The organism is Photobacterium sp. GB-210, assembly GCF_003026075.1.
Lineage (GTDB): Bacteria > Pseudomonadota > Gammaproteobacteria > Enterobacterales > Vibrionaceae > Photobacterium.
The window spans coordinates 57,672-173,014 of the sequence record NZ_PYNU01000004.1 but is presented as its reverse complement, the minus strand read 5'-3'; the positions used below and the strand labels follow the sequence as shown (position 1 = coordinate 173,014).

Sequence of the window (115,343 nt, the reverse complement as noted above, 5' to 3'; positions counted from 1 at the left end):
ATATTTTGGTGCTTGTTACTAATAATGCGCTAGGTCGGCAATTACGCTTTTTCGACGTGAACCCTAATTCATCATCTTATCTCACCGAAGTCGGTATACGCTCCGGTAATATCGGCATTAATGTTGGTGATATTGCTGTTCATCCGACAGATGGGTCGTTGTGGATGCTTTCTTATGATGACCGTCCACACCTTTATAAGCTGGTATTAGATAGCACGGGGGTTAATGCACAGTCTATTACCGATGTCGGTGAAACGGACTTACCGAATGGAAGTGATGGTACTAATCCGGGAGCCTTATATTTTGATAAGTTTGGTTATCTATTTGTTGTCATGGAGGGGGCAAGTGCGCATCAAACTTTCCGGTTAGATATTACTAATTTGAATAGCCCATCATTAAGTGCGGAGTTAATGGGCACTGATACATTTTCAGCCAATGACAACATAGATGGAGCCTCTTGTCGTTATAATGGTGTAGAGCCAAATAAAGAAATATCTGGTTATGTTTTTACTGATACAAAGACCGCAGGCGTCAATGGATTCCAAAAACATAATGGACAAATGGATGGTGGAGAAGTTGGTATTGGCGGTGTGACCATCACATTGTTAGATGTTGCCGAAAATATATGTTACCAGGTGAATACGTCAGATGGTTCAAGCGATATTAATGGTGATGGTATTACAGACCCTCTTGGTTACTATTACTTTGATGGTAAGCACGGCAAAGAATATAAAATATTTGAAACCGCGAATGCTAGTTCTATCGATTGTAGTTTAGGTGAGCCATCTGCAGGTATTCAAGATGCTGCAACAGGAGTTGTGTCTGGTGCTGAAATAGCCGATCCTACAGGTTACCTTTCTAGTTCCCCGAATGTTATTCATATTCCACTGATAACGACAAATGTTAATAATCAAAACTTCGCAGATGTTCCTTTCACACAAGGGCTAACGTGTGACAATACGCCATATTTTGCAATTGGCTCAGGCACGGACACAGATTTACACAATGTGAATTTAACCACGGGTAATTTTACAGATGTAACGCTATCAGAAGTCGCTATGTATCGTGGACTTGGCTACAGCACTAGACAAAATATGTTGTTCTCGATCATGCAGCAAGGTTCGAATGATATTATCGCGATTAACAGCCTAGGTGAGCCCGTTCTTAGGTTTGGTGTGGATGCACCTTCTTTGTCGGCAATAGCGATTACAAATGACGATATACTCATTGCCATTACTAGAGATTTTTTAAGTTCAGGTATCAATTCTGTACGTAAAATATTGCTGTATGATTTAAATCCGGCAAGAAGCACATATCTGTCTCGTATTGATACTAATGGTGACGGAGCAACAAATGATATCGGCTACACTATTGGCGATATTGCTATTCATCCTGATGGTAGTGTTTTTGCTATTGACGATTCGCTTAAGCTGCTGAAATTAAATATAAACCTTGATTTAAGTTCGAGCTCTTTAGGGCAGACGACAGTCACGGAAGTCGGTACGACGAATTATCCAGCGACGATTGAAGCGCCAGATGCACATTTCATGGATAGTAGTGGCTCGCTTTATGTCGTGTCAGGAGTGGTATCTCAGAGTCCTTATTACTATCAAATTTGGCGTTATGATATTTCAGACTCCAATGCCCCGAATTTGAACGGTGAGTTTATAGGGCGCTTTCAAAAAATATCACCAACAGCGAGTTACCACGACGGGGCCTTATGTCGATTTGTCGAAGTGCCTAAACTCAATAAAATATCGGGTTTCGTATTTGAAGATACGTTAACAACTGATCCGAATGGTATGTTGAAACACAATGCCGTGAAAGATACCGCAGAAGTAGGGATTGGAAATATAACGGTGACGTTATTTGATGTTGCTGGCAATTCTTGTTCTCAGATAGATACTTCTGATGGTACGCAAGATATTGATAATGACGGTAATATAGATAGTGCTGGTTACTATTTCTTTAAAGCTGAGCCTAATAAGGAATATAAACTGTATGAAACAGCAGGTGTTGGCACCATTGATTGTAGTGCGTCAGCACCATCTGGTGGTAGTGTAGATGCGGTGACTGGTGCATTAAGTAATGTGCAAATCAAAGATCCAACAGGTTACTTATCAAGCTCGACTAATATACTTCATATACCATCACTAACTTCTAGTATCGAAGGTATGAACTTTGCTGATATTAGTTTTTCTAACGCTCTCACATGTGATGAAACGTTGTATTTTGCAACAGGTTACGGTTTCGATACTAATTTACATAATATTAATTATGCTAATGGCCAGCTGAGCGATGTTAATACCTCTGGTTCTTTTATCTACCGAGCAATTGGATATAGCGTAAGACAAAACTTACTCTTCTCTATATTGCAAAACGGAAATAACGATATCGTTGCTTTAAACAGCGCCGGTGAGCCTGTATTGCGCTTTGATGTTGATGCACCAATTGTTTCTGCTTTGGCGGTGACGAACGATGATATTTTGATCGCAGTAACGCGTAATCATTTAAGTTCTGGCATCAATTCGGTCAGAAAAGTAATGTTATATGACGTTAATCCAGCAAGAGAAAGTTATTTAACACGCATCGATAACAATGGTAGCGGTGCACAAAATGATATTGGATATGATATCAATGATCTGGTTATTCATCCTGACGGTACCATTTTTGCGGTAGATACTAATCGTCATTTATTAAAGCTAAATATTGATACTGATCTCACATCAACAACTACGATAGGACAAACATCGATAACCGATCTAGGAGAGATTGACTTCCCTAACAACATTAACGGGCCTGATGCACAGTTTATTGATAAAACAGGGGCTTTGTTTATCGTTTCTGGAGCTGAAACCACCACACCTTGGGAATATCAAGTTTGGCGATACGATCTTTCAGATTCATTAAACCCAGATTTAAAAGGTGGCTTTATAGGAACTTTTGCCGTACCTAGCGCCTCGACTGATTATAATGATGGTACCTTGTGTCGTTATGCGGAAGTACCAAAGGTACAAAAAGTATCGGGTTATGTTTTCCATGATGATAATACGACATTAGTCAGTGGTTTCGAAATTCAAAATGGGTCTATGGATAGTACCGAGCAAGGTATTAGCGGAGTTGGGGTAACGTTATATAATGTGACAGACAATCTGTGTACTGTTGTTGAAACGGCTGTAGGCGACACGGATGCTAATGGTGATGGCAGTATAGATTCACAAGATATTGGTTACTATGAATTTGCATTAGAATATCAAAAAGAATACCAGATATATGAAACCTATGGTGTTACCACATTAAACTGCGCAACGGGTCCACCATCAAGCGGCAGTATTAATACCACACTGGGCGCATTAGAAAATAGCGAAATAGCCGATCCTCCAAACCATTTATCTACAACAGCCAATGTCATCGATTTAGGTCAGGCTTATGGTAACTCTCTTAACCAAAACTTTGGTGATAGAGTGATACCTGCTCCTCATTCAGTATGTTCAACAACCGCATATTATTCAGACAATACGTCTACAGAAACAGATGTATTTACTCTCGATCTTTCCACTGGCGAGTTGACAACATTTATTGACGGCACTACAGCTATGGCATCTATGGGTTATAGTGTGCGACAGCAAATGATTTTCGCTGTCGATACCCAGATTTCAGGTGATTTGGTCGCAATTGATGCTAATGGCGATAGGATAATGCAACTTGCATTAAACTTACCAACAGCAAGTATTGCTACTGTTACCAATGATGATGTTTTAGTTGTCGTTAAAAACGCTATTGTTTCACTGTTCGATTTAAACCCTTCTTCATTAACCTACCTTCAACAACTAGGTACTTCCTCTGGTGATATTGGCACAATTATTGGTGACATTGCTGTTCATCCAACGACGGGGGAAATCTGGGCATTGAGTGATGGTTCACCAAATAAGTTAGTTCGTCTAAACATAAATACATTGTCAGGCTCAGCGACGATTACAGAATTTGGTAACACAAACTTCCCTGGGGAAGGTGAAGCACCTCAGGCCTTATATTTTGATAAAAATGGCTATTTATACGCAAATACCAATTCACACAAACCGCAATTATGGCGTTTTGATATTAGCGATCCAAATACGCCATTAGGTGGATTTATTGGTGAAGGAGATCAAAGTGGTACCGGTGATGGTAGTCTTTCAGATGGCGCTGTCTGTCGATATGCAGATATACCAGCCGTTCAACGTGTTTCTGGATTTGTTTTTAATGATGATGGTAATAATAACGGCACAACAGATGATGGAGTAAAACATGATGATGAACTAGGTATTGGTGCAGTCAATGTTACGCTCTATAACCAAACAGATGGAACCTGTGAAACTATGATGACATCGGATGGAAATACCGATGTGACAGGAGATACTGTTAATGATCCTCTTGGCTATTATCAATTCGATTTATTATTTGGCAAGGAGTATAAAATATATGAAACAGCAATGTTTACCTCTATCTCCTGTGATAATGCCAATGGCCCAAGTAATGGACAAATTAATACTTCAACGGGGGCGGTTGAAAATAAACAAATCGTAGACCCAGTCGACCATTATTCAACTAGCCCAAATGTTATTGATTTAGGTTTTGCCTACGGTAATTTACCCAACTCTAATTTTGCCGATCGTGTGACACTTTTTCCATTTGAACAATGTCCTAAAGTTGGCTATCTGATGACGAAAGCAATTTCTGATTTATATGAAGTCGATATTGTTGCGGCTGAAGCCTCTATTAAATATCAGTCAGGCGTTGATCCTATCGTTAGTTTGGCTTATAGCCCCTACCAGAGTTTTCTATGGGGAGTTGAAGGTAACGGGCAACAATTAATGATGATCAACGCCAGTGGATATATCGCATCTCGTTTTACAATACCAGAGATAAGCGGAGTATCTATTACAGGGGGAGATGTCAGTGACGATGATATTTTGGTATTAACGGACAGTAACGGTGCCTTTCATTTCATTAATATAAATTCTTCCACATTAGATTTTCTAAATTACGTGGGTGTGTCAAATAACTCAGGCTATAGCCTAGGTGATATTGCTCTACACCCAACGTCCTCAACATATTGGGCAATTGAACAAATACAGAATGGTCGTTTATTAGAATTTACCTTAAATACCGTCAATGCAACGTTTACAGTCACTGATCATGGTCAGACGAATATCTCAGCTGGAGCTGACGGTCTTTATTTTGATCGTGATGGAATTATGTTTGCCTATATTGAAAGCTCAGGCGAGTACTATCGGTTTGATATCAGCACACCAGCTTCACCTAACGTCGTGGGTGGAAAAGTCAGTACGATAGCAACGGGTACTGGTAATGGTGATAGTGCTTTATGCCGTTATGCTAATTTTGATATTGATTTTGGCGATGCGCCTCAGAATCGTTATTCGACACGCATGCAACAAAATGGTCCAAGGCATGAGATGAGCGCAGGTTTACCTAAGATTGGCTCGCTGGTGGATCCTGAATTAGATGCAATCACCAATGATAATGCCGATATTGATGATACAACAGACACCAATGATGAAGATGGTTTCACACAGCCAGAGATCGTTGCTTATCTATCCGATACCGATACGTTAACACTGCAAGTCCCTGTAATGTCTGCAGGGGCTGGGTATATCTATGGTTGGATTGATTTTGATGGAAGCGGTAGTTTCGACTCTGATGAAAGAGAGTCATTCAACTTTTCACAAAGTGGTAATGTTGATTTAGATTTCTCAGTACCGAGTGATGTTCAACCCATTGATACTTATCTTCGTTTAAGGGTATGTACTAACTTTAGAGATTGTAATCAGCCTAATGGTGGTGCGCCTGATGGAGAAGTAGAAGATCATCTTATTTCACTCAAACCTGTGGCGGATTTAGAGTTAACCTTAGATTTAGACCCAGGTAGTACAGTTACAGAAGGTATTCCATTTAATGTTGTTGTCCAAGCAAGAAATTATGGACCTGCAATAGCCTTCAACACGAATGTGTTATTGGACATTCCTGATGACTATATATTTGTTCGGGCGTATGAAGGAGATGGTGAAACACCTCTAGCGGATGGTCGTTATGATCATGCTACGGGGATGTTGGACTTAGGTGCTGTTGGGCTTGGTTTTAGTGACTACGCGACAATAAGACTTGCATCTAAAAATCTCTCACCATCAATAATCAATAGTGAAATAGAGTCATCAGACGTAAGAGACAGTGATGCTACTTTCAATAATGGGTTTGGTAACGGTGAAGATGATACTTTCAGCGTTACTCCTTCAGTTGTAACTTCCGTTGCGCCTGATATTTGTATCGCTCCAAGAGTCTATGAAAAAGACGCTTCTTTCTTAGATGAGACCACTAACGAATATATTATTACGTTACCACAGACTAGCCAGCGAGGTTATTTGTGGAGTTACGACCTGATGGATTTAAATAAAAGCCTCTATTTCGAACTTGCTGTTTATTTAGGGGATCGTTCCTGTAACCAAAACTGTAATCAAGGAACTGGCTCGATAGAAGCAGGTGCTGATGGTATGACATTTATTATCACTTCAGATGATAGAGGCTTTAATGCGTCGGGCTCTTGGGGGGGATTACTGGGTGTTGGTGTTGGTGCGAGCGGTGGAGGAACTGGGCCTATATCTCCATCAGTCGTCGTTGAATTTGATACCTATGATAATTTAGGGAATGGCTTTACTGATGAACTCAGTAACAGTAGTACCGGGCGACAATTTATCGATCACACTGCAGTATATTTAGATGGTGATTTGAGAACACCTTCAACGGCGTCGACATTGATGGCGCCAAAAGCCGTCGGTGGACCAACAGCAACGGCGCCTAGCGGTGAACTCGAAGATGGACGTTATCATCTAACACAGTTCTATTGGGAGCCAAGTACGAATAACTTAAAATACTATGTTGATGGTGAGGTCATTGGTGATATTAACTATGATCTGCGCTCACATTTTAATACTAACATGGTACGTTTTGGTTTCTCGGGTAGTACGGGGGCGGCATGGAATTTACAAAAAGCTTGTTTTACAGAGCCGCCAGATGTACTCGGGCCTGATCTTGGTGATGCTCCTGATCTTACCTCTGGCACTGGAGTCGGAGACTATACAACGACTTATGAAAACAATGGCGCGATTCATGTACAGTCTGATGATGATGATAATGGACAAATTGATTTACGTTTAGGAAACATGTGGGACACAGATTTAGGTGATGGACAAAACCCAACAGCAACGGCGGATGATGAAAATAACTATGATGATGAAGATGGCGTTACCTTCTCATTAATGCATGCGAAAGGTGGTGACACTCTTAATATCAGTATTGATGTTCAAGCAGATACTGCCGCAGCAGGCCAACCTATCCACCTCTATGGTTGGTTAGACTTTAATAGAGATGGTGACTGGGATGATGCGAATGAGCAAGTAATAAGTACATCTTCAGCAGTAAATGGGACGAATGTTTTCCCTGTTACTATCCCGTCTGATGTGACATTTGGTTATAGTTTTCTTCGTGTAAGGTTGTGTGACAGTACCGTTTGTAATAAAACATACGGCACTGCGAATAAAGGTGAAGTCGAGGATTATCGTTTCCTATTTTATGAGCTGAATGAGAATGCGACGTGTAATTTGACGATTCATACCCAAGAGGTATCGGCGTCGAAACGGTTAGAAAATATTGATTTGGCAAATACGCCGATAAGTATGAATGGCATTGTTGATCCTATAACTATCATTAACCAAACAAACGTATCGAATATTGATGCGATCGGATTTGATGCTGTCACAGGCTTTATTTACGGTACATTTGTTAATGCAGATACAAATAATATTCATCTATTTGTGACTGACCGTGACGCAACAAGTGTGGTTGATCTTGGTTATATATATGCTGAGAGTAATGTTGATATCAATAAAAGTGATGGGTCTACTGTATCGCTAGAGGAAGGGCAAATATTAAACACATCACTATCTATTCCCGCGCCATCTGCTGGAGATATTTCTTCTGATAATCAATACCTCTTTGTTTGGCATCAAGATCTTACTTCGATCATTAAAATAGATACATCGACACAATCATTTAGCGTTATGCCACTTCAATTACCGAATGGCGTCACAGCGCTTTCGGGAGGCGGAGATTTAGCTGTTGATGATACTAACCATAATATTTATTTTGTGGATATAGAAGCCGGCAAGTTCTACGAGATTCACCCAACAAACGGATTAGTTACTTCGTATTCGTTAACGTTTAATGGGCTTGCAGGCCCACAAGTAGATGGTAATGGCAATTTGAAGGTTGAGGGTCTCCTAATGGACACGACAACCAATTTATATGTCATGACAAGTGGTGGCAATCATGACTCAAATAATGACAACATCATTGATGTGATGGGTCAGTCAGCATTGTATCGCATTAATATACCAACCAAAGAAGTCAGTTTCTTAAAACAGACAACAGCAACAAGTATTGAAAAAGCAGATATTGCAGGTTGCTATCAATCAAAAGACTTTAGTGATGGCGATAGTCAATATACTCAAGCATCGCACCTTTATATCGATAGCAAAAATAATAATGATGGAACGGTGACACCTGATGGGGTAGGCGACTTCTTACTGGGTACATCATTGGATCCTGAACTTAATGCGAAAGTGCATGCTTTAGCAACAGGGGATGACACCCATGGGTATGATGATGAAGACTTAGCCATTCCTTCACCAATTATTGTCGAAACACCGACCGCGGTGAGTATCCCTGTTGTTGGTAATGGCTACATTAATATCTGGGTTGATCTAAATAATGATTTTGATTTCGATGATCCTAATGAGCATTTACACGATGACACCTTCTTAACGACAGGTACACATTCATTACAGTTAGAGCTCGATGCGGCAAGCGCATTTGGATACAGTGGTGATACAACCATGCGTATTCGCTTCTGCTCGACAGCAAATAACTGTGATACTCCACACGGAGAGGCCTTAGATGGAGAGGTTGAGGATCACTTATTTGAGCTCTTAAACAGAATAGTACTTAGTGGTTATGTGTTTGAAGATAACGGTGTAAATATAGCAACTGCACATGATGGTATTAAAGCAAGCTCAGAAATAGGACTTAAAGACTTTGATGTCACAGTCACATTTAATGATTCTGGTGTTACAGGTGTAAGTGCCGGTGATGTCATATCTGCGAAATCAACACGTGGTGACGGATACTATAAATTTATACTCGGTGTTGATTACGCCGATAAAGATTTACTGCTAAATATTAAATCTCAATCTAAATGGGTGGATATTAGTGAGGCTGACGTTAGTGCTATTTCACAGGTTTCAAGCTCGAGTGTGTTTGACAATGAAATGGCAATCAACGCGAGTGCAGGTGACGACATTACAGGGCTAAACTTTGGTAAAGTCACAGTGCCACGTTTAACTGAAAGCCATACCAAGACTTCAGAGCCTGGAAAGCCGTTATTAATTCCTCATAAATTTAATTTAAATACAGAAGCAGATATAACATTTAACGTTATACCTGATAATCGCTACAGTGCTACCAGTGGCTGGGTTGTATTACTTTATCATGATCAAGACTGTGATCTAAATATTGATGAGACCGATCCAAAAATAAATTTAGGTGGGGCTCAATCAGTATTGGGAACAACAGAAATATGTATAATTAGTCGAGTAAATATTCCATCGACAGCAACCAATGATCAACAGTATCAATATCAAATAACGGCTGATGTGGATTATGCTCAAAATTCTCCCTTTATGACACAGTTGATAAAGCAAGCAGTTGTATCTGACACGATTAAAGTTACTTATTCGGGATCTGGTGAATTAAAGCTATCTTTAACCGTAAATAATATAACAACAGATAATCAAAACGTATTAAGTAATCAAGGTACACCGAATGATATTTTAGAATATGTTGTTACGTATTCTAATGTAGGGACGGGGCCAATTAGTGACATTGTTATTTTTGAAACAACACCGCCATTTACTGAATTAAGTGAGCCGATTACATGCAGTACCCTTTTACCTTGTAATGTTGATACAGTCCATGGTGCTAATCAAACCGGTTATCAAGGTGATATATCTTGGATATTAACAGGGCAACTACTTCCAGGCCAACGTGGAGAAATATCATATCGCGTTAAAATTGAAGATTAATATTAAGACTCTTTATTGAAAACTATTTTTAATTATTAAATTTAATAATTTTATCAAATTTAATAATTGTTTATTTTGTGTTCTTTTTTGTTGTTTTCATGAACGCCTTTTTTCTTAAATTTGATTCTTTTATTTTTATCTACTCAGTTATATTAAAGATAGAGAAATAAAAATAAAAAAGTCAACTTTGTTATAACACAGCATCACGTGCATAACTTTATTATGGATATTTAAACATGCTGAAGAATTGTCTACGTATTGTTTCATTAATGTTTTTGCTTTTTGGTGGCGTCTTGCCATCAATGGCAGGACATTCAAATCACGGTGATATGCGCTGGAAGTTTTGTTTTTTTAACGAAGGGCGTGATATTCCCGCGGGTGAAACGATACCGTGGTCGTTCTATATTTTTGAATACCAAGCAATGGATACTGATTATTGTACGATGGCAAATCTTAATTGGTCTTGGGATAGCACAATGGGAGGCGGTCACGACATAGAAGGGCCAATACCAAGGGGAACGGTGAAATGTTCAAATAATCGTATTTCTCATGAGATAAATGTAAACGGTTCTGTTCGCGCACTTGTTGCTGGTCGTCATGTGGGGTGGAGCTTTAATGGGGAAGGTTCCCATAATGAATGGTGGCATGATTTCACTAAATGGGAAAATAACTGTGCTAACGCTGGGAATCCGATAGAGTTTTACGATGACCATTCAATGCTTGATAGTCAAAATAATACTGAAAGTAATATTAATCGAAGTACCATCAAATACTGGCCAAACTATACCGCTTATGATGAGGGTGACGATTACCCACGAGCCGAAGATACGGGAAACAGTTATCATGGTGATGGAAAAGGTGACATAGATGATCCTTATCATATGTTTATCACTGTCTTTGATGTTTTAGATGGATATGAGCCCGTTGATTTGGGGGATGCGCCAGATCAACAATATAATTCCACTGTATGGCCATCTTATGCAACGATGTTGTCCTCAAATGGTCCTGCCCACCAATTTAAAGATGAAAATAATGACGGTGTTCAGGATATACGTATTGGTCCATGTTGGGATGCAGAAGATGAATCTTCTCCAAATAGTTTAGCTAATTCAGATGACACGAGTTTAGGCTATCTCAATAATTGTACAACAAGTGATGAAAATGAAGGCAGTATTCGAATACACAGACATAGTACTGGAGACACTCTTGTTTTGGATAACCCTGGGGTGTCTCAAACTTTATGGATAGGTGATACTTATACTTTTTATGTTGATGTACACTTTGAAAATACCGATACAGATAAACACTTAGAAGTTGGTATCGATTTTACAAAAACAGGTGATTTTACAACGGTTCTCGTTGCTGACTTAGATAGCGCTTCAAGCCCACATACCGTTTCTCAGGCATTCACTATTCCATTTTACTCACATAATGTAGATACCCTTCAAACTTATATGAGAGTCCGTGTTTGCGACTCATCATGTACTTATACAACCGATTCACTGGGGCAGAAAATTTTAACTTCGACGGGCGTGCAGCCTGCTGGAGAAATTGAAGATTATAAAATTAGTTTACGCTCACCATTTGATTTAGGTGATGCCCCATTTGATGCCAATGTTGCGGACTTTGCAGATGAGTCAAATGGCCCTATGCACCATTTCAGATCCTCTATGTCAAATGATTATTCTGAACCGGCTCTTACTTTAGGCTCTTGTTGGGACTCTGAGGAGTATATGACAGGTAATGCTAATGCTGATGTCGATGATAATTCTGCAGTGGTCGGTGGGGCTACAGGCATTTCTTTTGGTGGCTGTGGTAATGATGATGAAGATGGTGTGACATTACCAGCAACTTTTGTTGCGGGTGAGACAATTAATGTTTCTATTACTTACAGGCTAAATTATTTTACTGCGAGCGAAGTTGATTGGGCGTTGTTTATTGATTGGGATAACAATAATGACTTCACTGGTGACTTAACTAACTACGGTACGATATCTCATTCACTAACAGAATCAGGGCAAGGAGCGATTAGAACAATTAATGTTGCTGTTTCAGTTCCAGAAACAGCAGTATTAGGTGAAACATATTTAAGGGTAAGAAATTGTTTAGGAGGTATTATTGGTGAGGAGTCCTATGATTGCCAAGTACCGAAAGGCAGAGCATTAAGTGGTGAGGTTGAAGATTATAAAATTTCAATTGAAGGACCTAAATTAGATTTTGGTGATGCTCCTGATACCAGTGCAGGTACTGGCGCAGGTAATTATCAAACAACAAGCGGTAGTGGTGGCCCTTCACATAAAATTTCAGATACTGATGTAGATGGAGTGGTTGATTTTCGTCTTGGTACCAATTGGGATGATGACAGCGGAACTCTGCAAAATGCTACAGCAACAGCGGATGATACTAATGGTACAGATGACGAAGATGGCATTTCAATTCAGCAAATATTAGCGGATAACTCTTTACCTGAAGTTACCAATGTTTATGCAGGGGATGCGATTAAGCTAACATTTACTGCTGGTATAGATACTAACTCCGGTCACCCTGCCACTGCTTATATCATGAAAACGTGGATTGATTGGGATCAAAGTGGGACATTTGACACTGACGAAGTCCTTTTTGCTGAACAAAGAGCGTTACCTACAACAAGTGACACTTACAACAAATATTTTCTTAATTACAGAGTGCCACTTTACAATTCGACGGGTGATGTATTTATTCGTTCAAGAATATGTTCAACCGATTCATGTCCATCTGGTGGTAGTTTAAATGCTACTGGCCACCTTGATGATGGGGAAGTTGAAGATAAAAGGATGAACATCCAAAGTAGTGAATATGACTTTGGTGATGCCACAGATACTAATACTTACACCAAAACACAGGGTGATTATGCCTCGATATGGACACAAGATGGCGACCCTGTTCCTATGCACCGTAAAGCGGATAGTGATGGTGATGGTCAGGTTAACATCAAATTAGGAAGTATTTGGAACGCCGATAATGGTACAACGACTTCATTTACTGACAGCAGTGATGATGGATATGCCGGTCCTTTCTATTTACCTAAATGTACAAGACAAGATATAACGTTTACCGTCACCGCTGACAATGACTTTTTATCAACAGCGTATATCAATGCATGGATAGATTTTGACAGAGACGGTGAATTCAATACTAGTGATAACTGGTTCCGTCATACAGAAGACTTCTCTTCTGGATCAAGAGTGAGAGAAGTTACTTTAACTGACCAGTTAATCGTATGTTTTGTAAGTTTAGGAGCAAGTTATTTACGTTTTAGGGTTTGCTCTGTTGAAGATGAGTGTCAATATCCAGAAGGCAATATTACACCTAGTCACCTTGTTGCCACTGACGGAGAAGTAGAAGATTATCCAATTACTATTGGTGAGCAACTAACTGTTTCTGGAAAAGTTTATAGTGATGTTAACTCTGACCAATCACCGAGTGGTGGGGCAGAGTCAGGTATCAGTAATGTATTGATTACCTTACATGATAAAACGACTAATACGTGTCAATACGAATCAACCGATGCCAATGGGCTTTACAGTTTCGATATTACATTCGGTAATGATTATGATGTGTATGAAACCTCATCCAGTGGTACGTCAGCCTGTCCTCCTTCTCCTTCTAGCGAGATAGGAGACAGTAGCGGCTTTATTTCAACCTCGCCTAACAAAGTTGAATTAGGCACTGTTACCTCAGATCAAGAGATTAATTTTGGCGATAAATTGTTAGGTAATGCTTTTTCAACTTGTCCTTCAGAGGCATTTGTTAACCCATATCGTTTCTCTTCAGGTGCAAATAGCTATTTTGCTAAATTGTATCCCGTTACTGCATCTGTAACGGCAACAAGTTCAAGTAATAATGATTACGATGCGTTTGGCTTTAGTGTTCAACAGAACAGAATATTTGGTATAGATATAGCGACTCAACACGTAGTTGCGGTTGATTCGGTTGGTTATAAAATATTCAGCGTGAATGTTGGGTTAGATTCTGCAAGGGATTACGTTGCAGGTGATATCAGTGACGATGATATATTGGTTGTAATCGATGATCAGTCAAATGTTCGCTTCATTAATGTTGATTCAAAAAGTGCTAATTATTTGTCAGTGGTAGGGACCACTAGTTTATCGAGTGCGATCAATTTCCAAGATATCGCATTTCATCCAACCAATAGTAACGTTGCCTTTGCTGTGGGTAATAATAACGATGCTTACCGTTTAACCTTTAATTTCTCTAATTATACGGTTACATCGTCGTTAATTACTTCAAATACCCCAAGCAATGTCACAGGCCTTTTCTTTGATGCACAGGGCGTACTTTATATGTATGACCACAATAATGAAGAAATCTGGCGTTTTCCTGTTTCAAGCTCTTCTGCAACGTCGATTACAGGATACTTAGTTAAAGATAATATCGCGGCATTAAATCCTAATATAGGTAGTGATGCTGCAATGTGCCGTAATGCTCAATTCTTAACTGACTTTGCTGATGCACCAGATAGTTACGCCACATTATTTGCTTCTGGTGGGCCAATGCATGACGTAACAAATGGTGGTTTACCGCAAATTGGTAGTGGAAGTTCCGACCATGAAACTGAAGCTGCTGCATCGACGAGTGCAGACGGTGATGATAATGCAGGTTCAGATGATGAGCATGCGTTAACAAAGCCAACATTTTATGGGTATCTTGATTCTTCTAGTGCTGATAGTTCATTGAACGCATTGTCCTTTAATATTCCCGTTACGCCTGCTTCGTCTTCTGGCCATATCTATGCTTGGATCGATTTTGACGGTGATGGTACCTTCTCTGACGAAACCCTATCTACTTCTACCATTTCAACATCAGCAAGTTCAGTGCAATTAACGCTCCCTGTTCCTGCACATGTTCAGCCTGTTGATAGTTTCATCCGTTTAAGAACCTGTGTGACCAGCTCAGACTGTGACATGCCAACAGGTTTATTATCTGCTTCAGGTGAGGTTGAAGATCATGCCATTTCTTTGATGCCTACAGGGGATATTGAAGTAGAGTTGGCACTTGATCCTGGTCAAACAGTCACTAATGGTATTCCTTTTAATCTTGTTGTGTCTGTCAGAAACCACAGTTCATTTATTGTGCGTGATGTTATCTTACAAATGACAATTCCTGATGATTATATTTTCATAAAAGCTTATCAAGGTGATGGCCAAACTGAATTGGCGCCAGGTATTTATGATGAATCAACTAAACAATTAAATCTCGGTAATGTTGGTGTCGGTTTTGATGACTATGCGACATTAAGGTTTATTACGAAAACAACATCGCCAGCTTCTCTTGTGGGCGAGGTGCTTTCTGCGAAAATACAAGATACTGTTTCTTCAAATGATAGCGACACAGAAACTCCAACAGTAGTTACAACAGTACAGCCTAGTATATGTGTAGCACCCATGGTTGAAGAAAGAGGGGACGCTAAACTCGATGCGGCAACTAACGAGTACATTATTACTGAAGAAACAACAAGTCAGCGTGGTTATCTGTGGAGTTATGACCTCATTGATCTTGGTGTTCCGCAATATTTTGAATTAGCGGTTTATCTGGGAGACAGATCATGTAACAGCGGCTGTAATGCTGGTACTGGAACAATAGAAGCCGGTGCCGATGGCATGACTTTTATCATGACAACGGATTCTCGTGGTTTCAACGCCGTCGGTTCATGGGGGGGATTACTAGGTGTTGGCCCTGGAGGCGATGGTCCAATAAGTCCATCGGTTATTTTTGAATTTGACACTTATGATAATGCAGGTAATGGCTACAATGACGATCTGAGTACTGCTGGCGGTACGCCAAATTATATTGATCATACCGCGGTCTATCTAAATGGTGATTTAAGTTCGGGTAATGATGCTATTACATTGATGGATCCTGTTGCGGTTGGTGGCCCTACTGCGACTGGAGCATTAACCGGTGAACTAGAAGATGGCAGATACCACATCACACAGTTTTATTGGGATCCTGCAACGAATAACTTCCGGTATTATTTAGATGGTGTTGAGATAGGAAACGTTACTTTTGATTTTGTCAGTCACTTTAATAATCAAGATAAAGTGCGATTCGGATTCTCTGGTAGTACGGGAGCGGCATGGAACCTACAAAAAGCATGCTTTACTAAAGCTCCAGTTGTGTTGGGCCCCGATCTTGGTGACGCTCCGGATATTTCTGCATCAACAGGAGTCGGTGACTATACAACGACTTATTCGAATAATGGCGCTGCACATGTTCAGTCTGATGATGACGATAATGGAGAAATTGATTTACGATTAGGGGCTCAATGGGATACAGATTTAGGCAGTTATCAAAATCCTATAGCACTTGCTGATGATGCTACCAATTTGGATGATGAGGATGGCGTCACCTTCTCTGTCTCTGAAATTGATGGTGTACCTTTTGCCGCAGCTGGCGAAGTCATTAATGTGACTGTCACCGTCAATGCAGATACTGTGGCGCAAGCAAATCCTATTCACCTATATGGTTGGTTTGACTTTAATCGTGATGGTGATTGGGATGATTCTGGCGAGAAAGTTATAAGCAGTACTAATGCTAATAATGGAATAAATAACTTTAGTGTCTCAGTTCCTAGCAATGTTACGTATGGGTATTCCTTCTTTAGGATTCGAGTATGTGACTCAAGTGCGTGTGATCGAATCGATAGTACTGTGGATATTGGCGAAGTAGAGGACTATAGATTCCTGTTTTATGCCTTATCAAGTAATAGTACCTGTGACACAGCACTTCAAACGCGTTTTGTTAGCTCAAATTACATTTTTGAGCGACTCAACTTGGCTAATAATCCTTTAGATACCACAGCAATAGAATCACCATTAACGGTGATTAATCAGTCAAATATTTCTGGGCTTAATGCCATAGGTTTTGATACAAGCAATGGCTACATTTACGGCGTGTTTGAGAATACGACTACGCAAGAGTTGCATCTTTTTGTTACCGATCGCTCGGCTACAAATGTCGTTGATTTAGGTTATGTTTACGGTGATAGCAATATTGATATTCAGCTATCTGATGGCAACTCTGTTGCTATTTCTAAAGGGAATCCTTTCAGTACAGCTGCTCTTGCTAGTCCTACTGCCGGTGCGATGTCTTCTGATAACCAATACTTATATGTATGGAACCCTGCTTGGCACTCGATAATAAGGATCGATGTTGCAACGCAAGAGATGTCAGTCATTGATTTCAACTTCACGGGAGGTATTACAGGGATCTCTGCTGGCGATGATATTGCGGTTGATAGTATTCGTCATCATATTTATGCCGTAGATATTGTGGCAGGGTATTTATATCAAATAACAACATCAGGAGATGTAAGTCGAACCTCATTACAGTTCAATGGATTGGCGTCACCGACAGTGGATGGAAGTGGTAACTTACAAACACAAGCGTTGGTGATGGATAATATGACCAATTTGTATGTATTTACCAATGGTGGTAATCATGACACGAATAATGATAATACAATAGATAGTTCAGATATATCAGCTGTTTATAGAATTAATGTGCCTACCGCTGCTGTGACATTCCAAAAAGAATTGAATACCAGTTCCCAAGTAAATTCTGATGTTGCAGGGTGTTATCAGTCAAAAGATTTCAGTGATGGAGATAGTCAATACCCGACCGCATCTCATTTATACGTTGATAATATAAATAACACAGACAACTCAAATGTGCCTGATGGTATTGGAGACTTCTTATTAGGGACAAATATCGATCCAGAGTTTGAAGCGAAAGTAAGCGCTCAGGCAACGGGGGATAATTATCATGCATTGGATGATGAAGAGCTTTCTATTCCTTCACCAATTATTGTTGAAACACCAACTAATATCGATGTTCCTCTTGTCGGGGCTGGCTATGTGAATGTTTGGGTTGACTTAAATCGTGATTATGACTTTGACGATGCAAATGAGCAGATTGTTAATGATAGTTATTTTAATGCTGGTGCCAATTCTGTTTCTATTGATCTTGATGCCGCGAGTGCTAATGGGTATAGCGGTGAAACGACGATGCGAATTAGGTTCTGCTCTGCACCATCAAATTGTAATACGCCGACGGGAGAGGCGAATGATGGCGAAGTAGAAGATCACGTCTTTGAATTACTTAATCGTATCGTATTAAGTGGATTCATATTTGATGATAATGGTGTTTCAAGTGGTACGGCTCATGATGGCATTAAAGATAGTGGTGAAAGTGGCCTCAGTGATTTTGATGTAACGGTAACGTTTAATGACAGTGGAGTTGCAGGTATTACAACTGGTGACATCATATCAACCAAAACGACTCGCGGAGATGGATATTACCGTTTTGTATTGGGTGTAGATTATTCAGGTAAGAATTTAATTTTAAATGTGGTGCCTCAATCAAGATGGATTGCGGTGAGTGAAGCCAATATTACAGGTGTAAGTCAAGTTACTAGTACAAGTAATCAAGATGGACAAATGTCAGTGAATGCTTTTGCGGGTGATGATGTAGCAGGGCTAAATTTTGGTAAAGTCGCAATGCCATCGTTGACTGAAAATCTATTTAAAGAGACTGAACCAAACAAAGCCGTTTTATTCCCTCATCGTTTTAAATTAGCAACATCTGCGAATGTTACATTTACCATTGAGAAAGACAGTAGGTACACAGACTCTAGTGGTTGGAATATTACTCTTTATTACGATACAAATTGTGATGGAAATATAAATAATATCGATAATAAAGTTATTTTAAATTCAGCAATACTTTATACAGGTTTGACTGATGTATGTTTAATTAGTCGTGTTTTTGTTCCTGCGAATGCGTATTTTAATACTCAGTATGCATACAAAATAAATGCAAGTGTTGAATTAGCAGGTGTTTCTCCTCAATTAACTAAACAAGTTGTGGTAGAAGATACGACTAAAATAACGTATGCAGGCTCTGGTCAGTTAAGTTTATCTTTAACAGTTAATAATATATCGAAAGATAACTCACCATTATTAATTAATAATGGTGAGCCCGGAGATATTCTTGAATATGAGATAACTTATAGAAATAGTGGTACAGGCCCAATAAGAGATATCGTAATTTATGAGAATACACCACCATTTACGAAACTCTCAGAACCAGTAAATTGTTCTTCTTCTGAATTAAGTTGTGTCGTAAATACAACACACGGGACTAATACCGTTGGATATCAAGGTGAAATTCAGTGGACGCTTACAGGCGACTTATTACCAGGACAAATAGGCACATTAAAATACAAAGTTTCTATTGAATAATAATATTATTTTTTCTTAAAAATGGTATTAATAAATTCAGTTTATCTAATATTATTTATATATAGCTATTAATTTTTTTCAGGAGGTTATTTTATATATAAAAATAATGTAATTATTCTCAATATGCGAAGCCATTATATTAACTTTAATTTAATTAACTGAAAAATAATGATTTATTTATTGGCATGCGATTAGCATGATGCTTTCCTGACATTGTGTCTTTTATATTTAAATGGAGTAAGTATGAAAAACTTAATATTAATTTTTTTACTTAATTTAGCACTTGCGTTTTCTGCTTCTGCTAATCAACCGCTAACAAGTCAAATGAATGCCTATTTAATAGAAGTTGATAAAAATGGTAAAGAGTTATTAAAGTCTGCTGATGAAGTTTCACCTAAAGATACAGTTGAATATCAACTGGTTTATAAAAATCATAGTGATCAATCATTATCTGGTTTAGTTATTACCGGTCCAATCCCTGAAAATACTCAATATGTAGGTAATACCGGTAAAACCATTATTGCATCTAAATTCTTGGTCAGTATTGATGGTGGTAGCACTTTCGAAACTGAGCCCGTTAAACGCGAAATAATGAAAGATGGTAAAAAAGTGGAGGTCATTATACCACCAGAGAAATATACCGATGTGCGTTGGATTCCTGAAAGTCCAATTAAAGCATCAGAGCAACAGATATACACCTATCGTATCGAGGTTAAATAATCAAAGTTGAGGCCCGTGCGGATGCAAGGGATTAGCTAAGTAATACGAAGATCAATTAACACCTAAAAGGTAAATACTACATGAATACGCAACTAAAACCCATAATGACGTGGTTTGCTGCGGGTTTAATATCAGTAGGTGCAGGTGCTTTGTCTAGTCAAGCCCTTGCAGCCACGGCAGCCGGAACTGATATTAAAAACTTAGCAACCGTAACGTATGAAGATGCCGCTGGTAATACATACAGAGCCTCTTCGAACGAATCAGTTGTAACGGTACAACAAATCTATAGTGCAACAATCGAAACAGATAACGATGTATCTGCAGCTCCAGGTTCTACCATTTACATCCCTCACGTGGTGACTAACACCGGTAATGGTCAAGATGTTTATACATTGACCTTTGCTGATGGTTTACCTGCAGGAGATGGTCGTACCGACACCATAGATTCAGTGACATTAAAACTGTTTGATGACGCTAACACAAATGGTACACCAGATGCAGGTGAAACAGAATTCACAAGCGGCGATACCATTACATTACTCGCTGGTGAAACAATGAACTTGATCGTTGGTGTGGGTGTACCTGCAACAGCGAATATGAGTGATACCTTAGGGATTACCTTAACGGCTGAAGCGCATAATGCTGGGGGTGCAGTTAGTACTCCAGTTACAGATTCTGTAACTGATGTAGGTACAAATAATGACTCTGCTAACGGTACTAACGCCGATGTAATTACAGTAACTAATAATGCTGTAATTGATATCAATAAGGCGTCAACTCACTTAACGGGTCTAGGTTATACAGAAAGTTCATTTGGCTTGGATCTGGATAATGATGCAACCACTGACCATCCAGTAGAGTTAATTGAGTATGTTGTAACGGTAGCGAACAATGGTAATACAAACGCTGATAATGTGACTATTTTTGATGGTCAGCCAGCTAATACTGCCATTATTCAAGGCCAAGCGACATTGACACAATATAACCCGATATCTGATGGTCTCTTTGCTGCATATGGTGATACAACGACCACTTATGCTGCAAATATTGTTGACGAAACGAGTCATGGCGTCGACTTAGACCAAGATGGTTCAACAGAGGCAAGTGGTGAGAGCCTTATTGCAGGCGGTACTGATGTCAACTCTGATGGTGATGCAATAGATGATAATATTCCGGGTTTATACGCTGTCGATGCCGAATTACCCTCTTTCACCTCTGTGTCAATGACCTTCTATGTTGCTTATTCACCAGCGATAGTTGATGGTGATGTGGTCGTTCGAAACAGTGCATATGCCTGTTCAGATTTAAACGGTGATGGTGATACAGTAGATACGGGTGAGTGTGCTGATCCAACAAGTCCTCCACCAAGTACTTCAAATCCAACAGAAGTCGTCACAGAAACAACCACAGGTGTTGATGTGTCCGATACGGGGACAACAAGTACAAGTGGTTTAGGTGGTGATGACGATAACACTGTTGATGATACTCAAACTATCACGACAGCACCGACTGGCAGCGAGTTCTTCCTTTATAACAAAGTGGCGAACAACGGTAACAAAATTGATATGTTCGATGTTACCACACCAGCACCAGGTGACCCAGGTAACAGTTTCCCTGCTGGCACAACGTTTAGTTATTGGAATGCAACAGGTACTGCTCAGTTAGTCGATAACAACAGCAATAGTATTCCTGATACTGGACCTGTCCCATCCGCAACGTGTTTAAATTCAGGTTTACTTGCCGATGCAGCAAGAACTGAAGATGGAATAACGTTGAACTGTAATGAAATGCTAATACGTGTTGTTGTTCGCTTACCACCAGATGCTCATAATTCAACTGCACCATTTAATGCAACAACAACCATTACGTCTACAAATGATCCAACAATTTCAGCATCGAAAACTGAAAGTTTGACTACGGTATCACCACCAACGGTTGATGTGGCAAACCAACAAATTACGCCAAATCCTACAACCAATGTGGATCCTGTCGATGTAACAGATGGCACATTAGATCCTGCTGATATCGCCACTGTATTTAATGATGCAGAACTTGGTCAAACGTTGACAACGACAGTATATATTACGAACGAAGGAGGCAGTCCTGATTCATTCACACTAACCACTGGCGGTAGTTATGACGTAGCTGGTACAGCTTGGCTTGCGGATATGCCAACAAACTGGACTATTGTGTTTAAAGATGCAGGTATCGATACCGATTCAGATGGTACTGTAGATGTTCTTGGTACTAATACTGTCATTACGACCACACCTCCTATTCCAGCCAATGGCACACAAGTATTAACGGCAGAAATAACCGTTCCACTGGATCCAATCTATGCTCGTGCACAAGCAAATGATTCCGCGTTACCGTTTGCTGCTGGTGAGCAAGCAAGTGCAATAGATGCAAATAGTGATGGCGATAATGATTACATTATTTATATCCAAGTAACCTCAGCAGGTTCTGGTGCGACAGACATTAAAGTAGAAGCAATTGATATTCGTACGATTGCGAGCATTGATTACACGCCTACTACACTGTCAAACCAAATTGAAGCTGGTGGTGGTATTGCATATGAACACTTCCTATCTAACACTGGTAACACAAGAGAATACATCACATTAGATTCTGCTAACGATAAAGCAGCAGATGGCTTTGATAATACGTTAACTATATTAGATAACGATACGGGCCAACCTATTGAGATTGGTAACTTGTGTGATACAGGTGATAGAACCATTAATGTTGTGCCAATGGATGGTGGTGCTCCAATTGCTGTTGAAGTGCAATGTGACGCAAGTGACGGTACTGATTTACAGCCAAATATCCAGTTAGAACCGGGTGAAAGTATTCCTCTATTGAATACGGTATTTGCCCCAACTAATGCAACTGCGGGTACTGTGAATAAGACAACACTTACTGCTGTCGTCGTTTCTGCTCCAACTATTACCGCACAGGCTGAAGATAACTCAGAAGTTATTGCAGGTCAGCTACGCTTGTACAAATATGTAGATCTTGACGCAAATTGCGACTCGATTCCAGATAGCGATGGTGGATTCCAACAAAGACATTCTACGCTTGTCGAGCCTGGTCAATGTATTATTTGGAAGCTTGTTGCAGTGAATGAAGGTACAGATGATGCACTTAATGTAGTTGTAACGGACGAGTTAACCGAATACACCACGTTCCTCGATCTTACAGGTGCAAATGTTGGTGAGCTTAAGTCATGTCGTAACTCAATAACTACTCCTGTGTTATTTGGTGCTGGTACATATTCATTAACGTCAGATAACTTAGGTCCTCTATGTAACCCTGATGCTACAAGCCATACAGCAGGTACCATAACTCAAGGAGTTAGTGGTTCTGGTGTTACTTATACCATCGGAACACTTGAGCCTGGTGATAAAGTTATCAGTCACTTCTCAGTAACCGTTGATTAAATCACATTAATAAAGTCCTCCCTACGATTGTAGGGGGGCTTATTAAGCGTATTGCTAATTCGTTTAATAAGCCCTTTTCTTTTTCCCTTGGAGATCGCAATGGCATCCTATTATGTGGTAACTATTTTTAAGTTATTAGTTATCTTCATTCTATGTTGCAATAGTTTCTATGTCTCTGCTCTTACTCCTGCAGGGACAAGAATCACGCATCAATCGCAGATAACATATTTTGATCCAGAATCTGGAACAAACATTTCGGTTATTTCTAATTTTTCGACAATTACTGTTGCGCGTGTTTATGATTTCGAATTAATAACTGACTTTAGTGATGTTGAAGATGAAAATAGCCAAAGGTTAGCAGCAGCAGGAACAACGATTAATATACCTATTACGATTAGAAATACCAGTAATACAAAAGATAGTTATAAGGTTAATGTAATTAACTCTCCAGGAGATAATGGCGATATATACTCATTTAATTCAGGTGAAGTTAAAATATATAATGACTTTGATGGCAATGGTATTCTTGATGCTGGCGAAAATGAATTAAAAAAAGACAGTGATGGCAATTATATAACGTCTATTCTTGGTGTTGATGAAATAACAGCGTTACTTTACGTAATATCGATTCCAAGTCATGCTGTCGAAGGAGATTTTTATAACTTAAGTGGTAATATTGTTTCACTTGGTAATAATAATAAATCAGAGTTTAGTAATATAAAGGTTGTTGTTGTAGATGGTTCAGTAATTAATCTAACTATTCATAATAATCCTATTTGTTCTCAACATGTTGGTCCACTTGGCGATATGGAATATATCGTTCATTATAATAGTATTGGGAATAAATTACCTGATGTATCCTCTGACGGTTATCTCGTTTTTACCAAAAATGAAGCGGGTCAATTACTTTCATCATATGTGACCGGTGTATTAATTACGGTAACACTTCCCGCCAATGTTCGGTTAAAGCAAGATAAACTTAATGATGACGGGACTCCACTAAGAGATCATGCACCTATTAATTTCACTATGCCTAATTCAAACGGCGTGTTTAATGGAGGACTTGTCGTTGTTGGGATTAATAATACGTTCTTACTAGAACAAGAAAATGAAACCTTAGACTGGCATGATTACGGTACTTGGGATGGTGACGGTAATGTAGAAAAGATAGGCTTTCTTGTATCACCAGATCACCTTAAACCTGGGCAGTCGGGACACTTTAGCTACTATCTAGAAGCGAATACTATTTTACCACGTGGTGATTTGAGCCCTCTTCAAGTTTACTCTAGAGCAGAAGCTGAGATCTCTGATTCTGAAAACATTGTGACTCAAAGCAGTAAAGTTTGTAATACCTTGTTTGATGATAGCTCTTCATTTTCGAATGACCCTGATAATAATCAAGTGATTAGATTTCAATTGTTTAACCCTGAATTGTTTGCAGCGAGTCAAAATGTTTTAGTGAGACACTCTGATGATGATCACTATATTGATAACGATTTTTATTTTGTTAAAGAAACGGAAGAATTTCATGTAAAGCTTGATGCAATTAGTGCGCGTATTGAATTAGTAGAAGCCAATATGCATCGTTCGGTTATCGATATTATTGGTCCAGAAAGTTCTCACTATCCAATCATGGTAAGAACTGAAAAAGGTAAAGATTCTTTTCATTGGATGTTTGCTGAAACAGGTGCCAATACAGGCATATTTAGAAGTATTATACCGCTTCATGCATCGTTAATTGATGAAGATTTTCTTCGTGTTAAACAAGATCACTGCCTGGATGATGTCAATAGTAGTGTGGTTCCTTCAGGAGCTGGTTCTGGTTTTTCGGCGCTCTCAGACTTAGTGTCAGGAATAACAGCATTGGTTAATTTTAACGCAGATTTTCTTCAGGGGACTACGGCGGAAAATTGTGAAATTAAATCAGAAACGGATGACGTACTTTACTTAGATGTTATGCGTCGTGGCTCTGCAAAAATTATTTTGGATACCACCGCTAAAATAAGCCCAGAGTTCACTGTGTTTGATACAACGACATTTAAACCTGTAGAAAATGTAGATGTACATTTTTATCAAACAACAAATGGTTCCGCCCCTGATGCTAAAGTAAGAGCGCCTAATGTTGATAATTATAAGGCTCCTATTGCGTCAGTGAGGACGAATGAAAATGGTATTGCATTATATCCTAAATTAACTAAGTCCGATAATGAATATTATTTTATTTCTGTGGATCCTCCTACAGGATTTACGTGGCCTTCTAATTATACAGATATTAATACATTTAATATTTTTAATGTTAAGCCTGAGTCTTATGGTCCTTTTGGTAATGAAAATATTGCTGATTCAGGTATCTTTGAAATTAGAGGTCGTACATTAGTAAATCAATTCGATATTCCGATTGATCCAGGAATTGTCGATAGAAAATTAACGTTAAGTAAAACGGCAGATAAAAAAACAGCTGAAGTTGGTAGCTTTGTTAAATATACAATAATAGTAAATAATACCTTACCTGACGGCTCACTCTATAATGCTAAAATTATTGATAAGATTCCTTATGGATTTAAATATATAGAAGGCAGTGCTCGTTTAAACGAGGTTAAGATAGATGATCCAATAGCGAATGAAAATAAAGACACTTACACATTCTCTATTGGAGAGCTCAAAGGGGTAAACTTTGAGCCTACTTATGGTGTATATACGCTTGATTACGTCTTACAGTTATCTGCAGGTGCGATTGATTCTGATGGAATTAATTACGCCTATGCCGAAGCCTCTTCGATGGCTGGTGGAGGACTAATCACATCAAATGTCGATAATTATCAGATCATCCCTTCTCAAACAGGCGTGATGTCCGACAGTGGTATCATTTTTGGTCGTGTATTTATTAATGCCAAATGTAATAAGTTAATGAAAAGTGATATCTGGCCGATTGGTGGAGTAAAAATATATTTAGAAACGGGTGATTATGTTATCACAGATGAAAATGGTCAGTATTCAATGTTTGGTATTAACCCCGGAAATCACGTACTAAAAGTTGATAGAGAAACATTACCAGATGATATTGAACTATCAGTAAATGGAAGTAGAAATGCTGGAGTACCATTTTCTCAATTCATTGATCTCATGGGGGGGGAAATGCACAAGGCAGATTTTGTTAGCCCATGCCCTACAGATAATCAAGAAGAAATTTATGAGGAACTTAAGAAGCGAAATGAAAATATTAATGGCGACTGGTTATTTGAAGAACAAATAAAAAGTAATGGTAATAAAAAGACAACGTCGAAAAAGGTAAACACGTCAGATTTAGTATCTGGTGTTGTCAGTGGGCCTAAAAATAAGGGTGATAATAAAAACGAGAGTGTATCAAAATTGTCTTCATTTAAAGGTTATGCCCTGCAAACATTTGAAGGCAATCAGATAGAAGCTGAAAATTTCATCAATAAACTGCCACGTAATATAAAAAAGAAATCATATATTTATCCAGTCTCTAATGATGTTGTTGGAGTAAGAATTGGTTTTAGTCACAATCAAGAAAATTTAATTAATTTACGCCAAAAGTTGATTGAAAATAATATTGAGAATAAACCAAAAGAAACATTATATGATCGTATTTTAGATGACGATAAATTAAACATTGATAATCTTATAGAAGATAAAGTACCTCTACCTCAGGAAGAAGTAAAAACGATTACTCAGTCTGAAGCAAAAGAAGGTACATGGTATTGGCCAAAAGGCGAATATAGTTATGATGGTCGTTTTATTGTTGTAATTAGAGGTGATGTTAACCCTAGCTTATACATTAATGGTGATCTAGTTGATGACACCCAACTTGGTGAACGTATTATCAATAAAAAGGAAAGGGCCCAAATATTAGCTTGGTATGGGGTAGAACTTACTGATGGAACAAACCTTGCCCAAATAAAAACAATGGATAGTTTTGGTAATGAAAGGATATTGTTAGAAAAGGAATTTCGTCACCCTAAATCAGCGAAAAATATAGAATTAATTTTAGATGAAACATCATTACAGGCTGATGGTGGACGATCTGCAATACCAATAACATTAAAATTAACCGATGAGTTTGGAAATTTAGCGCGGGGTATTTACTTTGTAACGTTAAATAATGATATGGGATTGCCTTGGTTAGAACCAGATATCCAAGCGTCTATTAATGGTCATCAGGTTCGAGTAATTAATGGGGTAAAAACGATCTATCTGCGTAGTAGTAACGAATCAGGAAAAATAAAAGTTAAAGCAGAGCTCAATGCGCTTGAAGATGTTGTAGATATTTATCAAGTCGCAGCAAGTCGACCTTTATTTGTTAACGGTATACTTAGTTATACTGGTAAATATGGTAAATTTTCAGGTTTAGTACCGTCTTCACAAAAAGAGGGTTTTGAAAATCAACATTATTCTGACGATGAAAGAGCCGCTATTTTCATGAAAGGTAATATTAAAGGAGATTTACACTTAACATTAAGCTATGACTCGGCAAAAGAAGATGTAGCGTTACAAAGAGAAATTTCACCTGATAGTTACTATCCTGCTCCCGGTGACGCAAGTATCAGGGGTTATGATGCAAGAAGTGATTCAAAATTATTCGTTAAACTCGAAAGAGATCGCAGTTATGCAATGTGGGGTGACTTCAGTACATCTGACGGTGTATATGAATATGATTTAGCCAGAACAAGCCAAATACTTAATGGTTTTAGTGGCGTATTTGATAAAGGTCCCGTTCGCCTTCAATTATATGCCTCACAAGCAGAAGATTTGCATAAGGTCGAGGAAGTACCCGGTAATGGTACAGCAATGGATTATACCTTAACTGATGGTCGATTAGTTCGTCACTCTGACATTGTTTCCCTTATTACTTACAGTAGAGATAACCCGGGTCTTATAATAAAAGAGACATCTCTCAAACGTTATTTTGATTACACAATTGATTATTTTACAGGTGCTATCAGATTCAATAGGGTCATCCCGATGTTTGATGAGGATTTTAATCCAGTTAAAATTCGTATTGCTTATGATTTAGATGGTGACGGGGAAAAGTATGAAGTCGCTGGTACGCGCGGGTTTTATAAGTTTAATTCATACTTTGATTCGGGCTTTAGTTATGAATATAACAGCAGTGATTCTACTGGTTATCACTTAGGAGGTATTTGGGTAAATTATAATATAAATAATAAAACTGAGATCAAAGCATCCGTCGCATCCTTATCACACGATAGGCTGTCTGAGGATGAAATGCTTGGTTCAATATCATCAATCGATGAGACTAAAAAAGTCTCAAATGCAATGGCTTATAAATTAAAATTAAAACGCGATTGGAGCCCTGGCAGTTTCTCTGAATTAGAATACTCATATGCAGATGATGATTTCTCTAATTCTGCAGCACCAGTAGTAGCTGGAAGGCAGGAGTTTAAATTACTTCATAGACAAAAATTATCTGGATTAATGAATTTAAATATTAATGCTAGCCACTCAGAAAAATTATCGACTAAAGATTATCAACAGTCTGTGGCAGTAAATATCGATTCAAAAATTTTGGGTTCTAAGTGGACAACGACATTAGGTAGTCGATATATAAAAAATAAAACAGAAGAACAAACGGAAAGTTATACAACGGCTATTTTAGGATTAGGTCGAACATTTGATTTATTTAATAAGCCCGGTCGTATTGATTCTGAATATGAACGAAGCTTCGGTCATAAGAGCAAACAGCGTTTTAATATAAAAGCAGATTGGCAATTACACAAACAGGCAAGCGTTTATAGTCAATATGAATACATTGATTCACTAACGGGTATTAATAATTTAGGTAGTGGAACAACAAGTCAGTTTACAGCTGGTATTGATATAGATTGGCTGCATGGAGGCAGTACATTTAACGAATTTAGGCAACGTGGCGTTAGCAACGGAAAAATGATGGAACTGGCTAACGGTTACCGTGGACAGTTTGAAGTTATTCCAGGTATCAGCGTTGACCCATCTGTTGAGTATGTAGAGGTTTTAAAAGGGGATAAAGAGTCAGGTTTTGCCGTTTCTTTGGGGGTAGCTGATATACGTAACCCTAATTTTAAAACAACAGGGAGAATGGAATTTAGACGTGGTGATCAGGAAAACTATTACGGTTTCCTTGGTGCGTGGATCACACGCTTAAATCAGGATTGGAGCGGTTTAGTAAGGGAAGAGTATCGATACGTAGATAAAAAAGAGACAAAGAATACTTGGGATAACCATTTAAGTATCGCTGCTGCTTACAGACCAAGATTAAAGAATAATTATCACCTTCTAACATCCTATGAATGGAAAGTTGAGGATAATGAAAACAAAAGAGAAGCCCATATCTTTTCTGCTCATCAAAATCTTGAGTGGTCAAATGATTGGATATTATCTGGTAGGTTGGGAGTTAAATTAGAAGATTTTTCATATTACGATGATTATTATAACTCTGTATCCACCATACTTGATGCGAGATTAATTTATAACTTTAGTACACGTTGGGATTTCGATGTTCATGGCGGAATATTAGGAACTGACTGGTTTGATAGTCGACGTTATTCAGTTGGTATAGGAGCAAATTATATAATTTATAGAAATATTCGTCTTGGCGTTGGATATAATTTTATGGGATTTGCTGATAGTGACTTAGACCCTCAGGGTTATAACTTAGATGGATTTTATTTCGATATTATGTTCGCTCTTGATGAGAGTCTGTTTGGTTGGCTAAGTGAATAATGAGGTAATACCTGAATGAAGAAGTTATTATTTCTATCAGTTCTTTCTTCTTTTCTCCTAATTCAAAGCGGTTGTGTTAAGGAAGAAGAGATATTCGTCGACTATGGTGATTTATCTCAATTAGATTCAGATTTATATAGTGTTTACTACGAATGGCCCAGTGTGATTAATTTTGATTTTGATGATTTTCAATTAGATTATGGTGATAAGTTAAAGTTAGATAAAGTGGCGCAAACATTGCTTAGTAATATTGAGTTGAAAGTTGCGTTAATTGGATCAGCTGATCCTGAAGGCAGTAAAAATTACAACAATAAATTATCACAAAATAGAGCCTTATCGGTGGCGAGATATCTAATTGATAGTGGCGTTATGAGAACTCGAATAGTAGTAACTTCATCAGGGGTTAGTAACAAATACCTGAAAACGAATGATAGAGATGCCAATTTTGTTAATCGGCGTGTTCAAATTCTTTTACTTGGCACTGATTCTAATCCAGTTGAAATGATGTATGAAGTAAAACAATCTGACTAATTTTTACAGAGGACGTCATATGCATTATATAAGGTACTTCTTTGGTCTAATTGTAATATTTTATCTTTTTGTGAGTCCTCTTAGTTATGCATTGACCGAGTCTGGTACGATTATTAAAAACCAAGTAGGTGCGACCTATAAAGACAGCAATAACATTACTCGTTCAACAGCTTCTAATATAGTTGAAACATTCGTTCAGCCCGTTGTTTCTGTAACGGTTAGCGCTGATCAGACTAAGTTTGTTGCCCCCTCTGGTACAGTAAGATTTAATCACATTATTACCAATACGGGTAATGATGAAGATTCTTTTACATTATCCACGTCTCTTTCTAGCACAGCAATGACGAGCATTGCTATTTATCCTGATGAAAATAATGATGGTATAGAAGATGAGTCCTTAGGAATAATATCTTCTATTGGTCCTTTGGCGCCGGGTGAAAGCTATCATGTTGTTCTTTTGGGTGCTATTTCACCGAGTGCATCAAATGGAGATACGGGTACCGTTTCTTTTACTGCAACAAGTCAGTCATTTGCTAATAACGCGACAACGGTGCTTTCTGGTGGTGCGAGTTCTGCGATTAATACAGATACAGTGACAGTAACAAATTTACCGATCATAGAAATGACCAAATCTATGAATCAAAATGAGGGGGCTTCTCCAAGTGGTCCATATGTGGTGACATTGTCTTATAGTAATGTCGGTTTAACCGATATGTCATTGACTCAGACAAACGGCATTATGCTAAGTGATGAGCTTCCAGTTGGAATGAGATTCAATGGGAACGTAACTTGGAGCCTGAGCAGCGGCATAATTGGTGATATATCTAGTGGCAGTGTCAGCGAAGGGGATAGTGATTTATCATTCACATCATGTATAGCAGGTGCTCCATCTTGTCTTTCGCAAGATAAAGTTTCGTTTACTCTAGATGGCTTATCTTCAAATCAAAGGGCGACGATAAGTTTTGAGGTAATGATAGATTCTGGCTTAGTTGCCTCTAGATTAACGAACCAAGTAACGTTTGGCTACGATGAAGACAATGACGGTATTGTGGGAGCAAGCGAGCAACATAAATATAAAACCAATACCGTCCCATTTACTATCACACCACTTCATGCAGTTGTTGCGAATACAGGGGGATGTGGTGCCAATGATACGGCTTGTAATGCAACCGATAATATTAACTATGAACTAATGACTGTTGCCAATGCAGCGCAAGGTTCTAGAGTGTCATTTACAAGCTATATCTGGAACTTAGGTAATGATGAAGATACATTTAATCTTGAACTCTTACCTTCATCCACGTTCCCTGCGGGTACAAGTTTTATGATCTATGCCGGTAACGGTGTAGTACCTTTACTCGATAACGACGGTGACAGTAAAGTCGATACCGGTGTTATTCCTGCCGCTGGCTCAACCTGTCCTTCTTATTTGATTACAGCGGCTGGTAGCCAATGTGGTGCTAAAGTTATCGTTACAGCGACATTACCACCGGGTTCATTTGGTGGTGGGCCCTATTTTGTAGCACTACAAGCAACTTCTTCGAGTGATACTTCTCAGTCGGATACAGTGGGTAACCAATTAACAACGATTGCTCAAAGCACTGTCGACATTACAATAAATTATCCTTCTGAAACATCATCAACGACACAAAATAACTGTGATAATGTGAATGACGGCTGTGGGTATGGAGCCGGTGTCGAGGGGGCTGCTGTCGTTACGAATACAGCTAACCCGTCTACATCCACAACGTTTACGATATTTATTACCAATACCTCGACCGTTGCAGATACATATGTATTAGATTTTAGTAATGTTATTCCTTTCTCTTCAAAGGTATTAACAAGTGGTTTTACCGTTGTGTATACAGACACGAATGGCACACCAATAACAAATATTCCTCTTCTCTTACCTGATGAAAGCATTGAAATCAGAGCGCTAGTTTCTATTGACCAAACGGTAGGTATCTCAACTGAAAACCTCTATTTTAAGGTGAGTTCCCCTTCTACTGGTGCTGAAGATACCGTTTTCACTGCGGTTTCCGTTGAGTTAATTAATATTGTTGGTCCAGGAGGTGGAGGAGACCAATGTTTAGTCATCGGTACACCAAATCAATCTGGCGTTACCCAACCAGGGCGAGCAACCACCTATAAACATATTATTGATAACAATACAGCAGAATCATACACAGGCGTTTCATTCTCTCTATTGGATTCAGAGCCCGGATTTACATCAATGATATATTTAGATAGCAATGGTAACGGTGAGTTCGATGGTAATGATACTAAGATTGATTCCACAGTGGACTTTGCCCCTTTAACGGAAGTCACTATTTTCTTAAAAGTCACAGTTGATTCAAATGTCCCATTAAACACAGTCAATAACTCGTCGATTTCGGCAACAGTAAGCTGTGGGGATATTTTAATGGTTGACTCCACAACTGTTGCCAACATAAGTATGCGAATTATCAAAGAGCAGGCTAAGGATGCCGGCTGCGATGGTATAGTTGATGCAGGAAGTGCTTATTCATTAAATTCGTTCTCTGTTGCGCCCGGTGAGTGCATACTTTACCGCTTAACTGCTGAGAATATTGCAATAGAAGATGCACACGAAGTTGTATTAACTGACGCGACGCCAGCTTTTACAACGTTTAAAGTGGTTGGGGGAATTCCTAATATAGACAAAGGTTCAATCAATATTATTAGTGATGGAAGCACTGGCGCGATAATTGGTAATGTAGGAACCGTCGCGCCCGGAGAAAGAGCGGTAATGGAGTTTGCTATAAGAGTTGATGATTAAAAACTAACGTAATATTAAGCGAATAAAAAAATCCATATTTTCTAAATATGGATTTTTTATTTCATCTTATGTCTTTGATGATTTTTAACTATGTGTGTACTTAGTTAATACTATTGATTACTTCAATCGCTTTTTTATTACCATTTCGGGCGGCTTTATTTAGCCAATATTGGGCTTTTTCAATGGATTCACTTGTACCATCGCCATTTGCATACATACTTGCCAAGTTATACATAGCAGTATTATTTCCTAAATTGGCTGATTTAATATACCAAAATAAAGCTTTTTTATAATTTTGTTGAATGATAGTGCCTTGGTCGTAGATACGAGCCAAATAAAAACTAGCATCTGGATTGCCTTTATTATCCTCTTTCTCAAGTGCTTTAACTAAATCATATTCATTGTTTTTAATTAGAAAAGGATTATCGATACTTAGGGTGATTGATTTAAAGTGAGCATTAGGTATATTTTGTTTTGCTGCTATTTGATAGTGTTTATGACTTTTAGCGATGTCTTTCTTCTTGTTATAAAGTCCACTTTGATAAATTTCGCCTAATGTAAAATGTGAATAGCCATGTCCTTTTTTGGCTGATCTTTCAATTAAATCAATGGCTCTTTCAATTTCAGAACGAGTATTAATCAAAGATATTGCAAGAAGGTAGTCACTGTATTCATTCCTTTCGAAGTCATCAACTGAGAAGATTTCAATGCAACGTTTAAAGTTATTTTTAATAAAATACAAGTAACCTAATGTGTACGTTGATGGAGCATGCCCTTTAGCATTTGTTTGTAGAAGTAGCTCTTCTGCATAATTTAAGTCAACATCTCCTCCTCTGCCATCAATTAACATTAATGCCAAAGAGTATTGAGAGAAAGTATGATTATCATTTGAAATGGAGATTTTATAGTAAAAACGCGCCTTTTCTTCAGATAACTCAACCCATTCTCCAAATTCATACAGGTAACCTAAATAGTATGCGGCATCAGAATCGCTATTGGCGAGCTCTTTTAACTTATTGATAGCCTCTTGTTTATCATGACTGCTATAAATAGGATGTTCAATGATGGAAATAAACTCTTTAATTGTAAATTTTTTATTATTATCAAATGACAAATTATTTATTGTTTCTTTTTCAAAAGGCAAATCTTTATTATCATTTTGAGAGTTTTTTTCGTTATTTGCAATTTCATTGTTTTTTAAATCATTATCAGAGCTGCAACTCATTAATAATAAAATAATGACGATACACTTCCTCATTATTGATTTCTCCTTTCCCTGTACTATTTTTAATTTTAGAACATAAGTGAAGGGATGTATTATGCGTTATCTATTTATTTTATTATTAAGCAGTCTATTAACAGCGTGTGCGTCAAGTAATATTACGTCATCTTGGGTGGACTCGTCATATACAAAGTTTCCAATAAAAAGCACGATGGTTGTTGCTATGTCTGACAACTTACGTGTAAGACGGATCTTTGAAGATGATATGGTCAAACAATTACAAGCTCATGGGGTGGATGCGATCCCGAGTTCGCAAATTTTTCCTAATGAATTACCGTCTAAAGGTGATATTGCGGCTTATGTGAAAAAACATAATACCCAAACCGTTTTTGTCGCAAAATTGATAAATATTGAAGATAAAGAAGTGAGATATCCGGGTAATACCGGTTATGGCTATAACCGAGGTATTAGTTTTAACAGCTACTACAATACGTCTTATAGTTATATTTACGATGATAGTTACTCTGTTTCTTACGAATTTGTAAACGTTGAGTTCACCTTATTTGATACGCAAAGTCATATCCCGATTTGGTCAACATCATCAGAATCTGTTGATCCAAGTAACATGAATAATATCATTGATGAATTAACGGATATATTAATCACGAATATGAAAGACAATAACGTGATCAGATAGAAATTTAAAAATATAACGAAGCCCTGCAATCAGCAGGGCTTTTTATTGCTTGTTAATAGAAAATAATAAAGAGTATGAATAAATATCATACAGATAAAAGCAAAAACACTTCATTAAAAAACAAGCCTAATATTTGTTTGTTATACAAATTGATACTAGTCAATTACTAATATCCGAAAGTTTATTACTATCACCTTAAGAATTTGATGATAAACGTTTATAAAGTAATGGCTGCGTATTCATGTCTCAACATACGCAACAATTAATATTTTATCTCAATACAAATATTATTCACTTCAATTAGGTCGTAGTAATGGTCTCACAGCCTCATAATGTAGAAAAATATCAAGCCGTTATCGGTTTGGCAGGTCATGTTGATCACGGTAAAACCGCTTTAATTGAAGCACTCACAGGTATCGTCACTGCGCGTCCACATGAACAACAATTAGGTATGACACAAGATTTGGGTTTTGCCTATTTTAAAGATGATAACAATAATACCATTGGGGTTGTGGATGTCCCGGGACATGAACGTTATCTACGTAATATGGTATCAGGTGTATGGCACCTTAACGTGCTATTGCTGGTTATAGCGGCAGATGAAGGGTGGATGCCGATGACCACCTCACACTTACAAGTTGCACATGCGATGGGAATAGAAGATATCGTCGTGTGTATTAACAAGCGCGATAAAGTCACGGCAGAGCAACTCAGTGCGGTAGAAGATCAAGCGTTAGACAATGTGATGGAGATGACGGGCTTATTACCTGAGATTATCAGTGTATCAGCCTTAAAAAATGACAACATTCCTGCGTTACGTGATCGACTGATTGAGGCGGTTAAAGCTAATATTGATCGTAAAGCATCGACGGATATTGCAGATGATCAGGTCGTAGCCCCAATAATGTATATCGATCGCTCTTTTGTCGTAAATGGCATGGGTACCGTACTTACAGGTACATTGGCACAGGGAACATTGAGTATTGGCGATAAGGTTCGCTGCTTTCCTAGTAACATCATGGGGACAGTTCGTTCTCTGCAAGCTTATCATCAACAACATCAGCAATTATCTGCCACCTGCCGTGTCGCTGTGAATGTTAAAGGGATCAGCCGTAAAGAAGTAGGGCGAGGGCACTTATTAACATCTGCGACAATAACCCCACCATTACATAGTCAGTGCATCGTTCGTATCAATAAGACGTCAGACAAACTCAAGCAACGTAAACAACGCCATGTTGAAGTTGCTATGGGGACTTGGCATGGCTCAGCATTGTTAAGTTATATTCCGAATACTCAATTAGCACGACTAACCTTTGAAAAGCCCATCCCAATGATTTTTGGACAACGATTAGCAATGATCCAAAAAGGTGGCTGTGGGCTACAACACGGTGCTGAAATTGTGTGGTCAACACCTGTTATGGGTTATCAAAAACGCCGTTTATACCAAGCATTAGATAATTTACCGGTACTTTTAAAGCCTGAATCACAACGTGAGATGTTACTCGCTCTACAAGGTTACTTTGAAACGACCGAAGCAGGTTTTGAATCGGCACAAGGCCAAACTTATTTAACGCCTTATTGTTTTGAAGATAGCTGGTTAGCTGACAATGTTATGCAAATTCAGACGTTACTGTCTGATGGGATCTCAATGTCATCTGCCGAAATAGCAACACGTCTACGTATTAATGAAGCAGTGATTGATATCTTAATGCAGCAATTAAAGCTGCAAGAAAAAGTACATGTTAGTTATGGTAAATGGTGCTTAGGGCAAGGTGATAACGAAGATGAATTACCTCCTGTGGCACAAGAGATTCTGCAACAAATACGCGAGCTAGGTAAAGCAGGACTAGAACTGAATAAAGTAACGGTTGCTGGTGGTAAAAAGTGGCTTAGACAGCTCAGCCATCAAAAATATATTACCGCTTTGGATGACACCATTTACTTCGATATGGGTTTATATCTTGATTTAGTTAAAGCCGTGATAGCTGAACATCAACCCCAAGATCGCATATCGATGGGAGATATTAAAGATCGGACAGAATTAAGCCGAAAATACTCAATCCCATTAGCAAATAGAATGGAAAAAGATGGCTGGGTGCGTCGTGATGGTGATGAGCGTATTATCCTAAAAGCGTGGGATCAGTAATAAATCTAACGATGATTAAAGTGAGTGTTGAAGTTACCCGTAACAATCAATGTTAGTCGCTATTTTAACTTACTTGATATTACGGGTTATTAAACTCGTATTAGCTAGCTATAACTATTAACATAATGCGTATTATTGTTAATTGATTAAAGAAGTTGTGATTATGTCTTTACCGCCGTGCCCAAACTGCCAATCTGAATATGTGTATCAAGATCAAGCGAACCTAGTGTGTCCTGAATGTGCCTATGAATGGAACCCTGCTGAAGTTGCAGAGGAAGAAACCATAGTAGTGAAAGATGTTAACGGCACATTATTGCAAGAGGGCGATAAGGTCACGCTAATTAAAGATCTGAAAGTCAAAGGCAGTTCACTGGTGCTAAAAATTGGAACGAAAGCGGTTATTAAACGTATTGCTGAAGGTAAAGACCACCAACTAGACTGTAAACTTGATGGTGCTGGTGACATGATGGTTACTGCAAAATTCGTTAAAAAAGCGTAATACATCATTACGCAATTTTATTAACAAAGTTTGATTGATCCCGTCACGTTTGACTGAGCCAATAACCACTAAAATCTCTGTGGCATCGAGTGATAAATCACACACAACATTAACCGCAGCGACTGTCTGTAAACGGACCGATTCAAATGGGTTGCGAAATAACGGGCATGTTTCACGCCCCTCAATCACTTTCCAATTAGTAAGATCGTTGGTATCAACATGCAGTGTGTCTTTTTCGGTTTCGCGCATTTGCCATAATTTGACAAAAATCGTTGTACCTTGATGGCTAAAGTACAAGTGTTTCGTGATTGGTTGCATCAAGAAGTGAAAGGATGATTTTTATAGGAAATAACAGCCAATAAAGGGTTTTAAACGTACTAGCACTGTGTTTATTAAATAAGAACAAGTGATGCACAAAAAATCCAATTTACCCGCTAAGGTGTGTGCGGTTTGTCAACGGCCGTTTACTTGGCGCAAGAAGTGGCAACAATGTTGGGATGAAGTGAAGTATTGCTCTGAACGTTGTAGGCGCACGCGCCAACACATGGACTCATCAAGAAAGAAAGTAGGCTGACACATAACGAAAAATGCGTCAGCCATTGTCGTTTTTGCGGTGTTATTTAGGCTTTAAAAATCTTCAGCGACTTCAAACACCATATGCTCGTTAGTTGTTGGATGGTTGAATGCCAAGTATTGAGCATGTAAGCATAAACGATCGCCTTTTTGCCCGTATAAATCATCACCGACAATAGGCATGTTCATCCCTTTAACATGGGCGGAATGGACACGAAGCTGGTGTGTACGACCTGTTTTTGGGTAGTAATAGACCTTGGTTCTTCCATTCTTACGCTCAAGCACTTCCCATGTGGTTTGTGCGGGTTTGCCGTATTGATAACACACGATTTGACGAGGGCGATCGTCTAAATCCACCCGGATTGGAAAATCAATCTGCCCGCTATCACTGTCACTGTCACTGTTACCTTCTAATAGGGCAACGTAACGTTTTTCGACTGTGCGCTCAATAAACTGTTTTTGCAGTGCTTTGTGGGCATCTTTGGTTAAGGCAATGACCATTAAGCCAGAGGTCGACATATCTAAACGATGGACAATCAACGGGCTATCGCTATCTGGGAACATGGCTTGCATTCGGCTATATACTGAATCGGTAATGGTTTTACCGGGTACAGATAAGAACTCTGCAGGTTTATTAACAATCACCATCGCATCATCTTGATAAACAATACTTAGCTCTTTGCCTTCGGCTGGGTTTTGCTCTAGTGGATTCTCGTCTATCTCAATGCCAGACAACATATGGGCTAAAATAGGCTCACATTTGTTTTTTGAGGCTTCATAAAAGTAAGCATGTTTTAGCATTTGTGGCGCGGGGGACTTACCCCACCAGAAATTTGCCATTGCTAACGGTGTTAATTGGTGGTTAAACGCATACTGAAGCAGTTTGACGATAGCGCAATCGCCCGCCCCTTGTAATGGCTCATCAAACAACTGATTGAGATCTTTATATTCCCCAAATTGGTTCACAAAGCGGTATTGGCGATGAATACTTTGTTCTAATTGTGTTGCTAATTTATCTTGCTTGGCTTTTAGTTCAGCAAGCGCAGTGGTATCTGCTTCAAGCTGTTCGCTTAGTGATTGCAGCGTTTGTTGCCACTGTTGGCGCAAGGCTTTTTGCTGATGTTTATCGTAAGCGCTTTCACGGGCTAGGCGATGAAACACTTCTGTTTTAACGTTTTCATCATCACTTTGCTCGGCAGCTTTGCGTTGCAATTTACGCTGCTTGCGCTGTTCAATCATCTGTAAACGAAAGGCTTCAGATTCTTGCTCAGCTTGCGTTTTCGCTTGAGTATATTGCTGTTGCAGCGCAATGAACTGAGGCGAAGACGCAATAGATTCAATGTCAGATTCTAGTACTGTAAGCGTGTGTTTAATCGCTTGGATCTCAGGATCGGTGTTAAGCGCATCAAACACAGGCGGCACAAATTGGGGTAACTGTGTTTGCCCTGCGATAGTGCCTGAAAATGCCGATAGATAGCCGATGTCACCTTGCTCGTTTTGTACCACTAACACACCGAATATGTTGCCAATGGCGTGATTATCGCTGTCTTCATTTAAACCATCTAAACCAAAATCGTGTTGCCATTCGGTTTGTGTTTTAAGGTGTTGTTGCAACTCTTTTGCAGCTAGCACGCTAAGTGGATGTGGCTTATAACAAAAAGGATAAGTAAAACGTTCAGGTAAGGCGATAGCCTCAATCGATGAGCGAAATGGAGTAAAAAGGGAATCGTACATGGCTTAATCTATCGCAAAATGGGGCGAGGATTTTACCACTCTCTGGGGGAGAGTACGAGTGATAGGATTTAGCTATAGAATTGATATGCATGTTCGTGCGAGAACAATACGCAAAGTATTTTAATTTGTGGCTGTAGGTGTCACACATGCGATGATCAATATATTGGGCTAGAAAACAATGATATCTGCTATAAGCTAAAGACCAGCAACATCAAAAAATTAGAACAAAAACGTAACCCAATGGTGAAAATCATGGGTTGAGACTTTATTTGGAATAATATGAGAGAGATTTATTTTATATAGGAATATAACTAAAAAATCTCTATTAATGTATTTGTTATTTCCATAATTTATATTTCTTTATAGGATTCTTTAAAAAAGAATAATAGCTTAATATCATTATAATGACTATTTATTAAATTTTTTCAGTATACAAAAATATTGAGAAGTAGTTCAAAATAATACTTTTACATATTCATTTTTGAGGGGTTTTTATTGTGAATGAAAAATTAATCAATTAAATTCAATGAAGTGTATAACTATAATGTAATTAGATTAGATAATTACATCTAAAAATATTAAGATTATATCAGTGGTTTTATATCTAAATTAAACGTGGGTTATATATTGTAATTTTTAATAAGAAATTTTATTTTAATAATAGCTTTAATACAAGGAAGTCGTATGTACAAAATAGCCTTTATATTAGTGATACTTTTGGTTTCTGGTTGCACTACTTTCCCTGTCGCTCCACTTAGTAAAGAAAATTTAAATAATATTAAGAGTGTTGCGATTGTTGACTTTCCGGAAATGCGAACACATGCATTAGTCGGAGAGTTTATGCTATCTATGGATCAACAACACTTTACAGATAAACAATCTATGTATTTTGATCTTGGTAAAGAAGTCGAACCGATAATAACTCAAGAAAAGAAAACCAATGCTACCTTTCTACCAAATCAAACAGTAATAGAAAATAACTCAAGTGTAATAGTAATTGAAAATAATAACTCGAATGCAATAGACTCTGGAATAACAGCGGTTGCTGCTAGTTTAACTGCGGGAATTATAAATGAGATAGGTAAAAAAACAAATGAAAGAGCATCTAATTTTAATGAAATATATTCTAGTACAAACCCTAAGATAAACTTAAGAAGAGATTTTCTTAACGAACTCTCAAGCTCTTTAAAAGAAAAAGGAATTGATGTTTCTTTATTGAAAGATCAAGTTCACTCTGTACCTTACTTGCGATGGTCTGCTTTAGACTCGCAAGGGAAATTATTTAGGCAGAGGTATCCAAATGAACTTGAAAGTGTTGATGCTGACCTTGTTATACAGGTTAGCCCTGTAGCTATATATAATGCAGGAAGTGCCCTTAATGCATATGCCCGGATAGTCAGTGTAAATGTTGCAATTTACAATGGCAGAACGAAAGAGTTTTATGGTGTTAAAAGCTTCTACTCAGTAGAAGATAATGTAACAGGGTATCATACCTACAACGGCCTAGTTGAAAACTTAGGAGAAGCAGGGAAAAAGCTTCATGAATCGTTATTAGCTGTAGTTCCTCAAATATCAATGTTAATAAATAGTTCGAACTCACAATTGGATTAGATATAATTCAATCTAAAAATAAGGCTATCTATCTACAATCATTCTTATTCGAAGTATTAGATAGTCTTATTCAAGATAAATATTGAAAATATGATGGAAGTGATACTGAAAAGTCGAGTATCCCATGTGCCTTACTTACCACTCTAAATAAACAAACAAACCTTAAACACGTTCTTGCCCATAAATGAGTTTATTATTCAGTAAACTCGTTGTTTATAAATCTATTAACCGCTAAGTGACTCATTTCTTATTCCCACACGTAATAAAAGAGTTATTAGAATGTTGCTTTTGATATAAACCGCAACAACCTAGTAATATTGGGTTCTTATTTTTTATTACTTCTTTATGGTTTTTTACCGAACGTTAACATTGCAATTTTCTGACGGGGTATTATCGGTGGCAGAATGTTGCGAGTATTTATGACTTCATGGCTTAAGGTACGAGTAATTGCAATTAGCCACAGAGTTATCAGGCATAGTATTTATTATTAAGATGTATTTATGAATGATAGAAGATTAGCGTTAAAAAAATTATCAGCATTAGTTGCGATGTCTCTGTTATCAGGTAATAGCATGGCTCGTAGTTTAGGCGGCAATGACGAGTTAAGTAGTGATAAAGGTTATACAATTAACTACCCTGACTTTTCAGGTTCTGATGTGATTGAAATATTTAAAAGTTCTTTGGGTTTTGCGTTGAATTTTATTCCTGAAGTTGGCGGTGTTGTGTCATTTCTCGTGCGTTTATTGTGGCCGTCACCGAAAGAAGATGTTTGGGGAAAAATAAAAGACAAAGTAGAAGAACTGATTAATGAAAAATTAGACGATGAGGTTTTTTCAAGAGTAAGTACAATAGTAGCAGGCATGAATCTCTCTCTAAAAAAATATTTAACTCTTGTCAAAGGCGCTTCTCCTGAGGAGATAACGTCTCTTATTGTTACGTTAAATGATGACTTCATAAGAGAGGGCCCAGAGTTTCAACAAAAAGGCTATGAATATATATTGTGTCCATTATTTGGTGTTTTCGCTTCGTTACATATGACTTTTTTAAGGGATGTTTTACTGCATCACAAAGACAATTTATCTAAACATATGTATGACTCGTTAAAATCAGAAATGAAAGAATATAAAAAGCAATATTCTGATTACTTAAAACAGACGATTAAAAACCAAAGAGAGGTATTGGAAAAAGACCGTCCTCCTGTAGGGCAACATCGTACTGATACTTACAATTATTTTTTTTCGTCCAGCACTATCGCTGTAAAATATTGCGATGACTTTATACAAATGTTTGAGCAAATGGATATTGATGTTAATCCAAGATCATTTGTATTGGACTCAAGTAAATTTAATGACATTTACTCTCCAGCTTACGGCACTGCGGATGATTGGGATCAAGAGTGTAATGAGGTTGCCCGTGGTGGAAGAGGGGTGATAGGAGGAGTATATAGACAGCCAACGCTATCTTTCACTTCACTGTATCTTGATTACTTCGATGGGCGCCCAGTAAACTTAAACGTTTATTATCCTGATGGTAAGGGGCCTATTAATAATGATGGTCAGAGAGTAAATAAAACAGATGTTATTGCTTATCCAGCATCAGGGGTTGAAACAAAAAATGTCACGATAGAGAGTATTGAAGATGAAGAATTTCCAATATCCTATGCGATAATAAAGTCTCAGAGTCTCCCTTCACATTTAACGCTGTATGATATTCATGATAAAGATTATGAGTTATGGGATAGTTATGAGGCTCAATTCCAACAAGAACATAAAGTCGCATTTTTTCCTCGTCGACTTTCAACGATGACAGCTTGGACTCATAGTGCCTATTTTCATCAGGCGATAGGTTGTTTAATTTTGGGCTTTACTTGGGTACCTCCTAAAAATAAGAATGAAGAGTTTCTTCAGCAACATTACATATCATCCATTGAAGAGCCAGATCTGGACGTGTTAAGTGAAGTTAATCAATTAGATGCATACTCGTGTATAACATCTGAACATGAGGCTGCTCGTGATGAGTTTTGGGCTTATGCAACAGATGGGAACGATGATAGAGGTGATAGGCGCGGTGGCTCTATTGATGCATTGCCGTTAGTTGGGCTGGCAGGGGCGGCGCTTTTAAAAGAAGCGATGAAGAAATAAGGTTATGTATTCGGAGAGTCATCCTTATGACTCTCTTGATATTACTAATAAAAAGACTACAAATACTGCTATCTATAAATGTATAAAGTAAAAAGGCTGCTTGGCAGTATTTATGTTTTAAGATTTCCTAATCTTGCGTTTTAATCTGTTGTTCTTGTTTTTCTTTATTCTTCAGTTTTCTGTCTTGGTCGAAGTGCCACTTGATCGCAAAATATCCAGCAACCATTAACGCAATGACTTTAATCGCCATAGCGACATAAGGGAAAAAGTCTGTCCAGTGATTCATCGTAAATCTCCATTCCAACCGATATCAGATTAATAACAAAGAATGTGTTATCAATGCAATTTAATAAAATCTGCCATCGTTAAATTAATATCAAAAAATCGCATGCAAAATATCAAAACATATCCAATTACACATAGGATATGGTGCACAGATATAAAAATGGGTTGTATTTAATTGATATAAAAAGCCCCTCTAGTCACATATTTGGAATGAGGGGCAATGGTTATGATGAACCTAGACACTTGCATATAAATTTATAGTTACGCTAATGCTTTTTATCAAGTGCATTTATTAAGTCGCACCTTCAATCTACTTTTATGTCTTACTTTTGATTAACTCGACAGGCACTGTCCCATAATGATAAATGAGCAGCCGATTGCTATCGTCCAAGCGATGGAACGCAAAACACCGAGATTTATTAGATACAGTATGTGGTAGACAACTCTAAAGCTAATGTGGAGAAGTGCCAATAACTGAATTTTTTCATTTGTGCTGCCTGTTGCGATTGCTAACAAAACGGCCATGGAAAAAATAATCAGTGATTCAAAGGCATTTTGATGTGCTGCTAATGCTCGCGCACCAAAACCATGCAATTTTGCTTGTTGGTCTCGGGGATGGTTATTATCGTAGCCTCCCATTTTATGCATTGCGACGGCGAGAGGTATTTTGGCTATGTAAGGAAGTAATGCTGCGGCAATTAAACTATAAATTAAAATATCCAATGAATCGTCCCTGGTTTTATCAACTCGCTATTTGATTTTATATTAATAGGTATACTTGTTCTTTACCGTGATCATCAGTCAATTAGGTCTATGAAGGCAGAATCTATTGCTAAATGAAGACTTTTCTTGAGGGCGTTGAAATAAGTTTTTAGCTGTTTTTCAATCACAAATACTGTTCATCCCTGACGATTTATTGATAGGGTATATATTGAATTAGGATTTAAGAAAGCGAAGGAGTTAACGATGGCACAACAAAAAGCGATACTTGCTGGCGGCTGTTTCTGGGGGATGCAAGATCTTATTCGTCGTCAAACTGGGGTGATAATAACCCGCGTTGGCTATACGGGCGGTGATGTGGCAAATGCAACTTATCCCAATCATGGTACTCATGCTGAAGCGATTGAAATAACTTTTGATGATGACCAAACCAGTTTTGAAAATATTTTGGCGTACTTCTTTCAAATTCATGATCCAACAACGACCAATCGCCAAGGTAATGATATCGGTACTTCTTATCGCTCTGCGATTTTCTATACTTCAGAGGCGCAAAAAAACACGGCCCAAGATTTGATTAAGCGTATCAATGCTTCTGGCATTTGGCCGGGAACGGTAGTAACAGAAATCGTGCCAGCAAGTGATTTTTGGCAAGCAGAGCCAGAACACCAAGATTATTTACTTCACCGACCTAATGGCTATACCTGTCATTTTCCGCGTCCTGATTGGGTATTACCTGAAGAATAAAGGTGAAGCGAAGTCATTTTTTGAGTATTAATATTACTTTTTTAGGATGAGACTTTTTTTATTTTTAGGCTTACATTCAGTGTCAGATATTTAAGAGAATTACTGAGGTGTATCATGAGCTTAAAAATCAAATGTGAACATATGGAACTAACTGATTCAATCAAAGCAGTAGTATCTGATTATATTGAAAAGATGATGGTTATCGATCCTGAATTTAAACATATTCATGTGGATATCATCAAAGAAGATACAGGCTATGCTGTTGATTTGAAAATGGATACTGAAGTGTTCCATAAAGTGAGTGCTAAAGCGCATAACGTAAATTTAGAAGAATGTATTAAAGAAGCATTTTTCCATTTTGAAAAAGTGGTTGAGAAGAAAGCAGCGCATCAATAATTTCATGCGATTGCATTTCTTGTCATCAAAATTAAAGGCTCGTAATGAGCCTTTTTTATTGTCTGCCTATTACGGTTATTGCTCTTAAATGTATGCAATACCCAATCACATAATGATAAATTTAATTCTATGTTTATTGTCAAAGCCCTTATACTGTTTGAATAGTAAAGGTTAAATCATCTATCGCGTTAAATATTCAGCTTCAAGTCATTGTTTAGCGAATAAGATAAGATTGTTATCTCTTTTATAACGTATATTTTGGGGAGTTATATGATGAAATCACTATTATTGGTTGCGCTATCTATTCTCGCTTTTCAAGCACATGCACAAGATAGGTATGTGTGTAAAAGTGATCATTCTGAGCGTGTCATCGAAGTTGTTTATGCTAATCCAAATAGCAAAGTACCGTGTGAAGTTCGCTATACTAAGCCGGAAGGCACTGCTGTATTATGGGATGCGAAACATGAGGTCGGTTACTGTGAAGAAAAAGCGAAATCTTTTGCTGAAAAATTAACCAGCTTAGGGATGTCATGCTCTGGCGTCGATGTCGCATCAAGCGCTCCTGTTGTAACGGAACAGCCTACAGAGGCACAAACCCAACAAGATTCAGCTACACCTTTAGCAGCACCTTTAATCGATACTCCAACATCTTCAACACCAGAATCTACCAATGCAGCGCCAGTTGTAGAATCACAAACGCATGCTGACTCACCAACAGCAACGCAAATTCAGCAAGATGCGGCAGCACCCTTAGTTGATACTCCAACCTCTTCAACACCCGCATCTGCAACAGAAGCTGCACCATCTCAAGCGGAATAGGTCCGTTATTCATGGTTGATATAAATTGAGTGGGTACTAACTTTCTCGCTCATTTTATTTCAATGTGATAACGGATAACATGGTTAAACTATTTTAGAAATAAATAACACTGTTTGAGATTTATGAGTTTTGAAGAAAAACCTTACCTACGAGAAATCGCTTTAAAGCGCGAAAAAATTGATAATTACGATCAATTTCCGTTTTGTATTCCAGCCCTCAAAGCGTTAGATGTCATTGAATTTCATCCTGATGTTACTTTTTTTGTCGGTGAAAATGGTTCAGGAAAATCTACGCTAATTGAAGCGATTGCAGTCGCGATGGGGCTTAATGCGGAAGGGGGGAACAAGAATACCGGTTTTGCTACCGCGCAAACGCATTCTGAGTTAGATCGCTACATTAAAACCGTGAAAAGTTTTAAACGCCCGAAAGACTTCTATTTTTTAAGGGCAGAGAGTTTTTATAATGTTGCCACTTATTTAGATCAGCTTATGCCGCCACCGTTGCAAGGTTATGGTGGGCAATCACTACACCATCAATCTCATGGTGAATCTTTCATGGCAACGATCTCTAATAAGTTACGCGGTAATGGTTTATACATTATGGATGAGCCCGAAGCTGCTCTCTCACCAGCTAGACAAATGGCTGCGCTTTCAGAAATGCATCGTTTAGTTGAAGCAGGTTCGCAATTTATTATTGCTACTCACTCACCGATTTTATTGGCCTACCCAAGAGCTAAAATCTATCAGTTCAGTGATAGTGGCATCGATGAAACAACGTATGAGGATACCGAGCATTATGAGATCACTCGAAACTTCCTGAATCACCATCAGCAGATGATGAAAATCTTAATGGAAGAAGAGTAATTGAGCTTAATATTGCTCGATGAATCGCTTGAGTTTACCTATTCAAGTTTACTTTGAATAAAGTTAATAAAACAGCGAGTCTTGGCGGGTAGTAACCGTGTTTCGGTTATGGCGTATATCGGCACAGGAGAACTTTGCCAGTCCGGTAATATGCGTTGTAATGTTCCTTGCGCTAACTCATCTGTGATCATTTCTTGTGGGAGTAATCCCAATCCCATATTGAGCACTATTAATTGCTTGATCATGCCAATACTATTTACAAATAGTTTGCTGTTTACCTTAATATCTGCCGATTTATCTTTGCTATGTAATGCCCAATGGGCTGATTTTACGATACTAAAACACTGATGTTGAGTAAGTTCGTCTGGTGATTGTGGTTCGCCATATTGTGCCAAATAAGCGGGAGAACCATAAACATAGTGATGGAAGTTAGCGAGTTTACGAGCAATTAAGCTTGAGCTTTCACTTTCACCTGCTCGAATTGCTACGTCGAAATATTCCGATGTCATATCCACACGCCGTGAAGATAAATCAAATTCCAATTCAATATCGGGATATTGTTTTGAAAATTCGGGTAGTAATGGCGCAATGAAGTGGGTCGCAAAATCAATAGGGGCAGACACGCGAACCGTACCACTAGGATTTTCTGCTATATCACTCAATTGTTGATGGGCGAGTTTGGCTTCTTCAACAATACGACGACAACGCTCGTAATACAGTTGACCGGCCTCTGTGAGTTCAATTTTTCGTGTTGTACGGTGGAGCAAACGCAGCCCAATGGCTTTTTCTAATGCACTGATGCGCCTTGAAAGGGTGGAATTAGGCACTCCAGTAATCTCTGCGGCTTGGCGAAAGCTCATTACGTTGGCGACTTCTACAAATAACGCCATATCATCGAGTGATTTCATAATTATCCCATTTTTGAATCAATCATTTCCATTTTATAGTATTTAATCCAAATATAGAATTATATAACATGGCTTCAACGTCAGAGATTAACGAGAAAATGATTATGCAAACTCAAAAGAAGAAAGTACTTGTTGTTGGTGCCACAGGTTTCCTAGGTCGTAAAATTTTACGTAGTTTAATGCAGCATTCAAACGTCGATATTAAAGCGATGTCACGCCGTGGTGCACCAAAAGGTGAATTTTCAGAGCTAGAGTGGGTACAGGCTGACATGATGGATCCTGCTTCTTTAGATGCTGCATTACAAGGTGTGGATGTGGTGATTAGCTCTGCTAACGGTTATATGAAAGAGAGCCTTGATGCCGATTTCCAAGGCAATAAAAACCTCGCAGAAGCGGCAGCACGAGCAAACATTGAACGCTTTGTTTTCTTGAGTATTGTTAATAGTGATGAAGCGCAAAGCGTGCCACATTTTCATGCTAAAAAAGTTGCAGAAGATGTGATTAAGCAAGTCGGCATTCCTTATGTATTTGTGCGTGCACCAGCGTTTTTAGATCAAACGTCTGATTACATTGCGGATGGCTTTAAAGCGGGTCGTTTTTACGCAATTGGCGATACAACGACTAAGTGGTCGTACATTTTGACTGATGATTTAGCTGATTATCTTGCTAAAGCTGCCGCATTTGAAGGTGATGAAATCAATAATAAATCGATTGATGTAGGTTGGAGTGATGGTGCTAAAAGCCAAGCGGAATTGGTGCAATTAATTAGTGAAGTGACAGGTAAGAAGTTATCAACATGGACTGTGCCATGGTTTGTTTTCCAATTACTTGTTCGCCCAATCAAACTATTCAGTGAGCTTGGCTATGACATGCTTGAAATGTTCTTGTTCTTCAAAAAAGGGCGTTTTGTTGCTGACATTAGCGATCAAGAACGTTTCTTTGGCCCTGCGCCATTAGCAAAAGAGGTGATCACTCGTTGGGCTAAGAATAATAAGTTTATTGATTAACATACAACATTTTCAATAGAAGCTGACTTAATGTCAGCTTTTTTATTATTGGTTTTATTCACTGTCATCAAAGGCATAAATCCAGCCAATAATGAAATTCAATTTTGCAAATAAAGATTAAAGAAAAATAGGAATGATTTCTATTTTAATACGGCAATTTTTTCTGAGGAATAGGATAACCACTCTCCGTTTTATCATTTTTTGATTATTTTTATTATTAGTCAATTTCGTGAAAATTAAGCTGTTGATAGTAGTTATATTATCCATTTTCAACGATGTTTATTTTTTCATAACTGCTCATACTAAGTAAATTTTTCTCTTATTTTGTTTGCTTGTTTAAATTTAAATGTTAATAGAAAGAGAATTTATTTAAATGTTAATGGTTTTATGTGCTTTATGCATAGACTAAATGCAGATGTATCATTTTACTGAGAATTACCGCTGTAGTAATTTCATTCAATATTAGTTAATTGCCTTAGTTCTTATTTTAAAAGCTACTTAAATTTAACTGCTTATTTAGTGATTTTTAATATAAGTATTAATTATTATTGGAATATGAATCAGTGAATAAATTAACAGATGAAATTCAATTAGGCTTATCACAAGCCAAATTCAAAAACCGCATTGTTATGGCACCAATGACCATTCAATCTGCATTTTTTGATGGTGGTGTTACACAAGAAATGATCGACTATTATGCCGCTCGCTCTGGCGATGCTGGCGCAGTCATTGTTGAAAGTGCGTTTGTTGAAAATTACGGTAGAGCATTTCCCGGTGCATTAGGTATCAATACCGACAGTAAGATTGCTGGACTCAAGAAGTTAGCATCGGCAATTAAAGAGAAAGGCTCAAAGGCTATTCTTCAGATCTACCATGCTGGCCGTATGGCAAATGGCGAATACAATGGTGGCCATCAACCTATATCGGCGAGTCCTGTCGCTGCGCTTCGCGATAATGCAGAAACACCACTTGAAATGACGAAAGAGCAGATTGGCTTCATGATTGATGCTTTTGCTAATGCTGTTCATCGTGCAATTGTTGCGGGCTTTGATGGTGTTGAGATCCATGGCGCTAATACATACATCCTTCAACAGTTTTTCTCTCCACACTCAAACCGTCGAAATGATAAGTGGGGCGGTGATATTGAAAAACGTACGACATTCCCTCTTGCTGTTTTAAATGAAGCGAAAAGAGTTGTCGCTGATCACCAACGCGATGATTTCATTATTGGTTACCGTTTCTCTCCTGAAGAAATTGAAGAGCCTGGTATTCGTTTTGAAGATACCATGTACTTGCTTGATAAGTTGGCTGCGAGTGGTCTTGATTATTTCCACTTTTCGATGGGTAACTATACTCGAAATTCGATTGTAAACCCTGAAGATAAAGAACTACTTATTCGTAAATACCATGCGCTTAAATCTGACAATGTTGCCAAAATCCCTGTAATAGGTGTTGGTGGTATCGCTCAGCGTTCAGATGCTGATCAAGCGTTAGCACAAGGTTACGACATGGTGAGTGTGGGTAAAGGTTTCCTTGTTGAGCCAACATGGGCGACTAAAGCGATCAATGGTGAAGAATGTGCCGAGTTCGCTGATATTGAGCAACAACATCAACTGAAGATCCCAACACCACTTTGGGAAATCATGGATTACATGATTGTTGATAGTAAAGCTGAGGCATTAAAGCACCAGCGTATTAAAGAATTACAAAACGTTGAGATCACCTTTGAGCCTGGTGAGTACACCGCTTATGGCTACGGTCATAATGGCAAATTACCTGTAACGGTGACGTTCTCTGAAGACAAGATCCTCGATATTATCGTTGATTCATCAAAAGAGTCAGACGGTATTGCTAACCCTGCGTTTGAACGTATTCCACAACAAATTATGGAAGGCCAAACGCTAAATATTGATGTGATTTCTGGTGCGACAGTGAGTAGCCAAGCGGTTATTGACGGTGTATCTGATGCTGTTGATTTAGCGGGTGGTAACTCGGAAGCGCTTCGTTGTAAAGCACGTGAAGCGGTTGAATGGTCTACGGAAGTTATCGAAAAAACTGTCGATGTTGTTGTTGTCGGTGGCGGTGGTGCAGGTTTAAGTGCAGCGCTTACTGCTTTAGATAATGGTAAGTCTGTTATCTTGCTAGAAAAATTCCCTGTTGTTGGTGGTAACACTGTACGTACAGGCGGTTGGGTGAATGCAGCAGAGCCTAAGTGGGTAAAAGGTTTCCCTGCTATTGCTGGTGAAGTGGATTATCTTAAAGCAATTGCCGATACACCTGAATCAGACATTGCAGAAGAATATCTTGCAGATTTCCGCACACTGAAAGATCAACTAGCCAACTATTTCCTTGATACTGAAAGTGGCAAAAATTATCTGTTTGATTCCGTTGAACTGCACCTAATTCAGACATACTTAGGTGGTAAACGTACTAACCTTGATGGTGAATCAATTCATGGTCAATACGATTTAGTACAGACGTTAACAAGTCGTGCAATGGAATCGATTGATTGGTTAACGGAAAAAGGCATCGACTTTAACCGTGGCATGGTGGATATCGCAGTTGGTGCGCTATGGCGTCGAGCGCATAAACCTAATCGCCCTAAAGGTGTTGAGTTTGTCGAAAAACTGCAAAAGCAAGTAATTGCCCAAGGTGGTCATATCATTACGGATGCGCGAGCTGAAGAATTGATTGTTGATGATGGAAAAGTGGTTGGTATTAAAGCAACGCATTCAGACGGTACAAAATATGTGTTGACTACTAATTGTGGTGTTGTACTGGCGTCTGGTGGTTTTGGTGCTAACACCAAAATGCTGCAAAAATACAACAACTACTGGAACGAGATTGCCGACGATATTAAAACAACCAACTCACCTGCGCTTATTGGTGATGGTATTGAAATCGGTGAAAAAGTCGGTGCTGATTTAGTGGGCATGGAATATGTTCAGTTAATGCCGATTGGTGATCCTAAATCTGGTGCGTTATTAACGGGTCTTATTGTTCCACCTGAAAACTTTGTCTTTGTTAACAACCAAGGCAAGCGTTTTGTCGATGAATGTGAAAGTCGAGACGTGCTTTCTCGTTCTTTCTTCGACAATGGTGGTGTGATTTATATGATTGCTGATGAAGCTATCCGTCAAACAGCAGCGAACACCACAGATGAAACCATTGAGCGTGAGATCGAAGAAGGTATTATTATTAAAGCAGATTCCATTGAAGAATTAGCGCAAAAAATTAATGTACCGACCGAAGCGTTAACAGAAACGATTCGCCGTTATAACAGTTACGTTGATGAAGGCCGTGATCCTGAATTCCACAAAGGCGCACTTGGCTTAAAAGTGGAAAAAGCACCGTTCTATGCAACGCCACGTAAGCCTTCAGTTCACCATACAATGGGTGGCTTGAAGATCAATACTCAAGCGTGTGTATTGGATAAAACGGGGACACCAATCTCTGGGCTATATGCAGCCGGTGAGGTGACTGGTGGTATTCATGCTGGTAACCGTTTAGGTGGTAATGCGTTGATTGATATCTTCACTTATGGTCGTATAGCGGGTGATAGCGTATCTAACCGCGTTTAATTAGATATATACCCAAGCATCTTGAAGTTACTTGGGTACAAAGGGAAGCCATGTGCTTCCCTTTTTACTATTTAACGAGAACAGAGTTAATGGCAAGTTATAAAACGCGTTTTCCTATGATGGGAACCTTTATTGATCTTGTGGTTCATCATGAACGTGGTGAAGCATTGATCAAAGAATGTTATCTGCAACTTCAAGAATTTACTCAACGTTTTACGGTTAATCAGACGCAATCTGAACTGATGCGCGTCAATAACTACGCAGGGATTCGAGCTGTCCGTGTAAAGCCGGATCTTTATGCGCTGATTAAGAAATCAAAAGCGATCAGTGTCGATCCTCAAAATCCGTTTAATGTGGCGATTGGGCCACTAGTTAAAACATGGCATATCGGTTTTAAAGATGCCAAGTTACCCACCGATGCGGAGCTTGCGGAAAAATTACAGCTTGTCGATCCATCAAACATTATCCTAGATGATGACTATCAGTCGGTATACCTTTCTCAAGCAGGTATGCAGATAGATTTAGGCGCTATCGCTAAGGGATATTTTGCTGATCGGATCAAAGATTTTCTTACCGCTAACGGGGTCGAGCATGGCTTTATTAACCTTGGTGGTAATGTACTGACCATTGGTTACTCGCCTGAGAATGCTTCACAAACATGGAATGTCGGTATTCAAAACCCGCTGGCAGCTTCGCGTGGCGATATCTGCCGAGTTGTGCCTTTAAGAGATTATTCAATGGTAACGTCTGGCATTAATGAACGTTATTTTGAATACCATGGGCAGCGATATCATCACCTTCTTGATGGGCAAACGGGCAAGCCTATCTCAACCAATATCGCGAGTGTGACGATTATTTCAAAGCTCTCTGTTGATGGTGAAATATGGAGCACTGCTGGCTTTTTATCATCCATTGATGATGCGCTTGCTTATCTTAATCGTCAGGCAGGGATTGAGGCGGTATTGATCTCAAATCAAGGTGACGTTTTTGTCACTAATGGTCTTACTGACAACGGTACAGTTATTCAGATGCGCTAAATAGCAATATTTGACTGTTAAAGTGAAATACAGCTCTATATTTTCCTGTTTTCACCACTTAAAACGACAAAAAATGTGTAAGTTGCATTTCCTACATTGCTCCATGATGATAAGTTTCTCACACAGATAGATGACTGGCTGGTATTTGAGTTTGTCAGTGTTTGTATAAATGAAACGATATTATTCAATTGCCAATTATTCGGTATGGAGAAATGAACATGGCGTGCTCAGCGATCAAAACAGCGGTTATTGGTTATGGTTTTTCCGCTCAAACCTTTCATATTCCATTTATTACAAGCCTAAAAGAGTTTGAGCTAACGGCGATAAGTACAAGTAAGCAACAACAACTTCAAGAAGATTGGCCATTAATTCAACATTTTGATAGTGCAGAAGCGCTGATAACCTCTTCCGATGCTGAATTAGTGATCATTACCGCGCCAAATGATGTCCACTTTCAGTTAGCTAAAGCAGCCTTAGAGAATGGTAAACACGTTATTATTGAAAAGCCATTTGTCACCAAGGTTGAAGATGGAGAAGTACTGATCGCATTAGCAAAAGAAAAGGGGCTAATGCTGAGTATTTACCACAATCGACGTTGGGATGGTGACTTTCTTACCGTGAAAAAAATGATCGATGAAAAACGTTTTGGAGAGTTAAAACATTTTGAATCTCACTTCGATCGCTTTCGCCCAGTGGTTCGTGAACGTTGGAAAGAGCAAGCCGCAGATGGAGGCGGTATATTGTTTGATTTAGGCTCGCATTTGCTGGATCAATCGATCACCTTGTTTGGATTACCAGACGCGATCACTGCCGATTGTAGAGTCTCGCGAAAAGGCTCTAATAATGTTGATTACTTCCACTTACTTTTACATTACTCAACTCACCTTGTTGTGCTTCATGGCGACATGATAAGTGCTGGCGAAAATAAGCGTTTTACTATTAAAGGTACTGGTGGCTGTTATGAAAAGCTGGGTATTGATCCGCAAGAGCAATACTTAGTTTCTGGTGTTATGCCTGTAAATGAAGATTGGTCAGCAGAATCACCGTCTCAGTATGGCAACTTTTATGATGAGCAAAGTTGTACGCCTGTGCCAACAGTGAAAGGGTGTTATCAGGAATATTATCACCAAGTGGCTAAAGCCATTCGCCAAGGTGTGACATGTCCAGTTAAAGCAGAAGATGCGCTTTTAAATATTAAGTTAATAGAGTTGGCGTTGGAAAGCAGCCGTTTAGGTAAGAAAATACAACTTAAAGATGCTGTCTAAATACACTCTCAATAGACGTTTAGATATTTAAGAACGCTAATCAGTTTTAAATAAAAGCCAAACTTAACTTTTTAAGTTTGGCTTAGTTTCTCCGTTCAATGAAATTAGATTGGTCTAATTACACCGTTTTCATCTGTACTCCAGTCGACCATAGCATTATTTTTACCCACTAATCGACTTATGCTACTGACAAAATGACTTTCATCTGTGTTGGTATTATGACTATAAATTAAACCATAGAATTCATGAGCAAAAGCGTCAACGGTTTTGATACCATTATCATTTGAGAAGGTAAAAGTACCACCTAAATACACTTGGTCGGATTCGACTTCTTGAATATTGGCTTCTTGATCTGTTGCCTCTGGTATTTTAATAAAATTTGTTTCTTTTTGTGTGTTAGCAATATTATTTTGATTGAGCTTAAAAGTATTTGTGTTTTGATTAATTAAAGGTGCATGAAATTGTATGTCTTTAACCGTGCTTATCTGAATCTTATCAGCTTGCTTTTGAACAGATAAAGTCCCTGATATCTCTTCAATACTCAACCCTTCATTATGATTGCCACTATCGATAACTGCACAAGTATTATCGGTTTCGCCAATGTTAAGATCTTTTGCACAGTTTAGGGCGCTTTCAGTAATAACTAAAAAAGTATCATAGTTAACTTGTGCGTATTGCTTTTTAACATCAGATGTTAAATTACCAAGATCAAGTGGAGTAGCTTTGTCTGTACCACCACCGCCACCGCTATTATTATCGTCATTACCGCCGCCACCGCCACAACCCACTAATATTGTTGAAATGAGTACGAATAGGCATAACTTTTTCATATAAAAACCTTTTTAAAAATGTGGGAAAATGTCATGTAAATAGATATATTTGAAAGATAATCAGCAAATAAATGTTAATAAATCAATTTTAAGTGACTGATTTAATTTGGTTATCGTTTTTAAGTTGGCTGTATTTTATTATTATCTATTGTCATGATATATAAACAAGCATTTATATAACCCATAACGAAATATTATGTTTTACATTTCTAATTATTCTTGATAAGAAAATTAATTAGTGGTTTTTTAAATGAGGTCGTGAAAATATTTAATAAGCTTAAAAAAACAAAGGTTATTGGTGATGTTTTTTTACCAAGTATATTTTTACAGAAGTATTAAATAATAAAGACGTTTTCTTATGGTGGAGAGTATATACATAAATAGCCGGTATTACGCCGGCTTTTAAATGTATTGTTCTCTATTGGTCATATCTGGAGAGTTTGGTTACTAGAAATATGCAACCTCTATTCGCTGGAGATTCCGCTGAGTCTACCAGAATGAGTTATGTATACAGTAAACGACACATCGAGACTAGTAGTGATAAGTGGTGCGTAGCTATTACTACCAGTCCAAATGCTATATCCAATAAGCTCGACTAGCTGTGACTCTATCACCGAGATGAGAGTCACACGTTTAGCTAGATCAGAAAATACGTTTTAGAACGGGGGTCTTGCAGATAAGATAGCCAATAGCAAAAGAACCGATCACAGAGGGGATAGCAATGACCACAAAGTTGATTAAGGGTGTTTGGGTCATAAAAGACTGATAAAAGTCTGCGGTAAACCGCATTGGGATATTCTGCACCACATAGGCAGCAAAAGCGATACGGGTCAACATAGAGCTCCATCGTCCCTTGGTATTGAATAGCATTTTGAAGTTATAGAGTAGAAACATCGACATCCCTATCACAGTGAATCCACGTATTGCCACATAAACCATATTAAGCATCTCACTATTCAGACCATAGCTAGAAGCTATCGTATAGATGAATAATCCCGCTACCCACATTAGAATTCCTAAAAAAGCGTGTTTACGTTCTAACTTATCGAGCCACTGATACCTATAAGCTAAGATACCAAAGTAAAACATGCTGATATACATCGGGAAATATTTAAGAAGGTGAAAGCCTAAGAAATTGCTACCTAGTGTTTCCATCAGATATAAGCCAACGAAATTGACCGGAATTATCATAATGGCAAACAGCAAGATCTTCCAAAGCGCCGGAAAAGGTTTATCAGTGTCAACCTTCTGATTCCCAGTACTGACAACTTGGAACAATGCAAATACCGCGCTAAATACAATCAAGGTCCAACAGAACCAGGTGACGCCTAATCCAATATTTCCGGTAAGGAAAAAGCCTTTAATGCTTGATACAGCAGACTCAATCGATCCACGTGTTTCGATCAAAAATAAGGTGATTAGTGTAGGGATCCCGAGGCGTTTTAGTTTATCCAACATAAACTTTCCAGCCCCTTTACGTTCAAAAGAAGGGATCACGAAGTAGGCTGATATAAAGAAAAACAGTGACATAAAAAATGACTGGTTGATGCCCTGGAATGTGCCTAAAATCTCATATTGATATTGCATTGATTCTTTGACATGGGGCAAATTGTAACCAATAGGATCCAGACCTGCCGTGGATGCACAATGGTGCAAAATCACTAATATCGTCAAAACCCACTTGATATTATCCAGATAGTCGTAGCGTTTCATTAGTGTTGAATTATTCATTGAGTATCCTGTTTCTATATGCATTTTTAATAAAGATATAAAAAGAGTGAGCCACTTAAATTAATGATAGAAAAATTTGATAATCTAAAATTATTATCAGTAATTAAATATAAAATTTGATAAGAAACTGACTATTTTAAAGTATCTTTCTTTAAGTTGTGCGTACATTATTGATCTTTATTGTAATGATATATAAACACAACTTTAGGTAATCCATAACCAAAAATTATGCTTTATATTTTTGTCTGTTTCATTAATAAGAAACGCATTTTCTGGAATTTATTTTCTTATTAATCGACTTTTATAGCATTTATCATTATTCATAATTGGATGATAAGGTGGATTGCTAAAAAGTAGAAATTCGTTTTAAGATGAGGTTGCTAAGGGTTTTTAATAAACTTGAAAAAACAAGGTTATTAGTAATGATATTTTTCAACCATATATAATTAGCCGACACTACGCCGGCTTTTAAATGCATTATTCAAAAAATGCTGGGTGATAGCTTACTTCACCTGTCGGAATTGAATCTTTAACAGGCAGGGCTAAGAAGTATTCAGCTGGCACACCTGTTAGGGTTAATTCTGGTTGGGCTTTAAAACCAAATCGACCATAATATTCAGGCTCACCTAATAGTACGAATCCCTCTGAACCATGTTCTTTTAACTGGGCTAATCCTTCGTTAATTAACGCTTTACCAATCCCTTTTCCTTGTTGTTCTGGCAATACTGATACAGGTGCTAAACCGTACCAGTTTGTAGCTTCACCATTGATCAGTACTGGGGAGAAAGCGATATGACCAATAACTTGATTGTTTACTTCTGCGACTAACGATAGTGTTAAGGCGTTAGAATCTCGTAGGCGGTTAACGATTAAGTGCTCGGTTGGTTCTGAGCCCGGTTCATGATGAGGATGATCTTTAAATGCACTGTAAGTTAGCGTTTCAATCACAGTAATGTCTGAATCTTTTTCTACTCGAATGATCATGTTTAACCTTTTTTCTTTAATACAAATAATTGATAGCTGTATTGACCTAAATAGTGCTCATGAATATGGATTTCGTTCTTAATATCTTTAATGGCATTGGACGTGAAATGTTGATTATCCAATTGAGCGATCTTGTTTTGTAATGGTGCTAGGTAGTTTGTCCATGACTGATCACTTTGGGTAAAGTGGCTGATCACTTCAAAACCTGCTTGCTGCATCTGTTTGACTCGTTGTTCGCTGGTGGTCATATCTGGATAGTTTTGCTGCCAGAAATCGACTGCTTCTTGGCTTGGATTATCGGCTAACCAAACCAAGTCACTGATAACCAAATAGCCATGAGCCTTAATAAATGGTTTCCATTGTTTAAGTGCTTGCTCAACCCCCATGATGTAAGCACTGCCTTCAGCCCACAGCACATCAAAACGTTGTTCTTCAAAAGGCATTGTGGTCATACTGGCGCAAACAGAAGTGATGCGATGTTTAAGCCCGTTTTCAATAGCTGCTTCGTTTAAACAACTTAAGTTATATTCATCGTTGTCTAATGCCGTGATATGAAAATCGCCATGTTTAGCTAATAAGGTAGTAACAACACCTTTACCACAGCCGATATCTAACACTTCACCAGATTTAATGGGCAATGTTTCAAGTGCTTTTAGAGAGTCTTCATCACAACTAGGGCCAAGTCGTTCTAAATCATCAAAGATCGCTTCAAAGTCTGCCATGTATTGCTCATGTTCGTTCATATCTTTTGATAGCCATTTTAATCGTAAGGCTTGTTTTTCACTGAAACCTTGCTTCATTAGCCACTCTAAGTGAGCCGAGGGTGCTGCTGATTCCATTGATTGATGCCATTCTTTCATCGAATTTATACCCAGCATGGCAGAAAGCAAATCACGGGCTTTCTGTTTTTGGGCGATTTCTTCATCAAGAATATTTAGCCGTTGAAGTAGCAGATCTCGATCTATTTGGGCATCTAAACAGGATTGGCACTCTTTCAATGAAAGCCCGCCTGCTTGCAGTTGCCGTAACAGTTTTACCCGTTGCACATCTTTGTCGGTATAGCCACGATAACCATTGCTTAAGCGTGTGCCAGTGATCAGTTTAAGCTTTTCGTAATAAAGTAATGTGGAACGACTTAATCCCACCTTTTGCGCTAACTCAGAAATACGGTACATGGCAGCTTTCCCCTTTATTGATAGGCGAACTATAAACTATGAAGCTTTAGACAGGTCAAGGGTTTTGAGATACAAAAAAGCCGACATCACGTCGGCTTTTTCGTTTTATTGGTTACTGTAACTATTAATCATCCGCAATTTCATGGGTCCAGAATAAAATGCCTGTTGCAATTAAGCTTAAGATGATCGGGAGAAGTAATGCATATTTGAAGGAGTAATCCATCACTTGTGTTCCTGCAATTGCGCCAAGAAAGATGGATAACCATAAGCTGAAATGGCGAAAAAACGTGCTACGATCGCCTTCACCCATTAATAGCATGGCAATAGAACGTCCAGTATTAACCAAAAAACCTGTTACGTAAGTGAGTGCGGTTGATTTTTCAATGGTTAATCGCAGTGCGATATTTTGAATACCCATAGCAAAGCTTAAGAAGAAATTGGTCACAATTGGTTTAGCGATAGGCTCAACAAACAATGTTGCTGATAGCACTAATGTGACTAGCGCCATGATCATACTGCGATAAAAAGGTTTGTTAGCTATCGCGATAGCTTCGCCGACGGCAGCACCTAAAACAAATAATACAATAACCCCAATGTAGTGCCACGCTTGTGGTGTATTGCCTGAGGTTAACAGTATGCCCACATGGGTTGTGTTACCACTCATAAAAGAGATAAACAGGCCATTTTTCAGATGGATAAAGCCAATAGCATCAACAATACCTGCAATAAAAAGCAGATAGAAGGGCATGGTTGAATGAAGGTGTTTTTTCTTAATCATTAGTCATATTCATAAAGTTAGGTGGTAAATGTCCATCGCATGAAGCTCAATTATAAAACAGTTTTTTCTTGTTTGTGGTTTTGTGTCGACACTACTGTCGAAATAAGGTGTCGATAGCAGTGTCGATAGGCGAACATCCTATGTTTATTTCCTTTTAGTAGTAATAAAAAGTGAAGAGTAGGAGAGCGCGCTAGGTATAAGTGAATGATCTTTAGCTAATAAAACACAAAGATACCTTATTGGTATGATTATTGCTTTTTGTGATGCTTTTTGCAATTAACTGGAAAGATCATGAAAAGCTTTGTTGTTGCAGATCCCGACAAATGTATCGGTTGTGGCACCTGCATGGCAGCGTGCTCCGAAGAACATAAAAAAGTCGGACTGCAAAGCCATCCTCGTCTTACCGTGGTTAAACATGACAATGCTACGGCACCTGTTATGTGTCGTCACTGTGAAGACGCGCCTTGTGCGGCTGTATGTCCGGTACAAGCTATTTCTAAACAAGCAGATCGTGTTGTTCTTAACGAGTCGCTTTGTGTTGGTTGTACATTATGTGCAGTCGCGTGTCCGTTTGGTGCTATCGCTTTTGATGGTAGTCGACCAATTGCGATGGCAAACAGTTACGATACCTATATCCCTTCTACTCCTCGTTCTAGTAACCCATCAACGTCAATACCTAGCACTTTTGGTCAAGATATTTTGGCATGGGAACCGGGCGTGAAAAGTATCGCAGTGAAATGTGATTTATGTGGTTTTCGTGAACAAGGGCCTGCCTGTGCACAAGTCTGTCCTACTCAAGCAATTGTGTTGATTGATGAGAGTAAAGTGATGAAAGCACGCCACAGTAAACGTGAAAGCGCGGCTGACAGTGCCGTTTCTGTGAAATCAGGAGCTATGAACAAATGAATCCGTTAGTTTTAGTTTTATTTGCTGTGATCAGCTACGGTGTAGCAGCCCTTATTTCTTGGCTTGGTCGTAAGGATGAACGTGATAGTTTACGTTTGGCGGGTGTGATTAGTGCATTTGGTGGCGTGTTTGGTGTTTTAGCGGGTGTGTCTACCATTGTGGGTCATTATGACTCAGCCGATTTTGCACTGGCGACGCGCTGTATGGTGAATATGGATATGCTTTCAGCCTTAATGGTGGTGGTAATATCCATAGTGACCATGGCGGCGTCTATTTATTCGATTAATTATTTAAAAGAATATCTGGGTAAATCGGGTTGGAAAATCAATATCCTATTTAACATCTTTGCTGCGGCAATGACGGTATTAGTGATTTCAGCCAATGTGATCACTTTTATGGTGTTTATGGAAGTGGTCTCAATCGCATCATGGTTGATTGTGATCAGCGATGGTAGTTTGGCAAGTCGTAAGGCTGGTTTGAATTACTTTATTGTCGATCATATTGCTAGCTTTTTGATCATGGCTGCATTTTTGATCCTATCGATAAATGCCCATAGCTATGACTTTAGTGCGTTCACTACTACACCAATAAGTGCTGGCTTTGCATCATTAACCTTCCTATTAGCGTTAGTTGGTTTCGGTATTAAATCAGCGGGTGTTGGTTTACACGGTTGGTTAATTAAAGCCTATCCTATTTCGCCTTCGTACTGCTCTACCTTGATCTCATGTGTGATGGTGAAGATTGGTATCTATGGCATCTTAAAATTCAGTATTATTTTCCTTGGCGCAACCCAGTTATGGTGGGGTTTCCTTGTTCTGATCTTCGGTGCGGTATCGTCTGTTTTAGGCGTAATGTATGCGTTAGCAGAACATGATATTAAGCGTCTATTGGCTTACCACACGATTGAAAATATTGGCATCATCTTAATTGGTGTCGGTGTCAGTATGATTGGTATCGCAAGCCATCATCCAGTGCTTGCGCTATTGGGCTTACTGGGTGGTTTATACCACTTATTAAACCATGCGATCTTCAAAGGCTTATTGTGTTTAGGCTCAGGCTCTATTGTGTACCGTATGCATACCAAAGACATGGATAAGATGGGCGGTTTGGGTAAGACCATGCCAAAAACAGCCATTGCGTTCTTAATTGGTACCTTAGCGATTTGTGCGTTGCCACCGTTTAACGGTTTTGTGTCTGAGTGGTTTATTTATCAATCACTATTTAGCATGGGTAAAGTAGGAACCGCAGCAAATATGTTGTTTGGCCCGTTCGGTATGGTAATGCTGGCACTAACAGGTGCATTAGCTTGTATGTGTTTTGTGAAGGTTTACGGTATCTGCTTTACTGGTGCACCGAAAACAGGACAAGCGGCGAATACTCGTGAAGTGGGCGCTGGCATGACAACAGCAACAACGATGTTAGCGATATTATGTATTGTATTAGGTGTGGGCTCGCCTTGGATTGCACCTTATTTCTCTGATATTGCATCTTCAATTCTTCATCTTGGCCCTGTTTCTGTTGCAACAGGCAGTGCGGTTTATCCAGCAGTGGCTGATCAAGCGATCCTCTCTACCCCTGTAATTGCGATTATGCTAGCGCTATTAGCACTGGTTCCAGCGATATTGCTTTATGTGTTCCGTCAACGTCGTTTGGTACGTCGTCAACAAGGTGATCCTTGGGCGTGTGGTTACCAATATGAGCAGCGTATGACAGTTTCTGCCGAAGGTATTACGCGTCCAATGCGTCATATGTTTAGCCTTATTTATGACAACCGTCCAAAGCAATCTTTGATTGATCGTCATGTCTTACCACATTTATTTGCGGTAGCTGACGGTAGTCAACTTGATGGTCGAAAAGTCTGCATTATGTGCTGTGCGGCTGCGCTATTTGTGGTGTTGTTCTTTCCTTTCATTTCAGGAGTGAGTTGCTAATGTCCCCACTTGAAATGCCTTCTGCTAGTTGGATCACGCTAGCTGTTGTTCAGGCTTTATTGATGCTACTGCTTGCCCCTTTAGCCACCGGATTTTCCCGTGTTATTCGCGCTAAAATTCATTCTCGTAAAGGGCCGGGAGTACTCCAAGACTACCGCGATATTTATAAGTTATTGCAGCGCCAGTCGGTATCACCGTCAAATGCAGGCTTTATTTTCTGGATCACGCCTTGGGTAATGGTGATCACTATGATGTTGATCGGTATGGCATTGCCAACCGTGACGCAAGTGTCACCTTTCCCTATTTCGGGCGATATTATTACCGATATTTACTTATTGGCTATTTTCCGTTTCTTCTTTGCGTTATCAGGTATTGATTCAAACAGTATGTTTGGTGGCTTAGGTAGTAGCCGAGAATTGACTCTTGGTATCTTGGTTGAGCCAATGCTGATCCTGTCGATTGTAGTTGTTGCATTAGCAATGGGTACAACCGATCTTGGTTATATTAGCCATGCGATGGCAAATGACAGCTGGCATTCGCCATTAGCGATTATCTTGGCAGGTCTTGTGTGTGCATTTGCACTGTTTATTGAGATGGGTAAATTACCGTTCGATAGTGCAGAAGCAGAGCAAGAGCTACAAGAAGGCCCTGTGACTGAATACTCAGGTGCTGGTTTAGCGATGGTGAAATTAGGCCTAGGTCTAAAACAGCTCGTTGTCGCTCAGTTCTTCCTTGCGATTTTTATTCCTTGGGGTAAAGCCCAATCATTAGGTTTCGGCAGCTTATTTTCAGCAACCGTGATCTTATTCATCAAGCTTTTTGTGGTTTTCTTCATTGCAGGTATTGCGGAAAACACCATGGCGCGTTTCCGCTTTATGAAAATCCACCGCGCTATTTTCCCTGTATTTTTAGTGGCCGTGTTGGCACTTATCTTTTTAATTTTTGGTTGGTAAGAAACAGTAATGACAAACAATACATTTGAACAATATGCCACTAAACCGCAATCAAATCGGATTGGCAAACAGTATGTCGATGGTGTGAATCATTTCTTTCCATCAGCCATTATTGATGAAGAGTGGCAAACGGATAATCAAGTGACCATCACGGTAAAAATGACCTCTTTGGTCGAAGTGATGAAGTGGCTTTATTACGATCAAGGCGGTTGGCTGACCGTTACATTCGGTAATGACGAGCGTACCTTAAATGGTCACTTTGCGGTTTATCACGCGCTTTCTATGGAAGGGGAAGTTAAAAGTTGGGTAACGGTAAAAGTACTGGTTGATGCCAATAGCCAAGAGTTTATTTCTATTACGCCAACCATTCCTGCTGCTGTGTGGGGCGAGCGTGAAGTGCGTGATATGTACGGCTTACGTCCAGTAGGTTTACCTGATGAACGTCGTTTAGTCCTTCCTGATGATTGGCCTGAAGATCTCCACCCACTACGTAAAGATGCGATGGATTACCGTCAGCGTCCGCAACCTACCACAGAAACTGAAACTTATAATTTTGATAATCAGTTAGGTGATGACAGCAACCGTATTGTACCTGTTGGTCCATTACACATTACCTCTGATGAACCGGGCCACTTTCGTTTATTCGTTGACGGTGAAGACATTATTGATGCGGATTACCGTATGTTCTACGTTCACCGTGGGATGGAAAAACTGGCAGAAACACGCATGGGTTACCACGAGGTCGCGCAGTTAACGGACCGTGTTTGTGGTATTTGTGGCTTTACCCATAGTGTGGGTTACAGCAACACGATTGAAAATGCGTTATCGGTTGATGTGCCATTCCGCGCCAAGATGATCCGCACTGTTTTACTTGAAGTTGAACGTCTACACAGCCACTTACTAAACATTGGTTTATCTAGCCACTTTGTTGGTTTTGACTCAGGTTTCATGCAGTTCTTCCGTGTCCGTGAAAAGACTATGGAGCTTGCTGAGCTACTAACAGGTGCCCGTAAAACTTACGGTATGAACTTAATTGGTGGTGTACGTCGAGATTTTCTTAAAGATCAACGCTTAAAAGGTATTGCGATGGTCAAAGAAGTACGCAAAACCTTTTCTGAGTTGGTGGAAGTGCTTCTAGCAACACCTAATATCGAAAGCCGTATTGCAGGTGTAGGTATTTTATCGAAGCAAGTTGCTCGTGATTACAGCCCTGTTGGGCCACTTATTCGTGCTAGCGGCTTTAAGCGTGATGTACGTATTATTCATGGACAATCTTTAGAGTCTTACGGTGATGTTCCAATGGAATTACAAACCATGGACGGCGGTGATGTGCAATCACGTGTGATGGTTCGTATCCGTGAAGTATTTGATTCACTAAATATTGTTGAATACGGCCTTGATCACCTACCACCGGGTGCAATTCTCACTGAAGGTTTTAACTACGTACCGAATAAGTTTGCGTTGGGCTTTACTGAAGCGCCGCGTGGTGAAAACGTGCACTGGAGCATGACAGGGGATAACCAAAAACTATTCCGCTGGCGTTGTCGTGCAGCAACGTATGCGAACTGGCCTACGTTACGCTACATGTTACGAGGTAACACCGTTGCTGATGCGCCGTTAATTATCGGTAGTTTAGATCCATGTTACTCATGTACTGACCGTGTCACCATTGTCGATACGAAGAAGAAGCGAAGCAAAACTATTCCATATAAAGCGATTGAGCAGTACAGCATCGACCGTAAAAACTCACCGTTTAAGCTGTAGGAGGCGTTGTGTTTAAGTTATTAAAGACCGTCTTAAAAACCGGTGAAGTCACAACCAAATACCCATTCGCACCATTGGAAGTGAATGAAGACTTCCGTGGTAAGCCAGAGCTAGATGCAGATCAGTGTCTGTCTTGTGCTGCGTGTATGCGTGCTTGTCCTGCCAATGCGTTGGTGATGGAAACTGACGAAAAAGCCGGTACACGCCGTTGGGAATTGTCGATGGCGCGATGCATTTACTGTGGTCGCTGTGAAGAAGTCTGCCCAACGAAAGCCATTAAGCTTTCGCAGAACTTTGAATTAGCGGTAACCCGAAAAGAAGATCTGTACGAACATGCGGTGTTCCAACTGGCGAATTGTCGCCAATGTGAGCGTCCGTTTGTAGCGAAAAAGCTATTGGACTATGTGCTAGACACTTTGGCACAAACGGGTGTTTCAGCTGATCAATTAGAGTTACGTCGCCAACAATTAGAAACCTGTCCTGAGTGTCGTCGCAGTAACAATATGCTAGATAGCGAAAACGTTAGCCATCTACGTTACCTTGAGGAGGAAATGTGAAAGGTATTAAACAGCTAAATGGTACAGCTCATACCCAAACTGTTCCTGTTCCATTACCGCCTAATAGCCAGAAATTAAAAGACGCGCTTATTAAGCAGATTCGTCGCTCGGCGTATGTTTACCGTGTTGACTGTGGTGGTTGTAACGCCTGTGAAATCGAAATTTTTGCAGCCACAACCCCTGTATTTGATACTGAGCGTTTTGGTATTAAGGTTGTTGCATCGCCTCGCCATGCCGATATTCTTCTCTTTACGGGGGCTGTGACTCGCGCAATGCGTGCACCCGCGCTTCGTGCTTATGAAGCGGCGCCTGATCCTAAAATTGTGATTTCTTATGGTGCATGTGGTTGTGATGGCGGTATTTTCCACGACTTATATTGTGTTTGGGGCGGTACTGACAAGATTGTACCTGTTGATGTCTACATTCCGGGCTGTCCTCCAACACCTGCGGCAACGATTTATGGTTTTGCAGTAGCATTAGGCCTACTTGATCAGAAACTGAAAGCGAAAACACACAATCCTGATGAGCAAAAAGCGAGCCTTAAACATACTGAAATTCCACTGGATATTAAGGTGATGATTGAGCGTCAAGCCCGCTTACTTGCCGGTTATGTTCAAGGCCAACGTATTGCAGATGAAGTGATGGATGTATTGGCAACCTGTAGTGCGGATAACGTTGATAGCAAGATTGCTGCTTACTTAGCGGAAAAAGACGATCCACGTTTAACCGAAATCGTGAATATTCTGCTGAGCAAAACCATGGCTGCATTAACGGGACAACCTGCGTGCGGGGCAGAGCAAAAAGCGTGCTGTGGAGGCGAAAATGCCTAATAGCAAGATTGCCGATTTACCTGAAGAGTTAACGCAATCTCGTCACCTTGAGCAGAATGTGTATTTCTACAGCTTGGGTCGCAAGTTTGTTGATGAAAGCTACGATGTACCAGAAGAAGCCAAGCAAATTATGTACTACAGCTTGGCGATTGGTCACCATCTTGGTGTGGTCGATTGCTTAGATGCGGTATTGAAATGCTCAGGTCATGAGTATCTTGAATGGATCAGTGGATTAGACCAAAGCGGTGAAGCATTTCGTAAAATGAAAGGTTTTCTAGTGTTTGGTGAAATCACGATTTATCCCGAGCATTTAAACATGTTGGCACTGGCGTTTGATGGTATTAATAGTACGACTCAAAGTGAGAAGTCAAAGCAGTTAACCCATGGGTTTATTGCAGCCTTAGGGGATATTCATCGCGAACCAACCATGTACATGATGATCCGAGGAGGACAGTAATTGTGCTAGAGGAAATTAACCTCTCTTCTGTCATGGGCGTAACGGTGTCGAATGACGATGTCGATCTGTCGGTCAGCAATATTGTATTGACGGTTGGTAACAGCATGATGGCAGACGATGGTGCTGGTCCATTACTCGCAAAGATGATGAAAGAGAATCCGATAGCGGATTGGAGCGTGCTGGAAGGCGGCTCGATGCCTGAGGATTGCTTACACCTTATTCGTAAAGCAATGCCGAAACGGGTGCTGGTGGTTGATGCTGCAGATATTGGTGAAGAAGCAGGGGAAGTACGAATTATTGATCCTGAGACTATCGTTGATATGTATGTGGTGTCGACCCACAGTTTGCCGTTGAATTTCTTAATCGATGAATTAAAGACCTTTGTACCAGAAGTGATCTTCATTGGTATACAGCCTGCGATTGTTGCTTTTTCATTCCCTTTAACGGAAATGGTACAACAAGGTGTTGAGCAAATTTATCAACAATTACCAACTTGGCAAGGCTCGGGCGGATTCACCCACTGTTAGCAGTAAACTGCGACAGTGACGATGCTTAATCGTTGGCCTGTCGATAAGGTGTCGATGAGATGTGACGAAGTGTGTCGATGATGGTTATCGATACATATCAGACATGTTCATTGCTATAAATAAAGCCTGATTTCGATCAGGCTTTATTTTTTTGTCTTAAATATTAATAGTTTGCGTTTTTGCTGTTCAAGGTGTAAAAACTGGCATAGCTCATGCTTATAAGGTATCGCAATGCGGATATGTATTGCGATGTATCGACATCAACAAGGGATACACCATGAACCGATTTGTTTTTGCAGATCCAAATTTGTGTATTGGATGCCGAACTTGTGAAATCGCTTGTGCGTTATCGCATCAAGCAGAAAATACGGTAGCAGGAATGGCACCATCGGATTTTGCACCACGTTTAACCGTCGTGAAAAATGCCCATGTAACTACGCCTGTAATGTGTCGTCAATGTGATGATGCGCCGTGTGCTCAGGTTTGTCCCAATAACGCCATCGTATTAGAAGATGGTTTTGTCAAAGTGATTCAATCTCGTTGTATCGGTTGTAAAACCTGCGTTATTGCATGCCCCTACGGTGCAATGAATGTGGTGACAACGATGGTTGAAGAGACAAAAGGTGCTGCGTTGTTTACGCGCAAAGTACCGCAAACCCAAGCATTAAAATGTGATTTATGTCATCACCAAGAGTCAGGCCCTTCTTGTGTTCAAGTTTGTCCTACTGGTGCGATTCGAATCATTGAACCTGAGACGTTGACTGAAACGAGCCAACAAAAACGTGAAGCAGCGGCAATGAGCGCTGTAGTAGCAACAGGTTGCTAAGGTGATTGTTTAATCACAATGCTATTGACGTTTATTATTACAACCTAAGGTTAGTATGAAAAAATCAATTGTTGTTTGTCCCTACTGTGGTACTGGGTGCAAACTAAAATTGGTTGTCGAAAATAACAAAGTAATTGCAGCAGAGCCTGCAGATGGCCGTACCAACGAAGGTCAACTGTGTTTAAAAGGTTACTATGGCTGGGATTTCCTTAACGACACCAATTTATTAACTCCACGCTTGAAGCAACCGATGATCCGCCGTACACGCGATGCTGCGTTAGAAGCGGTTTCATGGGAAGAAGCTATTGATTTTGCCGGCGAAAAGCTAATGGCAATCAAGAAGCAATATGGCCCTGACGCGATCATGACAACGGGTTCTGCGCGCGGTCCAGGTAACGAAGCTAACTATGTGATGCAGAAGCTCGCACGTGCGGTGATAGGGACGAATAACGTCGATCACTGCGCCAGGGTGTGACACGCTCCATCAGTCTCCGGTCTGGAGACAACAGTAGGTAATGGCGCAATGAGTAACGCCATTCCCGAAATTCAAAAAACAAAATGTTTACTCATATTCGGTTACAACGCGGCTGATTCTCACCCAGTTGTAGCAAGGCACATTCTTAAGGCTCGCGCTAATGGTGCGAAGATCATTGTTTGCGACCCACGTAAGATCGAATCTGCACGTGTCGCTGATCAATGGTTAGCGTTGAAGAACGGTTCAAACATGGCACTGGTTAATGCGTTAGCGAATGTCATTATTGAAGAAAACTTATACGACAAAGAGTACGTTGCAAATAACACTGAAGGCTTTGATGCGTTCCGTGAGCTTGTATCTCGTTATACACCTGAAAGTGTTGAAACAACAACAGGCTTAAAAGCGGAAGATATTCGTTTAGCGGCACGTACTTATGCGGCAGCACCTGAAGCGATGATCCTTTGGGGTATGGGTGTTACCCAATACGGACAAGCTGTTGATGTTGTGCGTGGTTTAGCCGGTCTTGCATTATTAACCGGTAACTTTGGTCGTGAAGGTGTAGGTTGTGGTCCTGTTCGTGGACAAAACAACGTACAAGGTACCTGTGATATGGGTATGTTGCCACACCAGTTCCCAGGTTATCAGTCAGTAGAAGATGCCGACATTCGTGCAAAATTTGAAGCGGCTTGGGGTGTACAATTATCTGGTAAGCCGGGTTACCGCTTAACAGAAATTGGTCACAAAGTTGAGGAAGGGATCTGTAAAGCATTTTATGTTTTCGGTGAAGATCCAGCACAAACTGAAGCCGATCTTGCAGCGATGCGTGAAACCATGCGCAAGATGGAATTGGTGATTGTTCAAGATATCTTCATGACACAAACAGCAGAATTTGCTGATGTGATTTTCCCTGCGACAAGCTGGGGTGAGCATGAAGGTGTATACAGTAGCGCCGACCGTGGTTTCCAACGCTTCTATAAAGCGATTACACCACCGGGAGACGTGAAACCTGACTGGGAAATTTTCAGTTTATTAGCAACCCGTATGGGTTACCCAATGTCTTATCAAAATACCCAAGAAATTTGGGATGAGATGCGTCACCTTGCACCACTATATACAGGTGCAACGTACGAGAAGATGGAAGGGTTAAAATCTGTACAGTGGCCATGTCCAACTGAGGATCATCCGGGTACACCTTTCTTGTTTGAAGGTAATAAATTCAGTACACCATCAGGTAAAGGTCAGTTCATTGCTGCGGAATGGCGTGCGCCATTAGAACAACCAGATGCCCAATACCCGTTAGTATTATCTACTGTGCGTGAAGTAGGCCATTACTCTTGTCGTTCAATGACGGGTAACTGTTCTGCATTACAGACATTGGAAGATGAACCGGGTTATGTGCAGATGCACCCGGATGATGCACGTCAGTTAGGTATTGACGATCAACAATTGGTTTGGGTTTCATCACGTCGCGGTAAAGTTATTTCACGTGCAAACTATAATGAGCGTGTAAATAAGGGCGTGGTATACATGACTTACCAATGGTGGATTGGTGCATGTAATGAATTAACCATTGAGCATGTGGATCCGATTTCAAGCACACCTGAATTTAAATATTGTGCCGTTAAGGTAGAAAATATTGAAGATCAGTCATGGGCGGAAAATTACGTACAAACAGAGTACAGTAATTTGAAAGCACGCTTGAAGAGCCATGTTGTTAATGCTTAATAACAAAAAATGAGTGTATTTGTTTATTTTACTACTCAAATAAACCATTAATGAAAATAAGGTTTCCAAGATAGAATATTGTATATTTTAAATTTGGAAACCTTATATTTCATTGCTTTGCTGTATATTGCTACTAGTCATTCATATCGCTCAAATAATTAGCATCTACTCTGTTTTTCATCATTAGTTTGCATTTATATTTATTGTTTATTGATTGATATCAATACTTGGTTACTAAAATGGTTGAGAATTGTATAATAAATGCTTGAATTATTACTCTCTATTCGAGCGACATTATCAGCAAGAGTTAATGCCAACATGGAACGCTTTGAAAGTGATTTGATGACTTTTTCTAAAGCCTTATTATCAATCAATGATATTTCAGGCGTAATGGATTTTCTTAACAATGAAGATCTATTATTTATCAATGTTGAACGTGTGAATCTACTTTTAAAAAATGATCTTGATAGTCAACCAAGCCTTTACTACCTTGATCAAGATAAACAATGTCAGCAATTTGATTACACTGGCTCAAGTATTGGATTGCATGGCGCTACCATGCGTGATTATTGCCATCAGATGGATGGTGAAACGCTATATCAAACTTTTCCTCAGCTAGAAAGTCATCCTGCGTATGACTCGGTTTTTAATTATTGCAAAATACCGCTATCTATTTGTAATCAACCTTTAGGTGCGATTGAATATATTAATCTAACTATGCCTGATGATAGTGAGAGCGAGAAGCAATTCAAATTATTTAATAATATGATTTCAGCAATGATTGAACATATTATAGAGCACCAAACGGCATCAACATTTACTGAAAAACTAACAACTGAAAAAAACAATTTTCAGGTTCTGGTTGATGTGACGAATACTGTTATAAGTCAAAGTACAAAAAAAGAATTGATAGGTTCATTATTACGCTTTTTATATCAGCATTTTGGTATGACTGATCTATCGATTATTCAATTACAAGATGGGCATTACAATCAACATTCTGCTTGTTTTATTAATAATGAAATTGATTATCAATGTCATTTCTTTACCAATGATAAACTAATTAAAAATGCAATTAAGAATAAACAGCCTGTATTTTTAAATGCGATAGATATTAAGAAAATGCAGGCTGATAATAATAGCCCGTACTTTCCTCGTCGTGTTAAAACTGCTTGTGTTATGCCACTCATATTTAGAGGCATTGCAGTGGGTTATATCAGTTTTATGAAGCCTATTGAAGCGCCATATCAAAATACGGATCTTGAGTTATTTAAACAGATAGCTGCGCGTGTTGCGTTAGCAATGCATAGTATAAAAACACATCAAGCGAGCATTCCTAATCAACCTATTACAAAGTTTGTAAACATCGATGAAGGGATGGGTGAACACGTTATTTTTGACGATATTATTAGTCAAAGTGAAGTGATGAATAAAGTCCTTGAACAAGTTGCCCTTGTTGCTTGTTGTGACAGTACGGTGTTGATTTTAGGCGAGTCGGGGACGGGAAAAGAATTAATTGCTCGTGCTATTCATAAGTTAAGCCTACGCAGCAAAACGGATATGGTGAAGATGAATTGTGCCGCCATTCCTGCTGGTTTATTTGAAAGTGAATTGTTTGGTCATGAACGTGGCGCCTTTACTGGTGCGATTAGCCAGCGTGTTGGTCGTTTTGAGCAAGCGCATAAAGGTACGTTATTTTTAGATGAAATTGGTGATATGCCGTTAGAGCTTCAGCCTAAATTATTACGTGCATTACAAGAAAATGAAATAGAACGTGTGGGTAAGAACGCATTAATCAGTGTTGATGTGCGAATTGTTGTCGCCACGAATGTTGATTTATTACGCCGTGTAGAAGAAAAGAAATTTCGTAATGATCTTTATTACCGTTTGAATGTTTTTCCTATCCAAATTCCGCCATTACGTGAACGTGCCGAAGATATCCCATTATTGGTTAAACATTTTACCCGTGAATTAGCCAAAAAAATGGGCAAAACGATCACCGTAATTGCAGCAGAAGATTTAGCGGTTATGAGCGCATTTCCATGGCCGGGCAACGTTCGTGAATTGCGTAACTTTGTTGAACGCTCTGTGATTTTAACGCGTGGTAATGTGCTTAATGTTCCTGTTCATGAGTTAAAAACAGCGTCTCATTCTGCCTGTGTACCAACCGAGAATGCGCCTTCTGTCGGATTGGTTACCCCTGAAGCTACTGGTGTTATCAATACGCCAGAATCAACAGTGAAAGGTGACGTAGTTAAACCCATTATTAGTAAAGCAGACGTGATTAAAGCATTAAAGGCTTGTCATGGTGTGGTCGCAGGGCCGAATGGTGCGGCAAACCAATTAGGACTGAAACGGACAACCTTGTTATCTCGAATGCAGAAAATGGGGATTAAGAGCCAAGATTTTCGAGGTGGTATCTGATGCGTTTTATACCAGCCTACATTTTTATTTAATTATAGGATCACTATTTTGACCACTCTTGAGGTGCAATCAACTGATGCCGTTAGTGATGCTTGTCAGCGTCCGATCATTCGCTATCGCAAAGGAGAAAGCGATTTTAGAGAGATGGATTTCATTATTGAAGAAACGCCTGTTGCTCTTGCGTTTAATGGCGTTGCGTACACCGTGATGATGTGTACTCCTCATGATTTAGAGCCGTTTGCGATAGGCTTTTCATTGTCTGAGGGAATTATCGATCATCACCGTGATATTCACGATATACTGATTACCCATCATGATAATGGGATCAATCTTGATATTACAGTTGCAAATCGTTGTGCTGAGCGTTTAAAGCAGAAACGTCGTTCATTAGCGGGTTTAACGGGCTGTGGTATTTGTGGTGAAGAAAAATTGGAAACCGTATGTCGGATGCTAATGCCATTGCCGATGACAGTTGAGTTTGATTTAAGTCATTTAGAACAAGCGTTACAGCAATTACTTCAACACCAAGCACTTAATCAACTCACAGGTGCAGCACACGCGGCAGCATACATCGATGCCAATGGGCAATTACTCGCAACATTTGAAGATGTTGGTCGCCACATCGCGTTAGATAAATTAATTGGTTATATCCATCAACAGCGTTTATCTGGCGGTGCTGTGTTAGTTACCAGTCGCGCTAGTTTTGAAATGGTACAAAAGGCGGCCTCAGCCGGTGTTGAAGTGTTACTTGCCGTATCTTCTGCAACAAAAATGGCTGTCGATTTAGCGGATCGTTTAAATATGACGTTATTAGGGCATTGTCGCCGTGGTCGAGCCGATGCTTATGCTCACCCAGAACGTATTTTTGGCATGATTTGATCTCGTGCTTTCATCGTACTTTACGCTTAGTTATCGCGTGAAGTGTTTTATAACCCTCCGGATTTCCGGTTACTTTTATTAAGAAGATATTAATATGAAAATGAAACATCTAATGTTGGGCTTGCTAACTACTTCTTTTTCTCCTCTTGCTTTAGCACACCCTGGTCACATTGGTCCTCACGCTTCTGCGTTCATGAGTGGTTTTGTTCACCCATTTACTGGCATGGATCACCTAAGTGTTATGGTGGGTGTGGGTCTATTAGCAGCAATGATGGGGGGTAAAGCGATTTCACGTTTACCTCTTGCTTTCATCTCAATCATGATTGTAGGTGCTGCATTAGGTGTATCAGGTGTTGTGATCCCAGGTGTTGAGCTAGCTATTGCAGTGTCTGTGATTGCAATGGGCGGCATGCTATTAGCGGGTGGTCGTATCTCTGCGAAAGTAGCGACAGGTGCGGTAATGGCATTTGCATTATTCCACGGTATGGCTCACGGTATGGAAATGCCTTTAGGCGCAACGGCTGTTGAGTTCTTTATCGGTTTCGTACTAGCAACGGCAATTCTACACGCGTGTGGTGTGGTATTAGGTAAAGCTATTGCGGCTTCAGCTGCTAATCGTCGTGTTACTAGTGTCCTAGGTGTCGTTATGGCGGCATTTGGTGGCATCTTAATGCTGTCTTAATTACAGGGCAGTTAGCGTGACAGACAACATTGCACGACAATATATTCATATTACCGGCATTGTACAGGGGGTCGGTTTCCGCCCCTTTGTCTACCAACTAGCGACACAACATGCGCTAGTTGGTTCGGTGATCAATGATTCAGAAGGGGTGAAAATAGATGTGCAAGGCTCTCTTGATACATTAGCTATTTTCACTTCGCAGTTAATTGACCAAGCGCCTCCTTTAAGTCGCATTGATGATGTGGCAATTCGCACTTTATCGCTATGGTCTGAATTGGAAAAGCCGAATACCTTTGGTATAGAGCAAAGTCAGTGCGGTGAAAGCACAACGGTATCTATTTCACCAGATCAAGGGCTTTGTGATGCTTGTAAGCGGGATATTTCCAATCCAGATTCTCGATACTTCCAATACCCATTTACCAACTGTACCCATTGCGGTCCACGTTACAGCATTATAAAAGCGCTACCTTATGATCGTGCAGTAACCAGTATGCAGGATTTTTTGTTGTGCCCTGATTGTGCCGAGGCATATCAAAATCCAGTCGATCGTCGTTATCATGCTCAGCCGATTAGTTGTGACTGCTGCGGCCCTTGGGTAACGCTTTATGATGCACAGCAGCGAGTAAAATCGAGCGCAGAATTACCACTTGTTGCAACCAAACAAACAGCGATTGAGCAGCTGGCACAAAAAATTAAATGCGGCGAAATTGTTGCAGTTAAAGGCATCGGTGGTTTTCATTTAGCGTGTGATGCCACGAACGCTCAAGCTGTGGCGAGTTTACGTAAGCTTAAGCATCGGCAGTCAAAACCGTTAGCCATTATGGCGGCAAGTGATGACATTGCTCAACAATTCGTTGAAGGTTGTGATGCTGAATGGAGAGCATTAGTAGCGCAAGCTAGACCTATTGTTCTCATGAATAAGCGTTTAGATATTGTTGCAGAAGAAGTAACGCGAGCAGATGACGTATTAGCTGAAAATGTTGCTCCAAATGTACCGTATCTAGGAATCATGCTGCCGTATACGCCATTGCATTATTTGTTGTTTGATGAATTAAAAGCAATAGGTGCGACAAGTACACTTGTTATGACCAGTGCGAACCTATCAGGTATGCCTATTGCCACTGAGTTAGCTCAAGTCTGTACTCAATTTTCAGGGAAAATCAGCGGTGTTTTAGATCATAATCGTCCGATTGTGAGTGCGTGTGATGATAGCCTTGTACATTATGCTGGCGGAAAGATCCGTGTGCTACGTATGGCAAGAGGCTATGCGCCTGTGAGTCATTTCGTTACAGGTAGCAAGCAAAGTACAGGCAATATCACCGTAGCCTTAGGTGCTGAGCAAAAATCAACCATAGGGTTAGCATTACCTCAGCAATGGCTAATATCTCCCTATATTGGTGATTTAGACGATCTCGATACCGAGTTACGTTATCAAGAAACCTTTAACCATTTAACAGCGCTTTATAATGTTAAGCCACAGCAGTTGGTGTGTGATAAACACCCTAATTATCATTCCTCTCAATTTGCTGAAAAATACCAAACCCAAGCCCATTTGGTCACACCACTTTTAAAGGTGCAGCACCATCATGCCCATGTATTAGCTGTGATGGCTGAGCATAATTTAACGGAGCAGGTTTTAGGTTTTACCTTTGATGGGACTGGTTGGGGTGACGATCACACCGTGTGGGGAGGTGAAGTCTTACTTTCTACGCCAAAAAGTTATCAACGTGTCGGACATTTACGTCAATTTCGCTTAATTGGAGGCGAAAAAGCGATAAAAGAACCAGCTCGTTTGTTATTTGCCCTTTTATTGGAATGTTACTCAGTCGATGCGATTAAAGCGATGCAGTTATCAGCCTTTAAAGCGTGGAGTGATATTTATTTCAATAATTTATACCAATTATGGCTAACAGGTAGTCAATCGCCTTATACCTCATCGATGGGACGTTTAATTGATGCGTGGGCAAGTTTGTTAGGTTTAGTTGATCGCGTTGATTATGAAGGTGAGTGCGGGTTGAAACTCGAACAAGCGGCAATGAAAGATCGATGCCATCAACCTATTTCTTTTGCTGTTGATGCTAATGGCGTGATTGATTGGCAACCACTTTTGGAATATGCATTACCGCTGTTAAGTTTAGTTGCCGATGATTATCGCCCAGCATGGCGAAATTGTTTGGCGCACAGTTTTATTAGTGCCATTGCGAACGTCATCGTCACCATAGGACAAACGTATAAGCCATTACCGATTGTTTTAGGCGGTGGGGTATTTCAAAACCGTGTATTAGTTGATGAAGTGTTTGAAAAAGCCAGCGCGCACAGTTTATCCCTTTTTTGTGGTGAAGCACTCCCTGCTAATGATGCATCTATTTCAGCAGGTCAGTTGTGGTTTGCCATACATCAAAAATAAGAATGAAGAGATCTCGTCATGCATGAATTATCACTGAGTATGAATACGGTAGATACCGTGGTTGAACAGGCGAAAAAGCAAGGCTTTCATCGTGTAACTCGAGTGACATTATCGATTGGGACATTATCGTGTATAGAGCCCCATGCATTGGCAACAGGATTTGAATTTGCAACACGAGGAACGATTGCAGAAGGCGCGAAGTTAGCCATTGAGTCTGTACAAGCTCAAGTTTGGTGTATGGAGTGTCAGCGCTATATCGAAATGGATGAGCGTGGTGTCTGCTGCCCTCATTGCCAAGGTTATCAGCTTAAAGTTGAAACCGGTGACGAATTAATGATTAAAAATATTGAGGTAGAGTAATGTGTAATGTATGCGGCTGCGGAGATAGCCATGTAGAAGGTGTCGATCACCATCATCATGGTTCTCATCACCACGATCATCATGGGCATAGTGATCACAATGACCATCACCATGATCACGCGCACTCCAATGTTCATAAAGCGAGTAATGAACAGCCTGTTGTGATCCATCATCACTACTATCATCAAGGTGATGTTCATCATCATGTGCATTACACGTTAGCTGCAACATCGCACCATGAACACAGCCACCCACATCATCAACATTCTCACCATGACCATGCATCGCACGTACATCACAACCATGCTCATGATAGCCATGACCATCATCAGCCTGAAACCCTAGATAAAGGTGATCTGCACTACGGTAAAGGCGAAGCTGAAGTGCATGTGGCTGGGGTTTCTCAACGTCAACTTCTGACGTTAGAGATGGATATTCTAGGTAACAACAATAAACTGGCTGAACATAATCGCGAGCATTTCAAAGCCAATAAACAGCTTGTGCTGAATCTAGTATCAAGCCCAGGCTCTGGTAAAACGACCTTGCTTACTGAAACCCTGATGCAGCTAAAACAGCAGTATCCATGTGCAGTGATTGAAGGGGATCAGCAAACCTCTAACGATGCGGATCGTATTCGTGCTACCCAAGTGCCCGCTATTCAAGTTAATACAGGAAAAGGCTGCCATTTAGATGCACAAATGGTGCACGATGCTTATCATCAATTAGCAATGAATGAGCCAGGTTTCTTGTTTATCGAAAACGTGGGTAACTTGGTGTGCCCTGCGAGTTTTGATTTAGGTGAGGCATGCAAAGTCGCGATTTTGTCTGTTACTGAAGGGGAAGATAAGCCGCTTAAATACCCTAATATGTTTGCTGCCGCTGACTTAATGCTGATCAACAAGGTCGATCTATTGCCGTATGTTGATATCAACATTGAAGATTGTATTGCTAATGCGCGAAAAGTGAATCCCAAAATTCAGGTCATAAAACTTTCAGCTAAAACGGGTGAAGGGATGGATGCGTGGTTAAATTGGCTGACTGAGCAACTTCAACAACAGCAATAGTTATTACGGTTCAGTAGACATTTAAAACCACAGGTTCATGAAAAGTGCCTGTGGTTTTTTATAAAGATGCGCACAAAAGCATGCATTAAAATGTAATGCCCCTTATTTACCTTCCTCTCAATTCACATCCTCTGTGTTTATTTTTGCTATAACTAATCGTTTCATCAATAGTTTACAAGTTAAAGAAATGAGGTGAGATGATGATAAGTGCTACAGGTATTGAGTATTGCTATATAAAGCATCACAGTGCTAAAGATTGTGTAGTGATTAATACGGGAGCTAACGTTACCATTGAAGATAACCGATGGTTACAAGACGAGTTAGCAAAGCGTTACAGTGTACTTTTATTTAATCGAGGTGGTTATGGCAGAAGTCCACTCAATACAAAGGTAAGGACACCAGAGGTTGTATCTCAGGAGTTGCATAGTTTACTTATAGAGTTAGATATTAAAAACGCCATCTTACTTGGTCCGTCTTTGGGTGGACTTTACGGTCGATATTTTAACTATAAATACCCTGATTTAGTTAAAGCCTTGGTGGCTGTTGATTCGCCAATTAGCTTTATTTTTGAGAAAATTGAAGCGCGCCTTCCAAAAGATATTAAGCAATTTGTTCAGCAAGAACTTTCTCTTTTAAAGCCAATAAATCCCGTTGTTGACTCTGAGCTGCTGGAGGTAACTCAACTGGAATTTACGGATTTTTCTTATCACCAAAAGCCGGTATTAAATTTTTATAATACCTATTTAGGCGATGGCGCAGAGTTTGTTAGTCAGTTGATTGTTGATGTTGCTAAGCAAGAAGCAGAAAAAGAAGGTTGCGTTAGATTGGCATTTTCAGCAACAGGACATGACATTATTGCTAATGATTTGGATTTTTTCTTGGCAACATTTCATCGTTTTATCGATGATATAAATAGTGACTCTAAATTTTAAATAACACAGTGACGTTAAGTATCGGCTTTGATTGAAGCCCTGATAAACAGGGCATTATTGCTTACTTTTTATAAATAACAGAAATGATGTCTTCAGGTTGCTGATGATTTAATTGTGCTATTTGTACAATGGACTGCTTAGGATTATCAATTGTAAAACCAGCCAATTTTATTTTATCTACTAAGTTATTAATGGGTTGATGAGTTAGCTCTGACATCAACGTAATTGGAGCATTATCGATAGAATCAAACAAGGCGACAGAGACATTGTTAGACTGTTCGACTTCTTTATCACTTTGGATCATTGCGATACCCAGTAACAAAATAGCCGCCATCATTACAATGTTATTCTTACGTGATAAGTGCTTGATAATTGAGTTCTTATATAAGAAAGCATGCCCGAGAACGGCAATGACCATTAAGATACCAATCCATTCATGCATAAGAACAATATTTTTCGAATTAATATCTAAAAATAGGAGAGAACCAGAAGTTAGCACAAGTAGTGCACAAACGAGTGTTAGTGGTGTCCAGTATTTTTTCATTTGATCTACTTTTAGTGTTTATAAAGACAGAGCAAAAAGTAGCATGATTAAGCTTTGCTCATTTTCGTTTGAGCGCCAATATCATCATTCTTTACGCCATTCCTATGAATAAAGACATTCTCTAAATTGTGTATCTCGAATAAGGTGCAATATTCATTAGCCTGTTGCTAATTGATGCAACTAAGCAAGTTGCGTTAGATTGTTTTTTTTCGATAGGACATGACACAATGGCTAATGATTTGGGCTTTTTATTGGCAACTCTTCATTGTTTTATCAGTGGCTTAATAGCTTCTTAATAGGATATTGCTTCGATAATTAATTTCAGCAATGTTAAATTATCATATGTATTCGTTAAGCGTTATTTTTACAAGGAATTAACGTAATGCTTTATGAGAGTGACTGTCTTCAAAAGAATGATGATGGAGGTTAATTAACACTACCAATTTGTTTTTTTATCTATACAATTCCGCGCAACTTCGCTAATGGCATATCGTTGATATTCATTTTTCGCCTGCAATTAGTGACACATTTTGATGCTATGAATAGTCTACGATGAAAACTAAAATCTTACTGCTTGCTCTACTGCTTTCTGGCTGTGATATGACAGCAACTCCTTTTACTCCACCTTCTACCAATGATATCGAGCAGTGCCAAATTTTGGTAACGAATAAAACGCAATATACTGCTGAAACCATTATTGCTAATGATGTTGATAATCAATCTGAAAGTAATCGAGGCTGGGTGTTTGTCGATCATATAAAGCCGGCACATCGTGGTGATATTAACTTTCGTTGTAATTTAGAGAAAAATAGAGTGGAAGTATGGGCGCCGGGTGCCGCAATGTGGAATGAATTGTAATACTTTCATTGCTAGCGCTTAAAGTGAAGCCTAGCTTTTTGCTTGTATAGTAAAAACAACAGTAAAAAAACGGCGATACCCCAATATCGCCGTTTTTTATTAATCGTTATTTGCCGTTTTTAATCGGTAGTCAACACGCCCAAATTTTTTCTCTGCACTTGCTGTACGCCCAATCATCGCCGTCGTAATTAACATGAATAAAGACGGTAATAACCAACCTGCATGTGCGTTGTAAAGCGGTAATGTATAGCTGAAAAAGTCACCGAGATCTTTTGGCATCTTACCTAAGATATTAATCGCATCAATAGTACCGAAAAGCGTCGCTGTGATCAGAACCGCACTGTGTGTAAGGCGTGAAACGGTAAATGTTGAAGCCGCCAATGATGCTAATACTAATGCGATGGCAACCGGACAAAGTACAAGGATGGCAGGTAAACTTACTTTCAGAATATCGTTTAAACCAAAGTTTGCGATAACCCCTGTTAGCACAACAATGACTGTTGCTGTGAAACCAAACGAAGCTTTAAACGTATCTTGATAATACTCAGCACATGCATTGGTTAAACCCACCGTGGTGGTTAAACATGCCATTAAGATAATAGCGGCTAATAACCATTGACCATAATGACCAAACTCACCTGCAACGTAACGAGTTAAGATCACGCTACCATTAACACCATGTTCAGCAATCGTTGATGATGTTGCGCCTACGTAGCCCATAATGATGTAACAAGACGCCATTAACGTGGCGTAAATTAATGCGACTTTAATAGAAGTTGATGCAATACCTTGTTGTGTTGTAACACCCTTAGCTTTTATTGCATGAATGATCACCCAGCCGAAACCGACAGCAGCAATGGCGTCCATCGTCATGTAACCTTGGATCAAACCACTTGTAACAGCACCGACTTGGTAATCACCAGATGGAGCAGCAGGTGTACCGAGAGGGCTAAGAAATGCTGCTAAGCCTAATCCACATAGTAAAATAATCAGTGCAGGCGTCATGATCTTACCAATGTAAGTCACAAGGTTTCCTGGTTTAAATGCAAGAAATAGGGTAGCGGCAGAAAAAATGATAGAAAAAGCAACCAAATGGTCATGAGTAAAAAATGGTTGAATACCCATTTCATAAGCAACAGTAACGGCGCGAGGCATACCAAATGCAGGGCCAATAGCGGTAAAAAGTAATACCCAAAAAGTTGTACCTAGCCACTTAGGTAAAGCCTTGGTTAAATTATTGGTATTACCAATTCGACCTAGCACAATAATAGTAAATGCGGGTAAGCCTACGGCAGTAATTAAAAATCCGGCCATTGCGGAGGTCAGAGAAGTCCCAGCATCTAATCCCATTGCTGGTGGAAAGATCAAGTTACCTGCACCAAGAAAGAGGGCAAATGTTGTGAGACCGAGTACGAAGATGTCTTGTGTTTTCAAATGTAGTTCCTGCATTTTTGAAGTTATAGACAACCATCGCGATTAATGCGCAATGCGTTAAACGTCCATGATTGAAATCGTATTCCGCAGGTTTGCTGAAAGAAGATATTTGACTTGATAGTATCCTCCGCCAGCTCGGCTGACGGAAGCTTGCCCGCCAGCCTAGCGAATAATCACTAGGATAATAGCGGTAATAATTCGTGTTGTATGTTTTATATCAACAACAGAAGCCTCGCTCCAATTAGTAAATTGGCTCGATGCTAAGTTTTTTCGTGTTTTATGTTCGCAAAGTGCTGAATACATAACTTAACAACTTCTGTTTTGTGATTGAATTAACGCTTACAACATATAAAGAAAATATAGAGTTGTAAACGATTTTTTTATGGTATGCGTTTTATTGCGACTAAGTAAAAGCAATTAACTAAATAAAATCATATTGATAGTTAAATATGTGAGTGATAGTGCCAGGTTTTGTATTTTTATGCTTCGATATAATAATTGAAAGCAGTGGTAACGCTGATATTGAAGCTATACCAATGGCATAGCTTCAATTTTAGTATCAGTAGGTAGCAACTGTATTTCGATTACGTTGAATAATATGGGTCACTTTACTGATACAAATGGTTACTAGAACAGGGAGTAGCCATGACGCATGAGCATTAAACAAAGGTAACCATGCTGTTAGATCTTGATGCATAGCGGAAGGGATCTTACCTAAAATGTTTAGTGCATCAATACTGCCAAATAACGTGGCGATAATGACGATCAGTGTTTGGCTCATCGAGAATTTACGCTTTGCGTTACTCACAGTGTTCGGCATAAAAATAATGGCGATGATGAGTGATACTGCGATAGGGCATAAAATCAAAATAGCAGGTAGGCTGACTTCAATAATCGTTTCTAAGCCAACATTAGAGATAATGGCTGTTAAGCTCATGATCACAACGGCACTGATTTTAAAAGGGATGTTATAAGTATTTTTGTAGTATTCGCTATTTGCATTGGTTAAGCCAATAGTTGTGGTTAAACAAGCCATTAAAGTGATAGTTGCTAATAAAATTTGTCCAAATGTACCAAACTCACCAGCAGCATAGCGTGTTAGAATTTCACCGCCATTGGTTGAGTTGGGAGCAATCGAAGAGGACGTTGCACCTAAATAACCCATAGCTAAATAACACAAAGACATCAGTAATGCGTAGATACCAGCAATACGTAATGTGTAGTAAGAAATCGCTTTATTACAGCTAATACCCGTACTACGAATCGTTTGAATAATCACCCAACCAAATGCGACCGCTGCGATAGCATCTAATGTCATATAACCTTGGATCATACCGTTAACCGTCGGTGCTGCTTTATAAACAGCAATGGCATCTGTCGGAGAGCCTAATGGGTTAATCAAAGCGGCAATCACTAAGACCGCTAGCATCACGATTAATGCAGGCGTCATTACTTTACCAATATAGCTAACTAACTTACCGGGCTTCAGTGCCAAAATTAAGGTTAATAAGCAAAATAGCACTGAAAACAGCATTAACCCGTTACCGTGGTAGAAAGGTTTAACACCCATTTCATACGCCACAGTTACCGCTCGAGGTAGAACAAAGGCTGGCCCCAGAGTCGTTAATACTAAAAACCAGAAAGTACGATCCATCCAATGTGGTAATGAGGCAGTGAGTTTATCTGCAGATGACAGTCGACCTAAAACGATCAGTGTTAAGGCGGGTAAACCAACGGCGGTTAGTAGGAAGCCTACTATGGCAATTAACCAGTTTTCACCGGCTTGTTGTGCCATCATAGGGGGGAAAATAAGGTTTCCTGCCCCTAAAAATAAGGCAAAAGTCATAAATCCAATGGCGGCAAGTTCTCTTCTCTTCAAACGGCGTACCTTCTACATGAATGGTCAGTTTGGCTGGAAGATAAAAAGGAGAGTTAACATATCCGCCAGCAATAGTAACTGACGAATAAGCTTAAACGTCAGCGTTATTTGACGACGACGACAGAGACAAGCGCAATAGTATTCATAACAAATACAGTAGAAGATACTGCTAAATTGTTGTGCTTAACTGAATACATAAGTGATGCGCTCGAATGAAATAATTGACCTAAAACTAAAGCTATTTAAGATGATTGTAAAGTGATATTCGGTAATTATTCGTATTTAATACGGAATGTATAATGTATGTATCGCGAATATAGAATAAAAATTCGCGATACATATCCGTTATTAGATTTAACCTGTTGTTTTTAAGCTAATATTTTTTCAAGTTCAGCCAGTGTTGAAACTTGATAAGTTGGCTTTATAGTATCTGGCAATAATTGATTTTGATGATTAAACCAGCATGTGTCTAAACCTGCATTGATACCGCCTAAGATATCTGATTGCGGGTTATCACCGACCATAAGTACAGAAGTAGGTGCAGGGTTGCCCATTTTTTCAAGACTATAATCAAATATACGGCGATCGGGTTTAGCGACGCCGACCTGCTCTGAAATAACGAGCAGATCAAAATAATCGGCTAGTCCTGTTTTTTCTAAGCGGATTTTTTGCAGTGCAGTAAAGCCATTAGTAATGATGCCTAATTTAACTCGACCATTAAGAGATCGAATCAGTGATGTTGTCCCCGGTAATACTTCGCAAATATCAGCCATTGCTTGCATGTAATCATCATTAAGCTGTTGTTCTGTTGTTTTTAGTTTTTTTGCCCACTCCCGAAAACGTGTTTGCTGAAGTTCACTGGCTGAAATATCGCCATTTTGATATTGCACCCATAGCGGGCGGTTAATTAATTCATATTGTTTGAAGTCAGCGTCACTAAAGGCGATATCATAACGAGAAAACATGAGCTGTAGCCCTTTAAAAGCATCAAAATAGAACAGGGTCTCATCAGCATCAAAAAGAATCCAATCGTATTTCATATGTATTATTGCCTTATAATATCTATCTATAGTCATCGAATAGCGCGCATATTACACTATAGTGAATGAATAAAAAGAGTGATTTTAGGTGAGAGTAATTTAAACGATCTTATGCCCTCAAAGTTAATCTAATCATATTTGGTATATAAGTTTCTTATGATTTTATAAACTTCCTGACAAAGAATTGAACTTCGTTAGTGGATACCTGTCTACACTTACCAATTATAAGTATTTACTATTTTTAAAAGTATAGGGGCTCTTAATGGGTATTTTATCTTGGATTATTCTTGGTTTAATTGCTGGTGCATTGGCAAAGTTTTTAATGCCTGGTAAAGATGGCGGTGGTTGGATTGTAACAATGGCATTGGGTATTGGCGGTGCATTTGTTGGTGGTTTTGTGGGTAAATTTATTGGTTTAGGTCATGCAACAGGTGTAAACATTGGTAGCATTATTACCGCTACCTTGGGTGCATTTATTATTCTGTTTATCTATAACCGTTTTATTCGTTAATCTAATGTAATAATACATTATAAAAGCGAGAAATTACCGCTAATATGACGGGTGATTTCTCGCTTTTTTCATTTTAGCTACTAAATGCTAAATGCTGCTCCGCCCCCCGAAGCATCGCATGTATTAATTCATTTGCTTCAAATTTTGTCAGTGCTTCTTGAGCACCAACTTGGTGTGCTTGAGACACACTTATTTCACTTGAAAGGGAGGTGTGTAAAATAATATAGGTTGAGACGAGCGCATCGGTGTTTTTGACATTGAATGCCAGCTCATACCCATCTAACCCTGGCATTTCGATATCACTAACCAAAATATGGAACGGATCGTTTGCTTGCGCAGCCGTTTGCATCATATTAAAAGCATCTTGCCCATTTTTGGCAACAAAGTAGGGCACACTGATACTATCAAGTGCTTGAGTTAATTGTTTTCTGGCGACGGCTGAGTCATCAACTAATAAGATTTTTAACGGACGTAAAATCTCACGTTCAATATCGGTAAGAGTAGGCAATAACGTTGAAGGATCATCTGGAAATATTTTAGAGAGAAGCAATTCAACATCTAGTAGTTGAATCAACTTATCTGCATCGCGCATAACACCAGTGACAAAAATATCGCTACCTAAATGTTGGGGAGGTGCTTCAATATTTTGCCAGTTACACTCGGTGATCCGTTCAATACCTCTGACTAAAAATCCAACTAACTTACGACGACAATCTGTAATGATAATAAAGCAACGTTGGCGCTCTTCAAGACTGATAGCGGGATAACCAATTGCTTTGGCCATATCAATAACAGGAACAGTGTCGCCACGTAATGTAGTGGTGCCAAGTACGGTTGGGTGAGATTTTGGGATAACACTTAAATTTGTATAGGGTACGATTTCACGGACTTTAAGCGTACCAATCGCAAAGCTTTGTAGTGTGGACAGCTTAAAAAGTAACATCCCTTGTGATGCATTCGTTGCATTCTTTATCATACCGAATCCATTGCATAGATAATTTATGTTAATAATTCATTATAATAACACTATCGTAATTTATACCAAACGTTTATAAATAAAAATTCACAATTAATATATTAGTAAATTTCGATATTGATTATCTTTTTTCTGTCTTAACTGGTTTTCTATGCGTTCGAAATAAAGGACATCAAATTGTTTTTATCAATGAAAACTTGAAGCATGAGCTGATTTTTCATATTAATGTTGATTAATTAGGTATGACGTATAAAGAAGTGATGTCGAATAATATTCTTTCATCCGATTTTATAACTTACCTTAACCATCATAGTTTAGCGACTGATGTGAGAGAAGATTCACAGCAAAGATTACTGAATGAAAATAAAAGGATAATACTCTCTATTTTGATATCATGGAATTTGACGCAATTATAAACACAGAAACTTTTTATTATACAGTTGAAAAGATATTACTTGCCTTTATAGAGAGAAAAAGCAATATCAGCATATCTCATTAATTGGTGAATTTAGTGGTTTATATAATAAGCGATTTATCAATAACTATTGTTTAACAAAAAATCTTAATTATCATTGATTTAGATAGATTTAAGCATGCAATTATAATCATAACGATATAAAAGTGATGAATTAATTAAAAAATCATCTTCATTATTGTGTTCAACTTTTTATTCGGAGGGCTCAGCTATTCGTTATGGTGGAGTGAATTTGTTTTCATTACTGAAAAATAATTCCTTGGGAATTAAATACATAATAAATTTTATTAATGAAAAATAAGTTATGCTTTTAGTGACTGACTATTTAGTTATGGTACTGAAAGTTATCAAGGTGAACTTATTAAGATAATGAATGTTATAGATAAAAAAATGTATGAGAATAAGAAAGCAAAATTGTAAAATAATTTACCTTGAATGAATTTAATTATTTGAGGTCTTGTTCATCTTCGATTAATTTAAGAGACATAATATATCTGTTACAGGTTATGCGTGGTCAACCTTTTTTTTGACCTTTTAAATTATGTCACTGTGCATAGAGGATATTTTATGAAACGTTCTATTCTAGCATTTGCAGGTATTGCCGCTGTAGCATGTATGAGTACTGCTGTGTGGGCTGCTAATAATACCACTGAAACTATCAAGCTATATCAAGAGCCTAATGTATCAGCTAAGGTAATTGAAACGATAAAAACAGATGTACCTTTGATCACTATCTATAAAAATGAGGGTTGGTCAAAAGTCGGTGATCCAAGTAATGGTCAAACGGGTTGGATTCAAACAGTTGATTTGAAGAATGTAGATAGTGCATCAGCTAATGTACAACCAAACCAAACGACAAAAACGGTAAAAACCGATAATGGTGAAAAAACGGTTACTAAAGGGACAGTGCAGACTCCACAGGGCCCAATGAATTATGAGATTGTTCAATTTCAATCCAAAGGTGATAACGCCAAAGTAGATAAAGCATTCTTTAAACAGTTGCAGCAACAACAAATTGAAATGAATAATGTATTTGCAAACTCATGGAATGATATGGGGGGTATGCAAATGAATATGTCTAACTTAATGGCAAAACAACAGCAGCAAATGATGGAAATGCAAAAACAATTTCAGCAACTTACGCAGCAAACAACCGCGCCTTCCAATCATAAAATTGAATTAAAAGATGCAACACCAGCGCAGGTACAGCCAGCAGCGAAATAAGCTTATTTTTAGTTAAGCAAGAAAGCCTCCAATAGCTTTAACTCATAGAGTATAAAGGTTATTGGAGGCTTTTTTTTTACTGAAATTAACAAGCCGTTTATGCAAAGCTCAGGTTTCAGATTGATTGAGGTGCTTGATTTGCTGGAATAGTTCATCAGCTTCTGCTGTTAAGCGGGAATAGGTTCTGATATCGCCATTCCTTTGAGCATGCATGGCTTCTTCAAGTAGCATTGAGTGGCGTTTCTTTAATTTTTTAGCGGGATTATTTTTAAACCAAGAAAACATGTATATAACTCCAATAATTATATTTATATCGTATACGCAGTATGCGTAATAAAAGATTAATTAAGCTAGAGACTAACTTTAATTATGTTAAGATTTTGAATAGTAAGCGTTATTATTTTTTATTGTTTGTCTTATCTCGATTGGGAATACTACTGTGTTAATTGATATTCACTGCCATTTAGAAGGTGTATTAGCGGTCGATAGGGAACGGTTTTTTAAGCAAAACGGCAAAATAGGTGCCGTATCTATGACTAAGGCAAGTGCGTTAGAGTTGATACGCTTAAAACAACAATATTCAGAGCAGATTTATCTCTTTCTTGGTATTCACCCTGAGAAAGATGTCAGTGAACAAGAGATCCAAGCTGTTATTGATCTGATATACCAACATCGTCATTTATTATCTGGTATTGGTGAAATCGGCATTCCTTTTTTCTACTTAGACGAGAAAACAAAGCAAGAAAAACACCTTATTAAACAGCGCGGAAGTGAACGCTTAGCCCGTTTTGTTAAGATTGCAGCAGAGCTAAAACTACCTGTCAATTTGCATGTGGTAGAAGATGATATTCATTATGCGCTGCCTATTTTAAATACCTATCAAATCAAAGGGGCGTTGTTCCATTGGTATGAAGGCAGTGACGAAGACCTCGCCTTACTTCATCAACAAGCGCATTTCATTTCAGTAAGTCCTTGGATCTTTGTCGATCCTCATTACTTAGAGTTTGTTAAGAAAATTCCGCTTGATATGCTGTTGGTGGAGTCTGATTCGCCGTGTAAATACAATGGTGTGGAGGGGGAGCCAAATATGATCAATCAAGTGATTGACGTATTAGCAGAGCATCATCAATTATCACGGGATGTAATGGCGACACTAATCCATGAAAATACCCAACGCTTTCTGAGAATTTGAATCTGATGGTTTGCAGGTTGTTTTTGAGTGCGGATATCTAGTTGACATATGAAAAGCAAAGCCGCCTTTAATATATTAAATCATGGAATATATGAAAGGCGGCTTTTATTGTGCTGTGTTTAGCAAAGTAGAGGGTTGCGCTTGGTCGCTTTAAGTACCCCAAGTTTGCTTAATAACTGTTTTTCAATACGATTCGGTGAGCGTCTGAAATAGAACAAATACTCGGTCATAACAGTCAGTTCTGCTTTTTCATTAACCGTTAACGCATCTACGCTTGCTAGTAACAAATCAACAGACTCAAGCTCTGTTATTTCACATTGTTTCTTTTTATGAAGTTGCTCATAGAAGAACTCTAAATTGATATCACATTCTTGTTTATAGCTCTGTCTTACCGCAATTAAACGGAGTAAAGCAATAATGTAAGCTTGGCTCATCTCTTTAGCTTCAAGTTCTGCTAACTGGTTAAGTACGTACACGCGTGCCGAAATACGTAATCGCACTTCGCTAAGGGCTTTTTGTTGTACCCATGCGTCCCAAAACCCCGTAATTAAGGTAGAAACCAACGGAATGTAAACACGCACGCTACTACGTGATAGTGATTTTTGTAGTAATGCCTTGATAATAAAATTACTGAGTATGTCTTTACCGGTATACAAGGCAACTTTGATATAGCGAAATTTACTAAACTGTTTATAAGGTTTTATTCCATGAATATTCTCAACGGGCTCTGACAGCTCCATAACCGCACGCACTAATGATGCTTTCATTCTGTCACAAAACTGGTATTTAGCTGACGCACGATTGATGAGAATTGCGGTGGTAATAAATCCAACCTCAAATAGTAAAAATAATTCTAAGCTGATAAATACAATGTTAATAACAACGAGTCTTAGTAGGTTATCTAAGGCTAACCAGTTTTCTCCGAGTAACTCTAAATAGATTTCGAAAGAAACGATAAAAAAGGTTGTGATGAATCCAATAAAAAAAGAAAGCACAACACATAACTGACACAGTTTTTTATCATTTATTGTTTTAAAGAGACCCTGAGTTATGGGTAAATAACGCTCAACACGTTTGAGTCCCCAGTTTTCAATTTTTGCTTCAATCATGTTGAATATATCAAGCTCTTATAGAACATAATAATAGGTGAGCATTTTAATTTGTTGAGGGTGAAACACATAACTAATTTCTATAAGCGGATTAAAAATACGCAGTTAGAAAAAATATCTAACTGCGATTTAAAATAATGAGTTGCTTTTAACGCATAATCACTCAAGAAAAAGAATACAATGAAACAATGTTTATTGTAAGTGCTGCGTTAATTGCTACTTAGCAAGAAAACCAACGTGTGATAATTGTTTTTTTGCTGATTGTTCTGATGACTCATTTGATGATATTGGCGGTGTTTGTTCTGGCGTTTTCGCTGCTCGAGGAAGTAGACGGAACACGGGTTGACCATCTTCTTTTCTCACAAAAGCAACATCACGATAAAGTAGCTCGTTATCACTCTTAATGGCATCTAATTGTTGATCTTTAATCAGTGATAATGGGCCAATCATGGCTGTACAGTGATAGATTTTATGCTCGTAGTTATTAAATAATTTACAAGGTTGATCGAGTACAAAAGTTTCACCTGGTTCTAAATGACGGCTGTTTTCTACTGCGCGGTTGATGTCCGAGATGCTAGCAAATACTGTTGTTGATAAGCTTAATAACACAATACTCGCTAGCCTTGCTAAGGGATATTTCGATTTAAAAGTAGGCATAATGATTATCCAAACAAAAAGCCAATACCTTATTCATTTCGACTAAAATATTGGCTTTATTAGTATGATGGCTATTAAGACGGGAGTGTACTTCCGTCATGGGAAAATAAAAAGACAATTATCACAACGTCGTTTTTATTTACCACCGAGTGTTTGTTCTATAATCCAAACCCCGCCTAATTTTCTGAGTCTACAGCCCGTGAGATGCTAGCAAGTTATGGGTGTACATTGAGATACTAGCCCAGATTCGGGTGAACCAGCCGCCTTGCTGAACACTGTTGAGCGCGACAAGTGGTTCGGTTTTAATAACTTTGCCATTATAAGTGACAGTCATTTCACCTAACTTTTCACCCTTATCAACCGGTGCTTTGATGTCATGGTCAAATTGGAGATCAGTTTTCAGACCTTTTTCATCAACACTTGAAGGAAGAACCAAGGTTAATGGCTTCTCAAGACCTAAAGAGACTTTATCTTGTTGTCCTCCCCAAACGTGTTGTTCAGAAAGTTTGCTGTTTGCTGCATATAAAGTGTCTTGCTTGAAGAAGCGGAAGCCATAATTGAATAGCCCTTTGCTTTGCGCTGCGACATCATTCAGTGATTGCGTGCCCAGAACAACCGCAACCAACTTCATTGGGTTATCTGGCATTTGAGCAGAGCTTACCAGAGAGTACCCAGCGGCTTCTGTACTACCCGTTTTCATACCCGTCGCATATTGATAAGTGAACAATAAGCGATTGAAATTTGGTTGGCGGATATGATTGTATTCAAAATACTTCTGACTGAAAAAATGAAAGTATTGAGGGTAGTCGTTCATGATGTGCTCTCCGAGAAGACCAAGATCATAAGCGGTTGAGAAATGTGCAGGTGCTGGCAGACCCATAACAGTGGTGAAGTGGGTATTGTGCATACCTAACTTCACTGCCGTCGCGTTCATCATCGAAACGAATGAAGATTGCGATCCCGCGACGTAATTAGCCAGTGTTACAGCGGCATCGTTCCCCGATTCAACAATCACACCCTGAATAAGATCTTTCACTGACACATAAGAACCGGGCTTCAAGAACATTCTTGAACCACCAGTGCGCCACGCGACTTCTGGTACGAGTACTTTTGAGTCAAGTGAGATTACACCGTCAGCCAGTTTTTGCTCAACAATGTACATTAGCATTAACTTCGTGGTGCTGGCTGGAGCCATACGCATGTTGCCATTGTTGGATGCAATAATTTGTCCAGTGTTGGCATCGATTAAAATGAACGCCCGTGCTTTAAGACTAGGTGGGAATACGCCTGTCTGAGCCCACTTCTGTACCATAGTTTGTGGGATCCCATTCGCACCGCCGGCTTCTGCTGGAGCAGGAGGCACTTGCACATTTTCTGGGATATTGACTTTTACGTCGATAGCACCAAAGTTATTAAGTGGAGCTTTTGCTTCTTTGTATTGTGTTGCCGCATAGTAATCACTATCAGGCATGGTGTTCGCCGCATCGTTGCTAGGCGTGGCAAATACTGTACTGGAGGAAAATAATGCAGCGATTGCTACTGCTAAGGAAAGCTGTTTAATAGTTGTCATAAGGGTTTTAAATTTACAGTTATTCACAAAAAGCGCGATATAAAAAAGCGATTAGATTGGATACTGACTTCAGCAGGTAATTACTGCCCGTTGAGTCTATCCATCACTACCACGGCAATGGTGAGTGCTTTTCCGTTCTATTCAGCTTTACGATGACTTTGGTCACGGACCGCATTATCCATAATGATGTCCTGAGCGAGTGACCTGAATACTGTTGATAGCTATAACCAATCATGGTGCTTAAGCCCTGCCTTCTCAGCAAGTCATGCGTTCCCCGTATTGGTTATAGCCCTCGTATCTTGTCTACTTCTATCCTACCAGCTGAATCATTATGGAAACCTGAACGATAATGATGTTTATGCAGCAGCAAATTCGGCAAGTAGTTCTTTTTGACGTTCACTTAGGTTTTGTGGTGTTTCAATGACTAATTGAACAATTAAATCGCCAGTGTTGCCTTTACGATCTGTGACTCCTTTGCCTTTTAGGCGGAATTTACGACCGGTTTGTGTCCCTTCAGGGATCTTAAGGCTAATCGCACCATTTAAGGTATTTACTTCAATCTTGCCACCTAATGCAGCAGTCACAAAGTCGGTAGTCGCTTTACAATGTAAATTATTACCTTCGCGCGTGTAACGTGGATGAGGGCGAATATTCATTTGAATAAATACATCACCTTGTGGGCCACCGTTGATGCCAGGGTGACCTTTACCACTTAAGCGAATTCGACCGCCATCTTCAATGCCTGCAGGGATTTTGATATTCAGCTTTTTATTTACTTGGCTTGTGCCTTCAAATACGGGTAAATCAATAACACGAGATGCACCGCTAATTGCATCTTCTAAATCAATTTCCATGGTGTATTGAAGATCTTCGCCTTTTTGTGGGCGAGTGGAATGACGGCTACCAAATCCTCCACGACCACCGCGAGCATTTGAGAACATATCACCAAATGCGCCACCAAAAATATCTTCAAAATCACCGTAACCGCCACCTTGGAAACCACCGTGATGACCGCCACCATGATGTCCACCGCCCATACCTGGGTTATCAAACGCAGCATGACCAAATTGATCGTAGGCTGTGCGCTTTTCTTTGTCGGTTAAAATTTCGTAAGCTGCTTTTACTTCTTTAAATTTGTCTGCAGCCGTTGGATCATCCGGATTTTTGTCTGGGTGAAACTTCATTGCGAGCTTTTTGTACGCTTTTTTAATTTCCTTTTCTGATGCCGTTTTGGCGACACCTAGAACTTCATAAAAATCACGTTTTGACATTAGTAACACCTCTTATCTCAACTGAGATAACTATCTGGAATATTCTTTGCTAATCATACCTAAAAACGATAGCTGATTTAAGCGTAATCAACGATTAAAGGCACAGATAGTTAGCCAAATTAGATTTACATTTTGTCTGTTGTTATTGTAGAAAAGGGCGAGAGATGTTGATCTCTTCGCCCGTCTCTATTCGTTGCGATTGATTGCTACCAATGATAGCAAACTATCGTGAGTAATTACTTCACTTCTTCAAACTCTGCATCTACAACATCGTCGTCTTTTGCATTGCTCTGAGCATCAGCTTGTTGCTGAGTGTTCGCTTGAGTTTGGGCATGCTCCATCAGTTTTTGTGCTGCAGTCATCAATGCTTGAGTGTGTTTTTCAATGGCGTCTTTATCATCGCCAGATTTCACACTCTCAAGTGCAGAGATAGCTGCTTCAACGCTTTCTTTATCTGTTGCTGGTAAATTATCGCCTGCTTCAGTTAACTGTTTGCGTGTGCTGTGGATCATGTGGTCAGCTTGGTTACGCGCTGTGACCAGTTGTTCAAATTGCATATCAGCGTCTTTGTTCGCTTCAGCTTCTTGAACCATTTTCTCAATCTCAGCCTCAGTTAAACCACCTGATGCTTGAATCGTGATTTTTTGTGCTTTGCCTGTCGCCTTATCGGTTGCTGATACATTCAATATACCATCAGCATCTAAGTCGAATGTCACTTCAATTTGTGGCATACCACGAGGTGCTGCTTGAATACCTTCAAGGTTGAATTGACCAAGTGACTTATTGTGCATCGCTTGCTTACGTTCACCTTGTAGTACGTGAATGGTGACCGCACTTTGGTTATCTTCCGCCGTTGAGAACACTTGTTCAGCTTTGGTTGGGATCGTGGTGTTCTTATTAATCAATGCTGTCATCACACCACCCATGGTTTCAATACCAAAGGATAATGGTGTTACATCAAGAAGAAGCACATCTTTCACATCACCCGCTAATACACCACCTTGAATTGCAGCGCCCATAGCAACTGCTTCATCAGGGTTTACATCTTTACGTGGCTCTTTACCAAAGAAATCAGCAACGGTTTTCTGTACTAGTGGCATACGTGTTTGACCACCCACTAAGATAACGTCAGTGATATCACTTACATTCAAGTTAGCGTCTTTAAGTGCTGATTTTACAGGGCTTAAAGTACCTTGTACTAGCTCATCAACCAGTGATTCCAATTTTGCACGTGTGATCTTAATATTCATGTGCTTAGGACCAGTAGCGTCCGCAGTCACATAAGGTAGATTCACATCTGTTTGTTGTGCAGAAGAAAGCTCAATTTTTGCTTTTTCAGCGGCTTCTTTTACACGTTGCATTGCAAGTGGATCATTGCGTAAATCAATACCTTGATCTTTCTTAAATTCATCAACAAGGTAGTTGATCATACGAGTATCGAAATCTTCACCACCAAGGTGTGTATCACCATTGGTTGCTAACACTTCAAAGGTTTGCTCGCCATCAACGTTATCAATTTCGATAATAGAAATATCAAAGGTACCGCCACCTAAGTCGTACACTGCGATAGTGCGATCGCCACCTTTTTTATCTAAACCATAAGCAAGCGCTGCTGCTGTTGGCTCATTGATAATACGTTTAACTTCCAGCCCAGCAATACGGCCAGCATCTTTGGTTGCCTGACGCTGTGCATCATTAAAGTAAGCAGGTACTGTAATTACAGCTGCTGTTACTTTTTCACCTAAGTATTCTTCTGCTGTTTTCTTCATTTTTTTCAAAACTTCAGCAGAAACCTGAGGTGCCGCCATTTTTTGACCTTTTGCTTCTACCCAAGCATCGCCGTTGTCAGCTTTAACAATTTTGTATGGCATAACAGAAAGATCACGTTGAATTTCTTCGTCTTCAAAACGACGACCAATTAAACGCTTAATAGCAAATAACGTATTTTCAGGGTTGGTTACTGCCTGACGTTTTGCAGGTTGACCAACTAAGGTTTCACCATCTGTATATGCGATCACAGAAGCTGTAGTACGTTCACCTTCCGCATTTTCAATAACACGTGGCATGTCGCCGTCTAATACAGAAACACAAGAGTTAGTTGTACCTAAGTCAATACCGATAATTTTACTCATAAATCTTTTCCTCATTGTATCGCATTGATTAGTTATTCTTATCTGAACTATGTTCGATATTTTATTGAGGATAAGAATGTTGTTGGTTGAAGTACTGAATTCAAGCCAAAGATCAATGCAATTTAAATATGATTTCCCGATAGGGGATGAATATAGTGAGCTATCAACCTGTCGAATTTAGGTCGAAAAAAGGTGATAGCTCTAAATATGTTATCTACTCAAGGCTAATTAATAGCGTTGAAATTATTCTTCAGTTGGCAGTGTTGCTGCTTTACCGATAGAAATTTTACGTGGTTGCATTGCTTCAGGTACTTCACGTTCTAAATCGATATGAAGTAAACCATTCTCTAAGTTTGCACCAACAACTTTTACGTAATCTGCAAGTTGGAATTTACGTTCAAAGTTACGCTCAGCAATACCTTGATAGATAAAATTTTTGTTTTCTTCAGGAGCCTTAGTTCCTGTTACAACAAGCATATTTTCATTTTGAGTAAGATCTAAGCGATCCTCAGAGAAACCAGCCACCGCCATTGTAATGCGGTAATTATTCTCGTCAGTTTGCTCGATATTGTACGGAGGGTATCCGGTTGCCTGTGCTTTGTTGTTGCTTGCTTCAACGAGGTTGAATAAGCGATCAAAACCAATAGCGTGGCGGTATAGGGGAGTGAAATCTACATTACGCATAATAACTATCCTCAATAATAAGCAATAGTCTTAGTGTCGACAGAAGGTATATAAAGTTGTCGTTTATCACTAAGTGGATCTGTCTAAGATCCGTAAAAACAAAACTAATAAGGGTTTCCCTAATAAGGCGAATCCTATTAGCATTTCGAACTCCATTTGGCAGTTCGTGTAATTAATATATGCTTCCGTGATTGTGCGGTCAATACTTTTTAATAAGTTTTTCTAATCTTTTTGTTGGTTGGTGTATAACTGATTGATTTCACAAGTTAACCATAACTAAAAAAGTTTAGCTTCTCTCTCAATATGTACGATTTACAGCTTTAATAAAGGTAAATTGGTTTATTCAAATGGTGTCTCTAAACAAGAAATAAGGGTTGGAAAGTGATTTTCAAGGGGCTGTAATGCGTAAAGTTCAACCTTTAATTACTTGGGTTAAACGTTTTAAAAGTATGGTGTGTGCAGATAAAGTAGTAATGATAGATCACATAATTAACGATGGGATGTATAAATATTCAAAAATAAGAATGACATAGTGAACAAACTCACACTCTATTACGTACGGTTTAATGTTACGTTTCTACTTTTGAGCATTCATCTATGCTCTACAATAGAAACAAGATCTGATTATTGAAATGCGCTGATTAGGGATTAAAAGCATGCATGTAATGGTAAGACGATTACTACCTTTGGTTATTATCGCAATATTTATTGTGGCGTCAGTGTTGTTGATAAATACCAAAAAACGCCCAGAGCAGCAAAAAGTTACAGTGCAGCCTCCTGTTTTAGAAGTGATTAAAATACAAAAACAAGATGTGCAACTCACCGTAGGTTCATATGGAATTGTTGAACCCAAGCAAAAAGCAGAAGTTGTCTCTGAAGTCGTCGGTTCGGTCAAATACATTTCTCCTGATTTTGCTGTCGGCAAATTCGTGACGAAAGGAGAGTTATTAGCACGTTTAGATGATAGCGACTATCATGCCGATCTTGCTCAAGCTGAAGCGACATTGGCACAAGCACAAGCGAAATTAAAAGAAGAAATTGCGCGAGGGAAAGTCGCTAAAAAGATCTTACGTGATGTATCTGTGAATAAACAAACCTCTCTTGGTTTACGTGAACCGCAACGCAAACAAGAAGAAGCCAATGTAAAGTTTGCACAAGCGGCTGTAGAGCGTGCTAAACGTAATCTGACTAAAACAGAAATACGTGCTCCTTTTGATAGTTTAGTGACAGCGAAAGAAATCAATATCGGTAGTTATGTAACGAAAGGTAAGTTAATTGGCGAGTTGTATGGTACTCAAACGGCTGAAATTCGTTTACCTATCACGCCGCAATCGATGGCTTATCTTGATTTACCTCGTCTTGAAACCACAAAGATCACCTTAGAATCTCAATATAACGAAGTGAAAGTGATTCATTGGGCGGCACAGTTAGTACGTAATGAAGGTGTAATTGATAAAGATAATCGAATGATTTATCTCGTCGCAGAAGTCAACGACCCTTATAACCGTCATACATCCCTCGTTAATAACACATCTTCTTTTTCATTACCTATTTTGCAATTTGGTACATTCGTAACAACAAAGATCCAAGGGCGAAAAGTCAGTGATGTGATTAAGTTACCGCGCCACGTTGTTCGTTCTGAGCAGGTCATTGTGGTTGATGCGGATAATAAAACCACAACTCGAAAGGTGCATGTAGTCCGTTCAGATAAAGAAAATGCTTATATTATCGGGGGACTAAAAGATGGAGAGTTAGTTTCTTTAATAAGCCCTGATAGCTTAATTGATGGTACTGAAGTTACAACGGTGATGAGTAAAAGTTATTCCCCTGATATTTCACCACTAATGGCTGCCGATAAAAAAGTGGTAAATCCTAACGTCGTGAATAAGGGAGAATAGCGATGAAAGAAAAAGGATTAATTGCTTGGTTTACCCATAATCATGTTGCTGCCAATCTACTCATGTTGCTTGTTATTTTAGGTGGCTTATTTTCTATTAGTTTAATCAATAAAGAAATTTTCCCCGCTTTTGCTTTGAATCGCATTATGATCACAGCAAGTTATCCTGGCGCGTCTCCTGAAGATATAGAACAAAGCATCAACATTAAAATTGAACAATCGCTCGATAATGTAAAAAACATCAAGCGGATTGAATCTGTCGCTTCTCAAGGCTTGGCTTCATTGACTTTAGAGCTTGATACGGGAGCCGATCTTGAGAAAGTGCTAGATGATGTCAAACAACAAATTGATGCCATTACGACGTTTCCAGTCAATATGGAAACGCCATTGATCAAGCGGGCTGAATTTACCAGTAATGTCATGTTCATTTCGCTTTATGGCAATCTCAATGAAAGACAATTAAAAGAATATGCCAAACAAGTTCGAGACGATATTTTACTCGAAAGCAGTGCTTCTGACGTTGTCGTTTCAGGCGTAAAAGATTATGAAATAGCGATAGATGTCTCTGAAAATGCGCTAAGAAAGTATGGTTTAACCTTTGAGCAAGTCGCGAATGTTGTTCAACAGCGATCTATAGATTTACCCGGTGGCATCATTAAAGCTAAAGATGGTGATTTATTGGTTCGAACTAACGGTCAACTGTATAGCGGTGATGCGTTTTCATCGATTGTTTTACGCACGCGCTCAGACGGTAGCCGATTATTATTATCAGATGTCGCCACTGTTTCAGACGGTTTTGTTGAAAATAGGGTTTTAAATCGTTTTAATCGCCAACGAGCCGCAGTTATTCAAGTACGAAACTTAACGGATGAAGATGCGACTAAAATCTCACATCAAGTCAGTGAGTATATAGCCAAAAAGCAAGCTCAATTACCTTCGGGTGTCTATCTCGACACCTGGGGAGATATGTCACATTATTTGGAAGGGCGTTTGAATATGATGCTTTCCAATATGCTATATGGTGGCATATTAGTCTTTGTTATTCTTGCTCTTTTTCTTGATATACGCGTTGCGTTTTGGGTCATATTAGGGATCCCATTTTGTTTCCTTGGTACGCTTTTGTTTATGCCAACGCCGTTTATTGCGGTATCAATTAATCTTATCTCGCTGTTTGGTTTTATTTTAGTGCTAGGGATAGTTGTTGATGATGCAATAGTGGTGGGAGAAAGTGTTTACAGTGAAATTGAAGACAAAGGGCAAGGTATTGATAACGTTATAGCTGGGGCGAAGAAAGTCGCTATTCCTGCAACATTTGGCGTCTTAACGACCATGGCGGCGTTTATCCCCATGTTGATTTCGGATGCGCCTCGCACTGAGTTTTTCAAAGCTATCGCATGGATTGTATTGCTGTGTTTAAGCTTTTCTTTGATAGAGTCAAAACTTATCCTTCCTGCACATTTAGCGCGTATGCGTTTAACGCCGCCGAGCAAGACACCTCATTTACTTTCACGCTTAAAATTGCGTTTTAACAATGCAGTCGATCGGTTTATAAATTATAACTATCGTCGATTTATTACCCTGTGTACGAGGCATCGCTATAGTGTCTTAGCGACGTTTTCTGGCATCTTAATGCTTGCTATCGCACTTGTGGTAAGTGGCCAATTACGATGGGTCTTTTTTCCTAATCTTCCATCTGATTATATTCAAGTAAATGTAGATATGGATGTGTCTTCTTCTGATGAAAATAACGCGCGTGTTGCGGCTCAAATAGAAGATGCATTGTATCAAGCAGATGCCAAAATATATCAAGAGCTGGGTGTGAATGTGGTAAAACACACTTTTATGAATATGGCGAATCGGCAAGATTTATTTATCTTAGCCGAGCTCCATAAAACAGAAACGTTACCGATCAGTAGCTTTGAAATATTAAAACAATGGCAAGCACAAATGCCACCTTTGGTCGGAGTGAAAAATATTACCTATGATGCCTCGATTGATCGTAAGCAAAGTGATTTACAGTTTAGTTTAAAAGGCGAAAATTTAACGCAACTTGCTGCCGCATCGAAAGCAATGCAACAACTGTTATCTGAGTATGATGGCACGTTAAATATTAAAGATGATCTCTCATCACCAATACCAGAAGTGAAATTACAATTAACCGCAGTAGGGGAAGCATTAGGCTTATCATTATCAGCATTAGCCAACCAAGTTCGTCATGCTTTTTTTGGTTACGAAGCACAGCGTGTTTTGCGTAATAATGAAGAGGTTAAAGTCATGGTGCGTTATCCGCAACAAGAACGCAGTACGATTGGATATTTGGAGAACATGAAGGTGAGATTACCAAGTGGCAAGTTTGTCCCTTTTACTGAGGTTGCCACGGCTAATATTGAATCTTCTTATACCAGCATCAATCGGGTTGATCGAAAACGATCTGTGATTGTGTCTGCCAATGTTGATAAAGCACAAACATCACCGTCTGAGATCTATAATGATATTCTGACAAATAAACTCGATACATTACAACAGCAATACCCTGATATTAAGATAGCGTTAGATGGTCGAGCAAAAGATGAAAAAAATACCAAAGGTAGTTTAATTCGTGATGCTTTACTGGCTCTTCTCACTATATTCGCTTTAATGGCGATTCCGCTGCGATCTTATAGCCAGCCATTGATTATTATGTCTGTGATCCCATTCGGTATTATCGGCGCAATAGCTGGGCACTATATTGCTGGGCTTACCCTTAATTTACTCAGTGTGTTTGGAATTTTGGCGTTAGCTGGGGTTGTGGTCAATGACTCGTTAGTGTTAGTTACCTTTATTAATCGAGCATTAAAGCAAGGCGTTGACTTACAACAAGCGGTTATTGATGCGGGGTGTGCACGATTTAGGGCGATTGTATTAACGTCATTAACGACCTTTTTTGGTCTCGCGCCTATTTTATTAGAAGATAGCTTACAAGCACAGATCGTGATCCCGATGGCAACATCATTAGCCTTTGGGATTTTATTTGCCACCGTTGTGACCTTACTATTAGTGCCATCATTGTATTTAATATTACAAGATGTTAAATCAGTAATAAGGCGGTTTTATCACTGGTGGTGGCAACCACGCACATCCGAGTAAATTGCGTCAAAGGATGGACGTGGTTACATTTAACGAGGTATTCGGTATGGATGGCCTAACCTAGAAACCAATACCGACACCAGCAGAAACTCCCGTATCATGCTCTGAGTCGTCAGATGCAGCAACAGTAATGATACCTCGTTGTCCAACATCAAATTTACCGCCTAATGCAATTGCAGATTGGTTATCGTAATTTGCCGTACCTAGGCCGATGGTATAGTGATAACCTTGACGGAAAGGGATTGCACTCATCGCCATAGCACTTGCAATACCCGCATTGGCTTCGTTATGTACTTTGTTAATATCTTGGCTAAGTTCACCAAAACGTTGATCGGTATAACTATTAGCTTTATTTAGTGTTGCTGTAGCATTTTGATCTGCATAATGGTCAGCCTTATTTACGGCATTATTAGCGTCAATATCTGCATAATGGTTAGCCTGTTTAACCGCTTCGGCTGTTTTATTATCGGTATATCCATTAGCTTGGTGTAAAGTGTTAGCCGCTGAAGTATTGGTATAACTCTTTGCTTGGTTTAATGTTGATGATACTTGAGTATCAGTATACTTATTTGCTTGTGAAATACCTTGGTGTAGCTGACTTACGTTAACCGCATCTGTTTGTGCTATACCTGCTTGTACATGCTCTAAACGACGTTGGATCTTATCGCTACCAAATGATACTTGGCCATCAGTAGAAACAGATTGATTGCCTATCGCAATAGAGCCTGCTTTACCTGATGCAGTCGCATAGTTACCAATAGTAATATCTTTTTCACCCGCTGACGCTTTAGTCCCCAGTGCCATTGAATAGTTACCGTCAGCATGGCTACTTGTACCCATAGCCATTGCATATGTACCTTTCGCGACACTACTGGTACCCAACGACGTCGTTGAATACCCAGTGGCTTTAGCACTAGAGCCAAAGGCAATAGAAGCATTGCCATCAGCATTGGCTGTAGAGCCAAAAGCCTCGGTTTGAACGCCTTTTGCGATTGCTCCAGAGCCAAATGAAGAGGAACTATTGCCGTATGTTTGTGCATTAGAGCCAAAAGAGGCAGATTGGTTACCTTGGCTTTTTGCCGCAATCCCCATAGCTATCGCAGCATTACCATTAGCACTTGATGAATAACCTTCAGCAACACTCGATTCCCCTTTTGCTGATGATGCGTAACCAATTGCAACAGAATTGTTACTTTGCGCAACAGAAGCACCTTGGCCCAAAATAACATTATTCGTATTCGTTGCTGCATTAGAAGAATTATCACTTAAATTATTACTTAAATTAAGGGGTTGAGCGAAAGCAGGTAATGAAAAAAGTGATATTAATAAATAATGTTTTTTATTTAATAGCATGGCATAACCCTAATAGTTTAATTTAGCGGTAGCATATACAATTTAATTAATAAAGTTAGAGTTAGGAATAGAATTAAAGTTACCAAAAATGTGATTTATGCATTGTGGTAGGGTTTATATTCATTAAATGCGAATATATATTAGTATTTGATGTTAAATGTGCCAGTTTTTTGACTTTTTAGGTGTTTTTTAAAATAAAGAAAAATATGGGTGTTTTTCAAAATTAAAAGAAAATTAATTAATCTTGACTGCAAATCTACATTTAAATTTTAGAATATATTTAATCTTTAACCTTATTTCTTTTAACAGTTAAACAAACCGAATAATCATTAATGCCATTTTCTTGACACTTGATAACATTTTCTTTTAATTTTTTTAACTCTTGTTGATTGCGGACAGAATAGACCATCCCGTTTACGCAAGAAATCGTGATCATGCCTTGCGGTGAGAATTGATAACCTTCTACTTCACTCCCGCACGGGTTAAAGCCAATGCCTGCATTTACACTGACTTTTTTGGGTACAACTCTCACACTTTCAGTTACGCAACCTACCAGTAAAAAAAGACTTAAAATAATGCTTTGTGTCGTTATCAATTTCATGAGTATTCTCAGTTTGTTAATCTTGATGATGTTGTGTCTAAATTAGGATGCAGCAATGCTCAATAGAATGAATGCTAACGAACAACAATTAATGATTTTAACATCTCACTATGCCGTTTATCTATAATATGAGTTATTCATATGTTAATAAACGTTCAGCCTGATTAAACATTAGAGCCGTTTTTAATTTTTTCTAAGTTTATGAAAATATTGCGTTATAATAGTTCTAATGCAAATGACTTTGTTTAAATTTAAAGGAGGAGAACTTAATGTTTAGCGATGTACTGTGGTTTGTTCCCTTCATGATTTTGTTTCTTATCTTTAATTTACTCTTTATAAGAAAACGAAAAAAGAAATCACATGGCAGTTATTTCTCTCATCTTAAAACGCGTTTGAACACTTATCAATCAATGCTAGAGAGTGAAAATGAAGAAGACGACAGTATTATTGAAGATGATTTCATCGAAGAAAAGCCGATAAAAAAACAAGGGACAAAAAAGCCTCGCCAGCCTGATGCGATAGAGCCTGCGAAGAAAACAAGCCAGAGAAAAACACCACTAAGAAAGAATACCCAGATAGACAGTGACCATTGGTTAAATCAAAAAGCCAAACGAACGCCTGCCAATAAACCATAGATGCTTGGTGTTGTTATAGGTATCACTAGAACGCTATACAGCTGCTATAGAAAAGGATAAAGGATAAAGGATAAAGGATTATGAAATCAAAGAATAAAGCACTCTGGGGAAGGGGGAGTTGGCTTGATGTCACGATAAGAGTGACGCTGTTATTAGCCTTTGCTTATGCGGTAAAAACGTTTCATGAATTCGTGACCATTGATCGCTGTTTAGATGCTGGGCATAGCTATAATTACATAGAAAAACACTGTAATACGATAGAGTAAACCGCTTACCACTGCCTATTGGTGGGGTATGGTTATCGTCTGATATCCCACTTTTAACTTCTCTACAATCACCTTTCCCTCTCTGAAGATTTAAATACATCAAATAAACCCTTTTTCACATTTCGTTCACTGTTGACATTAAAAGTAGATCTACATATATTAAAAATCATATATATGAAAAATCGCATGTGAATTTATGGAAACACTATCTTTCTTCAAAGCCATGGCGGATGACACTCGCCTTAAAGTACTTATGCTCCTTAGTTTGAAAGGGGAGCTTTGTGTGTGTGATTTACAACAAGCATTAGATATTAGCCAGCCTAAAGTGTCTCGTCATTTAGCAGAATTACGTCGTACTGGGTTGTTGGTCGATGAGCGCCGAGCAAAATGGGTGTATTACCGACTGAATCCTGCAATACCACCTTGGATGAGCGAGATAGTTTCAACATCGTCACAAAACAGTCATCAATATTTAGAAGACTGTTTATCTCGACTCGAATCAGATTGTTCTAGTTGCTAATTACATATCGATTAGTGACAGAGTTAAAGACTATTTATACATAGGCCACAACATGGAAATTAAAGACTTATCGTTACCAAATCTTGATGAAAACCAGTTCAATGTTACGACGTCAGAAGATTTAGTTGCGCCAAAATCAACCCATAAACCGCGTATTCTGTTGCTTTACGGATCATTACGTAAGCGTTCTTTTAGCAAGTTAGTGATTGAAGAATCAGCGCGATTATTAGTAAAAATGGGCGCAGAAGTCCGTATTTTTGATCCACAAGGATTACCACTACCAGATGCAGAAGATCCAACGCACCCCAAAGTCGCAGAGTTAAGAGATCTTGTGATCTGGTCAGAAGGGCAAGTGTGGTGCTCACCAGAGCGACACGGTTCGATGACTGGCATTATGAAAGCACAAATTGATTGGATCCCATTATCTATGGGGGCTGTTCGTCCAACTCAAGGGAAAACACTGGCGGTAATGCAAGTGTGTGGTGGCTCTCAATCATTCAATGTAGTAAATCAGCTTCGTGTATTGGGTCGTTGGATGCGTATGGTGACTATCCCTAACCAATCTTCTGTCGCAAAAGCGTTTTTAGAATTTGACGATAACGATCGTATGAAGCCATCTGGTTACTACAACCGCATTGTTGATGTGATGGAAGAGCTAGTGAAATTTACGCTATTAACCCGCGATAACAGTGATTTCTTAGTCGATCGTTATTCAGAACGTGTCGAAAGTGCAGAGCAATTAATGCAACGTGTAAACCAAAAAGAAGGCTAATAAAATGGGACTGTTTGAACGTTACTTAACCGTATGGGTTGGGGCTGCCATTATTGCCGGTCTTATTCTTGGCAGTGCAATCCCACAATTATTTAGTGTGGTGGCATCGCTTGAATACGCGCACGTTAATATCGTTATTGCGGTATTAATTTGGTTAATGATCTTCCCAATGATGATGCAGATTGATTTCTCATCGATCAAAGATGTGGGTAAAAAACCGAAAGGCCTAGTGCTAACACTGGTGATTAACTGGTTAGTAAAACCATTTTCTATGGCGTTTCTAGGTTGGCTATTCTTCAAAGTTTTCTTCGCCTCTTGGGTTGATCCAGAAACCGCTTCTCAATACATCGCAGGTATGATCTTATTGGGTGTTGCACCTTGTACCGCAATGGTATTTGTGTGGAGCCAAATGACCAAAGGTGATGCGAACTACACCTTGGTACAAGTATCCGTTAACGATCTGATCATGATCTTTGCTTTCGCACCGATTGCGGCATTCTTGCTAGGTGTGACAGACATTACTGTGCCTTGGGATACCCTAGTATTATCAGTGGTGCTGTATGTTGTGATCCCATTAGTGGCGGGTGCCATTACTCGTAAAGCGCTTGATAAATCAAACGACCATTCTCGTTTAGATAACTTATTAGCCAAGCTAAAACCTTGGTCAATCATTGGTTTGTTATCAACAGTGGTTTTATTGTTTGGTTTCCAAGCTGAAACAATTATCGCTAACCCTGAAGCGATTGTATTAATTGCGATTCCACTATTGATCCAAACTTATGCGATTTTTGCCATTGCTTACTGGGCTGCAAAACGCATGAAGTTAGCTCATAACATTGCAGCACCCGCTTGTATGATTGGTACCTCTAACTTCTTTGAATTAGCGGTAGCCGTTGCGATTTCACTGTTTGGTTTACACTCAGGTGCTGCTCTTGCCACCGTTGTTGGCGTGCTGGTGGAAGTACCCGTTATGTTGTCTTTAGTATGGTTTGCCAACCGTACTCGCCATTGGTTTGATGAAAACGAAATGCCATCAAACACTATTTCAAAAGTACACGGAGAGTAAAAAAATGGTTGTTATTCACCATAATCCAGAGTGCGGTACCTCAAGAAATGTGCTGCAAATTATCCAAGATGCAGGCTATGAACCTGTAGTGATTGAATACATTCAAGAAGGTTGGACAAAACCTCAGCTTCAAGCGTTATTTGCAGCGGCAAATTTAACCCCACGTACTGCATTACGTACCAGTAAATCGCCAGCTAAAGAGCTCGGTTTATTAGATGAAAGCGTATCAGATGAAGTGATTCTAGAAGCCATGCTAGAGCACCCTGTATTGGTGAACCGCCCAATCGTATGTACGGCAAAAGGTGTAAAACTGTGTCGCCCTAGTGAAGCGGTATTAGACGTGCTAGAAAACTGGCCGAAAGGACCACTAATTAAGGAAGATGGTGAAGTCATCATCGACGCCAACGGAAACCGTCTACTGTAATTGCTTTTGCCACTACAACTTAAGTAAGTATAAATAGACATGTTTAAAGCTCTGATGAAAGTCAGAGCTTTTTTTCGTTTAGATGATAAGACAATGCTCAATTTCTTAATTATCTCAATTCTTTTTAAGTGATTGATATATAAGTGTAATATTCATGGTGTGTTTTTAATCCAACGGGTTAAAAATAGTTCTTACTTTTATCAAAAGCAATCTATCAATTAAAAGTGTTTTTTGCGACTAACTTAATGAAAATAAATGTTTTTATTTATTAGAATAATGAAAATTTGCTGTATTAATATAGCGTAAAAGTAAGAATGCTTATTAATTTACTGTTAGGCGTCTAATACGAAACTATCGAAGATTGAATATGAAATTATATGATAGTTATTCAGAACAAGTGGTTATCGATTACTTTAAGGGTGTCTAAAATACTGTTGGGGTAGTCGCTTTAGGTATTTTTGGTGGTTTAGTTAGCGTTGAGGGAAGTCAAAAACTAGCAACGTTGATATTTGTCGTTCTGTGTATTTGGTGTTATACGCAGGCTTATGAGTATCGCCGCTTGCTGAAGCTTGAGCGTATCAGGCCGCAATATAGTTTGCTTCTGAAGCACGGTTGGCTAGCTATATTTTCTCTAGCTCTGATAGGTTTGGTAGCGGTTGGTATTATTGATAAAAGCTTGTTCTTCAACAGTTTAGTTGTCGCCTAACAAGGCATTTAAGATTGATTCCCAACGCATGGCATTTTTCATTCCATCGTTGGGTTTTGTGTTTACGGTGGTCTGGTTTAGTTTTGTGGTTGCGTTGCTCACATCCTAATTCAGCGTTAGGCATTACTGTTAACTCAATAACTTAACTATTTTGTTCACTTAAGGTGAGCGTGAGTTGTACAAAGGAATTATTATGGCAAAACTAAGAGTATTTGTTTCTTCTACATGTTACGACTTGGGAATTGTAAGGTCAGAGTTGAGACCTTTTATAGCATCATTAGGTTATGATCCCGTTATGAGTGACTATTCTGATATTTTGTATGACCCTCGATCGCATACTCATGAAAGTTGTATTAAGGAAGTGCCAAATTGCGACATGGTGGTTCTTATCATTGGGCCTAGGTTCGGGGGGACCGGAATACCATCATTGCTAGAGGAGTTTGATTTTACTGCATTAAAAGATAGTTCAAGTAAATCAGCTATTTTGGACAACAAAGATAAATTATCGATTACACAACTTGAAATACTTAAAGCCGTTGAGAAATCTATACCCGTGTATGCATTTGTGGATGAGAAAGTACTGCATGACCATAATGTATATGAAAAAAATAAAGATAAGCCAAAGGTTATGGAGGAAATTGAATTTCCTTCAATTCAAAAGAAGCACACTGCAACATATATATTTGAATTTATAAACTTTTTAACCCACAGAACAACCAATAATAGTGTTATAGGTTTTTCTAAACTTGAAGATATTAAGAATACTTTAGTTGGGCAATGGTCGCAGTTGTTTCAGCGATTACTTTATGAGGACAGAAATAAGAGTATTGAATCGAAAAGATATATAGATTTTTCAGATAGAATTGAGGATTTGAAAACAGTTGTCTTAGCATCAATAGCTACACCAAACCTTAGAGAAACAGCTAGAGGAGCTATTCAATATCGACGATTAATGTCATTTTTAGCGGCCTTTCGTGCTGAAAATTATAGAGAATTGCTAGTTTCTGATTTTAGTTGGAGCGACCTCCTCAAGGAGCTCGAAATTATTGATATCAAAGAAGTTGAAGTTGAAAAAGGATACAGGCCTCAAGTCTTTTTAGTAAAAGCAGATGGGACATTTTATAGTTGTAGATATCCTTTATCATTCGTTTTAGATATGGAAGCGGATTGGAGGAACTTTACTGATTTAGATAAAGAGACTCGTGAAGCAATTGTTGATGCATCACTGCAAGATCGTGATATTCGTAGGTTTAAGGATCTTCGTTATTCTAGTCAACAATTTGAAGAGCATATGGAAGAGTTAAAAGTAACTACCGAAAGTTCAGAAAATGTTGAAATTGTCTGATTAATTTTGGTCATATTTCCACTTAAAAATTAATTATAGGTTAACGAATGGATTCAGTAGATATATTAAAAGTTTCAGCGACTATTATTGGTTCTGTTGGAAGTGCTGGTGTTATCATTTTTGGGTTGTCATCTTGGCTAGGTAAAGTATGGGCTAATAGATTGATGAACAATGAAAAATTCAAACATCAACAAGAGCTCCTTGAAATGTCAGAAGCTATAAAAAATAAAAACAACATTGAGTTAGAAAAATTAAAAGCAAAAATTGAGTCTAATTCTCATATTGAAAAATTAGATAAAACACATGAGCACGAAGAAAGAAAAAAAATCAAAGAAGTCATATCAAAAAATAAGGTAAGTATCATTGATGCTGCTGAAGCTTTAAACCACAGAATGTGGAACTTCAATTATAATTATTCAGAGGAGTGGCATGTAAAGAGTGGTAAAGACATTGATGCTCAATACTACCTTTATTCTTTCACTTACAGATTGTTGGTATTCTTTTCATGGTGTAACGCTCTAGAAAAAGAAATGGTCTATTTAGATTCAACGATAGCAGATGAAAAAGATCTAGACTTCGTTAAGTTTTTAAAAATATTCCCACAATTAATGTGCGATGCATCTTTATTTGATGGTTTGGATTATGACTACAGTAACGATACAGACCATTTTTTCAGAAATAACTTTCAATCTTCTTTAAATCAGATGAATACGAAGGACGGAGTAATATCATTTGATGAGTTTAAAAGTGGAATAGAAAAAAAGGAAATTGATGTTGATAAAATAATAGCTTTTTTATCAGGGATAAATCCAAATGAAGAAAGGCTTCGTTGGTTTCGCTTAGAGGCAATGCATTACGTTCTATTGATGTTCATCAATACGTTTGGTTATGATTTTCAATACACCAAATCAACCAAGTTCCGAAAATTACTCGCCAAGAATAAAGCCAATTTAACACTGCCTAATTTAAATAGAATGATATCTAGCTTCAAGTTACAAAACAGTAAAGAAGTTGAGGTGATTCTTGCTGAACTAAATGCCTAACAAATAAGGATATGTGTCGCGAAGCCGACACCTATCCGAAGTGTTGGACAAGCCCAAGCCACCTTATATAAGTAAATATTGGAAATAGCATGAAGGGGGATGCCAAAAAGAAGTCGAGCGTTATCCTTGGTGTGAACCAATAATATTAATACCCTGATTTATAATAAAATTCTCTTTGCTTCTGAAGCGTTAACTCGATGACGCTATTTCTGATTACGACCACACAGCAACCCATAATCACGTACTCGTCGAAATCCTTTTGGTAACACATAGTACAAACCAAATATTTTTAGTGTTCGATGACGAAAAGTTAACAATGCATGAAATAGATTATGGTGAAATGAGAGTGGTTGGCTTAACGGTATTTGATTGACTGTTTAGATAACTAGCTTGTTGCTGGCTATTATTAAATAATGGCAATGCGGGTGTAAAATTAAATCAAAAGCGAATGAATCGCGGCTTACAGAATAAGGATATTGTTATACATGCCAATAAATAAAGTGATAGGTGCAAGTGTTATCTTTATCACTATTCTGACAGGGTGTTCCTCACTGCCTAAACAAGCAGAGCATCTTGATGCGCCACTAACACCGAAATTAACCAGTGCGTTATCGACATTAAACGATCGCCACAATCCATTTATAACGCCACAAACACCAAGCGCAGTTCTGGTGCAAAATACGGGCTGGGATGCATTGGCTCAACGTCTAGCTTTGGTTGAAGCTGCCGAACATACGATAGATATTCAATACTATATTTGGAATTCAGATAGCTCTGGTCGTTATTTAGCGAGTCGTCTAGTAGCAGCCGCTGATCGTGGTGTTTATGTTCGTGTGTTGCTTGATGATATTAACCTAAACGATCGTGAAGCACTGCTAACAAAACTCGATGCACACCCTAATATCGATATCCGCATTTTTAATCCGATCCCAACCCGTAATGCAGGCAAATGGATAAGCTTTGTAGGGGACTTTTCACGTTTAAATCGTCGTATGCATAATAAATCTTTCACTGTTGATGGTGCTTTTACTGTTGTTGGTGGACGTAATATTGGTGATGAGTATTTTGACCTTTCCCATGAACTGAACTTGCGTGATCGTGATGTATTAGCAAGTGGAAAAGTTGTCGCGGATGTTCAACGCAGCTTTAATGATTATTGGAATAGTGAATGGGCATATTCAGTTGATTTATTAAGGGATAAAGCTAAGCCACTACCACAGTTAATGCTTAACACTATTCCTGTACCTGAATATAAAAACTATCCGGCATTGCCTCAAAGCCCAAATGCAGCCATGACGTACTTATCAACGCTGTTAAAGAAAATGATAGGAGCCAAAGCCACATATATTTCAGATAAGCCTATTCCAGATGATGTTGATAATAGTGATCAGCCAAAAGCAACGGCGCAGTATTTATCTACACTGGCGAAAAATACAAAAAATGACATCATTATTGAATCGGCATATTTAGTCTTTGATGATAAACAACTAGCAGGTTTACAGCAGCTCACGCAAAAGGGCGTGGAGATCAAAGCACTGACAAACTCAATGGCATCAAATGATCTTGTGACGAATCATTCTGGTTATGCTGGTAGACGGCAAGAGATGCTTGAAAGTGGCATGGATTTATATGAATTAAAGCCTGACGCTAAGTTATGCAAGATTGTTATTCAAGATAACGACAAATGTGCACCGAATGCGGTATACGGTTTACACGCTAAATCAGCGGTATTTGACCATCAAATAGCGACGATTGGCTCATTTAACTTCAATTTACGTTCTACCTATCTTAATACTGAGTCGCTATTGGTGATAGAAAACCCTAAGATTGCCACAGAGCTGGCTACGACCTTAGAGGGCGCAATGCAAGACACTAACAGTTGGCATTTAAGTCTGGATGATGGCGATGTGTATTGGCATTCGGGTAACGAAATATGGGACAGTGAACCGAACACTAAACAATGGGATCGTATGAAATCAGAATTATTACAGTTATTGCCAATAGAGAAGTATTTGTAAGCACTAATTTTAATAAGAGATTGCAAAGTCAGCCTCTGAGGCTGGCTTTTTGTTTTTAATGCAATAGTTGCTCTTTTTTCTATTGTTTCACGGTTGGTTTCGAAGTTTATTTGTTACTCACTTCAGTATTAATAACATATTTATTAGTATCTGCTATGGGTTAATTATATAAAGGAGCATTTATGAAGGTTATTATTGTCACCGATATTTTTGGTTTATGTGAAACCACAGATAAGATGGCCTCATTTATTGCTCAACATACTGACAGTGTAAAAATCGTTGACCCTTACCAAGGTGTTCGCTTTGAGTTTTCTAGTGAAAAAGCTGCGTATGAGCAATTTATTAAAGCTTGTGGGCATGATGATTACTTATCTTTAGTTTGTGAGTCAGTATTAAAAGATAAGCCTGATGTACTGATAGGTTTTAGCGCAGGCGCAAATGCTGCTTGGCGAATATCCGAATTAGTCGCATCTGATTGTAAAAGTATTCTTTGCTTTTATCCTTCACAAATACGTCATCACGTGGATATTGAGCCGAAAGTACCAACAGCGGTTATTTTTCCGAAAAAAGAAGCCTCTTTTGACGTTTTAACTATGAATACAGTACTTCTTCATCGAGTAAATGTAACGACTCAAATCATGCCTTATAAACACGGCTTTATGAATTGTTTATCTGATGCTTATGATAAACAAGGTGAGACGATGGGGTTAGAGTATATTTTGAATGAAATTAGGTGATCTCATCGGCAGATAATAGGATGTACTTTGTATCTCAACGGATAGCCAACTAGTTTGTTTTTAAACTTGGCGCGATCTCTAGTATTGAATACTTAATATGAAGGTGACT

General features: G+C 39.0%; 79 protein-coding genes (1 of these 79 only partly in view). 54 read left to right on the top strand and 25 right to left on the bottom strand.

The window, feature by feature from the left end:
- From C9J38_RS08890 to C9J38_RS08860, 7 genes are all read left to right on the top strand, one after another.
- Positions 1–10,193 carry the 3' portion of a GEVED domain-containing protein gene (locus tag C9J38_RS08890; protein ID WP_107206759.1) on the top strand. The gene continues 6,433 nt to the left of window position 1, outside the view, so only the last 10,193 of its 16,626 coding nucleotides appear in the window; the start codon falls outside the window, past its left edge; its stop codon occupies positions 10,191–10,193.
- A gap of 1,775 nt (positions 10,194–11,968) precedes the next feature.
- Positions 11,969–19,495: a GEVED domain-containing protein gene (locus C9J38_RS08885; protein ID WP_370444642.1), complete on the top strand. Its 7,527-nt coding sequence runs from the start codon at positions 11,969–11,971 to the stop codon at positions 19,493–19,495.
- A 243-nt stretch (positions 19,496–19,738) separates the two neighbouring features.
- Positions 19,739–20,215 (top strand): hypothetical protein, encoded by a 477-nt coding sequence (locus C9J38_RS08880; protein WP_107206757.1) that lies wholly within the window; start codon positions 19,739–19,741, stop codon positions 20,213–20,215.
- 80 nt (positions 20,216–20,295) lie between these two features.
- Entirely contained in the window at positions 20,296–23,655 is a 3,360-nt protein-coding gene (locus C9J38_RS08875) for a hypothetical protein (RefSeq protein WP_233217690.1), read from the top strand.
- Between the two features lie 99 nt (positions 23,656–23,754).
- Positions 23,755–30,396 carry a DUF11 domain-containing protein gene (locus C9J38_RS08870; RefSeq protein ID WP_107206756.1) on the top strand — a complete coding sequence of 2,214 codons (6,642 nt, stop codon included), beginning with the start codon at positions 23,755–23,757 and terminating at the stop codon, positions 30,394–30,396.
- A 15-nt stretch (positions 30,397–30,411) separates the two neighbouring features.
- A complete protein-coding gene (locus tag C9J38_RS08865) occupies positions 30,412–30,927 on the top strand; it encodes an OmpA family protein (protein ID WP_107206755.1) in 516 nt (171 codons plus the stop codon).
- 19 nt (positions 30,928–30,946) lie between these two features.
- On the top strand, positions 30,947–33,724 hold the full coding sequence (locus C9J38_RS08860; RefSeq protein ID WP_107206754.1) for a hypothetical protein: 2,778 nt from the start codon (positions 30,947–30,949) through the stop codon (positions 33,722–33,724).
- Between the two features lie 100 nt (positions 33,725–33,824).
- Here C9J38_RS08860 and C9J38_RS08855 read toward each other — a convergent pair whose 3' ends face one another.
- A complete protein-coding gene (locus tag C9J38_RS08855) occupies positions 33,825–34,982 on the bottom strand; it encodes a tetratricopeptide repeat protein (RefSeq protein ID WP_107206753.1) in 1,158 nt (385 codons plus the stop codon).
- A 187-nt stretch (positions 34,983–35,169) separates the two neighbouring features.
- Here C9J38_RS08855 and C9J38_RS08850 point away from each other — a divergent pair, with 187 nt between their 5' ends.
- The 3 genes from C9J38_RS08850 (at position 35,170) to C9J38_RS08840 (ending at position 38,288) form a co-directional block, all read left to right on the top strand.
- Positions 35,170–35,643 (top strand): hypothetical protein, encoded by a 474-nt coding sequence (locus C9J38_RS08850; protein ID WP_233218485.1) that lies wholly within the window; start codon positions 35,170–35,172, stop codon positions 35,641–35,643.
- 313 nt (positions 35,644–35,956) lie between these two features.
- On the top strand, positions 35,957–37,789 hold the full coding sequence (gene selB / locus C9J38_RS08845) for a selenocysteine-specific translation elongation factor (RefSeq protein ID WP_107206751.1): 1,833 nt from the start codon (positions 35,957–35,959) through the stop codon (positions 37,787–37,789).
- A 163-nt stretch (positions 37,790–37,952) separates the two neighbouring features.
- The gene (locus C9J38_RS08840) at positions 37,953–38,288 is read left to right on the top strand and encodes a zinc ribbon domain-containing protein YjdM (protein ID WP_107206750.1); all 336 of its coding nucleotides are present in this window, start codon (positions 37,953–37,955) and stop codon (positions 38,286–38,288) included.
- Here C9J38_RS08840 and C9J38_RS08835 read toward each other — a convergent pair.
- Positions 38,223–38,606, bottom strand: coding sequence for a hypothetical protein (locus C9J38_RS08835; RefSeq protein ID WP_233217715.1), 384 nt, complete (start codon positions 38,604–38,606; stop codon positions 38,223–38,225). The two genes, C9J38_RS08840 and C9J38_RS08835, sit on opposite strands and share 66 nt — an antisense overlap.
- Before the next feature lie 91 nt (positions 38,607–38,697).
- Here C9J38_RS08835 and C9J38_RS08830 point away from each other — a divergent pair, with 91 nt between their 5' ends.
- Positions 38,698–38,862, top strand: coding sequence for a DUF2256 domain-containing protein (locus C9J38_RS08830; RefSeq protein WP_107206749.1), 165 nt, complete (start codon positions 38,698–38,700; stop codon positions 38,860–38,862).
- A 53-nt stretch (positions 38,863–38,915) separates the two neighbouring features.
- On the opposite strand, the gene C9J38_RS08825 is transcribed toward C9J38_RS08830, so the two are convergent.
- The gene (locus tag C9J38_RS08825) at positions 38,916–40,595 is read right to left on the bottom strand and encodes an RluA family pseudouridine synthase (RefSeq protein ID WP_107206748.1); all 1,680 of its coding nucleotides are present in this window, start codon (positions 40,593–40,595) and stop codon (positions 38,916–38,918) included.
- Between the two features lie 684 nt (positions 40,596–41,279).
- Here C9J38_RS08825 and C9J38_RS08820 point away from each other — a divergent pair.
- Positions 41,280–42,206, top strand: a complete 927-nt coding sequence (locus tag C9J38_RS08820) for a hypothetical protein (RefSeq protein ID WP_107206747.1) — start codon at positions 41,280–41,282, stop codon at positions 42,204–42,206.
- Positions 42,207–42,706: 500 nt separating this feature from the next.
- On the top strand, positions 42,707–44,347 hold the full coding sequence (locus C9J38_RS08815) for an insecticidal delta-endotoxin Cry8Ea1 family protein (RefSeq protein ID WP_233218484.1): 1,641 nt from the start codon (positions 42,707–42,709) through the stop codon (positions 44,345–44,347).
- A gap of 127 nt (positions 44,348–44,474) precedes the next feature.
- On the opposite strand, the gene C9J38_RS21885 is transcribed toward C9J38_RS08815, so the two are convergent.
- Both C9J38_RS21885 and C9J38_RS08810 read right to left on the bottom strand, forming a co-directional pair.
- Positions 44,475–44,633 carry a hypothetical protein gene (locus C9J38_RS21885; protein ID WP_005366214.1) on the bottom strand — a complete coding sequence of 53 codons (159 nt, stop codon included), beginning with the start codon at positions 44,631–44,633 and terminating at the stop codon, positions 44,475–44,477.
- A gap of 332 nt (positions 44,634–44,965) precedes the next feature.
- The gene (locus C9J38_RS08810) at positions 44,966–45,355 is read right to left on the bottom strand and encodes an MAPEG family protein (protein WP_107206746.1); all 390 of its coding nucleotides are present in this window, start codon (positions 45,353–45,355) and stop codon (positions 44,966–44,968) included.
- A gap of 243 nt (positions 45,356–45,598) precedes the next feature.
- On the opposite strand from C9J38_RS08810, the gene msrA reads away from it, so the two are divergent.
- The 4 genes from msrA (at position 45,599) to C9J38_RS08790 (ending at position 48,174) form a co-directional block, all read left to right on the top strand.
- Positions 45,599–46,096 carry a peptide-methionine (S)-S-oxide reductase MsrA gene (gene msrA / locus C9J38_RS08805; RefSeq protein ID WP_107206745.1) on the top strand — a complete coding sequence of 166 codons (498 nt, stop codon included), beginning with the start codon at positions 45,599–45,601 and terminating at the stop codon, positions 46,094–46,096.
- 114 nt (positions 46,097–46,210) lie between these two features.
- Complete coding sequence (locus tag C9J38_RS08800; protein WP_107206744.1) at positions 46,211–46,492, top strand: HPF/RaiA family ribosome-associated protein; 282 nt, start codon at positions 46,211–46,213, stop codon at positions 46,490–46,492.
- A 270-nt stretch (positions 46,493–46,762) separates the two neighbouring features.
- Positions 46,763–47,311, top strand: coding sequence for a hypothetical protein (locus C9J38_RS08795; protein WP_233217708.1), 549 nt, complete (start codon positions 46,763–46,765; stop codon positions 47,309–47,311).
- Between the two features lie 122 nt (positions 47,312–47,433).
- A complete protein-coding gene (locus tag C9J38_RS08790) occupies positions 47,434–48,174 on the top strand; it encodes an AAA family ATPase (RefSeq protein WP_107206742.1) in 741 nt (246 codons plus the stop codon).
- Positions 48,175–48,212: 38 nt separating this feature from the next.
- Here the strand turns inward: C9J38_RS08790 and C9J38_RS08785 are convergent, their stop codons facing one another.
- On the bottom strand, positions 48,213–49,082 hold the full coding sequence (locus C9J38_RS08785) for a LysR family transcriptional regulator (RefSeq protein ID WP_107206741.1): 870 nt from the start codon (positions 49,080–49,082) through the stop codon (positions 48,213–48,215).
- Between the two features lie 104 nt (positions 49,083–49,186).
- Here C9J38_RS08785 and C9J38_RS08780 point away from each other — a divergent pair, with 104 nt between their 5' ends.
- The 4 genes from C9J38_RS08780 (at position 49,187) to C9J38_RS08765 (ending at position 55,972) form a co-directional block, all read left to right on the top strand.
- Positions 49,187–50,089: an SDR family oxidoreductase gene (locus tag C9J38_RS08780; protein ID WP_233217686.1), complete on the top strand. Its 903-nt coding sequence runs from the start codon at positions 49,187–49,189 to the stop codon at positions 50,087–50,089.
- Positions 50,090–50,652: 563 nt separating this feature from the next.
- Complete coding sequence (locus C9J38_RS08775; RefSeq protein WP_107206739.1) at positions 50,653–53,670, top strand: flavocytochrome c; 3,018 nt, start codon at positions 50,653–50,655, stop codon at positions 53,668–53,670.
- A gap of 89 nt (positions 53,671–53,759) precedes the next feature.
- A complete protein-coding gene (locus C9J38_RS08770; protein WP_107206738.1) occupies positions 53,760–54,707 on the top strand; it encodes an FAD:protein FMN transferase in 948 nt (315 codons plus the stop codon).
- Positions 54,708–54,925: 218 nt separating this feature from the next.
- Positions 54,926–55,972 carry an oxidoreductase gene (locus tag C9J38_RS08765; RefSeq protein ID WP_107206737.1) on the top strand — a complete coding sequence of 349 codons (1,047 nt, stop codon included), beginning with the start codon at positions 54,926–54,928 and terminating at the stop codon, positions 55,970–55,972.
- 104 nt (positions 55,973–56,076) lie between these two features.
- Here the strand turns inward: C9J38_RS08765 and C9J38_RS08760 are convergent, their stop codons facing one another.
- The 5 genes from C9J38_RS08760 to C9J38_RS08740 form a co-directional block, all read right to left on the bottom strand.
- On the bottom strand, positions 56,077–56,802 hold the full coding sequence (locus tag C9J38_RS08760) for a hypothetical protein (RefSeq protein WP_107206736.1): 726 nt from the start codon (positions 56,800–56,802) through the stop codon (positions 56,077–56,079).
- Between the two features lie 642 nt (positions 56,803–57,444).
- Positions 57,445–58,533 carry an acyltransferase gene (locus C9J38_RS08755; protein WP_107206735.1) on the bottom strand — a complete coding sequence of 363 codons (1,089 nt, stop codon included), beginning with the start codon at positions 58,531–58,533 and terminating at the stop codon, positions 57,445–57,447.
- A gap of 477 nt (positions 58,534–59,010) precedes the next feature.
- Positions 59,011–59,517 (bottom strand): GNAT family N-acetyltransferase, encoded by a 507-nt coding sequence (locus C9J38_RS08750; RefSeq protein WP_107206734.1) that lies wholly within the window; start codon positions 59,515–59,517, stop codon positions 59,011–59,013.
- A 2-nt stretch (positions 59,518–59,519) separates the two neighbouring features.
- Positions 59,520–60,692, bottom strand: coding sequence for a MerR family transcriptional regulator (locus C9J38_RS08745; RefSeq protein ID WP_107206733.1), 1,173 nt, complete (start codon positions 60,690–60,692; stop codon positions 59,520–59,522).
- A 124-nt stretch (positions 60,693–60,816) separates the two neighbouring features.
- Complete coding sequence (locus C9J38_RS08740; protein ID WP_107206732.1) at positions 60,817–61,470, bottom strand: YoaK family protein; 654 nt, start codon at positions 61,468–61,470, stop codon at positions 60,817–60,819.
- A gap of 291 nt (positions 61,471–61,761) precedes the next feature.
- On the opposite strand from C9J38_RS08740, the gene C9J38_RS08735 reads away from it, so the two are divergent.
- The 17 genes from C9J38_RS08735 to C9J38_RS08655 all read left to right on the top strand — a co-directional run bounded on the left by C9J38_RS08735 (position 61,762) and on the right by C9J38_RS08655 (position 81,169).
- Entirely contained in the window at positions 61,762–62,376 is a 615-nt protein-coding gene (locus C9J38_RS08735; protein ID WP_045083233.1) for a 4Fe-4S dicluster domain-containing protein, read from the top strand.
- On the top strand, positions 62,373–64,307 hold the full coding sequence (locus C9J38_RS08730; RefSeq protein ID WP_107206731.1) for a proton-conducting transporter membrane subunit: 1,935 nt from the start codon (positions 62,373–62,375) through the stop codon (positions 64,305–64,307). Before C9J38_RS08735 ends, C9J38_RS08730 begins: the two co-directional genes overlap by 4 nt.
- Positions 64,307–65,260 carry a respiratory chain complex I subunit 1 family protein gene (locus C9J38_RS08725; protein WP_107206730.1) on the top strand — a complete coding sequence of 318 codons (954 nt, stop codon included), beginning with the start codon at positions 64,307–64,309 and terminating at the stop codon, positions 65,258–65,260. Before C9J38_RS08730 ends, C9J38_RS08725 begins: the two co-directional genes overlap by 1 nt.
- A gap of 9 nt (positions 65,261–65,269) precedes the next feature.
- Entirely contained in the window at positions 65,270–67,024 is a 1,755-nt protein-coding gene (locus C9J38_RS08720) for an NADH-quinone oxidoreductase subunit C (protein WP_107206729.1), read from the top strand.
- Between the two features lie 8 nt (positions 67,025–67,032).
- Complete coding sequence (locus tag C9J38_RS08715) at positions 67,033–67,581, top strand: formate hydrogenlyase complex iron-sulfur subunit (protein ID WP_045132255.1); 549 nt, start codon at positions 67,033–67,035, stop codon at positions 67,579–67,581.
- A complete protein-coding gene (locus C9J38_RS08710; protein WP_107206728.1) occupies positions 67,578–68,411 on the top strand; it encodes an NADH-quinone oxidoreductase subunit B family protein in 834 nt (277 codons plus the stop codon). The genes C9J38_RS08715 and C9J38_RS08710 overlap by 4 nt, the downstream gene beginning before the upstream one ends.
- The gene (locus C9J38_RS08705; protein ID WP_107206727.1) at positions 68,404–68,868 is read left to right on the top strand and encodes a formate hydrogenlyase maturation HycH family protein; all 465 of its coding nucleotides are present in this window, start codon (positions 68,404–68,406) and stop codon (positions 68,866–68,868) included. The genes C9J38_RS08710 and C9J38_RS08705 overlap by 8 nt, the downstream gene beginning before the upstream one ends.
- A 32-nt stretch (positions 68,869–68,900) precedes the next feature.
- Positions 68,901–69,395, top strand: coding sequence for a hydrogenase maturation peptidase HycI (hycI, locus tag C9J38_RS08700; protein ID WP_107206800.1), 495 nt, complete (start codon positions 68,901–68,903; stop codon positions 69,393–69,395).
- Positions 69,396–69,672: 277 nt separating this feature from the next.
- The gene (locus C9J38_RS08695; protein WP_005366157.1) at positions 69,673–70,221 is read left to right on the top strand and encodes a 4Fe-4S binding protein; all 549 of its coding nucleotides are present in this window, start codon (positions 69,673–69,675) and stop codon (positions 70,219–70,221) included.
- Positions 70,222–70,276: 55 nt separating this feature from the next.
- The gene (gene fdhF, locus C9J38_RS08690) at positions 70,277–72,421 is read left to right on the top strand and encodes a formate dehydrogenase subunit alpha (RefSeq protein WP_107206726.1); all 2,145 of its coding nucleotides are present in this window, start codon (positions 70,277–70,279) and stop codon (positions 72,419–72,421) included.
- Between the two features lie 261 nt (positions 72,422–72,682).
- On the top strand, positions 72,683–74,845 hold the full coding sequence (locus C9J38_RS08685) for a sigma 54-interacting transcriptional regulator (protein WP_107206725.1): 2,163 nt from the start codon (positions 72,683–72,685) through the stop codon (positions 74,843–74,845).
- Between the two features lie 48 nt (positions 74,846–74,893).
- Complete coding sequence (fdhD, locus tag C9J38_RS08680; protein WP_107206724.1) at positions 74,894–75,724, top strand: formate dehydrogenase accessory sulfurtransferase FdhD; 831 nt, start codon at positions 74,894–74,896, stop codon at positions 75,722–75,724.
- A 94-nt stretch (positions 75,725–75,818) separates the two neighbouring features.
- On the top strand, positions 75,819–76,406 hold the full coding sequence (locus C9J38_RS08675; RefSeq protein WP_107206723.1) for a HupE/UreJ family protein: 588 nt from the start codon (positions 75,819–75,821) through the stop codon (positions 76,404–76,406).
- Between the two features lie 16 nt (positions 76,407–76,422).
- Complete coding sequence (hypF, locus tag C9J38_RS08670) at positions 76,423–78,813, top strand: carbamoyltransferase HypF (protein ID WP_107206722.1); 2,391 nt, start codon at positions 76,423–76,425, stop codon at positions 78,811–78,813.
- A gap of 18 nt (positions 78,814–78,831) precedes the next feature.
- A complete protein-coding gene (hypA, locus tag C9J38_RS08665) occupies positions 78,832–79,173 on the top strand; it encodes a hydrogenase maturation nickel metallochaperone HypA (protein ID WP_045128683.1) in 342 nt (113 codons plus the stop codon).
- Complete coding sequence (hypB, locus tag C9J38_RS08660; protein WP_107206721.1) at positions 79,173–80,237, top strand: hydrogenase nickel incorporation protein HypB; 1,065 nt, start codon at positions 79,173–79,175, stop codon at positions 80,235–80,237. The genes hypA and hypB overlap by 1 nt, the downstream gene beginning before the upstream one ends.
- A 197-nt stretch (positions 80,238–80,434) precedes the next feature.
- Positions 80,435–81,169 carry an alpha/beta fold hydrolase gene (locus C9J38_RS08655; RefSeq protein WP_107206720.1) on the top strand — a complete coding sequence of 245 codons (735 nt, stop codon included), beginning with the start codon at positions 80,435–80,437 and terminating at the stop codon, positions 81,167–81,169.
- 61 nt (positions 81,170–81,230) lie between these two features.
- On the opposite strand, the gene C9J38_RS08650 is transcribed toward C9J38_RS08655, so the two are convergent.
- A complete protein-coding gene (locus C9J38_RS08650; protein ID WP_107206719.1) occupies positions 81,231–81,713 on the bottom strand; it encodes a hypothetical protein in 483 nt (160 codons plus the stop codon).
- Positions 81,714–82,265: 552 nt separating this feature from the next.
- On the opposite strand from C9J38_RS08650, the gene C9J38_RS08645 reads away from it, so the two are divergent.
- A complete protein-coding gene (locus tag C9J38_RS08645) occupies positions 82,266–82,571 on the top strand; it encodes a hypothetical protein (RefSeq protein WP_107206718.1) in 306 nt (101 codons plus the stop codon).
- Between the two features lie 99 nt (positions 82,572–82,670).
- Here C9J38_RS08645 and brnQ (C9J38_RS08640) read toward each other — a convergent pair whose 3' ends face one another.
- The 3 genes from brnQ (C9J38_RS08640) to yjjG all read right to left on the bottom strand — a co-directional run bounded on the left by brnQ (C9J38_RS08640) (position 82,671) and on the right by yjjG (position 86,924).
- Positions 82,671–84,005: a branched-chain amino acid transport system II carrier protein gene (gene brnQ / locus C9J38_RS08640; protein ID WP_107206717.1), complete on the bottom strand. Its 1,335-nt coding sequence runs from the start codon at positions 84,003–84,005 to the stop codon at positions 82,671–82,673.
- A gap of 559 nt (positions 84,006–84,564) precedes the next feature.
- Positions 84,565–85,884, bottom strand: coding sequence for a branched-chain amino acid transport system II carrier protein (brnQ, locus tag C9J38_RS08635; protein ID WP_107206716.1), 1,320 nt, complete (start codon positions 85,882–85,884; stop codon positions 84,565–84,567).
- Positions 85,885–86,252: 368 nt separating this feature from the next.
- The gene (gene yjjG, locus C9J38_RS08630; protein ID WP_107206715.1) at positions 86,253–86,924 is read right to left on the bottom strand and encodes a pyrimidine 5'-nucleotidase; all 672 of its coding nucleotides are present in this window, start codon (positions 86,922–86,924) and stop codon (positions 86,253–86,255) included.
- Between the two features lie 262 nt (positions 86,925–87,186).
- Here yjjG and C9J38_RS08625 point away from each other — a divergent pair, with 262 nt between their 5' ends.
- On the top strand, positions 87,187–87,435 hold the full coding sequence (locus C9J38_RS08625; protein ID WP_105062604.1) for a GlsB/YeaQ/YmgE family stress response membrane protein: 249 nt from the start codon (positions 87,187–87,189) through the stop codon (positions 87,433–87,435).
- A 73-nt stretch (positions 87,436–87,508) separates the two neighbouring features.
- Here C9J38_RS08625 and C9J38_RS08620 read toward each other — a convergent pair whose 3' ends face one another.
- Complete coding sequence (locus C9J38_RS08620) at positions 87,509–88,411, bottom strand: chemotaxis protein (protein WP_107206714.1); 903 nt, start codon at positions 88,409–88,411, stop codon at positions 87,509–87,511.
- Between the two features lie 1,042 nt (positions 88,412–89,453).
- Here C9J38_RS08620 and C9J38_RS08615 point away from each other — a divergent pair.
- A complete protein-coding gene (locus C9J38_RS08615; protein ID WP_107206713.1) occupies positions 89,454–90,110 on the top strand; it encodes an SH3 domain-containing protein in 657 nt (218 codons plus the stop codon).
- 108 nt (positions 90,111–90,218) lie between these two features.
- Here the strand turns inward: C9J38_RS08615 and C9J38_RS08610 are convergent, their stop codons facing one another.
- Positions 90,219–90,395 carry a DUF6435 family protein gene (locus C9J38_RS08610; RefSeq protein ID WP_006644842.1) on the bottom strand — a complete coding sequence of 59 codons (177 nt, stop codon included), beginning with the start codon at positions 90,393–90,395 and terminating at the stop codon, positions 90,219–90,221.
- A 154-nt stretch (positions 90,396–90,549) separates the two neighbouring features.
- Between C9J38_RS08610 and C9J38_RS08605 the strand changes: the two genes are divergently transcribed.
- Positions 90,550–91,302, top strand: coding sequence for a TatD family hydrolase (locus C9J38_RS08605; protein WP_107206712.1), 753 nt, complete (start codon positions 90,550–90,552; stop codon positions 91,300–91,302).
- A gap of 119 nt (positions 91,303–91,421) precedes the next feature.
- On the opposite strand, the gene C9J38_RS08600 is transcribed toward C9J38_RS08605, so the two are convergent.
- The 6 genes from C9J38_RS08600 to C9J38_RS08575 all read right to left on the bottom strand — a co-directional run bounded on the left by C9J38_RS08600 (position 91,422) and on the right by C9J38_RS08575 (position 98,725).
- Positions 91,422–92,411 (bottom strand): hypothetical protein, encoded by a 990-nt coding sequence (locus C9J38_RS08600; protein WP_107206711.1) that lies wholly within the window; start codon positions 92,409–92,411, stop codon positions 91,422–91,424.
- A gap of 216 nt (positions 92,412–92,627) precedes the next feature.
- Positions 92,628–93,068 (bottom strand): hypothetical protein, encoded by a 441-nt coding sequence (locus tag C9J38_RS08595; protein ID WP_107206710.1) that lies wholly within the window; start codon positions 93,066–93,068, stop codon positions 92,628–92,630.
- Between the two features lie 190 nt (positions 93,069–93,258).
- Positions 93,259–94,638, bottom strand: a complete 1,380-nt coding sequence (locus tag C9J38_RS08590) for a D-alanyl-D-alanine carboxypeptidase family protein (RefSeq protein ID WP_107206799.1) — start codon at positions 94,636–94,638, stop codon at positions 93,259–93,261.
- 356 nt (positions 94,639–94,994) lie between these two features.
- A complete protein-coding gene (locus C9J38_RS08585; protein ID WP_107206709.1) occupies positions 94,995–95,909 on the bottom strand; it encodes a DnaJ C-terminal domain-containing protein in 915 nt (304 codons plus the stop codon).
- A gap of 236 nt (positions 95,910–96,145) precedes the next feature.
- Complete coding sequence (gene dnaK / locus C9J38_RS08580) at positions 96,146–98,041, bottom strand: molecular chaperone DnaK (RefSeq protein WP_107206708.1); 1,896 nt, start codon at positions 98,039–98,041, stop codon at positions 96,146–96,148.
- Positions 98,042–98,284: 243 nt separating this feature from the next.
- Positions 98,285–98,725, bottom strand: coding sequence for an Hsp20 family protein (locus tag C9J38_RS08575; RefSeq protein ID WP_107206707.1), 441 nt, complete (start codon positions 98,723–98,725; stop codon positions 98,285–98,287).
- A 656-nt stretch (positions 98,726–99,381) separates the two neighbouring features.
- Between C9J38_RS08575 and C9J38_RS08570 the strand changes: the two genes are divergently transcribed.
- Together C9J38_RS08570 and C9J38_RS08565 are read left to right on the top strand one after the other, a co-directional pair.
- The gene (locus C9J38_RS08570) at positions 99,382–100,623 is read left to right on the top strand and encodes an efflux RND transporter periplasmic adaptor subunit (RefSeq protein WP_107206706.1); all 1,242 of its coding nucleotides are present in this window, start codon (positions 99,382–99,384) and stop codon (positions 100,621–100,623) included.
- Positions 100,624–100,625: 2 nt separating this feature from the next.
- Positions 100,626–103,748 carry an efflux RND transporter permease subunit gene (locus C9J38_RS08565; protein ID WP_107206705.1) on the top strand — a complete coding sequence of 1,041 codons (3,123 nt, stop codon included), beginning with the start codon at positions 100,626–100,628 and terminating at the stop codon, positions 103,746–103,748.
- Between the two features lie 60 nt (positions 103,749–103,808).
- Here C9J38_RS08565 and C9J38_RS08560 read toward each other — a convergent pair whose 3' ends face one another.
- Positions 103,809–105,101, bottom strand: a complete 1,293-nt coding sequence (locus C9J38_RS08560) for a YadA-like family protein (RefSeq protein ID WP_107206704.1) — start codon at positions 105,099–105,101, stop codon at positions 103,809–103,811.
- Positions 105,102–105,381: 280 nt separating this feature from the next.
- Positions 105,382–105,702, bottom strand: coding sequence for a hypothetical protein (locus tag C9J38_RS08555; protein WP_107206703.1), 321 nt, complete (start codon positions 105,700–105,702; stop codon positions 105,382–105,384).
- 269 nt (positions 105,703–105,971) lie between these two features.
- Here C9J38_RS08555 and C9J38_RS08550 point away from each other — a divergent pair, with 269 nt between their 5' ends.
- The 10 genes from C9J38_RS08550 (at position 105,972) to C9J38_RS08505 (ending at position 115,234) form a co-directional block, all read left to right on the top strand.
- Complete coding sequence (locus tag C9J38_RS08550; protein ID WP_107206702.1) at positions 105,972–106,337, top strand: hypothetical protein; 366 nt, start codon at positions 105,972–105,974, stop codon at positions 106,335–106,337.
- 80 nt (positions 106,338–106,417) lie between these two features.
- Positions 106,418–106,603, top strand: coding sequence for a hypothetical protein (locus C9J38_RS08545; RefSeq protein WP_107206701.1), 186 nt, complete (start codon positions 106,418–106,420; stop codon positions 106,601–106,603).
- A 196-nt stretch (positions 106,604–106,799) separates the two neighbouring features.
- The gene (locus C9J38_RS08540; protein ID WP_107206700.1) at positions 106,800–107,123 is read left to right on the top strand and encodes a metalloregulator ArsR/SmtB family transcription factor; all 324 of its coding nucleotides are present in this window, start codon (positions 106,800–106,802) and stop codon (positions 107,121–107,123) included.
- Positions 107,124–107,175: 52 nt separating this feature from the next.
- Complete coding sequence (arsH, locus tag C9J38_RS08535; RefSeq protein WP_045185791.1) at positions 107,176–107,895, top strand: arsenical resistance protein ArsH; 720 nt, start codon at positions 107,176–107,178, stop codon at positions 107,893–107,895.
- A 4-nt stretch (positions 107,896–107,899) separates the two neighbouring features.
- Positions 107,900–108,961, top strand: coding sequence for an ACR3 family arsenite efflux transporter (gene arsB / locus C9J38_RS08530; RefSeq protein ID WP_107206699.1), 1,062 nt, complete (start codon positions 107,900–107,902; stop codon positions 108,959–108,961).
- A 4-nt stretch (positions 108,962–108,965) separates the two neighbouring features.
- Positions 108,966–109,385 (top strand): arsenate reductase (glutaredoxin), encoded by a 420-nt coding sequence (arsC, locus tag C9J38_RS08525; RefSeq protein WP_045130602.1) that lies wholly within the window; start codon positions 108,966–108,968, stop codon positions 109,383–109,385.
- Between the two features lie 899 nt (positions 109,386–110,284).
- Positions 110,285–111,436 carry a DUF4062 domain-containing protein gene (locus C9J38_RS08520; RefSeq protein ID WP_107206698.1) on the top strand — a complete coding sequence of 384 codons (1,152 nt, stop codon included), beginning with the start codon at positions 110,285–110,287 and terminating at the stop codon, positions 111,434–111,436.
- A gap of 47 nt (positions 111,437–111,483) precedes the next feature.
- Positions 111,484–112,479: a hypothetical protein gene (locus tag C9J38_RS08515; RefSeq protein WP_107206697.1), complete on the top strand. Its 996-nt coding sequence runs from the start codon at positions 111,484–111,486 to the stop codon at positions 112,477–112,479.
- A 485-nt stretch (positions 112,480–112,964) separates the two neighbouring features.
- Entirely contained in the window at positions 112,965–114,497 is a 1,533-nt protein-coding gene (locus C9J38_RS08510; RefSeq protein ID WP_107206696.1) for a phospholipase D family protein, read from the top strand.
- Between the two features lie 182 nt (positions 114,498–114,679).
- The gene (locus C9J38_RS08505; RefSeq protein WP_107206695.1) at positions 114,680–115,234 is read left to right on the top strand and encodes a dienelactone hydrolase family protein; all 555 of its coding nucleotides are present in this window, start codon (positions 114,680–114,682) and stop codon (positions 115,232–115,234) included.
- The last annotated feature ends 109 nt before the right edge of the window (positions 115,235–115,343 follow it).

Bases quoted from the DNA above. Each gene is read 5' to 3' on its own strand.
- C9J38_RS08880 (WP_107206757.1), top strand. From the start codon at position 19,739: ATGAAAAACTTAATATTAATTTTTTTACTTAATTTAGCACTTGCGTTT.
- C9J38_RS08740 (WP_107206732.1), bottom strand. From the start codon at position 61,470: ATGATTAAGAAAAAACACCTTCATTCAACCATGCCCTTCTATCTGCTT.
- C9J38_RS08770 (WP_107206738.1), top strand. From the start codon at position 53,760: ATGGCAAGTTATAAAACGCGTTTTCCTATGATGGGAACCTTTATTGAT.
- hycI (WP_107206800.1), top strand. From the start codon at position 68,901: ATGGGCGTAACGGTGTCGAATGACGATGTCGATCTGTCGGTCAGCAAT.
- C9J38_RS08870 (WP_107206756.1), top strand. From the start codon at position 23,755: ATGGCATCCTATTATGTGGTAACTATTTTTAAGTTATTAGTTATCTTC.
- C9J38_RS08565 (WP_107206705.1), top strand. From the start codon at position 100,626: ATGAAAGAAAAAGGATTAATTGCTTGGTTTACCCATAATCATGTTGCT.
- arsC (WP_045130602.1), top strand. From the start codon at position 108,966: ATGGTTGTTATTCACCATAATCCAGAGTGCGGTACCTCAAGAAATGTG.
- C9J38_RS08545 (WP_107206701.1), top strand. From the start codon at position 106,418: ATGAAATCAAAGAATAAAGCACTCTGGGGAAGGGGGAGTTGGCTTGAT.
- C9J38_RS08575 (WP_107206707.1), bottom strand. From the start codon at position 98,725: ATGCGTAATGTAGATTTCACTCCCCTATACCGCCACGCTATTGGTTTT.
- arsH (WP_045185791.1), top strand. From the start codon at position 107,176: ATGGAAATTAAAGACTTATCGTTACCAAATCTTGATGAAAACCAGTTC.
- C9J38_RS08820 (WP_107206747.1), top strand. From the start codon at position 41,280: ATGTACAAAATAGCCTTTATATTAGTGATACTTTTGGTTTCTGGTTGC.
- msrA (WP_107206745.1), top strand. From the start codon at position 45,599: ATGGCACAACAAAAAGCGATACTTGCTGGCGGCTGTTTCTGGGGGATG.
- yjjG (WP_107206715.1), bottom strand. From the start codon at position 86,924: ATGAAATACGATTGGATTCTTTTTGATGCTGATGAGACCCTGTTCTAT.
- C9J38_RS08590 (WP_107206799.1), bottom strand. From the start codon at position 94,638: ATGACAACTATTAAACAGCTTTCCTTAGCAGTAGCAATCGCTGCATTA.
- C9J38_RS08795 (WP_233217708.1), top strand. From the start codon at position 46,763: ATGATGAAATCACTATTATTGGTTGCGCTATCTATTCTCGCTTTTCAA.
- C9J38_RS08645 (WP_107206718.1), top strand. From the start codon at position 82,266: ATGAAAACTAAAATCTTACTGCTTGCTCTACTGCTTTCTGGCTGTGAT.
- arsB (WP_107206699.1), top strand. From the start codon at position 107,900: ATGGGACTGTTTGAACGTTACTTAACCGTATGGGTTGGGGCTGCCATT.
- hypB (WP_107206721.1), top strand. From the start codon at position 79,173: ATGTGTAATGTATGCGGCTGCGGAGATAGCCATGTAGAAGGTGTCGAT.
- C9J38_RS08780 (WP_233217686.1), top strand. From the start codon at position 49,187: ATGCAAACTCAAAAGAAGAAAGTACTTGTTGTTGGTGCCACAGGTTTC.
- C9J38_RS08790 (WP_107206742.1), top strand. From the start codon at position 47,434: ATGAGTTTTGAAGAAAAACCTTACCTACGAGAAATCGCTTTAAAGCGC.
- C9J38_RS08520 (WP_107206698.1), top strand. From the start codon at position 110,285: ATGGCAAAACTAAGAGTATTTGTTTCTTCTACATGTTACGACTTGGGA.
- C9J38_RS08850 (WP_233218485.1), top strand. From the start codon at position 35,170: ATGTCTGACAACTTACGTGTAAGACGGATCTTTGAAGATGATATGGTC.
- C9J38_RS08615 (WP_107206713.1), top strand. From the start codon at position 89,454: ATGAAACGTTCTATTCTAGCATTTGCAGGTATTGCCGCTGTAGCATGT.
- C9J38_RS08570 (WP_107206706.1), top strand. From the start codon at position 99,382: ATGCATGTAATGGTAAGACGATTACTACCTTTGGTTATTATCGCAATA.
- C9J38_RS08595 (WP_107206710.1), bottom strand. From the start codon at position 93,068: ATGCCTACTTTTAAATCGAAATATCCCTTAGCAAGGCTAGCGAGTATT.
- C9J38_RS08555 (WP_107206703.1), bottom strand. From the start codon at position 105,702: ATGAAATTGATAACGACACAAAGCATTATTTTAAGTCTTTTTTTACTG.
- C9J38_RS08750 (WP_107206734.1), bottom strand. From the start codon at position 59,517: ATGATCATTCGAGTAGAAAAAGATTCAGACATTACTGTGATTGAAACG.
- C9J38_RS08695 (WP_005366157.1), top strand. From the start codon at position 69,673: ATGAACCGATTTGTTTTTGCAGATCCAAATTTGTGTATTGGATGCCGA.
- C9J38_RS08875 (WP_233217690.1), top strand. From the start codon at position 20,296: ATGAATACGCAACTAAAACCCATAATGACGTGGTTTGCTGCGGGTTTA.
- C9J38_RS08815 (WP_233218484.1), top strand. From the start codon at position 42,707: ATGAATGATAGAAGATTAGCGTTAAAAAAATTATCAGCATTAGTTGCG.
- C9J38_RS08755 (WP_107206735.1), bottom strand. From the start codon at position 58,533: ATGAATAATTCAACACTAATGAAACGCTACGACTATCTGGATAATATC.
- dnaK (WP_107206708.1), bottom strand. From the start codon at position 98,041: ATGAGTAAAATTATCGGTATTGACTTAGGTACAACTAACTCTTGTGTT.
- C9J38_RS08655 (WP_107206720.1), top strand. From the start codon at position 80,435: ATGATGATAAGTGCTACAGGTATTGAGTATTGCTATATAAAGCATCAC.
- C9J38_RS08650 (WP_107206719.1), bottom strand. From the start codon at position 81,713: ATGAAAAAATACTGGACACCACTAACACTCGTTTGTGCACTACTTGTG.
- C9J38_RS08505 (WP_107206695.1), top strand. From the start codon at position 114,680: ATGAAGGTTATTATTGTCACCGATATTTTTGGTTTATGTGAAACCACA.
- C9J38_RS08745 (WP_107206733.1), bottom strand. From the start codon at position 60,692: ATGTACCGTATTTCTGAGTTAGCGCAAAAGGTGGGATTAAGTCGTTCC.
- C9J38_RS08785 (WP_107206741.1), bottom strand. From the start codon at position 49,082: ATGAAATCACTCGATGATATGGCGTTATTTGTAGAAGTCGCCAACGTA.
- C9J38_RS08620 (WP_107206714.1), bottom strand. From the start codon at position 88,411: ATGATAAAGAATGCAACGAATGCATCACAAGGGATGTTACTTTTTAAG.
- C9J38_RS08515 (WP_107206697.1), top strand. From the start codon at position 111,484: ATGGATTCAGTAGATATATTAAAAGTTTCAGCGACTATTATTGGTTCT.
- C9J38_RS08675 (WP_107206723.1), top strand. From the start codon at position 75,819: ATGAAAATGAAACATCTAATGTTGGGCTTGCTAACTACTTCTTTTTCT.
- C9J38_RS08540 (WP_107206700.1), top strand. From the start codon at position 106,800: ATGGAAACACTATCTTTCTTCAAAGCCATGGCGGATGACACTCGCCTT.
- C9J38_RS08825 (WP_107206748.1), bottom strand. From the start codon at position 40,595: ATGTACGATTCCCTTTTTACTCCATTTCGCTCATCGATTGAGGCTATC.
- C9J38_RS08830 (WP_107206749.1), top strand. From the start codon at position 38,698: ATGCACAAAAAATCCAATTTACCCGCTAAGGTGTGTGCGGTTTGTCAA.
- C9J38_RS08840 (WP_107206750.1), top strand. From the start codon at position 37,953: ATGTCTTTACCGCCGTGCCCAAACTGCCAATCTGAATATGTGTATCAA.
- hypA (WP_045128683.1), top strand. From the start codon at position 78,832: ATGCATGAATTATCACTGAGTATGAATACGGTAGATACCGTGGTTGAA.
- C9J38_RS08730 (WP_107206731.1), top strand. From the start codon at position 62,373: ATGAATCCGTTAGTTTTAGTTTTATTTGCTGTGATCAGCTACGGTGTA.
- C9J38_RS08765 (WP_107206737.1), top strand. From the start codon at position 54,926: ATGGCGTGCTCAGCGATCAAAACAGCGGTTATTGGTTATGGTTTTTCC.
- selB (WP_107206751.1), top strand. From the start codon at position 35,957: ATGGTCTCACAGCCTCATAATGTAGAAAAATATCAAGCCGTTATCGGT.
- C9J38_RS08735 (WP_045083233.1), top strand. From the start codon at position 61,762: ATGAAAAGCTTTGTTGTTGCAGATCCCGACAAATGTATCGGTTGTGGC.
- C9J38_RS08685 (WP_107206725.1), top strand. From the start codon at position 72,683: ATGCTTGAATTATTACTCTCTATTCGAGCGACATTATCAGCAAGAGTT.
- C9J38_RS08610 (WP_006644842.1), bottom strand. From the start codon at position 90,395: ATGTTTTCTTGGTTTAAAAATAATCCCGCTAAAAAATTAAAGAAACGC.
- C9J38_RS08585 (WP_107206709.1), bottom strand. From the start codon at position 95,909: ATGTCAAAACGTGATTTTTATGAAGTTCTAGGTGTCGCCAAAACGGCA.
- C9J38_RS08600 (WP_107206711.1), bottom strand. From the start codon at position 92,411: ATGATTGAAGCAAAAATTGAAAACTGGGGACTCAAACGTGTTGAGCGT.
- C9J38_RS08855 (WP_107206753.1), bottom strand. From the start codon at position 34,982: ATGAGGAAGTGTATCGTCATTATTTTATTATTAATGAGTTGCAGCTCT.
- C9J38_RS08705 (WP_107206727.1), top strand. From the start codon at position 68,404: ATGCCTAATAGCAAGATTGCCGATTTACCTGAAGAGTTAACGCAATCT.
- C9J38_RS08550 (WP_107206702.1), top strand. From the start codon at position 105,972: ATGTTTAGCGATGTACTGTGGTTTGTTCCCTTCATGATTTTGTTTCTT.
- C9J38_RS08720 (WP_107206729.1), top strand. From the start codon at position 65,270: ATGACAAACAATACATTTGAACAATATGCCACTAAACCGCAATCAAAT.
- C9J38_RS08725 (WP_107206730.1), top strand. From the start codon at position 64,307: ATGTCCCCACTTGAAATGCCTTCTGCTAGTTGGATCACGCTAGCTGTT.
- C9J38_RS08860 (WP_107206754.1), top strand. From the start codon at position 30,947: ATGCATTATATAAGGTACTTCTTTGGTCTAATTGTAATATTTTATCTT.
- C9J38_RS08865 (WP_107206755.1), top strand. From the start codon at position 30,412: ATGAAGAAGTTATTATTTCTATCAGTTCTTTCTTCTTTTCTCCTAATT.
- C9J38_RS08800 (WP_107206744.1), top strand. From the start codon at position 46,211: ATGAGCTTAAAAATCAAATGTGAACATATGGAACTAACTGATTCAATC.
- C9J38_RS08835 (WP_233217715.1), bottom strand. From the start codon at position 38,606: ATGCAACCAATCACGAAACACTTGTACTTTAGCCATCAAGGTACAACG.
- C9J38_RS08510 (WP_107206696.1), top strand. From the start codon at position 112,965: ATGCCAATAAATAAAGTGATAGGTGCAAGTGTTATCTTTATCACTATT.
- C9J38_RS08760 (WP_107206736.1), bottom strand. From the start codon at position 56,802: ATGAAAAAGTTATGCCTATTCGTACTCATTTCAACAATATTAGTGGGT.
- C9J38_RS08625 (WP_105062604.1), top strand. From the start codon at position 87,187: ATGGGTATTTTATCTTGGATTATTCTTGGTTTAATTGCTGGTGCATTG.
- C9J38_RS08560 (WP_107206704.1), bottom strand. From the start codon at position 105,101: ATGCTATTAAATAAAAAACATTATTTATTAATATCACTTTTTTCATTA.
- C9J38_RS21885 (WP_005366214.1), bottom strand. From the start codon at position 44,633: ATGAATCACTGGACAGACTTTTTCCCTTATGTCGCTATGGCGATTAAA.